Source organism: Rhizobium sp. WYCCWR10014 (assembly GCF_001657485.1).
Classification (GTDB): Bacteria; Pseudomonadota; Alphaproteobacteria; order Rhizobiales; family Rhizobiaceae; genus Rhizobium.
Map to the genome: position 1 here is coordinate 56,295 of NZ_LXFU01000041.1, position 111,292 is coordinate 167,586.

Below are 111,292 nucleotides of genomic sequence, written 5' to 3' on the forward strand. Positions count from 1 at the left end.
ATAGTTATTGACGCCGGGGGGGCGGCGACGTAACTGGGTGCGACGGTTCCCTGAAGATGACTCCAAGGGGATTAATAGGGAACACGGTGAGGACGACCCAGTAGGGACCGAGACCGTGGCTGCCCCCGCAACTGTAAGCGGATTGTCGATCATCTCAGGAGTGGCCAGCGACCGGCCATCTCTGAAGGGCTCATGGCCCTGCCACTGCGAGGTATCGCGGGAAGGAGGATGAAACGACGGATATCCGCAAGCCAGGAGACCTGCCGTCAATCACGATCCAATCAACCGGGCGGGGATGCCCGGACAAGGAACAGATATGATTGACCTGCTGAACCTTCGCCGAATTCCGGCATGCATCCGTCTCGATTGGGCCTCCTGCGGCTAGTGCACGCCTAAGCGTGCTCTCGGTCCGCGCATATGCGCGGAACGGCCGTGATTTTTTCCTTCATCGAGGTTTTCCATGCGCCAGATTCTCGCCACCATGACATTCGCCTTCGGGCTCGCCGGCCTTGCAGCACCAAGCCTTGCCGCGACCCGATATCCCCTGACCATCACCAATTGCGGCCAACAGGTGACCTTCGAAAAGGCGCCATCCAAAGTTGTTTCGATCGGTCAGGGCATGACCGAAGTGCTCTTCTCGCTCGGCCTTGCCGACAAGATCGCCGGAACGGCCGTCTGGGTCGGTCCCGTCCTGCCGCAATATGCCGAGGCCAACAGCAAGATCAAACGTCTCGCCGACAATGATCCGAGCTTCGAATCCGTCGTCGGGCAGGAGCCCGACCTGGTGACGGCCGAGTTCGAATGGCATGTCGGCGCACAGGGCTCGGTCGGCAAGCGGGAGCAGTTCAAGGATCTCGGGATCAATACCTATCTGGCGCCGGCCGATTGCGTCGCCAAGGTCAATACCGACGGCGGCGACGGCGTGCGTGGGGAATTGTTCACGATGGAGCTGATCTACAGAGAAATCGCCGAGCTCTCGGAGATTTTCGACGTGAAAGAGCGCGGCGATGCGCTGATTTCGGAGCTGAAGAAGCGCGAGGCGGATGCCGTTGCTTCGATATCGGGCGCCTCGGGCAAGAACCTGCCCGTCGTCTTCTGGTTCTCCAGCAAGGAGGTCAATGGCGACGCCTTCATCGCCGGTAAAAACAGCGCGCCCGCCTATATTCTGAAGACGATCGGCGCGAAGAACGTCGTCACGACGGAAGAGGAATGGCCGCTGGTCGGTTGGGAAACCATCGCCCAGGCGAACCCGGCCGTGATCGTGCTCGCAACCATGGACCGCCGCCGTTACGCCGCTGACGATCCCAAGGTCAAGGTCGATTTCCTCGAGAACGATCCTGTGACCAAGGAGCTGGACGCGGTCAAAAACAAGCACTTCGTGATGATGGACGCGCAGTCGATGAACCCGACGATCCGCACGATCGACGGCATCGAGACATTGGCGAACGGCATCAAGTCCTTCGGGCTGGCGCAGTGAAGGCAATGTCGGTCAGGCAACAGGGATGGTGGGCGCTTGCCGCGCTCACCATTGCGGCACTTCTCCTGCTCGGGCTGATGATCAGCCTTGCCGTTTCGATCGGCGAGATCGCCATCCCGCTTGCGACGACAGCGGAGGCGGTTTCGAACCGCCTGTTCGGAACGGATTTCGAGCTCAGCCGCATCCACCAGGGCATCGTCTGGGATTATCGTCTGAGCCGCGCGCTCGTCGCTGCCAGCGTCGGCGCGTCGCTCTCGCTCACAGGCGCGATCCTGCAGGCGCTGCTGCGCAATCCGCTGGCCGAACCCTACGTGCTCGGCATCTCCGCCGGCGCCTCGACGGGGGCCGTCTGCGTGATGATCCTCGGTTTCGGCTACGGTGTTCTGGGCTTGTCGAGCGGCGCCTTCATCGGTGCGGTCATTGCCTTTCTGCTGGTCGGCATTCTGGCGACGGGTACGGGGGGAACCGGCGAGCGCATCATCCTGTGCGGCGTCGCCGGTTCGCAGCTCTTCAATGCGCTTACCTCCTACATCGTGACCACATCGGCCAATGCCGAGCAGGCGCGCGGCATCCTGTTCTGGCTGCTGGGTTCGCTCAGCGGCGTGCGCTGGCCCGATGTCTATCTGTCGGTGCCGATCGCGCTTACGGGTTTCGTCATCTGTATGGCCCATGTGCGGGCGCTCGACGCCTTCGCCTTCGGCACGGATGCCGCCGCCTCGCTCGGCATCGCCGTACGCCGCGTCCAGATCGTGCTGTTCGCCATGACGGCGGCGATGACGGCAAGCGTCGTCAGCATGGTAGGTTCGATCGGCTTCGTCGGCCTCGTCATCCCCCATGCCGCCCGCTTCCTCGTCGGGCCGGCGCATAGGCGGCTGCTGCCGGCAACGGCGCTTGGCGGCGCGATCTACATGGTCGGAGCCGACATCATTTCGCGCATCATCATCCCGCAGCAGATCCTGCCGATCGGAGTCGTCACCGCGCTCTTCGGCGCACCGGCCTTCGCCGTCATCCTCTATCGTGTGCGGGGGAAGGCATGAGCATCAGCATCGACGAGGTGAGCTTTGCCGCCGGTAATATCGTCATCGTCAACGGCGTCAGCCTGACGGTGGAAAAGGGCAAGGTGCTCGGCCTGCTTGGACCGAACGGTTCCGGCAAATCCAGCCTTCTCAGATTGATCTGCCGGCTGCGCAGGGTTCGCAGCGGCATCATCCGGCTGGGTGACGACGACATTTCCTCGCTGCCGCGCGCGGCCCTTGCGCGTCGCGTCGCCTTTGTGGAGCAGCAGTCGACGACCGATACGCAATTGACCGTGCGCGACGTGGTGCGGCTCGGCCGCACGCCGCATCATGGGCTGTTGTCGTCCTGGGGCGCGGGAGACGACGCCGCCGTCGACGAGGCCCTGTCGCGGGTGGGCATGCAAGAGAGGGCGGGCCAGCTCTGGCAGACGCTGTCGGGCGGCGAGCGCCAGCGCGTCCATATTGCCAGATCGCTGGCGCAGGCGCCGAGCGAACTGCTGCTCGACGAGCCGACCAACCATCTCGATATCCAGCATCAGCTCGACATTCTCTCGCTGATCTCGAAGCTCGGCATCACCTGCATCGTCGCGCTGCACGATCTCAACCTGGCGGCAATGTTCTGCGACAGGTTGGCGGTGCTTCAGAAAGGCGAAGTCGTCGCCTCCGGCACGCCGGAGGAGGTGCTGACGGAGGATATGATCGGCCGGGTCTTCGGCGTTCGCGCCCATGTCCAGAAATCGGCCGTGCACGGCCGGCATCATATCCAGTACGTCATGGATTGACGGGTGGCCGGGAATTCCGATCTCAAGGACGAGATCCTACTGGTCGAGACGGTCGGAGACCTTCAACCTCGCTTTTGGCCGTAGGATCGCCAGGGGTCACGAAGCCGGCGCTATCTTGGGCCCGTTTCTTCAAGCATGCCGTCTTGCCAAAACCATTGGGCATTTTCGGGCGACATGAATGAGTACACAGATCTACAGCGGCGGAAACCGCATTGCCTCCCGCAGCAACTTAATAGCCTCTGAGACCGAAGGCCCTCTGATCGGCGGCGGCTCTGCGCGTTCACAGAACTCTCGCCAGACAAACAGTGTCAGTTCTGCGCCATCCGTTGCGGTTTCCCCCGGTCCCTCTGCGAAATTCTCGAGCAGGCGATATCGAGCGTCCTTCCAGAACAATTCCTCCACCCAGTCATATATCGGGATCACATGAAAATGGATCGGATAACCGGGCGTGTGCCCATATCGGCCGATATAGACGCGCTGAGCATTCAACTCCTGTTTCAGGGCACTCTGCGCCTTTGCGAGCAACGGGCCGAATTCAGCCAAAGCATCTTCGGACAAATCCGATAGATCGTTGGTGTCGGTCTTGGAACTGATTATGAGGTAACCGGGAAGGGCAGAATTGATACGGTGGTTCACAAGCCATCCTGCCGTCTCGGCAACATGAAAGTGCTGGGGAATCTCCACGGAGTTACTCCTGATGTACCCTTGAGGGGCTTCGATGAAACCCGCTAGAGGCCGGTATCTCGGTGACATGAGAAAAGGCGCTATAACACATTGGATTGCTGCGTCATTTTATTCTTAAATCGACTCCGATTTAAGGTATGGGTTGAGATAGCAGCCGGCAACGGTTATTTGGTGCCGACCTGCAAGCGGACTCTCCGCGAACGACAAGGCGCATAGCTCCTATGATCCCCGATTTCCTCGTCACCCATTCCGGTGGCTTTCATGCCGACGAATTGCTGTCGAGCGTCATCCTGACCCGGCTTTTCCCGCAGGCGCGTATCGTTCGCAGTCGGGCGCCGGAGTGGATCACGCCGGGCGAAGACCGGATCATCTACGATGTCGGTGGAGCCTATGACCCTGCAGCCGGGATATTCGATCACCACCAGCGCGGCGCGCCGCTGCGCGACGACGGCCAGCCCTACAGCTCGTTCGGCCTGATCTGGAAGCATTACGGCCGCGATTATCTCACGGCCTTCGGCCTTCCCGAAGCTCATGTTGAAGCGATGCATGGCTCTTTCGACGCCAGCTTCGTGCTGCCGGTCGATCTGACCGATAATGGCGCGCTCAGCCCCTCGGGGCCGTTGGCCGGGTTGATGCTGCCAGCGCTGCTGGAGACCCTGAAACCGGTTTTCGACGAAGCAGACCCTGAGGCCGATAACCGCGCCTTCCACGCGGCCCTTGCCATTGCCCGCAGTTTCGTCGAGGCCAGGATCGCCCAGAGTGCCGCGAAATTGCGCGCCGAGGCGATCGTGCATCGGGCAATCGAGGCTGCGGGGCAGGGGCGTGTTCTGGAATTGCCGAGGGGCATGCCCTTCCGTCCCGCCATCGTCAAGGCCGGCGCCGATCACCTGCTGTTCGTCGTTCACCCGCGCGAAAAGGATTGGTGCGTGACCGGCATCCGCCGCGCCGAGGACGGGTTCGAGCTCAGGGCCGACCTGCCGGCGGCTTGGGCCGGGCTCACCAATGGCGCACTGGAGGCGGTTTGCGGCATTGAGGGCGCAAGCTTCTGCCACAACGGCCGCTTCATCGCCGCCGCCAAGACTCGCGAGGCCACTCTCGCCATGGCCGAGTTGGCGGTAAAAGAGGCGCTTTCAATCGGGGCGTAGTTAAATGGCGGCAGCTGAGGTGGCGCGAGGCCAGCATCATATGCGGTCCTGGCGGCAGGTCGCTGATCCTGTTGCCGCCCTGCGGACGTTCGGCCTGCCTTTCCGTGATGAAGGCGGTTTGCCGGTCCTCGCTATCCGGCCTGCAATGTTGCCATCTTGGCGCCGAAGCCGATGAAGACTACGCCTGTCGCGGCTTTCAGCCAGCGCTGGAAGCGCTGGTTGCGCGCAGCTCTGGCGAGCCTGGCAAAGATCATGACCATCGAACCGAACCAGATGACGTTGAGGCTGGCATGGACGGTGACCAGAAGGAAAGCCTCGCCGATCGCGGCCCGGCCATTGGCGTCGTGGTGGATGAACTGCGGGAAGACCGCGAGGTAGAACATCGACACCTTCGGATTCAGGGCGTTGGTGAGGAAACCCTCGATGAAGGCACGGGGGAGGTGTCTTACCTTACGGGAAGGGGTCACTGACGTTACGACGGCATAACCGCGCCAGGCGCCGACCAGCGCCTTGATACCGATCCAGCAGAGATAGGCGGCGCCAATCATCTTGACGACGAGGAAGGCCTGCGCCGACTGCGCCAGCAGCAGGGAGATGCCGCAGATCGACAGGGTGCCGTGCACATAGAAGGCGGCGACGAAGCCGGCAATATTGGCGAAACCGGCGCCACGCCCCGAGGTAGGCACCGTCTTGGCGATGAGGACGCCGTTGGGGCCAGGGGAAATGATGAGCAACGCGGTGACGAAAGCAAAAGACAGAATTTCAGCAATCGACATTGCGCGCCTTTCCTGGGCCTGGTTTCGACTGTGGGGGCTTCGAGCAATTATGGCGTCGCCGATACCGGCGTCAATATCCAATCTCCGAGGGTGACGGACCCTCCTGGGAGGACCGGAACAGGCCCGGCCCCCGTCCAAATTGATGAACCGATTGACTTGCACCCGCGAAGGACTAAGCTTTGTGCCATAGCAACCACCACTCACACGCGAGAGATTGCGGAGGGTGCAAGTGGCTGGCGACCTTTAGGAGGATGAGGTTTGCCGTGGATTACCGTGTTGTTCTGCTGATCGCCACATCCGTCATTGCTCTTTGTCCTGGTAAAGCCGGGGCGCAGGAGGGCGATGCGACGGCGGGTGCTGCCGTTTTTAAGAAATGCGCGACCTGTCATGTCGCCGATTCCGATACGAACAAGGTCGGCCCGTCGTTGAACGGGCTGTTCGGCCGGAAGGCCGGAACGCATCCCGATTACGCCTATTCGGCCGGGATGAAGGCGGCCGGCGAGGGCGGTCTCGTCTGGGACGAGACGGTGCTGCGCGACTATCTGCACAATCCGAAGGGGAAGGTGAAGGGTACGAAGATGGCCTTCGTCGGGGTGAAGGACGACCAGGAAATCACCAATCTCATCGCCTATCTCAAGCAATATTCCAAGTGATGGGCAATATTCCCAGCGACGGGCAATACTCCATATGGCGGCTCGCGGCCGGGGCGCATGCCTAAATCGCCGTAATTGCCGATATTTTCTATCTGTGCGATAATAAACACGGACTTTTTGCGGAATGCGGTTTCACGGGTCGACCTGCTCGAGGAGGAGCGGACATGGCTGTCGTGCTGATCCTCGTCCTGATTGTCGTCGGCTCCGTGCTGTTCCATGTGCTGAGCCCGTGGTGGTGGACGCCGATCGCGTCCAACTGGACCTATATCGACACCACTCTCGTCATCACCTTCTGGATCACCGGCATCGTCTTCGTGGCGGTGGTTTCTTTCATGGCCTATTGCGTCTTCCGCTTCCGGCACAAGCCGGGTAACCGGGCACATTACGAGCCCGAGAACCGCAGGCTGGAATTGCTGCTGGGAGGCGGGACGGCGGTCGGCGTTGCGGCGATGCTGGCGCCCGGCCTCATCGTGTGGAACCAGTTCATCACGGTGCCTGCCGATGCAGCATCGGTCGAGGTCGTCAGCCAGCAATGGCTGTGGAGTTTCCGGCTGCCCGGAGCCGACGGAAAGCTCGGCCGCGCCGAGACCGGCGACGTCACCCCCGAAAACCCGCTCGGCCTTGATAAAAACGACGCAAGCGGCCTTGACGACGTCATCATCGAGGGCGGCGAGCTACATCTGCCGATCGGCAAGCCGGTGCACATATTACTGCGCTCCGTCGATGTTCTCCATGATTTCTACGTGCCGGAATTCCGCGCCAAGATGGACATGATACCCGGCATGATCACCTATTTCTGGTTCACGCCGACGCGGACAGGGACCTTCGACATCCTCTGCGCCGAACTCTGTGGCGTCGGCCATGGGCAAATGCGTGGCACCGTCGTCGTCGACGAGGATGCGGATTACCAGACCTGGCTCGGACAGCAGCAGACATTCACCCAGCTTACGGCGTCATCGGGAGAGATGCCGCCGGCAAACTGAACTCCGCAGCGGTCGCAGACCGCTGGGAGACGAAGGGGAGAGAGATCATGGTTGAGATTCCATCCGACAGCGCAGGCGCCATCCCCTCTGCCGAAGTCGAGGATGTCGAGCTCTATCATCCGAAAAGCTGGTGGACAAAATATGTGTTCAGCCAGGATGCCAAGATCATCGCCGTGCAATATTCGCTGACGGCGATCGCAATCGGCCTGGTGGCGCTGGTGCTCTCCTGGCTGATGCGGATTCAGCTCGCCTTTCCCGGCTATTTCGCCTTCATCGATGCCGATCATTATTATCAGTTCATCACCATGCACGGCATGATCATGGTGATCTATCTGCTGACCGCACTGTTCCTCGGCGGCTTCGGCAACTACCTCATTCCGCTGATGGTCGGCGCGCGCGATATGGTGTTTCCATACGCCAACATGCTGAGCTATTGGATTTACCTGCTCGCAGTGCTGATCCTCGCCGCGGGCTTCTTCGCCCCAGGAGGCCCGACGGGGGCCGGTTGGACGCTCTATCCGCCACAGGCCGTTCTCTCCGGCACGCCTGGCGGCAAGGACTGGGGTATCCTGCTGATGCTCTCCTCGCTGATCGTCTTCATCATCGGCTTCACCATGGGTGGGCTGAACTATGTGGTGACCGTGTTGCAGGGGCGGGCGCGCGGCATGACACTGATGCGCATGCCGCTCACGGTCTGGGGCATCTTCACCGCGACCGTGATGGCGCTGCTCGCCTTTCCCGCGCTCTTCGTCGCCTGCGTCATGATGATGTTCGATCGCCTGCTCGGCACCAGCTTCTTCATGCCTGCCATCGTCGAAATGGGCACGCAGCTCCAGCATGGCGGCGGCAGCCCGATCCTGTTCCAGCACCTCTTCTGGTTCTTCGGGCATCCGGAGGTCTATATCGTAGCGCTTCCCGCCTTCGGCATCGTTTCGGACCTGATCAGCACGCATGCGCGCAAGAACATCTTCGGCTACCGCATGATGGTCTGGGCGATCGTCATCATCGCCGCGCTCAGCTTCGTCGTCTGGGCGCACCACATGTATGTGAGCGGCATGAACCCGGCCTTCGGCTTTTTCTTCGCCACCACGACGCTGATCATCGCTGTGCCCACGGCGATCAAGGTCTATAACTGGGTGCTGACGCTGTGGCGCGGCGACATTCACCTGACGCTGCCCATGCTCTTTGCGCTTGCCTTCATCGTCACCTTCGTCAATGGCGGCCTGACGGGCCTCTTCCTCGGCAATGTCGTCGTCGACGTGCCGCTGTCGGATACGATGTTCGTCGTTGCGCATTTCCACATGGTCATGGGGGTCGCACCGATCCTCGTCATCTTCGGGGCGATCTATCACTGGTATCCGAAGGTGACGGGACGCATGCTGGACGAGGTGCTCGGCCAGATCCACTTCTGGATCACCTTCCTCGGCACCTATGCGATCTTCTTTCCGATGCATTATCTCGGCCTGCTCGGCATGCCGCGCCGCTACTTCGAGATGGGAGAGACGGCCTTCGTTCCGCCTTCTGCGCATACGCTGAATATCTTCATCACAGTCATGGCGCTCGTCGTAGGCGCCGGGCAGATGGTCTTCCTGTTCAACCTGGTCTGGAGCCTTTTCCGGGGCAGGGAGGCAGGCGGCAATCCCTGGCGGGCAACGACACTCGAATGGCAGACGCCGCAGACGCCGCCCGCGCATGGCAACTGGGGCAAGGACCTGCCTATCGTCTACCGCTGGGCCTATGACTACAGCGTGCCGGGGGCGGCCGAGGATTTCATCCCGCAGAATGTACCGTCAAGCGACGGCGTCACCCGGGAGGTGCACGCATGAACGTCATCCTGGTCTTCCTTGCTGCGATCGGCGCCATCATCATCTGGTGGCTTTCCGGGCAGCGGCTGACCTCGAAGCCCTGGCTGGAAACCGGATCGGTGCAGCTGCCTGATAATCACGGCACTGAGCGGCCGCCGGTGCCGGCAGTGAAGATCGGCCTCTTCGTGTTTCTCGGCGTCGTCGGCGCGCTCTTCAGCCTTGCCGTCAGCGCCTATTTCATGCGTGCGGCGTCCGCCGACTGGTGGGCGATGCCGGTTCCGCGCCTCCTCTGGGTGAACACCGCGGCACTGGCCTTGAGCAGTGCGGCGCTGCAATGGGCAAAACGAGAAGCGGGGCAGGGCCGCATGGAAAACCTGCGGCCGGCGCTTGCCGCCGCGTTTGTCCTTGCCGTCTCTTTTCTCGTCGGGCAGGTCCAGGCATGGCGGGAGCTGGTGGCGGCCGGCTACGTGCTTGTCGACAATCCCGCCAACAGCTTCTTCTACATGCTGACCGGCCTGCACGGGCTGCATATCCTCGGCGGGCTTGCCGTGCTCGCGCACACGACGGTCAGGGCATTTTCAACCGACGTTGCGCCGGAGCGGCTGCGCCTCAGCGTCGATCTTTCCGCCATTTATTCACATTTCATGCTCGCCGTCTGGCTGTTGCTCTTCGCGCTCTTTGCCGGCTGGGCGAATGATTTCGTCGATCTCTGCCGCACACTACTGAACTAAGGGGTTTGCAGATGGCACAGACTATCGAGACACACGGCGGGGCAGACCTCAGACCGGCAGGCCTGCGCGGTGTCGCGTCCGATTTCAGCTCGGATCAGCGCGCCTTCAAGACCGCCTCCTGGGGCAAGGCGATGATGTGGATCTTTCTACTCAGCGACACCTTCGTCTTCGGCTGTTTCCTGATCGCCTATATGACCGCCCGCATGTCGACGCCCGTTCCATGGCCCAATCCGAGCGAGGTCTTCGCGCTCCATATCGGCGGCCAGGACGTGCCGCTGATCCTGATTGCGATCATGACCTTCGTGCTGATCTCGAGCAGCGGCACGATGGCGATGGCGGTCAATTTCGGCTATCGCCGAGACCGCCGCATGACTGCCATGCTGATGCTGCTCACGGCCGTTCTCGGCGCAGGCTTCGTCGGCATGCAGGCCTTCGAATGGACGAAGCTGATCACCGAAGGCGTGCGCCCCTGGGAGAACCCGTGGGGGGCGGCACAGTTCGGATCGACCTTCTTCATGATAACAGGTTTTCACGGAACCCACGTCACGATCGGCGTCATCTTCCTCATCATCGTCGCCCGCAAGGTCTGGCGTGGCGATTTCGACGTGGAACGGCGTGGCTTCTTCACCAGCCGGAAAGGCCGCTACGAGGCCGTCGAGATCATGGGCCTCTATTGGCACTTCGTCGACCTGGTCTGGGTCTTCATCTTCGCGTTTTTTTATCTGTGGTAGGGCTCTATCTGTGGTGAGGTCGTCATGAACGAGACAACGGCGCATGCGCAAAGCCAAACCGTGCATGCACAAACACACACCGGACAGCAGCACCCGATCCGGCTCTATCTCTTCGTCTGGGGCCTGCTCTTCGTGCTCAGCGCCTTTTCCTACATGGTCGATTATCTCGGAATCCAGGGTTATCTGAGATGGACGCTGATCCTCGTGTTCATGATGCTGAAGGCCGGGCTGATCGTCGCCGTCTTCATGCACATGGCCTGGGAACGGCTGGCGCTCGTCTACGCCATCCTGCTGCCGCCGCTGTTGGTGCTGGTTTTCGTGGCGCTGATGGTATCGGAAGCAGACTATACGATCCTCACCCGGCTCGCCTTCTTTGGTGCTGCCCCGTAGAGCAACAATCGGGCGATCTCCGTTGCCGTGCATCCTCGATCAGCGTCTCGAAGATGGGTAGTTCCCCTTCTTTTCCCAGGATCGCAGCGCACGCCATAGCACGGTGTTGTCTGCATAACCCAGCACACGCGCAATCTCGGACATCGGTGCGACTTGTTGGTCGCCGAGATAATGGGCGGCGAGTGTCTGGCGGTGCTGGCGAAGGAGATCGCGAAGCGACACGCCTTCCTCCGACAGCCGGCGCTGCAGGCTTCGCGGCGACATCTTCAGTTCGGCGGCAAGCGTTGCGACCGTGACCGGTTTGCGGCCGAGATAGATGCCGATCAGGGCCTGGACCTTTTCCTTGAGGATATCGCCGGCCGCCGGCTCGTTGACGAGATCGCCGATATGCCGCTCCAGGATTTCGATCAGGCTTTTGTCTTCCGCACGGTGCACACGGTCAGCCTCCGCCTTGTTCATGACGATCCGGTTGCCGGATTGGCCGAACAGGATGGGTGCGCCACAGATGCGTTCCAGCACACTGGCGTCGCGCGGGGCGTGATGCTCGAGCTGTATTTCGATCGGCCGCCAGCCACGGCGGAAGCACGAACGGACGAGCTGACAGGAGGCGGCGATCGTGAATTCGCTGTCCTGCCGGCGCGGCCACATGCTGGGATCGACGATCCGGTAGCTCCAGACAAAATCGCCATTTTCCTCGAACACGCCGGAACTGGTCGCGCCTTGTACTGCGTTGACATATTTCGACAGCCGCTCGAAAGCGCTGCGAATGGTCGGCGAGAGCGCAAAGAGCATGCCGATGGGACCGATGTCGGCGGGCTTGAAGCCGGTGCCCATGCGAGCTCCCAGTGCCGGTTCGTCGGTTATCGTCGCGGCGTCCTCGAACAGTGCGACATAACGCGCCATAGGCAAGACAGCGTAAGGATCTTCCAATTGCGAGCGCAAAATGCCGTGCGAAGCCAGAAGAAGGTCGGTTTTCCCGGATCTTTTATCGATTTGTTGCACCAGCGGGATCAAGACGGAGGCTCGAATTGAAGCAACTGCGGGCATGCGGCTGATCAAATGCGATGCAACTGCCATTTTCAGCGTCTCCGGTGACCTTCGTGGCGCGAATTATCGATTCATTGGCATAAACTGCAATTTCGGGGCCAGATCGCCGCGCTTACCTTCTTGGCAACAAACAAGCAAAGAGGGGTTCTCCATGACACTGGAAGCAAGCATGCCCGCACCATCATCGCCGGAGCGTCGTCTGGCCAAGGACTCGGTGGGCCTCGCCCATATCGTGTTCTTCGTCGTTGCTGCGGCCGCGCCGCTTACGGCTGTCGTCGGCGCTTCGCCGGCCGCCTTTGCCTTTGGCAATGGTTCAGGCGTCCCCGGCGCTTTCGTGCTTGCCGGCCTGCTCTACCTTCTCTTCTCGGTCGGCTTCACCGCCATGAGCCGGCATGTCGGCGGGGCAGGAGCCTTCTACACCTATATCACCCACGGCATCGGCAAGCCGGCCGGTGTGGGTGGTGCCTTCATGGCGCTGGTCACCTATAGCGCGGTTCAGATCGCCATCTATGGCCTGTTCGGTTTCTTCATGGCCAATGCCATAGCGCCGCTCGGGCTGGTCCTGCCCTGGTGGGCCTTCGCCTTCGCAGCACTCGTCGTCGTGCTGGTCTGCGGTCAGCGCAACATCGCCTTCTCGGGCGCGATCCTCGGCGTCTGCATGATTGCCGAAATCGCCATATTGCTGGTTCTGGATCTTGCTATCGTCTTTTCAGGCGGCGGACCTGAGGGCATCAGCTTCTCTTCCTTTGCGCCATCGTCGGTCTTTGCGCCCGGTCTCGGCGTGGCGCTGGTCTTCGTCATCGGTTCCTTCATCGGCTTCGAAGCGACGGCCATTTTCGGCGAGGAAGCCGAAGATCCGGAAAAGAGCATTCCCCGCGCCACCTATGTTGCCGTGCTGCTCATCACCCTCTTCTATGCCTTCTCCACCTGGGCAATCGTGCAATTCTACGGTCCGGGCAAGGTGCAGGCTGCTGCGGCTGCCAGTCTCGACAGCTTCTATTTCACTGCCGCCAATTCCGTGCTTGGCCCATGGTCGAGCCAGGTGATGAACGTGCTGCTTATCACCAGCCTGTTTGCCTGCATCCTGTCCTTCCACAATACCCTCAACCGCTATTTCTTCGCCCTTGGTCGTGAAGGTCTGGCCGCCAGGGCGCTTGGCAAGGTTCACGCCAGGCATGGCTCACCCTATGCTGCAGGTCTGCTGCAAAGCCTGATCGCTGCCGTCGTCCTTGGCCTGTTCGTGATCTTCGGCGCCGATCCCTACACCGTCGTGTTCTCATGGATGGCAGCGCTTGCGGGTATCGGTATCCTGCTGGTGCAGGTGCTTGTCTCCGTCGCGATCATCATGTTCTTCCGCAAGACGCCGAACAGCTACAGCGCCTGGACCACGATTATCGCTCCGACGCTGGCGCTCCTCGGCCTCATTGGTTCGCTGGTGCTGGTCAGCTCCAATCTTTCACTCCTTTCCGGCAGCGAAAGCCCGATCGTCAAGGCTTTCCCCTATGCCATGGTGCTGGTGGGCATTCTTGGCGCGCTGTTTGCGATCCGGGTCAAGAGATCCAAGCCCGCTCTCTACGCCTCCCTGGGAAAGGTCTTCGAATGAGTTCCGTTGCTGAATTTGCACCCGTCGATCGCCTTCTGGTTCTCGCGGTCGCGGTCCTTGCGGGCGCAACAGTGCTGGTTGCCGTCGAGGCACATGCCTTTTGCTCTCTGTTCTGCATTCATGCAGACCAGATGATGATTGAGACGCAGATCTGCTCCGGTCGATCCTGATCACCGCAGCTTGCGACGCGCCATAGTGCGTCGTCTCTCCCGAAACAAAGAGGTATTTCAATGGACGCCGTTGTCGCAGTCACCCATCCGCTCGATCCCCTGAGCCTCGCCGAGATCGCTTCTGCCGTTGCCCTACTCAAGGATAGGCAGACACTCGCACCCACCTTCCGCTTTCCGATCACCCGGCTGGAGGAGCCGACCAAGGCGGATCTTGCCGCCCATCGCCTGGGCGACAGGCTGCCGCGGCTCGCCTTCATCCTGGCAATCGACATCAGCAATGGCGAAACCTTCGAGGGCATCGTCGACCTGACTGCCGGCACGGTGTGCTCCTATATCCGGCTGCCTCTCGATGAACTGCCCTATGGTCAGCCGCCGATCATGCTGTGCGAATTCGAAACCGTCGAAGGCACCGTCAAATCCGATCCGCGCTGGATTGCTGCCGTCAAGAAGCGCGGCATTGCCGACGAGGATATTCCGCTTATCCAGATCGATCCTTTTTCCTCCGGCTATTTTGGCCGCGAATTCGAGAAGGGAAAGCGCATCGTCCGCGCCGTGTCCTACTGGCGCGAGGATATCCGTGACAACGGTTACGCACATCCGATCGAGGGCGTGGTGGCGGTGGTCGATCTGATCACCAACCGAGTGGTCGATCTCGTCGACGATGAAAAGATCATTCCGGTCCCGAGGAAGAAGCGCAATTATGGCCGCGAAACCTTCCCGGAACCGCGGCCCGATCTCACGCCGCTGCATATCGTTCAGCCGCAAGGGCCGAGCTTTACGGTCGACGGCTGGAAAATCGAATGGCAGAACTGGAGTTTCCGTGTCGGTTTCACCCCGCGCGAAGGCCTCGTTCTGCATGAACTCGGCATCAAGGATCAGGGTAGGCTGCGGCCCGTCGTCTTTCGCGCCAGTGTCACCGAAATGGTCGTGCCCTATGCCGATCCGACCGCGAACCACTATTGGAAGAGCGCCTTCGATGCCGGCGAATATGGCCTCGGACGCCTGGCCAATTGCCTCGAACTCGGCTGCGACTGCCTCGGTCATATTCACTATTTCGACGTGCCGGCAGCGGATGATCTCGGCCAGCCCTTCATCATGAAGAACGCCATCTGCATGCATGAGGAGGATTACGGGATCCTCTGGAAGCATTACGAATTCCGCAACGGTATTTTTGAAGTGCGCCGTTCGCGCCGCCTCGTCATCTCCTTCTTCGCAACCGTCGGCAACTATGATTACGGCTTCTACTGGTATCTCTACCAGGACGGCACGATCCAGCTGGAAGCCAAGCTCACCGGCATCATCCAGACGGCGGCGGTCGCGACCGGCGAAACCTATCCATGGGGCGGCATGGTCGATGACAATCTCGGCGGTCCGACCCACCAGCATTTCTTCAATGCGCGCCTGCACATGGATGTCGATGGCGGCGACAATACCGTGACCGAACATGAGTTCGTGCCGCGTCCGTGGGGTGAAGACAATCCCTATGGCAATGTCTTCGATACCAGGACCCGTGTGCTGAAGCGCGAACTCGACTCCCCGGCACTCGCCAATGGCGAGACCGGCCGTTACTGGAAAGTCTCCAACCCCAACATCCAGAACAGTGTCGGCAAGGCGCCGGGCTACAAGATTGTCGTCATGCCGTCGCCTGTCATGCTTGCCCAGCCGGATTCGACCGTTGCCCAGCGCGGCGGCTTCGCCAAGAAACACATCTGGGTCACGGCCTTCGATGCCAGGGAAAAATATGCGAGCGGCGATTATCCGAACGTGCATGCTGGCGGTGACGGCCTGCCGGGTTATGTCAAGCAGAACCGCGAAATCGAGAATGCCGATGTCGTGCTCTGGCATTCCTTCGGCCATACCCATGTCTGCAAGCCCGAGGATTTTCCGATCATGCCGGTGGAATATGCCGGCTTCACGCTGAAACCGAACGGCTTCTTCGCATCCAACATCGCCATGGACCTGCCGCCGGAAGGAAACAGCCAGAGCGTCGACAATCGCCTGCAGCCTTCGCCTGATAACACCGGAAACGGTTCCTGCTGCCACGTGTAGAGCTTGGCTTCCGTGGCATGTCCGCAGTCTTCCTGATGCGACGATGGCGCTGTAGAGTGGCCGAATGTGCACCCGGCCGCCCCACCCGGAGGATCCGTATGGCTGCGGTCTTGTTGTTCCGCCACGCACAGGGGCCGACGCGTGATGCGCGAGCGTTTGCGGCGTTCTTTGGGGCGGGGCCTCAGGGTCTGGCGGTTGTCCACACGCGGCACGCCTCGGGTGGACCGTTTGATGGAGATCAAGCAATGGAAAGTTTATGGCTATCTCGCGCAATACGTCTCCAAGCGATCGCTTCAACCGGGCTCTACTTTTGCAAGGACGAATTCGATCGTGAACGATACCAAGAGGTAGCGGACATCGCACACGCGATGCTAGCCGATCTTGCCAATGTGCCGATCACGCGCATCTCTGGTCTCGTATCTGATTTTGCTAGAGGCTATGCCACGCCGAAGGTCGACGTTCGCGGGGCGTTGATCGAAGGAGGTAAAGTCCTTCTGGTGCGGGAAAAGAGCGACGGCCGATGGACTTTGCCCGGTGGGTTTGCGGATATTGGACGATCAGCGTCGGAAAATGTCGTCAACGAAATACATGAAGAAGCGGGCCTTCAGGTTTCGGCCACCCACTTGTACAGCGTGCGACATAAGGCGAAGGCCGCATATGACCCGGATGCAAGAGATTTCTATAAACTGTTCTTCCTGTGCGAGCGGTCGGGAGAGATGACGATGAAGGCGGGCATCGAAACATCGGAAGTCGGTTTCTTCGCACCTGCCGATCTCCCCGATCTGTCGCGAGGGCGCGTTCTGGAAAGCGATATTCGTTCCGCTTTTGCATTCCAAAATGGTGCCCAACGGTTTGCCACGTTCGATTAGCCGCGTCACCTCGGGGACATCTCATGCAGACGGCAAGCCTGAAGCTGCGGCCATTGACTTTTCGGTGCGCGACAACCTCGAAATCGTGTTCGATACCTTCGAACAGCCGCGCAAGGTCGAAAACCTGTCAGATAGAGGCAGCGTCGCACTTGTCGTCGTTTAGAGCTCCGCTTTTAGGTGTCACGCGGGCGTGCACTGACGCTCTATCTGCGGAAGAAATCTTGTAACGTCGTCAGGCATGGCATAAGCGGCTTTACGCCGCTCGGAAGGGGTTTCCCCGTCTGATCAGACCTTCGGAAGAGAATATCTTCTGTTGCCGATCGATCGCCCGGCGGCTATGTTGCCGATGTCGGAAAAGGCATGACTTGGTGTGGTTGGCCCAAGTCCTTTCGGAAACGAAAGCTCTGTTCCTTGCCTCGTGCATGAGTTCTCCACGACGAGCAACGGACGCTGTTCAAGCGTCCCATTGTTCGTCCGTGTGGTTCTCAAAACGACGAACTGCTCCGGTCGAACGACCATAAAGGAGTAGCTCATGCCCGAATTTCTCATGATTCATGACGTTGTGATTTCAGGTGCAGGCCCGGTCGGTCTGTTTCTGGCCTGCGAGCTGCGGCTGGCCGGCCTCTCGGTGTTGGTGCTGGAGCAGGCCGAAGACCCGCATTCGCCGTTGAAGCGGCTGCCGTTCGGCATGCGCGGCCTTTCCGCACCGACCATCGAAGCCTTCGACCGTCGCGGGCTGCTGGATGACATCATGGCGCCGCAGCGCGAAAAAGATCAATCGACTTCAGCGCATTGGATGCAGCAGCCGCGTCGCCCGGGTGGCCATTTCGCCGGCATTCAGTTCTTTCACGACACCATCGACACCTCGACGTGGCCCTATCGCCTGCCAGGTCCGGCCGATACCAGCGTGGCGGTAGAGATGGAGCACCTCGAATTCGTCCTGGCCGCTCGCGCAAGCGCGATGGGTGTCGAGGTCAGGCGCGGGCTCGGTGTCGATGGCTTCGACCAGTCGGACGGAGGCGTGACCGTGCGCGCGGGTGGCGAGATCTTTCGGGGACGATGGCTCATCGGTTGTGACGGCGGGCGCAGCACCGTGCGCAGGGCAGGCGGCTTTGAATTCGTTGGCACCGATCCCGAGTTCACCGGCTATTCCGTTCAAGTCGAGATGGCCGATGCGGAGAAGCTCGCTCCGGGCCGCCATTACACGCCGACAGGCATGTATACCTACCAAAAGCCCGGCACCATCGCGATGGTCGATTTCGATGGGGGCGCGTTTCACCGTACGCAGCCGATTACACCGGAGCATGTGCAATCGGTGTTGCGGCAAATTTCCGGCGCCGATGTCACGGTGACGGGCCTTGAGCTTGCCACCACCTGGACGGATCGCGCCTATCAGGCGGCGGCTTACCGCAAGGGCAGGGTGCTGCTTGCGGGTGACGCTGCGCACATCCATTCCCCCTTGGGCGGCCAGGGCCTGAACCTCGGGCTCGGCGACGCGATGAATCTTGGATGGAAGCTTGCAGCGACGATTCGTGGCGATGCGCCGGAGGACCTGCTCGACAGCTATTTCTGCGAACGGCATCCGGTTGGAGTGAAGATTCTCGACTGGTCGCGCGCCCAGGTCGCACTGATGCGGCCGAGCCGGAGTTCGCGCGCGCTCGAAGCCATCATCCGCGATCTGATCGACACGCGTGACGGCGCGACATACTTTGCCGAGCGCGTCTGGGGTGTTTCTCTCCGCTACGATCTTGGCGGCAGTCACCCGCTAGTCAGCCGCAGCGCTCCCGATTTCGAGCTGGCCGACGGGACGAGGCTCGGCGATCACCTCAGGCAGGGCAAAGGCCTGCTTTTGGACTTTGACGCCTGTGCACCGCTGCAAGCGCTGGCAAGCCGCTGGAATGGGATCACCTATGTCGCCAGTGACGCCAGGGATCGGCTGGGGCTGAGCGCGCTGCTCGTGCGCCCCGACGGCTTCGTGGCCTGGGCTGGTGAGGCTATGCCTGACAATGAGGGAGCCGCGCAGGCCGCGTCGCGGTGGTTCGGCAAAGCCTGAAACTATGAATGGTGCAATCGATGTACGGATCTCCGTAAGGTTCTTCAGTCTTATCAGTCCGGTAGAGGATCACGGAGGTTTCCCGCCTATCGGTTTTCGGCGGGTTTGCAGACGTTGCTTCGGCAAGGTGTCCGCACCCTTCCCGGCAAGGCGAGAGCGCGGTAGGGTGGCCGAGTGTGTCCGACCATCCCACCCCGGAGGCTCCATATGGCTGAGGTCTTGTTGTTTCATCACGCACAGGGGCTGACGCCTGGTGTGCGTGCGTTTGCCGACGACATCAGGGCAGCCGGTCATATCGTGCACACGCCCGATCTGTTTGACGGGCGCACATTCCCAAGCATCGAAGCGGGGATCGCCTATATCGGCGAGATCGGATTCGACGCAATGCGGGAGCGCGGCGTCCGCGTAGCCGACCAACTGCCTGCCGAGCTCATCTATGCCGGGTTCTCGTTCGGGGTGCTGCCAGCGCAGAAGCTGGCGCAGACACGGCCCGGCGCCCGCGGGGCTCTGCTCTTCTATTCCTGCCTGCCTATCAGCGGCGAGTGGGCCTTCGGACCCTGGCCGGACGGCGTCGCGGTGCAGATCCACGGCATGGACAACGATCCGATTTTCGTCGGCGAGGGTGACATCGACGCGGCTCGCGAGATCGTCGCGAAGGTCGAGGACGCGGAGCTTTTCCTGTACCCAGGCGATCAGCACTACTTCGCCGACAGCTCGCTGCCGGCCTATGATGCGGATGCGGCCGCGGTGCTCACCCTCCGCGTGATCGACTTCCTGAATCGCGTCTGATCCAGACATTCCGCGGGAGATCCGGTTCGGCGCTGGTATGGCCGTCCGGAGATGGGTGCCGTTCATCCCGCAGCGCGGCTTTCGGCCCGGAGCGGACTATTCGGACGCCACGCAGAAATTGTTGCCTTCGGGATCGTTCAAGACCGTATAGCCATCCGCTTCCCGGACGAAGCTCGCTCCGAGGGATAGAAGCCGTTCTACCTCCTTGGCCCGATCGGGGGTGGAAATATCGAGATGAAGTCGGTTGCGGGCTGGGCGTTCCCCTTGGCGAAGGTGGAAGCAAAGGCGGGTTCCAGGACCTTCGACCATCACGGTCGGGTCAGTCTCGGTTGTCAGTCCGAGAGCGGCAAGACGGGCCAGTTCTTCGTCGTCATATGGCATCACCTCGTAGCCATCGAGCGCCTCCGCCCAGAACCGGGCGACACGCGAGGGAATGTCGCAATCAATGACGATTTCTTTCAGCCTTGCCATGGAGCCCTTCAAGACTTGTTGGGCCGGCGATGGCAAACGCGTTCGACAAGCGCGCCGCCGACTGCCGGCAGCAATGCGAAGAGCATGAGCTGCGGTGTCTCCGTCAGCGCCAACAGGCCAGATATAAAGAAGGCCACCAGCAAACCTGCCAGCGCCCCGGCTGCATAGGGCAGATAATCCTTCAAGAGAACCTCCTTGTGCTGATCTCAAACAGAAGGGGCATCATTGGCTTGAGATAGAGATCTCTGCGGTATCGGCAATGGCTGGTTGCGGCCGAACCTCACGTCGTCCGATCGGGTTATGCGGAATGCCACCACGTTGGGTTGCGGGACAGGTCGACCCAAACGACGTGAGCCGGTGCAGGTGTTTTGCAGGAGACGACCGATTTCTTTCGCGCTATGAAGACTGACCGCATATCCCGCCACATCGACACCGAGGTCCTTCCCATGGCTTTGAAAATCCTTTTCGTTGGCGGTACCGGCCAGATTTCATATCCGTGCGTCGCGCGCGCCGTTGCTCAGGGCCACCATGTCAGCGTCTATAACCGCAGTTTGAGAGGCGACCCATTGCCTGCGGGGGTTACCGCGATCGTCGGCGATCTCGCGGCACCCGCCTATGCGGACTTGGCCAAGGCCAATTATGACGTCGTGTGCCAGTTCATTGCCTTTACGCCCGATCAAGTCGCGCGTGACATCGATGTGTTTGCCGGGCACTGCGGCCAGTACATCTTCATCTCTTCGGCTTCGGTCTATGAAAAGCCGCCGCGCCACTATGTGATTACCGAGCAGACACCGGCGATCAACCCCTACTGGCGCTATAGCCAGGACAAGATTGCCTGTGAGACGCTGCTCAGGAATTCCCAGAATCTCGCCTGGACCATCGTCCGTCCCAGTCACACTGTTCGCACCGGCCTTCCCATCATGATGGGTGACAGCGATGTCATGGCAAGACGCATGCTGGATGGCGAGCCCACCATCGTGGCGGGCGATGGCCACACGCCCTGGACACTGACCCGCTCGGTTGATTTCGCGGTGCCCTTTGTCGGGCTTTTCGGCAAGCCGGCGGCGTTGAACGAGATCTTCCACATCACCTCCGACCGCGCTCATATCTGGGACGATATTCAAAAGACGATTGCCAGATTGTTGGGCGTCGAGGCCAGGATCGTACACGTGCCGACGGACACCCTGGTCCGGTACAATCCGGAGTGGGTTGGGCCCCTCCGGGGCGACAAGGCATGGTCGGCGATCTTTGACAATTCAAAGGTCAAAAGCGTGGCGGGCGACTTTACCTGCGCCGAGAGCCTTGAGGAAATTCTGGCGGAACCGATCATGCATCTCAAGCAGCGCCTGGCCAAGAACCGTCCGCCAAAGGGTGATCTTGATGCTTTGGTCGATCGGATCTGCACAGCACAAAGCGCTCTCGGCTAGGCAGGCCCTCGTAGAACAACTTTCCGAAAGAGACGACGCAGAAGGTCGTGCCTGCGCTGATCACCGGACTTGCGATGTCGCTGATTTCGACTGCCTGTCGGGTTGGCTGGAAAACAACCATACCGACCTCAACGACGGATTGAGCCGGCGACCGAAGGGTCGGACGAGGGTATCACGGCATGCCGTTCACAAAAAAATCCCAGCCTAAAACGCGTCCTAAAACATGATGGAGGTCGCGCCGGGTGAGGATCTCGGCAATGATGGTCATCCACTCGCCACTCCGATCCTATCAGGTCATGCTGTTCATTCCGCTTCCCTTCGTCGTTGCCCTTCTGCTGCTCGTCCTCTTCGTCGCCGTCCTCAGGCGCGACGAGGAGGCGCAGCCCAACCGGCCGTTTCTGGCACTGATCCTGCTCGCCGTGCTGCAATCCGTCCTCTCTGGGCTGCGCTGGGGCTACGGGGTGCAGGCTGTGGGCGTGATCGCGCCCGTCACAGCGGCGATGGTGCCGCCGCTTGCCTATGCCGGGGTTTCCAGGCTGGTGAGGACGAGCCGGCGGCCGCTGGCGGCGCGGATTGCGCTGCATGCCGTGCCCGCTGCCGTCATCCTCTTGTTGATGGTGGTCTGGCGGAGTGCGATCGATATCGCGCTGGTGCTTGTTTTCGTCGGTTATGCCCTGGCGATCCTGTTTCTGATGCGGCCGGGCGCGGATGCGCTTCGGCTTGCGCCCTTCGAGGGAGCGGTGCCGGCCTATCGGGCAATAATCTTCGCGGCGGTGGCGCTATGCCTTTCGGCCTCAGTCGATATCTTCGTCTTTTTCGATTTCACATGGGCGCATGGCGAGCATGCGCTGACGCTGATCAGCGTCAGCAATCTCGCGGTTCTCGTCATCCTCGGCATTGCGGCGGCCGCCGCCAGCCGAAGCCGGGCGCCGGCCGAGACGATGGAGGCGGCGCTGAAGCCCGAAACGACCGAGGACAAGGAGACGATCGCCACGGTGGATGCGCTGATGGAAGCAAGGAAGCTCTATCGCGACGCCAATCTCAATCTCGACCGGCTGGCCCGCAAGGCCGGCATTCCCGCCCGCCAGATCTCGTCGGCGATCAACCGGGCGATGGACAAGAACGTCTCGCAATATGTCAATGACTACAGGATCGGCGAAGCCTGCCGGCTGCTTGCCGGCAGCGAGAAATCGGTGACCGAGGTGATGTTCGAGGTCGGCTTCCAGACGAAGTCCAATTTCAACCGCGAATTCCGCCGCGTCACGGATATGACGCCGATCGCCTGGCGGCAGAAGAAGGGCGGAGCGGGGGGCTATCCGGCCTCCTCCTGAGGTGCGTCCTCTCAGCTCCCACGTCCGCAATCACCCGCCCTCGTGGTTCGAGACGGCCCCTTGGGTCTCCTCACCATGAGGGCTAATCGCAAGTGTCTTGCCGCGCTGAGTGATGGGTGTATCTCAGATCGTGGGAGGAAGCCTCCCACCGCATTCCAAGCTGCTACCTTTCTCCAGCCCCATCCTGAGGTGCCCCGTAGGGGTCTCGAAGGGCGAGGTTGGCCAACCGCGTCGCCCCAACAATGCGGATGTTGCGGTTGGTGCAGATCACCCCGCCCTCGTGGTTTGAGTCGGCTTTTCGGGCGCGCTCACCATGAGGGCTGACCCGGATGCCCCGCGCGTGCCACGTACACAATCGCGATCGAGGACTGCGAGAAACGTGTTCGAGGTCGCGATTTCAGCCGGACCGGCGATGCTTGCGGCATGAACACGACATCAGAACATGACCGAGACCTTGCCGCCAAGCTGAGATCGCTTTCGATCGAGCCCGCGGCCTTCAAGACAGAACTGCCGGAGCCCCATATCCGGCGGCACGTGATCCCTGGAGCAATGCTGGCCCTTGTGGCGACCGTATCGCTGGCGGTGTTTCTTTTCTATCGGCCCGAGGCGCTTGAGCGCATCGAGACCATGCTTGCAGGCTTCGCGAGCAGCGACCCTGCGATATACATTCGGGGAGCGGAGGCGCCGGCCGAGGACGGCGCTGCTGTCGAGCGCGGGCGGGCGTTGCCTGCCGATGAAGCAGCGAGCCCGGCCTTGCCAACCCGGGAAGTCACCGGTTCCGGCTATGTCGTGGCACCCGATATCGCCACCGTCTTTTCCAAATATGAGGGCCGGATCGTCGCCGTCGAGGTTGAGGCGGGCGACAGGGTCGTAACAGGCCAGGTGCTGGTGCGGCTCGATGATGCCGGCGCCCGCTTTGCGCTTCAGGGGGCCGAGATCGCCCGGCAATCGGCGGAGCTGGCGCTGACGGCGAAGACGATTGAATTGGCGCAGGCGCGGTCTTCCCTCACGCGCACCGAGCGGCTTGCCGGGCGCGATGCGATGTCGGCGCAGACACTGGAGGAGGCGAAGACGGCGTTCGACACTGCCGAAAATGCCGCCCTGCAGGCACGGCAGGACGTGGCCAAGGCGGGTCTCGATATCGACAGGGCGCGGGAGCAGGTGGAAGCGCTGACGGTCCGGGCGCCGATATCAGGCACCGTCACGCGGCTCGACGCGCATGTCGGCGACACCGTGCTGTCGCGCGAAGACAGCGTGCGGGAGAATGAAAGCCTGCTTGCGATTGCCGACATGGCAACCATGGTCATCGATGCCGATGTGGCCGAGGCGAATATCGCACTGATGCTGCCGGGCTTGCGTGGCGAGGCGGTGCTCGACGGCTTTCCCGATCGGCCTTTTGCGGTCGAAGTATCGAAGATCGCGCCGATGATTTCGCGGGAGAAGGGGACGGTGACGCTTCGCCTCTCACTTTCCTCACCGCCGTCAGACATGCGCCCCGCCATGGCCGCGCGCATCCGCCTTCTGGTGGGTGAGGCCGGGGATAGCACAGACCATCAGCAAGGAGCAGAGCAATGACCGACACTCAAGAACCCTATATCGCACTTCGCGGCGTCAGGAAGGCATTCAGGATCGGCGCGGAGACGATCCCGATCTTTTCAGGGCTCGACCTTTCCATAGCACGCGGCGATTTCGTCGCCGTCATGGGCCCATCGGGCTCGGGGAAATCGACGCTGCTCAACATGCTCGGCGGCATTGACAGCCCCGACGGAGGGGAGATCAGGATCGGCCGCAGCCATCTCGAGCAGATGGGCGAAGGCGCCAGGGCCGCCTGGAGGGCACACAGCATGGGCATCGTCTTCCAGTTCTACAACCTGCTGCCGATGCTGAATGCGGGCGAGAATATCGAGCTGCCGCTGCTGTTGAAGCCGCTCAAGCGGAAGGAGCGGCGGGCGCGCGTCGAGGCCGTGATGGGTCTGGTCGGGCTCTCCGGGCGGCAGCGGCAGTTTCCATCCAGCATGTCCGGCGGGCAGCAGCAGCGCGTCGGCATCGCCCGCGCCATCGTCACCGATCCCGACCTGCTGCTCTGTGACGAGCCGACCGGCGATCTCGACCGGAAATCGGCCAACGATATCCTCGAGATGCTGGGCTTTCTCAATCGCGAGCTTCAGAAGACCATCATCATGGTCACGCATGATCCCGAAGCCGCCTCCTTTGCCCGGCGCACGCTGCATCTCAACAAGGGCGAATTCGCCGAGGGGTCAGGCCGATGACCTTCTTCGAACTCATGCGGCGCAATGCCTGGCGCAAACGGTTGAGGACAACACTCTTGATGTTCTCGGTCGGCGTCGCCTTCCTGATCTACGCCCTGACGGCGAGTTTTCTCGGTGGCTCGCAAGGGGCGGAGGGCGCAAGCGATACGCTGCTCGGGGTCTTCAACAAAGCGGGCCGCGCCCAGCCGCTGCCGCTTGCCTATCTCAACAGGATCGCTGGGGATAGCGACGTCGCGGCCGTCGCTTACATGACGCGCATGCGGGGCTTCGTCGATGTCGAGACGAACGTGGTGATGACGAGCGCGGTCGATCCACAGGCGATTGCCGCGGCCAATGGCGATGAGCTCGGGCTGACGCCGCAGCTGATATCGGCACTGGAAGAGGGGCGCGACCGGGTGCTGGTCGGGCGGGCATTGGCGGAGGCGCAGGGCTGGTCGGTCGGCCAGCGCATCGGCGTCACCAGCCAGTTGACCAGGGAAGACGGCAGCCGCGACTGGAGATTCGAGATCGCGGGCATCTTCGAGGGTGCCGACGCCAGCACCGACACCTATTTCATGCTGGCCCGCTACGACGCGATCAACGCGGTGCGTGCGCGGGGCAAGGACACCGTCGATGGCTTCGTGGTGCGGCCGCGACCGGGCGTTTCATCCAGTGTGCTGACCACACGGATCGACGCGCTGTTTGCGAATTCGGCCGCACCGACAAGGACGCAATCGGAAAAGCAGTTCCTCGAGGCTTTCCTCCGGCAATTCGCTGATGTCGGCCTGATCGTCAGCCTCGTCGTCGGCGCGGCCTTCGTGACGATCCTGATGATCGTGGTCAACACCATGCTCTTTGCCGTGAGGGAGCGCAGCTTCGAAATCGGCGTCATGAAGGTGCTCGGTTTTTCCAGCGGGCGGATCATGGCGCTGATCCTCGGTGAGACGCTGTTCGTCTTCGCCGCCGGCGGCGCGGGTGGGCTTGCGCTTGCCAAGCTCGCGACGCTGTTTGCCGGGCCGGAATTCGGCCTCGCCTTCACCTCGTCGGTGCTGCTGAAATCCGTCGCCATCATCGCCGCCCTCGGACTTGCGACGGGGCTGCTGCCCGCCGCCAATGCCATGCGCCTGCCCATCGTCAACGCCTTCAGATCGAGATAATCCAATGTCATCAGCGCTTAAGCAGATCTTTCTCATGATCAGAGTCAATCTCGGCAGCCTGCCGCGGCGGCTATGGATCTCGCTGTCGATGGTGCTGTCGGTGGCGCTCGTGGTGGCGGTTCTTGCGGGTTTTCTCGCCATGGCGCGCGGCTTCGAGAGGGCGCTTGCCGACGCCGGCTCGCCGGAGATCGCGGTCGTCCTTGGCGGCGGCACCAACCAGGAGACCGGCTCGGACGTGCCGGCCGAGGCGATCCACAGCCTAAGTGCCATGACCGGCGATATCGGTGTGGCGCGCGACGCGGTGGGTGGATTGGCGCTGTCGCGCGAGGTCGTCGTTCCCGTTGATGTCATCAGGGCAAGCGACGGCGCCGAGCAGACACTGTCGTTGCGCGGCATGGATCCGGCGGGGCCCGGCCTGCGCGACCGCGCGTCGCTCTCCCAAGGGCGGCTGTTTTCGCAGGGCGCGCGCGAAATCGTCGTCGGCGCCCGCATCGCCCAGGAGTTCTCCGGATTCGCCATCGGCGACAGGGTGCGGCTTGGCGCTGTCGAGTGGAAGGTCGTCGGGCATTTCACGTCAGGCGGCAGCGCTTTCGAATCCGAGATCTGGGCGGATCTGGAGGCGGTGCAATCGGCTTTCGACCGGCAGGGTCAGGTGCAGAGCCTGCGTATGCACCTTGATGGGCCGGGTGGTCTGGGCGCGCTGAGACAGCATCTTTCGGCAATTCCCGGCGCTCCGCTCACTGCGGTCTCCGAGGCCGAACTCTATGCCGCGCAATCCGAGCGCACCAGCCGCCTCATTCGCCTGTTCGGCTGGCCCCTCGCGCTGCTGATGGCGGTGGGCGCAACGGCCGGCGCGCTGAACACGATGATGAGCTCGGTTTCCGACCGCACCGTCGAGATCGCCACGCTGCGCCTGCTCGGCTTCGGCCGCTTGCCGGCCTTCACTGCCACCTGGGTCGAGGCCGTGCTGCTGTCTGTCGCTGGGTCGGCGCTCGGCATCCTCGCCTCGTGGCTCGCCTTTAACGACTGGCAGGCAAGCACGATGGGCGCCAACAACACGAAGATGGCCTTCCAGCTCGACGTCACCGCCGACGTGGCACTCACCGCCGGGCTGCTGGGCCTTGCCATCGGCATCATCGGCGGGGCGTTGCCGGCGCTGGCCGCCACAAGGCTGCCGTTGACTTCGGCTTTGAGGGCGAGGGGGTAGAGGCTGGCTGCCCAAACCTTCCGGTGGGTCACATCATCACGGCGACCCGTCCTGATCGGACCGAAGGAGACATCCACAACAGGCGGAGCGCCACGGCCTCATCTGTGCACCCCACGGAAACTGTGGCATAACTGAGCCATGGCAATGAATGTCTTGGCGGTCCATCGCGACACGGTCGGGACGGAACAGGCGGCAGGCAATTCGCTTGCCGCCGCCTATTCCGTGGGCGTTCTCTGCTGGCTGCTGTCGGCCGGCGTCTATATCGCAGCGAAATGGGTTTCTACCGAGATGCCGCCCTGGGCGCTCTGCTTCTGGCGCGTGCTGATCGCCTTCGCGATCCTGATGCCGATCGTGCGCCGGCATTTCGGTGACATGGTCGCGCTGGTGCGGGCTCGCGCCCTCGAACTGCTTGTGATTGGCGGCATGGGACTCGCGATCTGCCAGGGCATGATTTTTGTCGGCCTCGAACATGCCGATGCCACCACTGCCGGCATCATCATCGCCCTGATCCCGATCATCACCATGATCCTTGCCCGCTTGATGCTGGCCGAGCCGATGGGACGCTGGCAGGTGATCGGATCGATCCTGGCCTTTCTCGGGATCGTGGTCATCATCATCAAGGGCAGTCCGGCCGCGCTGATGCGGCTCGATTTCAACCCGGGTGAACTGTGGATCGTCGCCGGCGCGTTCTGTTTCAGTCTCTATACCGTCCTGCTCCGCCGCGCGAAATTTGACATGAATCGCCTTGCGCTCCTGGTGCTGCTGCTCGGTGCGGCGGTGCTGACGGCGCTGCCCTTCTACTTGTTCGAGCTATTCTCAGACGAACGCTCGACGCTCAACGGCAGCGGGCTTATCGCGCTCGCCTATGTCGCGATCCCTGGCGGGGCGGTCATGTACTACCTCTTCAATCGCAGCATCGAGGCACTTGGGGCGGCTCGGGCCGGCGTCCTCCTCTACATTCAGACCATCTTCATAGCCGTGCTCGCCTATCTGATCCTCGGCGAGCAGTTGCAACGCTATCACCTCGAAGGCGCGGCACTCATCATCGCCGGCTTGCTTCTCATCATCCTGCTGAAGCCGAAGATCAAGGCCGAAGCGGCTACTGCATAATTCCTTAAATCAGGATCGATTAAAGGATAAAATTATGCAGCAATTCAAAGTGCTACAGCGTCCTTTGCGCGTCTGAAAAGACGCGCGGCGCTGTAGGGCCTGAGGTCTCCCCATCGCTGCGATATGGTTGCCGCTGACCTCGGCTTTGAGGGCGAGGGGGTAGGGTTTCACCTTGGAGTGCGCCTTGCTTACGCTCAAGGCGTTCGTCGCTGGCGCTCCTCCCTCCTGAGCGCAAGCGAAGGCAGGAATCACATGGAGCACAGACCGAAGGCGACCTGCGCCTCGCGCAAAAACGCCGCGATTTATTCACCTCGAAGTCGCCGATTTCTCGGCCCAAGTTGTAACTTTGGTCACGCCAGACAATAGCCTGTGGAATAAGGCGCGCGAACCCGCCCGCTGCCCCATTGACGACATCTTATCGCCTTCTTGCCGTGGCCGGTTGCCCCCCGCCGCATCCGATCGGCCGATCCCGGCGGCGACATAGCGATCCGACGAACAGGGCAACATGGCGATATGACAGTCTACTATGTGAACTCAGAAACTGGCTCCAACCGCAACAGTGGAACGGACCAGAAATCGGCTTTTGCGACTTTGTCCAAAGTGGAATCCTTGAAGCTGAAACCCGGCGACAGCGTGCTTCTTGCCAAGGGGAGCGTGTTCAACGAGCAGTTCGATATAAAATATTCCGGCACCGAGAGTGCGCCGATCAAGATCGGCAGTTACGGGACGGGTGCTGCACCCGTCATCCACAGCAGCGGCGACGGCATCCACAGTCTCTATGCCTCGAACATCGTCATCGAGAACCTGAAGATATCGAACACCGGAGGTGCGGGCATTTATGGCGGCAGTGTCACGAACTGGACGGTCCGCGACGTCGAGATCGCCAAGACGGGATTGTCGGAAAACGCAGGCGCCGTCACCTTCCGGAGCAGCAAGAACGTAACGGTCGAAGACAGCAAGATATCAGGCGTCAAGGGCGACGGCTTCTGGATCGAGAAGGTCGCCGGCATCAAGCTTCTCAACAATACCGTCACCAGCGCGAGCGGCTCGACGGCCGATGCCGTGCAAATGAACGACAGCAGCAACATTCTGATGAAGGGCAATCATCTCGACCAGACGCATGCCAGCAGCCCCAAGGGCGTCATCGCGCTCGTCAGGCCCACCAATGCGGTTGTCGAGGACAATGTGCTCACCGGCGGCGGCTTCGGCATCAGCGCGCAGGCGGGCAAGAACGTCGCCATCCGCGACAACGACATATCCGGATATCACGGTTACAGCTGGTCCTTCGCCGTCGGTCTCGGCGACCAGGGCAATGCGCGGGACTATGATATTTCAGGCAACCATATTCATGACGGCGCGTGGGGCGTTGCCGTCAGCGGCCCCAGCGGCGCCAGCTATACCCGCACGAATATCAAGGTCCACGACAATGTCTTCGACGACCTCTCGCAGGCGGCGCTGAAGGTCGATAGGCCCGCCTCCGGCTCCTTCACCAACAATACGATCGAGACCGGCACCAAGGCTACCGCCATATCGCCTTCCATCGTCGACGCGCATACCTTTACCGTCAGCGGCAACAAGACGGTCGCTAATGTCGAGACGACGCTTGCCGCCGCCGATACCAAGGTTGCCGCAGCGACGGAGGTGTCCGCGGATTCGGCGGTTGTCGCCGTCCATGACAATTTGAAGATCTTCACCGATACGGGCGACGCCCATCGCGGCAATCTCCTCGAAAACGACAGCTCGGACAATGACACCCTGGTGCTGCGCCGCTTCGGGGATGAAACCGTCGGCAAGCACGGCCTGACGCTGACTGGGGAATACGGTGAGATCCACGTGGACAGGGAAGGCAACTATGCCTACACGCTCGATGAAACGAAGCTTCCTGACCATAGCGGACATGTGAGCGAGTCGTTCAGCTACGGGATCAACGACGGAAGCTCGCATCACAGCGACGGGGATACGCTGACCGTTTTCATCCATCTGGATGGCTTGCTGAGCTGAGGTGAGTGTGCCTCGGCACTACGCGGGGAGGCGTTCCTCCCCGGGGAGGCGTGGACTCCCCCCGGGGAAGAGTTGCTCTCGCCACCAAATGGCTCCGCAGCGCCCCTCATCCGGCTCCTCCGGGTGAGGGTAAGGGGCTGCAATACGGCCTCAACCTTTCCGGCTTGCGACTGACCCGAAACAGGACGGTACGATTATCGTTCATTCACCTTTCGGTCGTTTTTTAGTAGATTGTTTTCGTATAAGTTGTAATCTCCAGGATACCGCCACCGCCAGGCGTTTCTCGGGACGAAGGCAGGCCCACAGGGTCTGCCAACCGCCGTGAAGGCAATATCGAAGGGCCCTCTCGTGGCCTTTAGCCCCAACCACATCCGATCCACGCGCCGCAGCCGATGCAGACGGTTGCGCGGCAATTCGAGAACAAGGCGACATGGCAATCTATTATGTGAATCCTGCGATAGGCTCCAACGGCAACAATGGAACGAGCGAAGACACCCCGTTCGCATCCTTCTGGGCAGTGGAAAACTTGAAGCTGCAGCCGGGCGACAGCGTGCTGCTCGCCGCCGGAAGCGTGTTCAACGATCAGCTCGACTTGAAATATTCCGGCACAGTGAATGCCCCGATCACCATCGGCAGCTACGGGGTCGGCGATGCGCCGGTCATCCATAGCCCCAATGACGGCATCCACAGCCTCTATGCATCGAACATCGTCATCGAGAACATCAAGATCTCCGACACCGGCGGCGCGGCCATCTATGGCGGCAGTGTTTCGAACTGGACGGTCCGCAACGTCGAGGTGGATCACACCGGACTGGCGGGCAAGTCAGGTTCCATCACCTTCAGGACCGGCTCGAACATCACCATCGAAAACAGCACGATCAACGACGTGAACGGCGACGGCGTCTGGATCGAAAAAGTCAACGGCGTCAATTTTCTCAACAACACCGTCACCAACGCCCACGGCACCGCGGCAGATGCCGTGCAGATGAACGACAGCAGCAATATCGTGATCAGCGGCAATTACCTCGACCAGACGGGCGCCGCTACGCCGAAGGGCGTCATCGCGCTCGTTCGGTCCGTAAATGCCTTGGTCGAGGACAACGCGATTATCGGTGGTGGCTTCGGGATCGGCGCACAAGCCGGCACCAACGTCACGATCCACGACAACGATATTTCAGGCTATGGCGGTTACAGCTGGTCTTATGCCATCGGTCTCGGCGACCAAGGCAACACGAGGGACTACGACATTTCAGGCAACTACATCCACGATGGTGTGTGGGGCGTGGTGGTCAGTGCCGCCGGCACGACCAGTTACGTTCGCGAGGGTATCGAGATCCACAACAACGTCTTCGACGACCTGTCGCAGGCAGCGCTGAAAGTCGACAGGCCGGCATCCGGTTCCTTCCACGACAATGTCATCGCCAGCGATGTCACGCCCTACAGCATATCTCCTGCCATCATCGCCTCTAACACCTTTCCTGTCAGCAACAACACGACGCTCGACGAGGCCCAGGCGACGATGCTTGCGAGCAGCGATAGTCTCGCGGTCGGCGATGTGACGGACACGGCGCCTGCGCTTGTCGCAACCCATGACAGCCTGAAAATCTCGTCCGATCTGGACGCCGCCCATTACGGCAATCTCCTCGAAAACGACAGCTCGGCCAACGGAACCCTGCTGCTTCGCCGTTTCGAGGGCGCATTCGTCGACAAGGACGGCGTGACGCTGACCGGCCAATACGGCACCATCCATGTCGACAGTGACGGCGATTACACCTATACGGCCGATGCGGCGAAGCTCGCCGGACTCAGCGGAGACGTGAGCGACACCTTCCACTACAAGATCTCCGATGGGACTTCGCTGCATTTCGACACGGATACGTTGAGCGTCTCCATCCATGTGGATGACCTGCTGAGCTGATAGGGATGCCGGCAGCAAATGGCGTTGCATCCGGCGGCAGTCCGCCCAGCCCTCGCGAAGTCTCATTGGTCGCCGAGCAGGATCCTGATGACGTCGACTTCGATTTCCGCGCAGATGATTTCATATTCGGTGATGATTGCGGGATCGGCCGATCTATCCCGGCGCATGCGATCGAGGACGGCGCAGGCTTCGCCGTAGGCGCCGCATAATTCATATAGATGGGGCTGGCTCGCCGCAACTGCTCTGATCGTTGCTCGCGTCGCAGGCAGCCTCATCATCAGCCTCGCCAGCCCCTGTTCCGCGGCTTGCCGGGTGAGGTGGGCTACGCCTTCTTTCCTGACCATGCCGTCATTCCTCGCTGCCTGTGTCCCGATCCAAGGGGGCACGCAATACTGATCCCCTGACTAGTACGCATGAATGCTGCATCTGGTTTCATGCCGGGGGAAGGATTAGAGCCTTTCCGGGTTAGATTGAAGCATTCTGCCGGAGCAGGTTTTCGTCAGGGCAAAGGCGATTGGCGAAGGGCATACCCCTTGGTACGTCCGAGCCGATCGCCTTTGATCCTGGTGGAAAGATGCCCGGCCCACCGGCCGCACCGCTTCGCCAAGGCGAAGCGATAAGTGCGTCCGGCGATTCTAAGGCTTGCAGATTTGCCAGGCAAATCTGCGGGAAGGTTGGCTGAAACGGGTCGGCTGATCGACCGGCCGGCTTGGCCGTAGAGCCGGGCTACGACACGCGCCGGCCGGTCGACCATCCGACTCCGTTTGAGCCAACAGAATGCTTCAATCTAACCCGGAAAGGCTCTTGGCGCAGTGCCGCAAACAGCCGGTGCTACCAGCGCAGCAGGCGGGGGCTGAGCAGCGCGCCGATTGCGCCGGTCAGCAGGATGCCGAGCGAATACCAGAGGGTGACGAAGGGCAGGCCGTTTTCCGTGCAGAACCAGGAATAGACCCAGGCGCCGGATGCACCGGCGGCAATGCCGGCGATGAAGCCTGTGATGCCGAGGTTGCTCGGGGCGCCGCCACGGAGAACCCAGGTATTTGCGATCAGGATCGGCATGGCAAAGGCAAAGATCAGCAGCGGGCAATGCAGAGCGGAGGAGCCGAGCACCAGCACGGGATAGCTTGCGGCCGGCGACAAAGCGAGCTGGATGACCGCCATGACGGCGAGGGCGAGTATGATGGCCGCGGCAATCCCGAAAAAGCGGTCCTCCGAGCCATCCGGGCGGGACAGGCGGTAAACGGCTGCGAAGGCGGCGATTGCAAGCAAGGCATTGTAGGCGGACTTGATCCAGAAGACCGGCAGCATCAGCGCCTGCGCCATATCGATGCGAAGGCCGAGGACGATAAGCATCAGCAGCAGCGAGACTGCCAGAGCTGGCAGGATGGCGAGCGCGAAGCGGCGCTCGAGCGCATGTCTCGACACCGGCTTCAGATCCCGGACAAGGCTGTCGATCACGTCCTCAGTCTCTCTCACATCCCACCTCGCAATCTTGCCGCCAGCGCCTTGATGCCCCTGTGGACGCCGACCTTGACCGCCGATTCCGACTGTCCGGTACGGCTTGCCGTGTCGGCCACCGACTGCCCCTCGAGCTTGACCTGACGGATAAGCTCCTGCTGGTGCTGCGGCAGGCCGTTCAACAGCCGTTCGACATCCATGCGCGCTGCAATCGCATCCTCCCTGAAGTCGTCTTCGATCTCCTCGTCCAGTTCCATTTCCGCCTTGTACCGGCTGCCATGCTTTCGGTGATGGTCGATCAGCTTGTAGCGGGCAATCGAGAAGAACCACGCGGTGAACGGCCGCTCCCTGTCATAGGTCGCCCGGCGCGAATGCAGCGCCAGCAACGTCTCCTGCACGAGATCTTCCGTGTCGGATTTCGCGGTAGTGCCGATCCGCCCGCCATAATAACCGACGAGCAGGGTTCGCAACGTCACGAGTAAACGCCGGTAGGCTGCCTCGTCCCCGTCGAGGGAAAGAAGCATCAGCATTTTCAGTGCTTGTTCCGAATGGGCGCTCGTCATGTCGTCTGCAATATCATTCGGGTGGATGACGCTTTGGTTACAGGCGGGTTCAAAAAACTTCCGGCGGCGGTGTACAGCGTCCTTAACGCGTCCTCAAAAGACGCGCGGCGCTGTAGCGCTATCACATAAGCGTGAGGCTGTAACCGCCTTCGCAAGGGGATCGAATTCAGGACTGTGAGCCGTCGGCGAGTGCTGGCGGACATGTCAATCGATCCGAGGAGACCCTCATGACCAAGATCCTTTCCAGCCTTGCCGCCTGCACCTTCGTTATCGGCCTGTCGCTTGCCGGCGCCGTCAGCGCCCAAAGCAGCGATGCCATGAAGAAAGACAGCATGAAGACCGACACGATGTCGAAGGACGCGATGTCCAAGGATGCGATGTCGAAGGACGCAATGGCGACCGGCAGCACCAAGGCCGACTGCATGCACAATGCCGGCATGGAGAGGGACACGATGAAGAAGGACACGATGATGAAGGCCTGCGACGCGATGAAGTAAGCTTTAACCGCGGCTGCTGAAACTATTTGGCCGGCGGCCGCGTCCTTTCTCGCGAAGACCTTTCATGTCGATCCGGAGGAACTACAATGGCCACGACCGATGCCGGCATGGCGAGCGGACGCACGCTCTTCTACCGCCATGGCCTGCTGGTGCGACTGTCGCACTGGGTAAACGTGCTGTGCATGACGGTGCTGCTGTATAGCGGCCTGCAGATATTCAATGCTCACCCGGCGCTCTATTGGGGCCAGTACGGCGCCGACAACGATCCGTCCTTCATTTCCATAGAGGCGGAGCAGGAAGGCGATGCGTTGAAGGGTGTCACGCGCCTGGGCGGATTGAGCTTCGATACGACGGGTATTCTCGGGGTTTCGAATGTCGACGGCGAGGCTGCGGTGCGCGGTTTTCCGAACTGGCTGACCTTGCCGAGCTACCAGGATCTGGCATCGGGCCGACGCTGGCACTTCTTCTTTGCCTGGCTGTTCGTCATCAACGGCTTCATCTATCTCGCCTATGGTTTTGTCAGCCGGCATTTCCGCCGCGATCTGCTGCCGGCGGCCGAAGAGCTGAAGCCTTCGCATCTCGGTCGCGAGATCGTCAATCACGCCAGGCTGCGCTTTCCCAGGGGGGCCGAGGCCCGCCACTATAATACGCTGCAGAAACTCGCCTATGTCGCTGTGATCTTCGTGCTGCTGCCGTTGATGGTTGGAACCGGGCTTACCATGTCGCCGGGCTTCAATGCGGTTGCGCCCTGGCTGCTCGATCTGTTCGGCGGTCGGCAATCGGCCCGCACGCTGCATTTCCTGACCGCCTTCTCGCTCGTCGCCTTCGTCGCCGTCCATGTGGCGATGGTGCTGGTCTCGGGCGTGTTCAACAATCTGCGTTCGATGGTCACCGGTTATTACGACATCGGGAAGGGAGGAAAGTCATGAGCCGCATCATCACCAGACGTCGCTTTCTGATCGGCGCGACCATGACGGCATCGGCGCTGGGGCTCGCCGGCTGCGATGCCCTCGTCGAAAACGAACGGACGAAATCGGTGCTGAAGATCGCTGAAGGCCTCAGCATGAAGACGCAGCGCTTGCTGCTCGGCGACGACGCACTCGCCCGCGAGTTCACCGAAGCCGATATCTCGCCGACCTTCCGCGCCAACGGCACGAGCATGCCTGATAATGCCCGCTATATCGACTGGATGAACCAGCGGTTTTCGGGCTGGAAGCTCGAGGTCGGCGGGCTGGTCGACAAGCCGATGCAATTGTCGCTGGCGGAACTGAAAGCCCTGCCGGCCCGCACGCAGATCACAAGGCATGACTGCGTCGAGGGCTGGAGTGCGATCGGCAAATGGACCGGCGTGCCGCTCGGTGCGCTGCTTCAGACGGCGGGCCTGAAACCCGAAGCCCGCTACATCGTCTTTCACTGCGCCGACGAATACGAAAAGACGCTCGACGGCAGCGGCTGGTATTATGAAAGCATCGATCTCGTCGATGCGTTCCACCCCCAGACGATCCTTGCCCACAGCATGAACGGTCGCGATCTCGAAGTCGCCCATGGCGCGCCGCTCCGGCTCCGGGTCGAGCGCCAGCTCGGCTATAAGCAGGCAAAATACCTGACCGGCATCGAAGCCGTCGCCGATCTCGGCCAGCTCTACGGCGGCAATGGCGGCTTTTGGGAGGATCGCGGTTATGAATGGTATGCGGGCATATAGTCCCCGACCGACATGCCGACCTTGACGCTTTCCTCGTGTCGGGTTCCACGGCCGGAGAGGTCGTCGTGATCGAGGGTGCGTAACCCCGCCGCTGCCGCGCTCAGGCAGAGAGGCCGATGGTGATGGTGGCGGACAGCACGCCGCTATCGAGCTTTTCGAAATCGAACATGTGGACGGCCGCATCCTCCGGGATGAGGCCGTCCTCGTCGTTGCGCGTATCGCGGGCAGGGCGCCCGAGATAGTCGGGATGCTCACCATAGATGATATCGCTCAGCACATCGTCGAAATAGATCTGGCTGACGAGAAGCTCCTTGCCCTCGACGAGGATACGGCAGTGAACATGCGGCGTGCGGCCCTTGTACCATCCGGGATAGGCCGTCAAAAAGCTTGCCTGCCCCTTGGCATCCGTCAGCTGACGGCCGCGGAAGGCAAGACCGCTGATCGCCTCGGCATCGCCGAAGGTGCACATCTCCGCAGCCTCGCGGCCGGAATAGATGCCGCGGTGATCGGTATGCCAGATTTCGATATCGGCATTTTCGACCGGCCGGCAATCTGTCGCCTGGACGATCCGAACGGCCAGCCGCAAAGGCAGCCCGGCCTTTCCTTCCGAAACGTCCTGACGGGCCGGGACATTGTTGACGTGGCAGGGGCCAAGGGTCTGGGCGACGGTCACAACGCAATTCGGACTGGTACGGAAGAGCGGCTCAGGCAGATTTTCCATGGCAACCGACTTTGTGCCGCCGCTTACGAAATCCGTTCCCTTCCAGTCGAATGTCCTGGCGGCAACAACGACATGCCGCCGCGGCCAGACCGCCACCGCAGCCACCGATGATGCGACAATGGCCGCACCTCCAAGCACAAGGGTCCGCCTCTTCATCTGTCTTCCTTTACCTCAAGACGCAGGATTTAAGGTGGATGCGCAGGAAACTCCAATTAAATCTGAGCAGAAAGCTTTATGCCTGTCAGCTCACCGAGCTTGTCCATGAGCTGGAAAGCCGGATCCAGAGCGTCGGCGGCTGGCCTGTGCCGTTCGCGGTGATACCAGTAGCCCACCGCTGGTTCTGGCGGCGGTATCGTCGCTGACCGCGAGCTATGGGATCTTCCTTTCCTGCGACCCTTGCTCCGGAGATCGAAGCCGGGAGCGTCGGTGAAGCAGGCATTTTCCCAGCGCGTCAACGATCAGTCTGACATAGACAGCCAGTCGGTGTATCGCAGCGAACCCGCCCGTGCCTCCTTTCGCGGCAGCAATGTGTCGTCGTTCAGTTCGACGCCGTAGTAGCGCGCGCTGTCGTCGGTCGTGCCCTCGCGCATGTCTTCGTTTGCTGTGAGATGCATACGGGCAATTTCGTCGAGGCCGAACTGGTCGGGGCCGCAGATCTCTATCGTGTCATTCCCTGCCGCTCCCATCGCCAGTTCGGCCAGGATTTCGGCAACGTTATCGGCAGCGATGGGCTGTATGTAAGCCGAGGGAAGCCGGAAGCCGTCTCCCTCTGCCGCCATGTCGATCACGCCGCCGATGAACTCGAAGAATTGCGTGGAATGGAGGATGGTATAGGGCCGCCGCGCTGCCCGGATGAGATTTTCCTGCACCATCTTGGCGTGGAAATAATCGCTTTCGACAAGGCGAGGCGTTCCCACCACGGAAAGGGCGATATAGTGGCCGACGCCGGCATCGGCAGACGCCGCCAGCAGATTGCGGGTGGAAGCCTTGAAAAACCCCAGCGCGGAGCTGTCGCCGAATGACGCGGCGTTGGTGACGTCGATGACGACGTCGGCTCCTGCTGTGACTGATCTCAGGCCTTCTCCCGTCACGCTGTCGACTCCTGTGAGAGACGGGGATGCGCTGACCACTTCGATACCTGCCTGCTGGAGATCCTCGACGAGCCGCGTGCCGATGCGCCCGCTCGCTCCCATGACCGTGATTTTCATCTGCTTGTTTCCTCTGTTGTGCTCGCTTTTTACTCGACGTCATCCTCGGCCTTGTGCCTGACATTTGCTGCACCCGCTCCAGATGCTCGGGACAAGCCCGAGCATGACGAAAGAGGAGTTGGCGGCGTCAACGACGCACCGCCTCGCCGCCACCCGCTGAATGTCATTCCACCGGCATAACAACCGGAGCGTCCTTGTTCTTCAGCAGCACGACGATGAACTTGGCCGGTTCTGATGTGCTTGCATTGCGGCTGACGAGATGAATGTCGGAAGGACCTTCGTAAAACGTTTCTCCCGGCTTCAAGGTAACTTCCTTTTCACCCTTGACCTGCATCACGATCGAGCCCTCCAGGACATAGACGAAGGCATTCGCCTCATGTTTGTGAATTGGCGAGGAACCTCCCGGCCCATACTCGACCGATATCATCAGCCCCTCCTTGCCGGGATAATTTGGAAGGTCTTTTTTCATGAGCGGCGTGACGGCTGCGCCGTCTTCGGCGGCAACCGCCAAAGTGCCGAGCAGGCAAACCGCGGCGGACACACATAGCGATAACAAAGCTGATTTCATTGTGGTCATCCCTCTGTTTGTTGAATGCGGATCTGGGTCTGGTGCCTGGATTTACGTCGGCCGTTGGGACTGGCGAAACCAATCCGCAAAGCCGATCTTGCCGAGCCTTGCGCCCTCGTCGGGGACGAGCGAGTGATCGTCCAGTTCAGACCCGAAGTAGCGCGCATGAACGTCCGGCTTGACCGTTCTGGGATCGTTGATCGCCTTCAGATACCGGGCAACGATCTCGTTCATCGGCCCGCGCTCAGGCCCGGCAATCTCGATCGTGCCGTTGATCGGTCTTGCAAGTGCTGCATCCGCCATCGCATCGGCAACGTCATCAGATGCGATCGGCTGGAAGGCCGCAGGAGAAAGACGCGCGACGGTGCCGGTGGTGGCTTCGTCGGCGATGCCCTTCAGGAATTCCAGGAACTGGGTGGAATGGACGATCGTGTAGGGGATGGGCGATGCCTTGATGAGCCTCTCCTGGGCGAGCTTGGCCCTGAAGTAGCCATTCTCCGGCAGCCGTTCCGTTCCGACGATCGAAAGCGCGATATGATGCTTCACGCGCGCCTTGGCTTCGGCGGCGAGCAGATTGCGGCTCGAGGTTTCGAAGAATTCGAGCACCGCCTTGTCTTCCCAAGACGGCGAGTTTGCCAGGTCGATGACGACGCCAGCGCCGGCGAGCGCATCCGCCAGGCCTTCCCCGGTGATGGTGTTGACGCCGGTGCTTGGCGAGACGGCCAGCACCTCGTGACCTTTAGCGCGCAGACGCGCCGCGGTCTTGGACCCGATGAGCCCGGTGCCGCCGATAAGAACGATTTTCATGACGAACCTCCCTGTTGACGCCCTTTCGGGCCAGATGTCTCAGATCTAGATCACGCAAATCGGAATGAGCCGCGAAAGACGTTTGAGGCTGGACAAGTCGAAGTCGCCTTAGATCGTCGCCATGGCTGAGGTCAGCCGAGACCGAACCTGGCATCGCGGTGCCGGGCAGAATCCTCCTTAATGCGATCAGGCGCAACTCAAATGGCGAGAGGCGTCGAGATTCAGCATCGCCACGTGAGATGCGCCGGGCGGCGGGTCATTGAGGCATGATTGAGGTGAGGGCGGTTCCAACCAAGATCAATAGGGCTAGCCCTCAAGGAAATCGCTAAGTGTAGACCGCGCGTTGATAGCACAAAGCGAAAATTGTCTCCGGCTGCCTTTGGAGCAGCCGTTGCCAGGCCGGCGGCGTTTGCAGCGCCACGCGTCTGTTCAGATGTGCAAGAACGCTGTAACACTTTGAATTGCTGCATTCTTCCCTAGATCGATTTCGATTTAAGGAAGAATGCCGTAGGCATCCAAGATTAGTTTGCGAGCCGGGGCAGAGGCATATGGAACCAACCCACTTGTTCGAGCTCGTCATCGCGATGTTTCTTGCGATTATCGCGCTGCACTATGCGGCCCACAGGCTCGGATTGCCGCCGTCCGTCGCGTTGCTGACGGGTGGTGCTTCGCTGGCTTTTGTGCCGGGGCTGCCGGCGATATCAATTGATCCCGGGCTGGTGCTGGTCATCTTCCTGCCGCCGCTGTTGATGGACGGCGCCTGGTCCATTGCCGCCGGGCGGTTGCGGCGGCATGTGATCGGCATCGCCTCGCTTGCCGTCGGCGCGGTGTTCTTCACCTGCGCGGTCGTCGCCGTTGTGGCCCACCTCATCTTTCCGTCGCTTCCCTGGGCGGCGTGCGCTGCCCTTGGCGCGATCGTTGCGCCGCCTGATGCGGTTGCCGCGCGCGCTGTGCTGCAGCGGGTCAGGCTGCCGCGGCGGCTTCAGATTCTGCTGGAAGGCGAGAGCTTGCTCAACGATGCGAGCGGCTTGGTTCTCTTCCGCTTTGCCGTTGCCGCTGCCGCAACGGGCGCTTTCAGCGCGGGGGAGGCGGCCGGCAGCTTCCTCGTGCTGGCTCTCGGCGGCGCCGTCGTCGGCATCGTTGTGGGAACGGCATGGTACAAACTCGTCCGGCGTCTCGGCGACGAATATCTCATCATCGCGGCCTCGGTGCTGCTCGGCTGGATTGCCTATCTGCTCGGCGAGCAGCTGCATGTTTCCGGCGTCATCGCCACGGTTACCGCCGGCCTGATCATGAGCTGGCACCAGCACACCGTGCTTTCAGCCGCAATGCGCATGCGCGGCATCTCGTTCTGGACGGTGATGATCTTCCTGATGGAAGCGGCGGTGTTCATCCTGATCGGGCTGTCGCTCCGGGATGTCGTCGAACGCGGCGGCGGCTTTGCCACCGTGATCGCGACCATGGGATTGCCGATGCTGGCGATCCTTGTGGCGCTCGTGCTCGCGCGTTTTGCCTGGGTCTTCGCCGCCGATTTCGTCATCAGGTTATGCACTGCCCTGAGGTTCACACGCGCCGCGCCGCTCGGCGTCGGCGGCGCCACCGTTCTCAGCTGGGCGGGCGTGCGCGGCGTGGTGACGCTTGCTTTGGCGCTGAGCTTGCCGGAAGGATTTCCCGGCCGCGACTTCATCCTCGTGACGGCCTTTGCCGTCATTCTCGGAACCGTGCTCATACAGGGCACGACATTGGGGCGGGTGATTGCCTGGGCGCGGCTGGTGGAGCCGGAGTCGGAAAGAGCGCGCCTGACGATGAGCCAGGCCGAAGCCGCCATGGCGCAGGCGCAGTTCGGGATCGTCCAGAGCCTGGCCTATGACGCGGAGGGGAAACTCATCCATCCGCAATTGCTGGAGCGCTACCAGCGCCGGGCTACGTCGATCGTCGACTATGCCGAGAGAACCGAGCACTACGTACCGATGCTGCATGCGCACTTCGACGTCGTTCTCGAAGCAGTTGCCACGGGACGTCGGGAACTCATCCGCCTCCACCGCGCCGGCGAGATCGATGATGAGACGTTGCGCGAGCTGGAACGGGATCTCGATCTCGAGGAATTGAGCGCGATCTCGGCCAAAGCCTGATGTTCAGCGCCTCGCGCTTTCGCCATCATCGTCAACGCATTGCGATACCGGGGCTGATACCGGCGCGATCCTGATGTCGCCGAGCGGCGTCCTGACCTAAATGGCAATCTGCTCGCCGAGTTCGACGACACGGTTGGACGGCAGGTTGAAATAGTCGGAGGGATCGATCGCCAAGCCCTCCAGCGCCATGAATATGCGCTCCTGCCAGGCGGGCAACCCGGTGTTCGGCGTCCTGACGAGGTTCCGGCGGCCGAGATAGAAGGAGGTCCTCATGATCTCGAACTTGAATCCGCCCTCCCGGCAGAGAGCTAATGCCCTTGTGACATCGGGGTCGTCCATGAAGCCAAAGGTGATGTCGAGGCGCACGAAACGCGGCGAGAGCTGGCTGATCTTGATACGGCGGCTGTCGGGGACATAAGGTTCGTCCTCGGTCCAGACGGTCAGGATGACGTTCTGTTCGTGGAGCACGTGGTTGTGCTTGAGATTGTGGAGCAGGACATTCGGCGTGCGATCCGGGACGCTGGTCAGGAAGACTGCCGTTCCCGGAACAGTGACCGGCGAATGGTCCGACTTTCGCTCGATCGACCTGATGAATGAATCGAGCGGGATTTCGTTGTTGGCGCGCAGTCTCTTCAGATAGGCTTGGCCTCGGGTCCACGTCCACATCAGGATCATGATCGCCAGCGCAAGGGCGACCGGAACCCAGCCGCCATCGTGGATTTTCAAGAGGTTGGCCGCCAGGAACAGGACTTCGATGATGAAGAGCGGTAGCAGCAGGACGGCGGCGAGCACGAGGGAGTAGCCCCAGACGGCTCGGAGAAACTGGAAGACCAGCATGGTCGAGATGACCATGGTTCCAGTCACCGAGATGCCATAGGCCGTCGCCAGAGACTCGGAGTCGCCAAAGGAAAAGATTAGCATCAAGACGCCGACCAGCAGGAGAAGATTGACGCTCGGCACGTAGATCTGGCCGGTGTTGGTTTCCGACGTGAACTTGATCCGCAGTCTTGGCAGGAAGCCGAGGTGAACCGCCGAGCGGGCCAGCGAAAATGCACCTGTTATCACCGCCTGGCTGGCGATGATCGTTGCCATCGTCGCCAGAATAACCACCGGCAGCAAAGCCCAGTCGGGATACATCAGAAAGAACGGATTGGTAGCCGTTTCGGGATGGCTAAGAACCAGCGCGCCTTGGCCGAGATAATTCAAGAGCAATGCCGGAAAGACGAGCACGAACCATGCTATCTGGATCGGCCGGCGCCCAAAATGCCCGAGATCGGCATAGAGCGCTTCGGCGCCCGTGACCGTCAGAAAGACGGCGCCGAGCACGATGAGGCCGACGCTGCCGGCATGGGTGAGGAACAGGAATGCATTGATCGGATTGAGCGCTTCCAGAATCCTCCAGTCGTCGCCGATATGGATCAGCCCGCCCGCCGCCATGGCCAGAAACCACAACACCGTGATCGGCCCGAAAAAGATCGAGACGGCGGCGGTTCCCTTCGACTGGACTGCAAAGAGAACGATCATAATCGCAGCTGAGGCAAGCGGGACGTATTCGGCAAAGGCCGGCGTGACCAGTTTCAGGCCTTCCAGCGCCGACATGACCGACAAAGCAGGCGTGATCATCGCATCGCCGATGAAGAGGGCGGCGCCGATCAGGCCGGCGAAGAAGAGCACCGGCACGTTTCGCCCCATCTTCTTCATAAGGAGGGCGAGAAGCGAAAGCGTGCCGCCTTCGCCGTCATTGTCCGCCCTGAGAAGGAAGAGCACATATTTGAAGGTCACGATGATCGTCAGCGTCCAGACCATCAGCGAAATGAGACCGATGACCTCGGCTTCATGTACGCCATCGGCGGCAAAGGGCCTCAGCGCCTCGCGAAGGGCATAGAGCGGGCTGGTGCCGATATCGCCATAGACGACGCCGACCGCGCCGATGACCAATCCGACAAAGCCCTTTCGGCCGGCGCCATCCTCCGTCTTATCCATATGCGTCGACGTCATGGTTCCCCGCTCATGCCATTTGCCTATGAGCACAAACATATGCCGCATTGCGGAAGGGCAAGCAAATTGATGCGGGTGCTAATTTTTTGTGAGGGGTGGAGGCGGCGGTGTGCGGGTGAACGGTGGCAGTGTGAGCGACGAGGCGATGCGGCTTGGCGACTCGACGTTCAGGACGGGGTGATCCGGCTGTCGGTCGGCAAGAAGCGACACGTCCTGCTTCAGCCGGTTTAGCGTTGTGTATTCAATTCGGGGAGCGGGGCAAACTCCAAACACCTTGTCGCGCTCCCCGCGATGCTCCAGAACAGGATGATTTTAGGCCTGTTCGGCCTAAAATCTGAATCCTGTTCTAAGTTAAATAGTGAGAGCATGATGTCGTCCGAAAACCGCTCACACTTTTCGGCATCATGCTCGAGGTCAATCAGCGAACAGGCGTGCAGCTCCCAACATCATTAGGCTTGACGCGGCCAGATTGAAGATCGCTCCATTGCAGTATCGACGGATCAGGGCCGCCGATCGTTGCCTCGAACGTGGCACGGTCCACCTTGATGAGCCGTCCTGACGACGTGATGCCCACCATCTCCTTTTTGCCGACATAAGCCAGGCTGGCATTCAGCCGGCAGAAGAACCGCTTATTGTTGTTCGAGACGACCCAGCCGTAGCCGCCGGCCTTGCCCTTGGTGAGTTTGGCGACGGCATAACCCTGCTTTTCAAGCTTCGAAAAAGATTCCGCCTGCGCAATGCCCGGCATAAACGCAAAACCGATCACCGCGCCGACGACCAGTCCGACAAAGCGCTTCCAGCCGGCGCGTGCACCCGTATTGTTTATATGCGTCGACGCCATAGTTCCCCTCGTGCCACTTGCCTATGGCACAAACATGCCGATCGCAGAATGGCAAGTAAATTGAGGCGAGTGCGAATTTTTGCGAGGAAGGGAAGGTGGATGTGGACGGAGCAACTGCCCGTCACAGAAATACCAGCGGCCGCCAACCATGCGTGAAATCAGCGGCGGCTGCATGATGCTGACAGGGGCTGTCAGCAAGGGTGGTTGATGGTCCTGAAAGCGCGGCTTTTTGAGCCCGCGCCATTTCGTCGGAAAGTCCGGCTATCCGCGGGATCGCTCTGCTACGATCCCGCCCCAATCGGAGCAGAGTGTCGAGATGAAGCCGCACCACCGCATTTTTTTCATTCAGTTTGCCGTGGCGCTTTCCTTAGGCGCGTTTGTTTCGCGCCTGCCTGACCTTCAGCTCAAGTTTAGCCTGACGGAAGGCGAGCTTGGCCTTCTACTCGCCGTCCTGTCCTCCGGGGTTCTCTGCGGGTTGACGTTCTCGGTGAGGTTCATCGAGAGGCTCGGTGCGCGCACCACCGCCTTCGTCACCGTCTTCGGTGCGTCGCTGTTTTTCGCGTTGATCCCCTGGATGCCCTCAGCTCTCTTGGCGGTGCCGTTGTTCTTCATTGCCGGCGTTTTCACCGGAGCATTCGAGATCAACGCCAATATCGAAACCGATCGCCATGAGGCGCTGCTTGGGTACCGCATCATGAGCCGGGCTCACGGCATGTGGAGCCTCGGCTTCTGCATCACCGCCCTTGTTGCCGCCGGCATGCGGCAGGCTGCCGTCTCCATCGAACTGCATAGCTTCATCGTCCTGGTGACGGTCTTGATTGCCGGGTCGATCGTTTTCTCCGGGATCGAGAATGCGCCCCGGCGGCAGGACGCTCACCCCGGAGATACGCCGATCATCGCTTTTCCGACGATCGGACTGCTCCCCCTTTGCCTTGTCGCCGCAGCTCCGCTGCTTGCCGAAGGCGCAAGCGTCGATTGGTCGGCGATCTATATGCGCGACGTATTCGCGGTCGAACCCTTTGTCGGCGGGCTCAGCGTGACCATTTTCTCCTCGTTCATCGCCATGGGGCGGCTCGGCATGGACCCTGTCATCGACCGCTTCAATCCGCGCCCGGTTGCAATCACTCTCCTTGGGATCGCGGCCACCGGTGTTGTCATGGTTGCGACGGCGACACACCCTGCTATTGCGCTCGCAGGCTTTGGCCTGACAGGTATCGGCTGCTCTTCAGTCTATCCGCTTGCCATATCGGCTGCGGCCCGACGCACGGATCGACCCGCACCCGTCAACGTTGCAGCGCTTGGGCAGACGACGTTCCTTGTGTTTTTCGCGGGGCCGCCACTGCTCGGTTTCGCTGCCGAACACTTCGGCATCCGCTTTTCGTACTGGGCGGTCGTCCCTGTTCTCGCCGCAGCGCTGCTGGTCACCAGGGCACTTGCCGCTGTTCCTTCCCCGGGCGCAGGCCAACCCGAACCGGCGCAACCACACGGTTGAGACGCCACGCCGGCCTCCGCTGTCGTAAGCTCGTTCACGTCCGCAACCGGAGGGTCAACCTCCGGCTTTCGCTGATGAATCGGGCGATCGCAATGTATTTCCTATTGCGTCGAAGTATTATGAGCGGCCATGGGAAATATAGCTCGTATAGGTGAGGAGCTAATTCCGCATGGTTTTGCTGCTCAAGCATTGCGGACACAGTCCATCTCGTTTGAGCGGACTTGGTTGGGATGGCGAAACGCCAGCCTTTCAGCCTAACAAAACATAGGTTTTACGGGGTTTGCGATGATCGTGTCCGGCCGCAAGGGAGGCTCGCTTACGGAGTTTCGCGCCTCGCTTCGGACAAATTTCCGCCGCCAAAATGCCAGTATTAGTTGTTTCTAAATCACGCCATAATTCGCATCTACGTTGCCGCGCCTGTTTTATTCTTCGCCACATTTCGGAATTTCAACATTATACAAGCAATGGTGGGTAACTATGAAGGTTATTCTCGTCATCGTCCTCACGGCGCTTGCCGTGCCCTGTGAGGCGGACATGCTCGGCACGGCGTCCAAATACAAGAGCATGCACGAACGCTCCATCTCCTTCCTCAGCATCAATCCGCGCAGGGTATCGTGGTGCGGGGCGTTTCTGGCCTTTGTCGCCAAGCGATCTTCGCGGCAACCGCCGCCCAACCCCAACATGGCGGCGTCTTGGAGGAAGTTCGGCAAGCCGGTCGGTGTCCGCTCCGCCAGGCGAGGGGATGTCGTGGTGATCCGCACCGGCCGGCGCTTTCATGTGAGCCTGTTCGATCACATCGACCAGCGCCGGCAATACGTCTACCTGTTCGGCGGCAACCAATCCAACCGGGTCCAGCTGTCGCGCTATCGCGCCAGCTCGGTAGTCGCCGTGCGACGATGATGTTGGGTAAGAACCCGGGTGAGAACTCACCCTCCTCCAAACCTCGGTGGCAGCGGGAAAACAGGCCTTACGTCTTGCGCGCCCTGATGTGGAGGAAGATCGGCGCGATGCGGGTGTCGGCGACCATTGGCTCGGCGAGCGCCACCTCGACTGACGCCATGGGCTCGCCGAAAGCTTCGATCGTCAGCCCCGCTTCGACGATCATCGACACCCAGGTCGACAGCGTCCGGTGAAAACGCGGAATGGCGAACGGCGTCAGCGTCGCCCGTTCTTCCTTGGGGATGGAGGAAAAGATCCAGCGCTCGACCCGGCCGTCGCTCTCGTCGAAATAATCGGCGATCTCAACGGCGACCGGCTCGCCGGCCTCATTGCGGATATTGCGGCGCGTCGGCGGCACAAAACAGGGGTGCAGGATCGAAAACTGCAGGAAGCCGCCCGGCTTCAGGACCCGGTGGATGCCCTTCAGCACCTCACGCTGGTCGGCCATGTCCATCATCGACATGAAGGCGGTGCTGAAATCGAAACTCGCTTCGGGGAAATCGATGCCCTGACCGTCGCCGAGCACGTAGTCGATGCCGAGCGGCGCTTGCGCCTCGGTCTCGCGGGCATAGCGAATAAAGGTCGGGGCGATGTCGAGGCCGATCATGCGGGCGCCGAGGCGGGCGACGGCGCGGGTGTTGGAACCTTCGCCGCAGCCGAGATCGAGCCCGGCAAGGCCCGCCACCGCAGGCAACATCTTCAGAAAGGCCGGCGTGTTCAGCGCGTCGCGATATTTGTCGTAACCGGCGCGACTATAGATCGTCCAGGTCTCGGCATTGCTCTCCCAATGGGCGGCGACATCATTGGCGTTCATGGCTTTCCTCCTTGCTCGATCAGGATGGGCGGGGAGCTATAGGCGGTGCGGGTGACAATGGGAAGACGGGCGGTCCACTGTAAGCGGTTCACGCCTATGGATCATGCCCAGGTTTGCATGCACTATCATGCGATCGAGAGGATAGGGGGCTGCTGTGTCCGACGAAGTGATCATCCGCGAGCTGGTCGGTCCCGATCAGACGATGACAATTTTCCCGTTGTACAGCCAGGTTAGTCGCCTGAGTGAGGCCGTGGTTTGCCAACGACTTTCAGCCATGTTTGCACAGAGCAATTATCGCTGCATAGCAGCATATATCGATGAACGGATGGTGGGTGCGTCGGGTTTCTGGACCGGCGCTCAGTTATGGTGCGGCAAGTATGTCGAGGCGGACAACGTGGTGGTAGACAGCGCCCTGCGCAGTCAGGGCATCGGCGGCAAGATGATGGCGTGGATCGAGGCGGAGGCGGAGCGGATTGAATGCGCAGCGATCCGCACCGCCATGGTGCTGGGCAGGGAGCGTACGCACCAGTTCTACGCGAGAAACGGCTACTTCGACGACGGCCTGTTGATGGTGAAAGCCCTAAGTCGCGGTGCGGCCGAGTTTCCGGAATATGTCTCTCAACAAGTTTGACCGGTCCCGCAGCCTGGCCGCAAGTGCCACCACTGGCGCAAAGCGGGACGGACGGAAGAATTGCCCGGCTTGTACGGGCGGCGATTTTTCGGTCGCATGACCAGGCTTAGAGATGCCCGGGCACCTTTGCCTTCAGCAGCTGCACGAGCGCGGGGTCCATGAAATCGTAGTCATCAGGAATATCAAGGCAGATCAGCCGCTTGCCTTTGAGAGCTGACCGGTATTTGCCCTGAAGTTTCGCACGGTGAGCCTTCTCCATGACGAAGACGATATCGGCCCATTCGATCAGCTCGTTCGATAGTGGGTTTTCGGCATCGTTGTTCGTGCCGGCCGAGGAGACCTCGATCTCCGGCCAGTTTGCAAAGACCTGTTCGGCCGTCGGGCTCCGAAGCTTGTTCTGACTACAGACGAACAAGACGTTTTTCACGTTTCGATCTCTCTTCAAGTGAACAGAGCCGGCGATAGCACAATTCCGTGCCCGGGCGAACCAAGGGAGTAGTTGCGTCAGCCGCCGCTCACACTCTTGAACGCGGCGATGATGCTTTGGGCGGCGAGTTTGGCCTCATCTGACGTCGTCTGGAAGTTGGTGACGGAGAGGCGCAGGACGTCGCGGCCGCGCCATTTGGCGCCACCGGCGAAGATCATGCCCTCCGCCTGGATCTTTTCGATCGTCTTACGCGTCAGCGCGTCGCCTTCTTCGGAGGGCAGGTCGGCTCCGAAGCGGATGATGAGCTGGTTCAGCGTCACCTCGTTCAGAATGGCGATGCGAGGCTCGCGTGCGAGCAGGTCGGCGATCAGCCGCGCTGAGGCGCAGCACTGGTCGATCAAGGCGGCGATGCCGTCGCGGCCGAGATGTTTCAGCATCGCCCAAGTGGCAAAGCCGCGCGCCCTTCTCGAAAGCTCGGGCACGTAATGGGAGGGATCGCGTTCGCCTTCGCCGGCGAGCGGCAGGTAGCTCGCCGCGATCGTCATGGCGCGGCGATGGGCGAGTTCGTCGCGGACGATGGCATAGCCGCAATCATAGGGCGTCTGCAGCCATTTGTGGCCGTCGGTCGCCCAGCTGTCGGCCGCTTCGATGCCTCGGCTGAGGTGGCTGGTCTTCACTGATGCCTGCGCCCAGAGGCCAAAGGCGCCGTCGACATGCACCCAGGCGCCTTTCGCCTTCAACAGCGGGATGATGACGGCGAAATCGTCGAAGGCGCCGGTATTGATCTGCCCCGCCTGGAGAATGGCGATGACGGGACCGGAGACGGTATCGAGCGTGTCAGCCAACGCGACCGGGTCTATCCGGCCCACGGCGTCGGTGCGCACGCGCAGCACGCGATCGTGGCCGAGACCTAGGAATTGCAGCGCGGAGAATACCGTCGTGTGGGCATCGTCGCCGATCAGCACGGTAATCTCAGGCGCCCCGAACAGGCCGTTGGCATCGGCATCCCAGCCCACCTGGCGCAGCACCTCGCCGCGGGCGGCGGCAAGGCAGGTAAAGTTCGCCACCGTCGCGCCGGTGACGAAGCCGACCGAGCTTTCGGCCGGCAGCTGCAGGAGATCGAGGAGCCATCTCGCCGCGACGGTCTCGACGGCGGACGCGGCCGGGGCAACGGCATGGTTTCCGGCATTCTGGCCCCAGGCGCTGGTGAGGAAATCGGCCGCGACGCCGACCGGATGGGAGCCGCCGATGACCCAGCCGAAGAAGCGCGGCCCAGTGGTTGCATGCAGCCCGGGTTCGGCGCCGTCCGATAGACGCCTGATGACATCAAGCATATCGGAACCGGCCGCCGGCAGCGGCTCTTCGAAACAGGCAAGCGAGGCCGCGTAGTCGTGGGTGGGCATATGGCGGGCGGGCGCTGCCTGCCGGAATCTTGCCGCAAGGCGGGCGGCTTCCTGAAACAAAGATGCAATCGCCGTCATGCGGATCCCCCTGCCGCCACCGATCCTGGAGGGGCGCACCCTCGAAAGCAGGCTGCGGGCACACGCAATCTAGCCCATATCGCCGAGGCTGTCTTCGCCTGGCAGATCTCGGATCTGGGTTCCGGGGCCTTCCTTGGGCTTGCCGAGACCTCAAGACAAATTGAGCATCGGGGAGGAGCTTCCTAAATATCTACAATAACTACCTTATCCCGTTCTGTGCATTTTTGAAATTTCGCGGCTCTTGTTGAAAATGATTGCCTTCGCTTCAAGTATCGTTCAATGATGCGGAAATATCATTTGCACCATTGTCAAGTTGGTGCTGCCAATCAGCGAGGGATATGCACTGAAATATTTCCTTCTCTACGCGCTAACGTGCACGTTGGTCGGGATAGTTCTTCTCTTCATTATCCGTGAAGTTGTACCATTCACGATCGACAAGCCAACCGATCAATCGGTGGCCGACTCAACTGATGAGCCAGTTGCCGGGCCAACCGAGCAATCAGCGGCCCGACCAACCGGTGAGCCGTTGAACGCGGCAACCGGCAAGCCGGTACCGGGGGCAACCGGCAAGCCGGTGCCCGGGCCAACAACCGATCAATCCGCCGTCCAGCCTGCCGATCCCTTGGTCGTCCGATCCACCGGCCAGCCGGTCGATGGGCCAGCCCGTGAACCGGGGGTCGGGCAAACCGGCGAACCGGCTGCGAGGCCTGCCGATCAATCGGTGGTCGGTCCAACCGGCGAACCGGTCGTGCGGAAGGGCGGCCGGCTGGGGAGCCCAGCGCAGTGATCGGCGTCTGAGGTGACGGATTTCCGTTCGATTTCGTAACTTCGTGCATATGCTGAACTACGAAGCTTCCTGACACCGGTTGCATCGGCTGGGGCCATCTGTATTGACAGTACCTCTCATCTCGCAGGAGGTTCCGATGGATGGACGTGGCACGACGATCAGGCATGTCAGGGCAGACGAAGTGGAGGCTTTCCGGCGCATCCGTCTGGAGGCGCTTCGCACCGAACCGTCCCTCTTTGCAAGCCGCTACGAAGACTGGGAGGGTCTTTCTCTCGAGGAGTGGCGCAATCGTCTGAACGAGCCGGTTTTCATCGCCTTTCAGGATGGCGAACCCGTTGGCATAACCGGCCTAGTTCGGCAGCGGTCGAGCAAGATGGCCCATCGCGCGACGATCATCATGGTTTACGTCAGAAGGAGCCTGCGGGGAACGGGCCTTGCCGGCAAGCTGCTCGGCGCGGCGGCCGATCACGCGCGCGATATCGGCATCCTGCAACTGGAACTCTTCGTCAGCGCGGAGAACCCGGCGGCAATACGATTCTATCAGCGGGAAGGCTTCTCCGAGATCGGCAGGATTCCCGGCGGGGTTCTGGAGGAGGGCAGGGAGATCGACGACGTCATGATGGCTCGCCGTCTGGTCGGTTAGGTCTCACGCGGATGTTTCAGCGCATGTCGACTTGCCTGATCTATTGACCTCAAGTGGGGTTGGGGTTGCAGGATGCCGGCATGGGCTGGAGGTTTGGCCGTGACGAAAATTCTGAAAGACGAGGATCTTGTCGGCAGCGCGTTGATGGCGGTCGCGATCGATGCGCTCGAGAGCGCTTTTCTCGCTAGGGCCGGCAATCGACTGATCTCTCCGCCCCGGCATCATGTCTCGTTTCCCGATCGGGGCGATCTCGTCTTCACCGTCGGTGGCATCCTTGGCGAGAAACCGCTCGCGGGCTTTCGGGTCTATGAAACATTCGACGGGGTGGAGCATTCGCAGATCGTCGCTGTGTGGTCGGCCGACGACGCCAGGCTCAAAGGCATCGTTGTTGGAGAGCGCCTCGGTAACCTTAGAACCGGTGCGATCGGAGGTCTCGCCATCCGCCACCTCAGCGCGCCGGATGCCAGGACCGTCGGGATCCTCGGTAGCGGCGCCCAAGCGCGAACCCAGCTTGCCGCGGCCGCCGCCGTTCGAAAGCTGGACCGCGCTCGTGTCTATAGCCGCGACGCGAAAAATCGCGCCGCCTTTGCAGTTGAGATGCAGCACGCCTTGGATATTGAGGTGGAGCCTGCCGGCAGCGCCTCTGAAGCCGTCGATGGTGTCGACATCGTCATCTGCGCGACGACGAGCCGAACGCCCGTCATTCATGCCAGGGATTTGAAACCCGGCGTGCACCTCAACACCGTCGGCCCGAAAACACAGGAGGGATACGAACTCGGCCTGGATATCGCCGATGCCGCAGCCGTGATCGCGACGGACTCTCCCGAACAGACGCGCGCCTATGCTTCGCCCTTTTTCCTCGCCGGCTCCGGCAATGAGCATCGCATGGCCGACCTTGCCGATATCATTGCCGGGAAAGCGGCCGGTCGGGGATCGCCGGAGGATACGACGCTGTTTTGCTCCGTCGGGCTGGCCGGAACCGAAGTCGTCGTCGCCTCGGCAATCCTTGATAGCTTATAAGCCCGTTTTTCTCAGGCCATCCCGAGAACATCTCCCATTGTGTATTCGCCGGGTGCGCGCCCTGGGACCCAGCGGGCGGCGGCAAGTGCGCCGCGGGCGAACATGCCACGATCGAGAGCCGAATGCGAGAGCGTCACAACTTCCTCGGCGGCGGCAAACAGGACGCTGTGTTCTCCAACGATCCCGCCGGCGCGCAACACGGCAAAGCCGATTTCGCCGGGCGGCCGCTCACCAGTGATGCCGTCACGCCCGCGCCGCTCGACGGATGCGAGTGAAACCCCGCGGCCCTCGGCGGCGGCTTCGCCGAGCATCAGTGCCGTACCGGACGGCGCGTCGATCTTCCTGTTGTGATGGGCTTCGAGGATCTCGATATCCCAGCCATGCGCGGGAAGGGCGCGGGCCGCCTGGGCGACGAGGCTGACCAGCATGTTGACGCCGATGGAGAAATTGCCGGAGCGCAGAATCGGAATCGCGCGGGCGGCCTTTGCGATCCGTTCGAGCTCATCCGGCTCGAAACCCGTCGCGCCGATGACCAGGGCCGGTCCGCCGGCTGACGCGCACAAACCGGCAAGTTCGGCGGCCGCACGTCCCGTCGTGAAATCCAGGATCACGTCGGCCGCTCCGATCGCGGTCGACCGGTCGATCAGTCCGGCGCCGATGGCGCCCTCACGGCCGATGCCGCCGACGAACGCAAAATCCGGATCGGCCGCCAGCAGCGGCAGGATGGTGCGCCCCATGTGGCCATTCGCGCCGGCGACGGCTATTTTGATTGGTGAGGTCACGGACTTTCCTTGGCTCGCGATATTTCCGACGGACGGCTGTTTGCATCGGCATTAGGCCGGCGAACGGGATCTGCAACTACCGCACTTGCGCTTCCGGCGCAAAGCAGGGACCTCCTCTGCTCGTCTGGCGCTTACCAGTTGCCGGGGTCGGCGGTGTGGTCGATACTGGCGAATTCGTCGGCCTTTTGCCGGTCCAGCTTCACCTCCGTGGCAGCCTTCGTTTCGTCGACGACCGAGTAGTGGTCGGGGATCGGTCCCCTTGATAGTTCCTGATACAGGAGCAAGGCGGCCTCCTCGGCGGTGTCGGCCTCGATCTCCCGACTGATTGATACGGTGAACTTGTGCATGGCTTCGGCCCTCTCGATCGGTGCGGCGGCGCGCGCAGTTTGCACAGTCTGACACGAGTTTTGTGTCGATGACACTAAAACTGCTCGCTTAGAATTTGATTCATGCGATGGCTTCAGGTCTTTGTTTTTATGAATGTCATGGTGCCAAGCCGCCGGACAATTTTGGGCGAACTGAGAGGATAGATCATGCGCCTGAACCAGGTAACCTTTACGATGCCTGACCTTGATGCGGGCTGGAACTTCTACTGCACCCTCGGTCTCAAGCCCGTCGTCGACGCCCGTCCCCGGTATGCGCGCTTTGTCTGCCCGAACGGAGACAGCACCTTCTCCTTGCATCAGGGCGAAAGTGGGGGTGGCGGAACGACGGTGTATTTCGAGTGCGAGAAGCTGGACGAGACGGTCGGCAGTCTCAGCGAGGCCGGTCTTCGTTTCGTCACCGGACCGGAGGACAAGAGTTGGCTCTGGCGCGAAGCCGAGCTGTTCGACCCCGGCGGCAATCGCATCATCCTTTATTTCGCCGGATCGAACCGCACTGATCCGCCGTGGCGAGTGGATAAGGTGGCCTCCCCGAAGTAGGCCGCCTCGGCGCCTGCCGATTCCGGCCATTCCCCGAATTGACGAATCGCGGTCGCCTCGGCATCTTTGCTTCGGCGTGGCCTACCGCCGAACCTCTCCAGACCTTCCCCAGCAGGGTCTTCTACCGGAGGCAAAGGGACTTTCGTCTCGGGTCGTGATCCTTGGTCCTGATGTTTCGGGCCTGTTGCTGGGGAACGATGTCCGGAACGTGAGAGGCCCTGATATGACTGAGAATGGAAATTTCAAACGGCGGGTGCGTGCGCGCGCCGCCAAGACGGGTGAATCCTACACCGCCGCCCGCATGCATGTTCTTCCCAGGTCGGCGAACGATGCACTGCCTGAGGCAAGACGCTTGCGTCTCGCCGTGGCCCAGACCACTCATGCAGACGATCCCCGCGATACCGACAAACTTCGCCAGAGCGGACAGGAGATGCGGCTGCTGATGCGGCAGGCGCGAGAGGCGGGCGCGCGGCTCATCCACTTTCCCGAGGGGACGACATCATCGCCGAATAAACGCATCATGTCGGAAATCGGGCCGAGAGAGATCGGGCCGTCCGATTGGCGGCGGTTCGAATGGGCCGTGTTGCGTGAGGAGCTGGATACAACGCGCAGGCTGGCGCGCGAACTCGGGCTCTGGACGGTCATCGGCTCGGTGCATCCGCTGACGCCGCCGCACCGGCCGCACAACAGCCTTTATGTCGTCTCCGATCGCGGCGAACTGGTGACGCGCTACGACGAGCGGCTGCTGTCCAACACCAAGATCTCCTTCATGTACACGCCGGGTTCGATCCCCATGACCTTCGAGGTCGACGGCATCCGTTTCGGCTGTGCGCTCGGCATGGAGTGCAACTTTCCTCAAATTTTCACCGAATACGAGCGGCTCGATGTCCACTGCGTGCTGTTTTCGTCCACTGGGGGGACGTCGGCCAATGATACCTCCTTCGCCGCCGAGGTGCAGGGGTATGCGGCGAGCAACAGGTACTGGGTGAGTTTCTCCATACTCGCACATCCCGGTTTAGCCGATCCGGTGTCTTCCGGGATCGTCGCTCCCGGTGGCCGGTGGGCGGTGCAATGCCCCGCGGATGGAACGGCGGCGATATCGCTCGCCGAGATCGACGACAATCCCGGCGATATTGCCCGGCGGTGGCGACGCAAAGCGGGGAGCGGCCTCTACGAGCCGCACCGCGTGGCGGGCGATCCGCGCAGCGACGCGCGGAATAGGTTTTAGAGTCGTATCGAACCTCCTTCATGCGACGCGCTTGCCCAATGATTTTCCTGTGGCTCAGGCGCGTTAAATTCTATCACCGGTGGCTCGACTCCACCGGTGCTGCAGCACCAAAAGAGCCTCATTCTGAGGGGCCCGAAAGTCGATGGCCGCAGGTCGCAAGTCGAGGCGTCAACCTCTGGCATTGAGCCGCGTTATAATCAGCAATGACGTTCGGCGGCTGGGGGCCGTCACTCAGGGAGGAACCCTGCGACAACGTCGGATATTGTTTCACCCGAACCGCTTACCAGGCTGAACTCACCGCCGCAAAGACGATAGAACCCGTCTTGGGGAACGGGCAATTCCAGCATTTCCTGCTTCGAAAGGCCAGCATATACACCACGAACCAATCTGCCAAATAGCCCGTGAGAAATCGCAACTGTCGGCCCATGTATGCCTGCGATCCAGTCCTTTGCTCGCGCACAGGCAGCATCGAAGCTCTCCCCGTCTGGAGATTTGAAATACCAATCAAAAGTGTCGGACCCGTCGAGTATTCCTGGAAACTCGTTGTCGATCTCGAATTTGGTCATGCCGTCCCAAGAGCCAACGGTCACCTCCATTAGCCGCGATTCCGGACGAGCCGTCAGCGGCAATACACGTTCGATGCGAGCTGCAGTCTCCTGCGTTCTGCCGAGAGGGCTGACGTGAAGTTGGAACGATCGCTCGCTGTCTGTAATTTCCTTCTTCAGAAGCTTCGCCATTTGTTCGGCCTGTACGATGCCGCGCTCTGTCAGCGGTGAATCTTTTTGGCCCTGGAACCGACCTAAGGTGTTCCAAATGGTCTCGCCGTGGCGAAGCAGGTAAATCACCGGTGCTGTCCTAGATGAATGCAAGAATTCGATGAACTACGAGCCGAAGCGGTGCTTGTAGCAGCTAAGTGATGCGACAGATCAATGATGACCGCAACTGATGCGATTCAGATGAGCCTGGTCTTCTGCTGTCGGTCGAAGCGGGCACTTCGACCACTTAGCAGCGTTCGGCGGTTGCCGGCGTGAAATCGCTCGTACTGGGCTGGAGAAAGACGGTTTGCCTCTTATTTCAGTGGGCAATGCGAAACGAAGAACGAAAGGACCGCGCAATGGCAAAGAACACGATCTGCGTATGGTACGACAAAGACGCTGAGGCGGCTGCCCGCTTCTATGCCGCGACTTTTCCCGACAGCGCCGTGGGTGCCGTCATTCGGGCACCGGGAGATTATCCTGACGGCAAGCAGGGAGATGTCCTGGTCGTGGAATTCACCGTTGCGGGTATTCCTTGCATCGGCCTGAACGGCGGTCCTGTGTTCAAACACAACGAAGCCTTCTCATTTCAGATCGCAACCGACGATCAGGAAGAAACCGATCGCTATTGGAACGCCATCGTCGGCAATGGCGGCCAGGAAAGCGAGTGCGGCTGGTGCAAGGACAAATGGGGTGTGTCCTGGCAGATTACGCCGCGCGTCCTCTCCGAAGCGCTCTCGGCAGGCGGTGGCCAGGCAAAGCGTGCTTTTGACGCGATGATGACCATGAGGAAGATCGACGTGGCTGCGATCGAGGCCGCCCGGCGCGGCTGAGGCAGCTTCGAGCAGAACGATCTTTTACCAGGGCTCGCATCTGGTGCGACCCGGTCTTCGCCGTCGGCTCAGAACCAGAGATCGCGCACGCAGCGCCCCTTGGATGGAAGGTCTTCAAATGTGTCCAGGCCGTCGAAATGATCGATAGGCAGATGCTGAACGAGATCCGGCGGAGCAAGCCGCATGTTGACGGCCATGCGCCTGCGGCCATCCTTTGGAAGCCGCAGGCCGCGCCAACTCAAGACACAGGCGCAGGATGGGCAGAACAAGATTTCGAGAGACGGCTCGTCCCTGTCTGCGCGGGTGTAAGAGGCGATCTCCCCGGTGAGAGCGATGCGCTCTCCTTCGTAGTCATAGGCCCACAGCGTGCCGTAGCGTCGGCAAAGCGTGCAGTTGCAGGCGGTGATCGAGCCCGGATCACCTTCGAGTGTCCAGCTTGCCTTGCCGCAATGACATGAGCCCGTCAGCATGAGCGTCGGTTCGATCCTGCTTGCTATCAAGGACGGCATCCTGCCTCAATCGCACGATGACCGCAATTGGCCGATCCAGGCGCCGGGACTTACGCTATAGGCGGCTCAAGCGCCCACCTTTAGCGGGCCGACGTCCGCTGCGAGCGATGCCTGTAGGAGCCTTACGAGCCAGGCCACGCCTTCGTCACGCATTGCCGCCTTCGGCAAAGTCGCGTTTATGGCGAAGCGTCCGAGTGGCAGGGGAGGATTGACGCTGGCGACGCCGAACCGCGCGGCATGCATTTCGACGAAACGACGTGGCAAGGCCGAGATAAAGTCGGTTTCCGCAAGCACGGCGAGCGCGAACATGAAGTTCGGGACCGTCAGCGCCACCCGCCTGGAGCATCCATGGCTGGCCAACACATTGTCGACAAAGCCATGGGTATCGCCCAGATGCGAGACCACCAGGTGCTGCATCGCGCAATAGGTGGCCAGCGTCTGATCTATCAAAAAAGGGTGACCCTGACGCGCTGCGATGACGAAATCCTCTTCGTAGAGCAGCACGCTCGCAAAGCGGACTGGAAACTCGGCCTGAGGAATGATGGCTATGTCCATGTCACGGGCTTCCACTGCGGCCAGCGCATCGCGCCAGGCCAGATCAGGCGATGGCTCGCCCTGTCTCGGCAGCAATTGCCGGATGCTGATTGCGATGCCGGGAGCGGACTTGGCCAGCAGCTCGAGCAATGGCGGTAAAAATACAGACGAAACGCCATCGGGCGCGCCGATCGTAAATCGTCGCTGAGAGTGGGCCGGATCGAATGGCTCCGCTGTCGCCACCACGCTGCGAACGCGCGCCAATATGTCGGCGATGGGCGCTGCAAGTTCCTCGGCCCGGTCTGTGGGAACGACGCCCTTCGGTGTTTTGAGAAATAGCGGGTCACCCAGCAACATGCGCAGTCGGCCAAGGCCGTGACTGATGGCCGAAGGCGAGAGGTTCAACCGCTGCCCCGAACGGCCGACATGGCGCTCCTCCATGACAGTCTCGAACAACACGAGCAGGTTGAGGTCGATTCTGGAAAGATCAATTTGGTTCAGCATATTACTGAAATCATATCATTGGATTCATTATCCTGAAAGTGGGAGATAACAACCATTCCGGTACGGCCGGTCACCAATAGGAAGATCCGATGTCCCTTTTCAAAAGCAAAACAGCGCGCGGCGACAAGTCCGTGCAAGAGGCCGCAACCCTTTCCCGGCGAGCTGCCCTGGCAATGGCGGTCGCAGCAACAGGGCGCGCCGTGCATGCCGCTCCGGCATCCGATGCCGCATTGCTTGGCATCATCCGTCGCACAGAACAACAGGCGGCGGCTTTCATGGCCGGCGACATGACACGGTGGGCGAGCCTCATCCGGCTCGACGACGATTTCACCCTGATGCAGCCTTTCGGTGGTTCCGCCAGCCATGGCTTCGACGACAGTCCCGAGCGTCTGGCCGAGCTCGCCCGCTTCTTCCGTAACGGCGGTGGAACCCTGGAGGTGGAAAAGTCCTATGTCAGCGGCGACCTGATCGTCCTGGTGATGATCGAGCGCCAGCATGGTGAGGTTGGCGGCCTGCCGGACCAGAACTGGTCGCTGCGCGTCACTCAGGTCTATCGCCGGCATGGATCAGATTGGCGGCTCGCCCACCGTCATGCCGACCCCCTGGTTGCGAAGATCTCGCTGGAACAGGCCGCAGCCTTGGCACGAGGCGAATGATGTCCGTCCGGATTGAAAACGATCTCCTTGCTGCGGACCCCGGCTCCCGCGGTAGCGCCTCATCATAGTTTTTCTGAAATTTCTAATTGAGATTGCAGCTGTAAGGTGATTTTCTGCGACCCAGCGTAGCTGAGTCCACGCCTCCTCCCGATTTTAATCCGAGTGGCCTATGTCGATTTCAGATGCGATCTATCGTCCTTTCGAAAGCCTGATCCGGCCGCTCGATATCCCCTACCGGCCACTGCCGTCGAAGGGGCCGGTGGCGGTACTCCTGCATTTCATCTCGATGTTTCGCGGCGTGCTGATTGTGGTGACGCTTTGCACCATGGCTAACGAGGCCATGAATCTAAGCATTGTCTGGGGGCTGTCGGTCATCGTCGACGGTGTTACGCAACAGGGTGCATCCGCTTTCCTGGCGAGTGAATGGCCGCTGCTGACCTTCCTCGGCCTGCTGCTCTTTCCGGCCATGCCGATCGCCTCGTTCCTCGTCAACACGCTGACTTCGCATACGCTCGGCATCGGCATGCCGGCCGCCATCCAGTGGCAGGGCCACAAGGCGGTGGAGCGGCAGGATCTCGGCTTCTTCCATGATCTCTACGCCGGCCAGGTCGCCTCGCGCCTGCAGCAGGTGGCCTCTGCTGTCCAGCAGCAGCTCATTTCCGCCTTCCAGTCCATTCCACGCTTCCTGATGCAGATGGTGGGCTCCGTGATCCTACTCAGCGCCTTGTCCTGGCAACTCGCCGTGCCGACCGTCATCTGGATCACGCTCAACGTCCTGCTCGCCGTCAGGCTGGCACCGATCTTTACCGAGCGCGCTCGCCGCTCCGCCAAGCGGCGCAGCCTGATCGCCGGCGCCATCACCGATCTCTACACCAACATGCAGATGGTCAAGCAGTTCGCCGCCGAAGACAGCGAGGCGGGCACCATCCGCGGTATTATCGGCAAGTCGATCGAGACGCAGCAAAGCGAACAACGCATTTATCGCACAGCGGAGCTGACGGTCGTCGTCCTCAACGTGCTGCACTGGCTGTCCATTCTGTCGATCGGCTTTACCGGCCTCGTCGAGGGGTTCGTGACGATCGGCGAATTTACCGGCGCCGTCTATGTCCTCCAACGGCTGTCCGGCCACACCTTCACCTTCCTGCAAATGGGCCAACAGATCTTCCAGGCGATCGGCACGATCAAGGATGCCATGCCTGTTATGACGACACCGCCCACCATCACCGACCGGCCGGATGCGGCCGAGCTGGCGGTCAGCCGTGGGGAGATCCGTTTCGAGAGCGTCCGCTTCGCCTACAAGTCCGGCAAGCCTGTCATCGATGACCTGTCGCTGATAATTCGGCCCGGCGAAAAGGTAGGGTTCGTCGGCCTCTCAGGTGCCGGCAAGACGACGCTGGTGAGCCTGCTGCTGCGTTTTTACGACATAGGGGACGGCGCGATTCTGATCGACGGGCAGGACATCCGCACGGTCACGCAGGCAAGCCTTCGCCGCGCCATCGGCGTCATCGCGCAGGACGTCGCGCTGCTGCACCGTTCGGTCGGCGACAATATCCGCTACGGCCGGCCGGAGGCGACGACGGACGAGATCGAAGCGGTGGCGAAGATGGCCAGCGCCGATGTCTTCATCGCCGATCTTTTCGACGGCGAAGGCCGCAGCGGCTATGAGGCCTTCGTCGGCGACCGCGGCATCAAACTGTCAGGCGGCCAGCGCCAGCGCATAGCCATCGCCCGTGTTCTCTTGAAGGACGCGCCGATCCTGGTGCTCGATGAGGCGACCTCCGCCCTCGACAGCGAATCCGAAGCCGCCATCCAGGAAAGGCTCAACCTCGTCATGGAGGGAAAGACGGTGATCGCCATTGCCCACCGCCTGTCGACTATCGCCAGGATGGACCGGATCGTCGTGCTCGATCACGGGCGCATCGTGGAGGAGGGCAGCCCGGACGAACTGGTCGAACAAGACGGCTTGTTCGCGCGCCTATGGAAACGCCAGACCGGTGGTTTCATTCCTGAAGATATCGATGAGCCCTTGCCGGCCTCGCCTGCGACCTGACCGAGTGGCTGGCCCTCCCGTAAGCTGGGATGGCATCAACGGACACGAGCAGGCGACCGCGATGAGGATTAGGGCGGCGCCCCGGGTCTTGCAGTGATCGGAGGACGGCTGGCTCACATGAACTAGGAGCTTATCTTCAAGTTCGAGAAATAGGCTTGCGTTCCGATGTCGACGAACAGGCCGATGCGGCCGGCCGAAGGCGGAGACTTGGCCTTCGTTATCTCCAGAACCGTCTCGCCGTTTACGGACGCGGCGACGTGACCATCCTGAATTCGAAGAGTCAACTCTATCCATTCACCGGGTCTGATATCGGCTCCGGCCTCATAGCGTCCGTCTGGATATTCCTCGCGCAGACGCTCGAACCGCCAATCAGGATAGGAGAAATACTGGACGGCCCGACGCGAGCGCGGAGGATCAGGCTCAAGCCGGAGACCATTCAGAGGCCTTAGGTAAACGGCTTCGAATCCGGTTTCGGTTATGCGATAGGCGATCCCTGCGAATGCTCTTGCGTAGTCGGGTGCATCTGCTCGGAGCTCGCCCAGGATGTCGACCGAAATCTCGCCGTTCTCAAACTCGATCGGCAGTTCGAGAAACGTCGGCATGTCGATGTAGTCGATATTCGGGGTGCCTCGGGCCGTGCGCTCATCGAACGTCACGCTCAGAGCCGTTCGTCCGACCATGTCTGCCGTCGCGACCTCGACTGATCTTGCTTTGGATCCCTGCGGCACCGTCGCGAGATCAAGGAACATCGAAGCTGGATCACTCACACTCATCTCCTCCTTAGGACTTCCAATCGATCAGCCGATCGACGTTAGAATCGCCGCGCAAAGAAAGACATAGGATCGTAGCGATTGCCGCAATTGATTTTCAAAGCGCCTCTTCCAGATTTTGTTTGCATATCGGGCGGAACAGCGGCCGCTCCGCGTCCGGCCAGATCCAAAGGCCCGCTGACGGGATCGCGGGCTTTGATGAAGACGACTCCTTCACGCGCTATTGGATAAATCCGAAGATAGGGCCGTAGCCGCCGTGCCAGGACCAGTCGTTGCGGCCCATTGCCGGATTGTAAAGTCCGACGCCTCGTCCGCCATCGAGAAACAACGCGTCTGCGCATTTCAGATGATCGCGGAAGAGGCGTGCGAAATCGTGGAAATTCACCCCGTCTTCACTGATCGCGAAACGAACCGCGCCACCCTCGCAGACGCCGACACCGCTACGGCGGGTTCGGTCTGTCGAGCCGACGATGAAGATCGGGTTCAGCTTGTTGGCAATGACAAGCATCGGGCCGGATTGTGTGGCGAACCGCACCTTGGGCCGACGCTTCAGAAATTCATCGGTCGGGAATATGCCGGCGCTTGCTTCACCCAGAAAGAATACGCCGTTCGGCTTCTTATAGAAATTCGGCACCTGACCGGTGGAGCTTTCGGCCTTTGTCGTATTGGCGGGCTGCAATTCCCTGTTGTTCTCGACGTAAAGTCCCATCGGTGAAAAATCAGCCCGATACATCCCGGCGTTGACGGCGAAAGTGAGCGTTCGCCCCTCAGCGCGAACGGCTTCGGCAAGGCTTGAAAAAGCGCGGTATGGCGCGCCATCGACGTTCTTCCAGAACAATCGCAGGTCGGCCTTGCCCGGTTCCAGTGTGCAAATGACGTATTTCGCCTCTTCGAAGCTTTCCTGCTCGCATGGTTGCGCATGCGCCTGATGCAGGGATGTCATCGTTGCTGCCAGCATGATGGCCGCGGCGAACACGCCATGTTTGAGACAGGTCATTGGTGCTACGTCCTCGAGCTGCTCACCATGTGCCTGACAAAGCCGTGCAGGCGAGCAATACCCCGGTCAAGATATTCGCCAGGAACAGGCGATAATTCACCTCCGGACGAGCAAGGTTGATCCGCTGGGTCTGCCAGGCAAGATGGACGGCGATCACCAGCATTCCGATCGCGTAAGGCGGCGACATTTCCAACAGCCAACCCCCGAACGACCACGCGCCGAGCGCCAGAGCATAGAACAGGCCGATCAAGGTCTTGCCGCGCCGGCCGAACAGGATTGCCGTCGATTTCAGGCCAAGAAGGGTGTCATCCTTCAGATCGACATAGGCATAGATCGTATCATAGCCGATCTGCCAGGCGATGGCCCCGGCCCACATCAACACGGCGCCGACCGGGATATGTCCGGCAGCCTCGGCCCATGCCATCAACATCCCCCAATTGAACGCCGCGCTCAGGACGGCCTGCGGCCAGTGGGTGAAGCGCTTGCAGAGCGGGTAGACAAAGACGAGCGGCAGCACACAGATCGCGATGAGGCGGGTGTAAGGCGTCAGGAAAAACAGAAGCGAAGCCGCAATCGCAAGCTGAACGGCCAGGAAGACAAAGGCCCGCAGCGTGGCGATCTCTCCGCTGGCCAAAGGCCGAAAGCGGGTCCGCTCGACATGGCCGTCAAACTTTCGATCGGCGATGTCGTTGACCGTGGAACCGGCGCTTCGCATCAGAAGAGCGCCGAGAGAGAAGATCGTCAATTGCCTGAGGTCCGGGAGACCGTGGGATGCCTGGATAAGGGCGGCCCAGCACGGGAAGAGCGTCAACCATATTCCGACCGGGCGATCCAGCCGCGCCAAGCGCGTATATGGCCGCCATGCGGCCGGCAGCCGGCGATCCACCCAGTCGCCACGGTGGATATCGCTGAGATCGGGGCGGCTCAGAGTCGTCATGATGTAATCCAAATTTCCTGTCGCAAATAGCCGGGAAGCCTCAGTTCTTTGTCGCCATCGGCGTTGCCCAGAATAGGAGTTTTTGCAGACACGGCAATAACCGTCCGTTTACGATTGGTCGCTGACCTTCTGCGGAAAATGCAGCTGGATGTTCTTGTTGTGTTCACATGCTTGCGATATGAATTCTCCCGATCTTGGAGCAGCGAAAGGGAAGATCATGAGTGTCTACGCGACCGTCGGCGCAATCGATTCCGTCAAATCGAATGGCTTCTATGATGCGAGCTTGGCAACGATCGGATGGAGCAAACATCGAGAGTTTCCCGGATGGAGCGCCTATTCCGAAGGCGGGAAAGGTGAAGGTTTCGTTCTATGGGTTTGCAAGCCATTCGACGGCGAACCGGCGAGCGCCGGAAATGGCTCGATGGTTGGCTTCATGGCCAAGTCCCGCGTCGAGGTGGACGCTTTTTACGACGCTGCCATGACCAACGGCGGAACGGACGAGGGCGCGCCTGGTCTACGTCCGCACTACGGACCGAACTGGTACTCCGCTTACGTGCGTGACCCCGCCGGAAACAAAATTGCTGTCGTCTACGACGGCTGAGGCCAGTTCGATTGCCGTAACTCGACGTCTCGGGACTACCAAGCGGTGCGGGCGGTGCCGAGCGCGGTCGTATGAGAGGATGAGACCTGGGCGACGTGCGTCTTGAGCGACACGACGCAGTTTCCCGGAAAGCTGAGATTGTGCGACGTCAAGTGTTTCAGCAATGTCTCGGCGTCGCGCTTTTCGGTTAGCGGAAATGTCACAGTCATGCGAGTTCTCCAACGAATAAACTGAGCATCCGCAAAAATTAATGCCTAAATTCTTGTGCGCCGCAACAAGAAAATTTTAACGATAAAATTAAAATCGATTAGCTTGCCGACCTGCTTTTTTAAAATCGTTTGAAATTGGATTCGCGCTTCTCCGTGGATGCCTTGACTGCCCCGGTCAGCCACGAAGGAAGGTGCCGTCAATGTGGGCATTAGTCGTGAGCGTTGAGTGCGCTGGCTGACGTAAGATCGAGCGGTCATCTGCCGTTGCGGGCGGCCCATCTCCTGAGCCGCAAGCCGTTGAGCCTGATGAAGCCTTCGGCATCATGATGATCGTAGGCGATGGCGCTTTCCTCGAAGGTGACGAGGTCGGCGGAGTAGAGTGAGCAGGGGGAGGTGCGGGAGATGACCGAGGCGCTTCCTTTGTAGAGCCTTATCGCCACTTCGCCGCTGACGAAGGTCTGGCTGTGGTCGATCAGGGCTTGCAGCATTTCGCGCTCAGGCGCGAACCAGAAGCCGTTGTAGATCAGCTCGGCGTAGCGGGGCATGATTTCGTCCTTCAAATGGGCGGCGGCGCGGTCCAGCGTGATCGATTCAATGCCGCGATGGGCCGCGAGCAGGATCGTGCCTCCCGGCGTTTCGTATATTCCCCTCGACTTCATGCCGATGAAGCGGTTTTCGACGAGATCGAGCCGCCCGACGCCGTGCCGGCCGCCCAATCCATTGAGTCCGGTCAGCAATGCGGCCGGCGTCATGGCCTTGCCGTTCACCGAAACCGGATCGCCCCTCTCGAAACCGATGGTGATGATCTCCGGCGTGTCGGGAGCGTCGACGGGATCGACCGTGCGCTGATAGACATGATCGGGCGCGACTTCAGCCGGGTTTTCGAGAATCTTGCCTTCGGTCGAGGTGTGCAGCAGGTTGGCGTCGATCGAGAACGGCGCCTCGCCGCGCTTGTCGCTCGGCACCAGGATATGATGTTGCTCGGCATATTCCAGAAGCTGCATGCGGGAGCGTATGTTCCATTGGCGCCAGGGAGCAATGATCTTAATCGACGGGTCTAGCGCATTGACGGCCAGCTCGAACCGGACCTGATCATTGCCCTTGCCTGTCGCGCCGTGGGCAACTGCATGCGCGCCAACCTCCCGGGCTATGCCGACCAGATGCTTGGCAATCAGCGGCCGTGCGATGGAACTGCCCAGCAGATACTGTCCCTCATAGAGCGCGTTCGCCCGCAACATCGGAAAGACGAAATCGCTGACGAACTCCTCACGCAGATCAACGATGCGGATGTCCTTGACCCCTGACATCTCCGCTTTGGCGCGTGCCGGCCCGAGCTCCTCGCCCTGGCCGAGATCGGCGGTGAAAGTCACCACCTCGCATCCGTAGGTTTCCTGCAACCATTTGAGGATGATCGAGGTATCCAGCCCGCCCGAATAAGAAAGCACAATTTTCTCTATCTTCGTCATCAGCCCATCTCCATCATGATGCTGAAACGATAGGCCAAGTTCTGCGCAATGAGCTTGCGAAACATCCGCAAAATTGTGAAAGTTTGGCATATCGTGCCATTATGCTGTGAATTGGAGCTATCAAATGCCAGTCATCCTGGACCTGATCGACCGTCATATCCTGCGCGTGCTTCAGCGTGACGGGCGTATTTCGAACGTCGATCTGGCGAAGGAGGTAGGCCTATCGCCTTCGCCCTGCCTGCGTCGCGTCCGGCTGCTGGAAGAGGCCGGGATCATCGATCGCTACGTCGCCGTGCTGGACCCTGCAAAGGTCGGGGCGGGATTGACGGTTTTTGCCCGCGTCTGGTTCAAGACCCAGGACGCCGAGGTCACGCTCCGCTTCGCCGAAGCCGTCAGGCGGTTCCCCGAGGTGATGGAATGCTACCTGACGACAGGGGAATGCGATGCCGTGCTTCGGATCGTCACCGCCGATCTGCACAGCTACTGGCGTTTTCAGGCCGATCACCTGACGCGTATCCCGAGCGTCCTCAGCGTCAAGACCGACGTGCCGATGGAGACGCTGAAGCGAAGCTACGAACTGCCGTTGCGATAGGCGTCGTGGCTCGATCCTTACCCCGGGGCGTTCGGATTCCTTGCCAGCCAGATGAGGCCTATGACCAAAAGCAGGATCATCACGGCATGGGTGATGTAATCGAGCCTGGTTTGCGGGCCGACGCGGACGGCGATGGTGAAGGCGCCAACAAGGGTGCCGAGGAGGGCAAAAGACTGGGCCGAGATCGCAGCCATTCGGCTCCACGGTCGGTCAAGGCTGAGCGAGATCAGGCCGAGGAGAAGGATGGCTGATATCACCGCTTCGGCAATCATCGCCTGCCGGTGTTCGTGGCCTTCGAGGACGAGCCCGGCATGGGTGAGCGAGGCAGTGGCATAAAGACAGGTTTCGACCACGAAGAGGATCGCGATAGCTGGACGCATGGCATGGCTCCCTGGGGGATGTCGCCTGGGGCGGCTGCAGCGGCGATTGCCGACTTCCTTTTATCATTGCATGGAGGGCAGACGGCGGACACCGCCGCCTGCGACTTTGTTTGCAATTACGCCTTCAATGCCGCGGCATAATCTGCAGCGTAAGTCTTCAGCGAACGCGGCACCTTGCCCGTCAGCGTCTCGACATCGCCAGTCACGACGGCCGTCCAGCCTTGGCGAACCGGATAGAAGATCGAAGCGAGGAAGCTCGCATAGTCGGCCGGTACGCCGGCGCCGGTGAGAATGCCAATGAAGGCGTCGTCCGTGATGGCGTTGTAAGCGATCGGCTTGCCGATGACCGCGGAAAGGATGACGGCGGCTTCGGCGTAGGACAGGGCTTCCGGGCCGGTCAGATTGAACGCCTTGCCGTCGAAGGCCGTGGAGGTGAGGGCCGCCACGGCGCTTGCCGCGATGTCTCGGGCGTCGATGAAGCTCGACTTGCCCTCGGCGGCCGGAAGCGCGATCTGGCCATGGTCGATGCCGGCCTTCCAGAAGGTGTGAAAATTGTCGGCGAACCAGTTCGGGCGCAGGATGACGTAAGGTGTGCCTGATGTTTCCAGGGCGATCTCGACCTGGCGATAGGGAATGGAGTCGTCGGCGTCGACGCCGAAAACGCTCTGGAACACGACCTTTACCTTGCGGCTGGCGGCCGCTTCGATGATGGGCAGCAGCAGGCCCTTGGCATCGATATAACCGGAAGGCAGAAGCACATGGGCGCGGTCGACGCCCTCGAAGGCTGGGCCATGGGTTTCCGGCTTGCCATGGTCGAAGACGACGCCCTCGGCGCCCGCCACGGGCTTGCCCGTGCGGGACGCGGCCTTGACGGCCTCACCCTTGGCCAGAAGCCCATCCACGACATGCTTGCCGACGGTGCCCGTCGCGCCGAGAACGAGAATCTTGTTGCTCATGTCACTCTCCTTGGTATCTATTGGAAACTATCTTACTATTGGATAGATACAGGGAAATTCGGATTGGAAAAGAGAGCACTTTTTTGTCACCTGGTTTCCTCCGGGAAACCGCTTCGGGAAGGGAAAAGCAGATGACGGCGATGCAACAGGCCTACAACGTCTATGAGGACCGCTGCCCGACGCGGCTGGTGCTGGACCGGCTGGCGGACAAATGGGCGCTGCTCATTCTCGACCGGCTGGAAGGCGGGCCGGTGCGTTTCAATCACATCCGCCGCGATATCAAAGGCATATCGCAGAAGGTTCTGGCCCAGACGCTGCGGAAGCTGGAGCGCAACGGGCTGATTTCTCGCACGATCTTTCCGACCGTGCCGGTGACCGTCGAATATGCGCTGACGCCGCTGGGGCACACCCTGACGGATACCGTTTCCGCTCTTGCCCACTGGGCCGAGAAAAATATGGATGCTATTTTTGCGGCACAACGTGCCTATGACGAAACCCACCCCGTTTGATAGTTCGGGGAGGCCGCGACGGCGATCTATACTGTGCGCCGCTCCAGAGGATCTGGGCCGAAGGCGCCGTCGAGAGGATCACTCGACCTGGATATGAATATGGTCGTCGTGGCGGGCGGCGCGGCAGCCTTGAAAACGGACATGGCTGTCGGTAATGCCGAGTGCGTTCTTGAGATGCGGCTCGATGAAGATCTTCTGCAGGCCGAACTTCGCAACGCCTTCGCTCGTTAGCCAGCCGATCGCGGCCGATGTGCGCTGCTCCCCGATCCGATAGGCCGGAAACAGAGGCTGTAGCGCATCGAAGTTCCAGCGGGTGGTGAGCCAGTCGTTGCGCCCTTCGCATGGCAGTTCGTCTCCGGGGCGGGTTGCTCGAAGGCGAAATAGCCGATCGGGGAGCGGGTGCCGCCATTCAAGAAGGCGCCGTCCAGATCCTTGTAATAATAGGCGAAGTCGAGCTTTTTCCCGTCGGCATGCGACAGATGCGGCAGCAGCGGAAAGCCTCTCACGAAGGGGAAATTCGCATCCAGCGCGACCGTGACGGTTCCGGGGAATTCCCTGTCCATGTGGGCGGCAAGCGCCTTTGCCAGATCGCGTACCTCGGGTGTGACGTAGTTGCGGTTCAGCAGGCAATAGATCGGGGAGCGGACCACGAGCCGATCCGCGGCCTCGGCGACGCAGGAGAGGGGAACTCGCCCGAAGATTGGCGCAGCGAGGCTCGCGGCAAAGGTGGCGCCGGCATAGCAAAGCAGGAAGATCGCAAGCTTTGCCAGAAACCGCCGTAAGCCCGAGGCGCGTGAGGCGGCCAGCGCCGCGAGATAGGCGATGCCGCCGATCTGCGTCAGCAGCGTCAGGATGAGAACGATCAGGGCGTGGAAAGCAAAACGGAACACGGAAGGGGCCTTGGGAACGTTGCCATTCCCATAGGCGAGGGGATGGTAGCGCGCAAGGCGGATGGCGGGGGACCGCGCGGCTCATTTGCGTGTCCCTTGGAATGCTTTGAATTGACAGGATCAGTTATCTGACTAAAGTCAGATAAAATGACCTACGATCCTGTCTCTCGTGTCCGACGCTTCAACCGTGCCGTTACCTCCGAAGTCGGCGCTCTCGATACCTCCTTCCTCGGACGCGGCCGTCCGCTGGGTGCTGCCCGCGTCCTCAATTCGATCGGCCGGGGGCAATCGGATGTTGCGGTGATCCGCGATTATCTCGGTCTCGACTCCGGCTTGATGAGCCGCCTGCTGCGCAGTCTGGAGGAGGAGGGTCTCATCGAGACGGTGCTGAACCCTCAGGACGCGCGTCGCCGCGTTGCCAGGCTGACGGAAACCGGCCGTTCCGAGTTTCAGGCTTATGAAGCGCTTTCCAATGCGCAGGCGAAATCGTTTCTGGCGCGCCATCGCCGCCCGGACGAACTGCTGCGCGCCATGGATATCGTCGCTTCTTCGCTGAGGCGTGAGCAGATCGTGCTGGAGGAGAAAGACCCTCGGCACGAGGACGCCAGCTATTGTCTGAACGAATACTACGGCGAACTTGCGCGCCGCTTCGAGAAGGGTTTCGATGTATCGCTTTCTCGCGATCCCGACGCCAAGGATATGATCCGTCCGCACGGTGCGTTCCTGGTGGCCATGTCGGATGGCCTGCCGATCGGCTGTGTCGGGCTGAAGGGCAATGGCGGCGAGGTCGCGGAGATCAAAAGGCTCTGGGTCGCCCCATCCGCACGTGGCCTTGGGCTCGCAACGCGCCTTATGACGGCTTCCGAGAACATCGCCCGCGAGCTATCCATCAAGCTCCTGCGTCTGGATACGCATAGTGCTCTGCCTGAGGCAACGCTGCTTTACCGTGGAACCGGATGGAGTGAGATCGACCGTTTCAACGACGACCCATACCCGGACACGTTCTTTGAGAAACGCCTTTAAGCGAAGGTCGCTTTGTGTTGCCCGTGGTTTGGGCCTTCGGCAATTTGAAACGGAACGGCAGTCGAATTCGCAGCAGATGTTTACCCTTCCTCCTTCCTGTGGCGAGCATAGGAAGGAGGAAGGTGAGGCGCCGCCGTTGCCCGGCCCTTCGCATGGCTCAGGGCGTTCGGCCCTGCGATCGATTCACTGGATCGATCGCTCCTGCTTCGCAGGACCGGGCCTCACCCCCGAGGATCAGGCGGCGAAGCGCTCTGTTATCGGGCGGCGGCGCAGGTTCGGCTGTATCACCGCAGGCGGGTTATAGGCCGCCTCCAACGGGCCGGTGTCGGTGCCGGGCGGGACGATCGCGTCGATCCGGTCGAGGATTTCGTCCGTCAGGCTCACCCCGGCGCCGGCTAGCAGATCGTCGAAGTGCTCCATCGTGCGCGGACCGATGATTGCCGAGGTGACGGCGGGATGGGCGATAGCGAAGGCCATCGCCATGTGCGCCAGCGAAAGACCTGCCTGCTGCGCGAGCGGGATGAGCCGTTCGACCGCGTCCAGCCGGCGCTCGTCGTTCATCTGCCTGGGGAAGCGTTTGGCGCGGGCGCTGTCGGGTTGCGGCGCGCCCTTGCGGTATTTGCCGGTGAGCATGCCCATTGCCAGCGGGCTCCACACCATCGCGCCCATTCCGTAACGCTCGCAGGCGGGCAGAACTTCGCGTTCGATACTGCGATTGAGGATCGAATAGGGCGGCTGCTCGGCGCGGAAACGTGCCAGCCCGCGGCGCTCGGAAACCCATTGCGCCTCGACGATTTCCGAGACGGGGAAGGTCGACGATCCCACGGCGCGCACCTTGCCCCCCCGCATCAGGTCGGTGAGGGCCGACAGCGTCTCCTCGATATCGGTATCGGGTGCCGGCCGGTGGATCAGGTAGAGATCGATATGGTCGGTCTGCAGGCGGCGGAGCGAATCCTCGACCGCGCAGGTCAGCCAGCGGCGTGAATTGCCCTGCCGGTTCGGGTTGTCGCCCATCGGCAGATGTGCCTTGGTGGCGAGCACGATGTCGTCGCGCCGGCCCTTGAGCGCCTTGCCGACGATCTCCTCGGATTCGCCGCGGCTGTAGATATCGGCGGTGTCGATGAAGTTGATGCCGGCATCGAGAGCCTTGTGGATGATCCGGATCGAATCCTCGTGGTCGGGATTGCCGGCGGCGCCAAACATCATCGCGCCGAGGCAATAGGGGCTGACCTTGATGCCAGTTCTTCCAAGCGTGCGGTACTGCATGGTCTGTTCCTTTTATTGGGGAGGCGGACTTCACGCGCATCGATGTGGCCAACACCGTCGCGCCATGTTACATAAGCGGAACCGCATTCCGTTTATATACGGAACGGTGTTCCGTTTTGCAAGTGAGTGAATGATGAGCGACGAGAGAAAAGAGCAGGAGGACGGCCGGAGAGCTGGGGAAAGGGCGCATAGGCCCGTGCGCGCCGACGCCAAACGCAATCTCGACGGACTGCTTCAGGCGGCGATGGCGGTATTTGCGAGCTCTGGCGTCGACGCCCCAGTGCGCGAGATTGCAGAGAAGGCCGGCGTCGGCATCGGCACCGTCTATAGGCATTTTCCCGAGCGTTCCGATCTCATCGTTGCCGTCTTCCGCCGCGAAATCAATGCCTGCGCCGAAGCCGCGCCGATCCTTGCCGCCGAACATGCGCCGGGCGAGGCGCTGGCCAGATGGATGCAGCGGTTCGTGGATTTCATCGCGGCCAAGCGCGGGCTTGCGGCGGCCCTGCACTCCGGCAACCCGGCCTTCGATCCCTTGCCCGCCTACTTCCAGCAGCGACTGCATCCCGCCCTTCGCTCGCTTCTCGACGCCGCTGCTGCCGCCGGCGAGGTGCGCACCGATATCGCCGCCGAGGATCTTCTGAATGCGGCTGCGAGCCTCAGCATGCAGGCCTACGCCCAAGGACCCGAACATGCCCGGCGCATGGTTTCCCTGCTGGTCGACGGGCTGCGCTACGGCGCCGTACAGCGGTGAAGCCCCGACAATGAAACGGGCCATTGCCCGGCCGGCACGCGTGCTCGGCCGGGCAATGGCATGGCGTCAGGCCCGCATCGACAGCTCGATATCCTCTTCGAATGGGGTCGAGAGGTAGCCGGCTGCGGGCGAGCGTACGCGGGCGAGGTATTCCGGGCAGAGGTCGGCATTGTCGGCGACGATAAGGGCGCCCGGCCTCAGGCGGTCTTCCACCAGTTCCAGGATATCGCGATAGAGCGCCTTGGCGCCATCGAGGAAGAGCAGGTCGATCGTTTCCGGGAGATCCGTGCTCAGGGTCTCAAGGGCATCGCCTTCGCGGATCTCGACGAGGTCGATGAGGCCGCCGGCCGTCAGGTTGGCGCGGGCGCGGACCAGCTTCGACGGCTCGAACTCGCTGGTGATCAGCCGGCCGCCGCCATTGTCGCGGAGCGCGGCTGCGAGATGCAGGGTCGAGATGCCGAAGGATGTGCCGAATTCGACAATCGTACGTGCGCGGCTGCTTCGCGCCAGCATGTAGAGCAGTGCGCCGGCCTCCTTGGAGACTGGAAGCCAGAGATCCTTCAGGCGCCCGTAAAGGTCGAGATATTCGGTCTTGCTGCCAATCAGGCGCATTCGCTCATCACCTGACAGGGCCGACATTGCCGGGCTCGTCGCCGTGGCGGCCTCTTCGAACAGGCCATTGAGCAGGGGCGCCAGCGGGGCGGTGGTCAGTGTCGTCATGTCATATCTCCTTGGTGACAGCTTCTTGCGTGGAGCAAAAAATACGAGTAATTCGTCGCATCTGCTATTCGCATTGCGGAACGCTGTCATGACCGATCGTCCAAGGGCCCGGATTTCCTCGCGAAAACAGCCCAAGCAGGCCCGCTCAGCGGAGCTCGTGGCGGCGATCCTGGATGCGGCTGCTCAGGTTTTGGCGCGAGAAGGCGCCCAGCGTTTCACGACGGCGCGGGTGGCCGAAAGGGCGGGCGTCAGCATCGGATCGCTCTACCAGTATTTCCCCAACAAGGCGGCGATCCTCTTCCGGCTGCAGAGCGACGAATGGCGGCAGACGACGGACATGCTCGGCGGCATCCTCGCCGATGCGCAAAGGCCGCCGCTCGAAAGGCTCCGCCGCCTCGTCCATGCCTTCCTCCGCTCGGAGTGCGAGGAGGCGGCGATGCGCGTGGCGCTTCACGACGCAGCGCCTCTTTATCGCGATGCACCGGAGGCGCAGGCGGCGAGGGCATCGGGAGACCGCATCGTCGAACTATTCATGCAGGAAGTGCTGCCTTCTGCGCCGGAGGCGACACGGGTGCTGGCCGGCGAGCTGATCACCACGACGCTCGGCACAGTGGGCAAGCAGTTCTCGGAGGCTCCTCGGAGCCTTGCCGAGATCGACGCCTATGCTGACGCCATGGCTGATATGTTTTGCGCCTACCTCGAATTGCTTGGGGCTGGCCGGGGCGGGGCATGACGTTCCTGGCGACACATCCGCCTTGCCCTTTGAACCCCGTCAGGATGAGGCTCTCTTAGGCGCTGATGCTCCTCGGCGGTGACGCAACGGGGACGGCAAGGGAAAGCGCGGCATCCTCAACATCGGTCATTGGAGGACGCCTCGGCTTCGATGGATGGATGTCGGATTAGCGGTCGTCCAACTGCTTCGACAGCTCGGAAAACAGTCTGTCACGGCCGGTGCTCATCTGAACGAGATCGACGGCGACGGTAATGGCGCGGTGTCCTTCGATGCTGTCGATGTCGAGCTTCTTCTCGCAACACCACTGCCGAACGGCATCAGTGACGATGGTTATATCGTCGTCGTCGAGTGAAATGAGCGACAGGAGCATCTTCGTACACTCCAAGAAGCGTCAAGAACACGCATGGTCTCAAACGGTTTCGCCGCTGATCTAATCGTAGGCAATGCTAACTTACGCCCATTTCGCGACAACACCAGTGCTATTTTGACACACTTCTGTGACGGCCCGGTGCCGGCGATCCGGGCCTGCCGGTCGGGCATGGAGCCAACACAATCTCACGGCGCTCGGGCATCTGAGGAGCAGCAGATGAGCGACGATGTCAGCGGAAATGGGGGGCTGCAGGTCAAGACCCATGGTATCATACTGAACAAAACGCTTCGAGGAATGCGTTCGCTTCTACGGCGACGTTTTGGAACTGCCCGGCGGGGACTCGTTTATTTCGCCAGCACGATATGCGTGGCGTGTTCGGTTGCGACATGCTCGGCGACGCGGAAGCCGAGGGCGGGGAGGTCGATGCCTGCAAACATCGCCTCGCCCTTGCCGAGCACGACCGGGGAAATGGCGAAATGCAGTTCGTCGATCAGGCCGGCTTGCAGATACTGACGGACGGTGCTGACGCCGCCGCCGATTTTCACATCCTTGCCGCCGGCCGCAGCCTTCGCCTTGTCAAGCGCGTCCTCGATGCCACCGGTGACGAAGTGAAACGTCGTGCCACCCTCCATGACGATCGATTCGCGGGGATAGTGCGTCAGGATATAGGTCGGCGCGTGATAGGGCGGGTTCGGCCCCCACCAGCCCTTCCAGGCATCATCCGGCCAATCGCCGCGGATAGGACCGAACATGTTGCGTCCGAGAATGAAAGCTCCGAAATTGGCCATGCCGCGGGCCGCATAACCCTCGTCGACGCCTTCAGAACCGCCGTCCTTTCCGATCATCGCGCGGAAGGTGCGGGTACGGAAAAACCATTCGAACATCTCCGTTCCCCGCTTGCCCAGCGGATCGCTCATGCTTTGCTCCGGCCCGGCGCCGAAACCATCCACGGAAAGGGAAAATGCTGCGACACGCACCTTGGACATGCTGCTCTCCTCCACCTGATTGCATATCGAAACTAGTTGCGTTGTCGCATAAGTGATCCTATATTGCAACCAGTTTTAAGGAGAGAATTCGTGGATATTGAACTGCGGTCGGGCTGCCCAATCAACCTGACGATGGAAGTGCTGGGCGATCGGTGGAGCCTCATCATCATCAGGGACATCATGTTCGGCAATCGCCGCCATTTCCGCGATCTTCTGACTCATTCGGAGGAGGGAATTGCCTCCAACATTCTGGCCGCCAGGCTGAAGCGTCTGCTCTCGCTCGGATTCATCAGCAAGCGGGACGACCCGAGCCACAGCCAGAAAGCGATCTACAGCCTTATGGAGCCGGCGATCCAGCTCGTGCCCGTCTTTGCCATGATCGGCGCCTGGGGACGACGGCATCTGCCTGTGAGCGAAGAACTGAGCATTCGCGCGCAGCTTCTCGAAGAAGGCGGGCCGCCGCTCTGGGACGAGTTCATGGAGGATCTCCGGCAGATCCACATCGCCGATCCGATCGGCGGCGCCAACGGTACATCCACCTCGCCCGTACTGGCGAAGCTGACGGCGGCATTCCTCGAGGTCCGAGCGAGATCGTTATCGCAGGCATCCTGATATCCAGGGAGGTCGGTCCGCTCGACCAGCCGCCAGCGCCCTGGTATTTGCTGGTGGCGTAGCGCCAGTTCCCACCACAGCTGGCTGCGTTGGCCGAAGACGACGCCGATCTCGCACGCATTGTCCATCCGCTTCAGATGCGGCGTTCGGCCGAGCACCGAGAGGGTGCCGGCGCTCGGCACCAGGATGCCGGTCATCATCTTGATCATCGTCGATTTGCCGGCGCCATTGGGGCCGAGATAACCCACGGCTTCGCCCGCCGCGATGTCGAAGCCGATGTCGGAAACGGCCAGAACTTCCGTATATTCGTTGGTCACCAACGTCTTCAGCGCGCCCAGCAGACCCGGAAATCTCTTGTGCTGCCGGAAGCGTTTGCTGACGCTCCGCGCCTCGATCAAAGCCGTCATATGTATTTCCTCGAGGGCAATTCCAGCCGATTCGGCAGCAGTACCTAGGCTAACGCGAGGCTCGGCCAGTTCAAGCAAAAGTCGCTTTTTGGACGCTACTCAATCGAGCCTAGCCTTTTGCGTTGACAGCCATGATCATTCATTTCCTGTTGGGGTCATGAAGATTCTCGCAATATCCGGCAGCGCCCGGCGCGATTCCACCAACACGGCCATGCTGCGGGCGATCCGTGCCATAGCGCCCAGCGATATCGAGGTTTCGATCTTCGACGGCGTGGGGCGGTTGCCGGTATTCTCGCCTGATCTCGAGGGGAAGAATGTCCCGGAGGCGGTGCGGGATTTCATCGATATGATCGCTCAGAGCGACGGGGTGATCATTGCCAGCCCGGAATATGTGCGATCCATTCCCGGCGGCCTCAAGAATGCGATCGACTGGCTCGTATCGGGAGATGAGATCGTCCATAAACCGATTGCCCTGCTGCATGCATCGCATCGGGGCGACGACATGCTGGCCGGTCTTCGCACCGTTCTCGCGACCATCACCGACCGGTTCGCGGGCGATATCTTCCTTCGACTCCCTCTGATGAAACTGGATCCAGCCGAGGTGGTTCGGAGATTCGAGATGGCAGATAACCGTTCGAAGGTGCAGGCCTATCTTCAGGCCTTTTCGGCCTATTGCATGGCAGACAGTAAGACCGCCTGAAGCTCGTCCGCTTCATCATCGCACATCCATCAGCAGGCCGCTCTCGAATGTCGTTTTTTCGTGAAGCGTGTGCAGAATGACGAGCGGGGCTGCGAGTAGCGCGGCGAGGATGAAGGCGGAGAGGAAGTGTCTCGTCAGGAGACGGAGGATAGGTCGGATCATCTTGATCTCCAGCTGCCGCGAATATTCTTTGTGCTGGACCTCAACAATTGCAGCAGCATGACCGGCTGCCTTGCAAGCTCCGCAATGCTGCCGCAACCCTTGTGGCAGACAGAGGGGGAGAGCGAGACAATGGACGGGCGATGCGGATACTGCTGATAGAAGATGAGAGGGAGCTGGCCGAGGCGCTGTCGGCCGCACTCGGCAAACATGGGATCGTCACTGACCACACGATGCATCTGGCAGACGCCGTCGAGCTCACGCGGCAGAATGGCTACGATGCGATCCTGCTCGACCGGCGCCTGCCCGACGGGGAGGGGCTGAGCTTCATTCCGGAGCTCAGGCGGACGGGCAAGGATACGCCGATCATCGTGCTGACGGCGCTGAACGAGCCGAGGCAGCGGGTGGAAGGGCTCGATCTCGGCGCCGACGACTATCTTGGCAAGCCGTTCCTGGTGGAGGAGCTGATGGCGCGGCTCAGGGCTGTGCTGCGGCGATCGCCTGAACTGGCCGAACTCAAGATCACGGCCGGACGGATGGTGATCGACCCGCTGCATCTGAGTGTCACCGTCGATGCCGTGCCGCTGGACCTGCCGCGACGCGAACTTCTGGTGCTGGCGGCACTCGCAAGGCGCAAAGAGAAGACCGTGCTGCGCTCGACACTGGAGGCGGCGGTTTATAACTACGAAGAGGAAATCCAGTCGAATGCGCTCGACGCGCATATTTCTCGGCTGCGCAAGCGGCTGATCGATGCCGGCGCCGGCGTCGCGATCCATAATATCCGCGGCGTCGGTTATCTCATGAAGGAAGAATGATGGCCAAGGCGCAATACGCCAATCCGTCGCTTTGGTGGCGGCTCAGCTGGCAGCTCAGCATTGTCTTCGTCGCAGTGGTGGCGGCGGTGATCTTCGGCCTCTGCGTTTATGGCGCCACGATCCTCTCCCCCAATGTCGCACTGGAGGATCATATCACCGCGGTTCTGGCCCGGTCCGTCACGCTCGATGCGCAGGGCCAGCTTGAAATACGCGATACGCCAGAGCTGGCGTCGCTCAAGGAGCAGTATGACGGGCTTTGGTATGTCGCCGCCACGACGAACGGTTCTTCGGTATCCTATGGCGCCATTCCTGCAGCCTATAGTGAACTTGCGCATCTCACCCATTTGTTCCAGGGCGCAGACATCAGGGGATCGGTCGGCACCAACGAGATCGCGTCCGTTGAAAACGTGGAGACTGCCATAGGCGAGCTCCGAGTTCTGTTTGGCGGCGTCGCTGACAAGGGTTGGCCCGTTCTTGTCCTTATGGGCGCCGTCTATCCGATCTATGTCTCGCTGCTCACCGTCGCCTTGCCGGCGGTTTTTCTTGCCGTTCCGCGAATTGTCAGGCGTGCCCTGGCCAGTGTCAGCGAGGTTGCCCGCAAGGCATCGGAGATTGAACCTCGCCGCTACGATGCACGCCTGCCTCTGGACGGCATCCCCAAGGAGGTGGCCCCGCTGGTGATTGCCTTCAACGAGGCGCTTGACCGGCTGGAAAATGAATTCCGCAAACGGCAACACTTCCTGATCGATGCCGCGCATGAACTCAGGACGCCGATCGCGATCATGCAGACGCGGATCGACGGAACACCCGAGGGCCAGGACCGCAGGCGATTGCTCGATGACGTCGCGCGCCTCGCCGAGACTGCCGAACAACTGCTCGATTTCGAGCGTAACAATCAGGCGATCGATCTGCACGAAACGATCGATCTCGTCGAAGTCGCCCGAACGGTCGTTGCCGATCTCGCACCGCTGGCGATTGCCGACGGCTATCAAATCTCGTTCCTGAGCGAGGCGGAGAGCCTTGAGCGCCGGGGCAGCCCTTCCGCGCTGCCACGGGCTATGAGCAACCTCGTGCGCAACGCCATCGACCACGGTGGCAACAGGGGGATGATCACGGTTTCGGTATCGCGCTCGCCTCCCGGCGGCGGCCGGATCAGTGTTGCCGACGAAGGGCCGGGTATTCCGGCCGAACATCGGGAGCTGGTGTTCGAGCCTTTCTATCGCGTCACCCCGAAAAGCAGGGGCGCCGGTCTCGGCCTCAGCCTGGTCAAGCAGGTCGCCGCAAATCATGGCGGCGAGGTCAGCATCGAGAGCAGTGCTGTCGGGACGCGGGTGACGATCGAACTCGCATAAGATCGGGACTGCTGAGCAGCATCCACCTGGGTCTGACCAGGATGGGCTCTGGGAAGAAAACGGTAATGTTGCGGCAATTCTCGACCGTCACTTTCCGCCCGACACTAGAGCGCCGCGCGTCCGAGAAGACGCGCCAAGGACGCTCTAGCGCTTTAAACCTGCGCATAATCCTTTTCCGAGAATCGATTTCGATTTTCGGGGTTATGCGCTATCGGCGACGGAGGCCAGACAGCGTGCGCAGCAATCCATTCCCATTTTCCTTCCCCGTGGCGTCGAGAGGCTTGTCCTTCGCTCTGCCGCTGGCGCTCGCCATGGCCGCGGCCGGGTGCAGCTCGGTGCCACTGAAGGAGGCCGGCACGCTTTCTTCCTACGGCAATCTCGGCGCGCCGAAGGGCAAGCTGTCGAAATCGCGCGTCTATGTCGATGGGACGCGCCTTAGCCCGGCAAAGACGGTGAGCATCGTGCCGACAACCTTCGCCTTCAGCGCTGCGACCCGCGTCAGATCGGACGCCGACCGCGTGATGGTGGCGAACGCGCTGGACCGGGCGCTCTGCATTTCGCTCAGCGACAAATATCAGCTGGTCTTTGCCGGCCAGCCGGCGGATTTGACGATCCGCTCCGTCGTCACCGACATCGTGCCGACCAACAAGGCGATGGCGGGTGTTTCGACCGTCGTGACCGTCGGCACCGGTTTCGTGCTGCCGGTGGGCGTGCCCCGCTTGCCGGCCGGCCTCGGCGGACTGGCGGTCGAGGCGGAAGCCGTCGACAGCGGTGGTGTCCAGCGGGCGGCGATCGTCTGGTCGCGCGGAGCAAACTCGCTGCAGAACAACCCCCGCGTTTCCGAAGTCGGCGACGCCTATAGCCTGGCTTCGAAATTCAGCAGCGAGTTTTCCCGCATGCTGATCAAAGGCAAGGAGGCGAAGGGATTGGATATCTCGCTGCCCTCAGGGCAGCGGATGAAATCCTGGCTCGGCGGAAAACCGAAATACGCCGCCTGCGACGCCTTCGGCCGGCCGCCCGGACTGATGGGGGCCGTGGCCGCTAAATACGGCGCGCCGCCGCAATGGACCGAGAAGAAGCCGAAACCGGCCGCGACCTATTGAGAGACGATGCACGGCGGCACCGACTGCCGCCGCGACCAGCACTCAGCCCGCCCCAGGCTGACGGGACGGACGGAGCAAAGGCGGGCAAGGCCTGTGCTCCGTCCGTCTGGAATTCCGTCGCGCTTCACGTCAGCAGGCGGTTCCGGCCCTCTGCCAGAAATACAGTTTGATCTGATCGGGCCTGTCGGAGGGATGTGGGCCGCGCATGAACAATTCGCCGCCATTGCGCTCGATCACGCGCCGCGAGGCGTCATTGTCCTCGTTGCAGAGGATGACGAGTCGGTCGAGGCCTTCCTTCGCCGCGACTGCCAGCAGAAGAGTCAGGGCGGCCGTCGCGTGGCCATTGCGCTGTTTCCACGGCACGACGGAATATCCGACATGACCCGATACGTCGGGCGGCAGCTCCTCGCTGCACGCTTGAAAGCGCAGGCTGATGCTGCCGCAGAATTCGCCGTCCCAGATCCAGAACCGGCGGGTGGTGAGAGGCGGCGATCGGGATCCGATGCATCGCCTGCCATCAGCAATGAGATCGCCGAGGAACTTCGCCCGGTCCTGGCGCAGCCGCTGAAGTTCACCGCGAACATAAGCTTGGTCGCCCGTTCGGCGCGGAGACCAGCCGGCGGCGAGCGCCGCTTCGAAGCCCGACAGGTTTTCCAGTTCCGGCGGCAGCAGGACGACAGGCCCGGCGGGCCTTGCTGTATCTCCAGATGTCATTTCGCACCCAGGTCGGTGTCGCCTAGCCAATCAATCTTGGTCGCGCAGGCAAGCATGACCGGCCGGCGATTGAAGCTGTGCAAGGGGCTTCCGGGTATCAAAAAAAGCCCCGCATCGTCATGCGAGGCTTGCTCCGATGGATGGGCCGGATTACCGGCACTGGCGGCGCGGGCCGTAGTTCGGCTGGTAGGTATTGTCATAGGCGCGGTATGACCGGTAGCGGCTATAGCAATACTCCGCATGCGAACCAGAACTATAGGTGCGCGCGCGCGGCTGCGAAGCGATGATGCCGCCGATGAGGGCGCCGGCTGCCAGGCCGCCGATGATGGCGCCGTTGTTGTCATGTCGGCGATACCGGCGATCGTAGCGGCGATCCGAGCCATAGCGGTCGTCGCGGTCATAGCGGCGGTCGCGGTAGCTGCGGCGGTCGCGGTCGCGATCGTTGTCACGGTCGCGATTGCGGTAGGATCTGCGGTTTTCGCCGTCGCGCGAGCAGACGATGGAGTATGGATTGCAGGCGACGGTCATGATTTTGGCATCGCTATTTTGAGCCGCCGGTTGGGCCGATAGCATCGGGCTCGGCACGAAGATCGGGGCCGCCGAGGCCGGCATTCCCGAGAAGGCCGTCGCTATCGACAGGGCAATGATGCCGAATTTGTTCATTTCACTCACCTTTGGATGTATCGGGGGATAACGCGGGGGAAGGGAATAGGTTTCATTTTGGATGGGGAGGGGTTATGTATGTGCGTATCTGCTAACCTACCGTGCTTTCATACATATAGAGCTGGTCGATAGGGGGCAAGGCGATTTGCTCTACGGCGTGACAGTCTACGGTGTCCCTAGGAAAGCCGCGTAACGGGCTTTCGGCTATCAGAGCAAGCCCCGCATCTTCGTGCGAGGCTTGCTCTGATGGATGGGTCGGATTACCGGCACTGGCGCCGCGGGCCGTAGTTCGGCTGGTAGGTATTGTCATAGGCGCGGTATGACCGATAACGGCTATAGCAATACTCCGCATGCGAACCAGAACTATAGGCACGTGCGCGCGGCTGCGAAGCGATGATGCCGCCGATGATGGCGCCGGCTGCCAGGCCGCCGATGATGGCGCCGCTGTTGTCGTGGCGGCGATATCGGCGATCATAGCGACGACCATATCGGTCGTCTCGGTAGTAGCGGCGGTCGCGGTCGTATCCGCGGTCGCGATAGTTGTGGCGGTCACGGGAGTATCTGCGGTTATCGCCATAGCCAGAGCAGACAATGGAATAGGGGTTGCAGCCGACAGTCATGATCCGGGCATCGCTATTGCCCGGCACCGGCTGAGCTAATTGCACCGAACTCGGCACGAAGACCGGACCTGCCGAGGCCGGCATTCCGGAGAAGGCCGTCGCGATCGACAGGGCAATGATGGCGAATCTGTTCATTTCACTCACCTTGGGTCAACGGATCTATCGACGGGGTAACGCAGGGGAACGGGATTGGTTTCATTTTGGGATCGAATGAGGCGGCGTATGTGCGTTTGTGCTAACATGATAGGCCTGTGCATCACTACCGGACGGCACGAACCGACCGGTCCTAAAACGCTGGACAGCTTTGCCACGGCCAATGGGCGGGAATGTCTGAGAAGATCGCACCGACGACACGGCGCAGACGAACTTTACTCTTATCGGAGCTCAATGAGGACGGCTCGTTCGGGGAGCGGCATGTGCGTCGAAAGCGCGACATTGATGGCACCAGCGTGCGACACCATCCGTCGGGCATACGCCTGGCCCTTCGGCTATCCGATCATGCGGCAGCCAGCCGGCTCGTCAGCCTTTTTCGACCAAGCCATCACTGGGCGCTCCACCATGATCCACGATACCAAAGCGGTGAGTACGGATAACGATCCAGGGACGAGCATCGTAAGCGGGCCGCGCGAGAAGAAGTCACCGACGCCCAAACGGGCGCTCAATGCAAAGAACCGCCCAGACCGGAAGATGGAAGAGATAGGCGCCGTAGCTGATCCGGCCCAAGCCGCTGAGAGATCTTTCGCAAGGATTTTGAGAAACTGCCGTTTTGAAGCCACTGCCACGATTGCGGCCAGCGGCAAGACGAGGGCGGCCTCGAGGACGACCCATTGAACGAGGTTTCCTAAGTCAAAAGCGATTTGCATGATAGATCCAGCCAAACCATCGCGGAGCGCTCCCAGGGATATGACATCGAAAGACGTTGACGCAATAGCAATCTCTCTTGAAATCATAGGGCGCTTTCCCGTGTTCAATATTAAAACGGCGGTCAACCTCTGTGTAACTAAGTATTAACTTCGTTTGGTAACCAGATATTAAGACTTTCATTGAGCCATGTTGCTATTTATGTTTTACTGCGCCGGAAAATACTCTGAATAAGGGGCTTCCACATGGCGAAACCGACGCAATACATCATCATGGAGCCGCTGGGTGGTATGACCGATCTCGACTCCATACGCATGAGGCTTGCCGAGGTCGGGCTGGCCCGCGAGGCATTCTCCCTGGATTCGGATGCAGGCCGGCTCAGGCTGACCTTCTGGGAGCCGGATCGAATTGAGGCATTGCGCATATTGGCGCGGCTGGATCATTGCAATCCATGATGGTCGGGCACCCTCCGGGAAGAGAGAAACGTGACGTGCGCGATCGGCAGAGAATAATTTTGAAGGGGAGCAAAGACAAAATGACTACGATCAGTTTCCGACGTCCCAAGCCGTCGGTGTGGAGCCGTGTGGTCGAGGCGCTTCGTGCGCTGTTTTTCGCTGGCGTATCCGGAGAATGGCATTGGCACGGCGATGTCATGCGTCGCCGGCTTTCCGACGGCGCGATTGTGACCAGAGAGCCGACTCCGGGGGAGATTTACAACAGGGACAGAGGTCTGGCTTCGTAGGGCCTTCCCCGCGGCGCGCTTTTCACCCTGCCACCATCTCCCGCTACCATCGCCCTCTCTTCGAGGGCACGATCACCAATGGCAGAACTGACGCCGAGGCAGCGCCTGTTTGTGGCGGAATATCTGAAGGATTTGAATGCGAAGCACGCGGCGGTGCGGACGGGGTATAGCGGAAAGTCGCGTGCCAATGGCAACCGCTTGATGGTGAATGAGGCTGTGCGGGCGGAGATTGAGAGAGCCTTAGCGCCACGTCTTGCCGAGATGGAGACTTCCGCCGAGTGGGTGCTTGTCGCCATTGCCGACATCGCGTTTGGTGATGTCCGTGACGTGTTCGATGACGAGGGGCCGCTGAAAACGTCTCGCGCTATCAGCCTCACCTTCCGCCGGCCAGCAACCGAAGCTGGCTTTCGTCGTGCACACCCTGACGGTAAAGCTCGATGATGAGGGCGCCTAGGCGATCGGCCTCTTTGCCTGATCGATCGATCTTTAGCCCGCTACAGAGAGCTTCATGGACACGCCTGCACACATCGAGGTCCTCGGAGGCGAGCGGTTCGTCACGCGTGCTGAACAGCTTGTCTGACATCGCAATCTGCCCTTTTTGGATGCCGTGAATCGCTTTGGTGAAAAAAAGATAATTTCACGATCTTTGCTCTGCAAGATGGGCGAAGGTCCGACATTCAAAAACAATTCGGGGCCTCGCGCGGGAAGACGCGCGAGGGCTTCAGGGCATGGATATGAGACCGCTCGGCCTGTCGGCCTGGTCGACAGCGTGCGCGTGCTACTTGATTGCGGGGTCCTTGGCGCCTTGCTGCTGCGACAGGCGCAGCTCTTTCAACCGCTTGGTTTTTTCGAGGCGGGCCCGCTGCTCAGCCTCGATGGTTTCCTTGGCGGCGCGCTCGGTGTTTTCGAAACGATCCTGCCGGTAAGCCTTTGATGAGGGTTCACGTTCTCTTTTCATGGCCGCTAAACGCAAATCGGCGAAAACGGTTTCATGGGAAAATGAGTCTCTGGCTGTCAATCGATCGACATGGCCAGAACGCCGGCCTGTAGGATGGCAAGCCATCGTGACAACCGGGCGCCTGATCGGCGCCCGGCAACATCACGGATTAGCCTTTGATGAAGGCGAGGATGTCGGGGTTGATGATGTCGGCATGGGTGGTGCACATGCCATGCGGGAATTTCTCGTAGACCTTCAGCGTGGCGTTCTGCAGCAGCTTGGCCGAGAGCAGGGCGGAGTCGGCGATCGGCACGATCTGGTCGTCGTCGCCGTGCATGACGAAAGTCGGCACGGTGATGATCTTCAGGTCTTCGGTGAAGTCTGTTTCCGAAAAGGCCTTGATGCCGTCGTAATGTGCTTTGGCGCCGCCGATCATGCCCTGGCGCCACCAATTGTTGATGACCGGCTCCGATACTTTCGCGCCCGGCCGGTTAAAGCTGTAGAACGGACCTGCAGGCAGGTCACGGTAGAATTGCGAGCGGTTGGCGGCGAGCTGCTTGCGCAGGTCGTCGAAGACCTCGATCGGCAGGCCGCCGGGATTGGCATCCGACTTCACCATGATGGGCGGCACGGCGCCGATGATCACGAGCTTGGCGACGCGGCCCTGCGGCTGGCCGTGGCGGGCGACATAATGGGTCGCTTCGCCGCCGCCGGTGGAATGGCCGACATGGACGGTGTTCCTGAGATCGAGATGCTCGACGACGGCTGCGGCATCGGCGGCGTAGTGATCCATATCGTGACCCTCGCCCACCTGGGTGGAGCGGCCGTGGCCGCGCCGGTCGTGAGCAACGACCCGGTAGCCCTTCTCAAGGAAGAACAGCATCTGGGTATCCCAGTCGTCGGAGCATAGCGGCCAGCCGTGATGGAACATGATCGGCTGGGCGCTCTTCGGCCCCCAATCCTTGTAGAAGATCTCGATGCCGTCCTTGGTTGTGACTGTGCTCATCTCTTGGCTCCGTTGTTTGGGTTGGATTGGATTCATGCGGTCAGAAGTTTGCGCCGTTGCCGGCAGAATTGGCAAGGCCACGAGCGCGGTTGCACCGGAGGCTGGGGCAAGAAGGTCGCGCCTGAGGGGATCAACCGGCTCTGAGTATGCTGATGTGCTTATTGAAAGGCTCTTTCTATTCTATTGATATGACAGAAGTTTGTACGTCTCCGCGAATTGGACGCGCAGCGCCCGTCCATCTGGCCTGACGGGACGGGGATTTGGCGATCAGCGCCTGGCTGTTTCGTGCTGCGAACATTCCTTGATCCCCGGTATGTCGGCCTGTTGGACACCTCAGGCAGGTTCGTCATGGCGTAGCGAAGGCAGCTGATTTGACGGGCGAATGTCTGCAATGAGCCAATTTTTTGCCGTTCGTTCAAGATATCTGTCCGGGTAGTTCAATATATATGTCCGGCTAGGTGTGTTGGCATTCTCTGCGTTGCACGCATTACAGACCGCCGCTGGCGCTCACTTGAACGCGGGTCTACGCCCAACCATCTAATCCTCACACAACAGCACAATGGCGAACCGTCGCAATCGCGACCGCTTCGCCGGCGGCGGGACGGCCGTTATTGCCGCCTGAGGATCAAATAATGGGTTACATGGATAAGGACATAGCGCCTCAGAATGATGGGGCGCTGATCGATGCCTATTCGCAATCGATCGCAGCAGCAGTCGATATCGTCGGGCCGGCAGTCAGCCGGATCGAGAGGGTGGGAGGCCGCCAGGGGCACGGTTCTGGCTTCGCCGTCTCGCCTGATGGGCTGATCATCACAAACAACCATGTCGTCGACGACGCCAAGGTCGTTCGCATCACCACGCCTGACGGCTTCGTTACCGAGGGCCGCGTGCTCGGCCGCGACGTGGATACCGATATCGCCCTCATTCGCGCCAATACAAGCACTGGCGCCTGGGCGAAGCTTGGAGACTCCCAGCGCCTGCGCAGGGGGCATATCGCGATCGCGATCGGAAACCCGCTCGGCTTCGAATGGACTGTTACCGCCGGTATCGTCTCGGCTCTCGGCCGGTCGATGCGGGCGGCAAGCGGCCGGCCGATGGAGGATGTCATCCAGACCGATGCGGCGCTCAATCCCGGCAACTCGGGCGGGCCGCTGGTGTCGTCAGGCGGAGAGGTGATCGGCGTCAACACCGCCGTCATCCAGGGCGCGCAGAGCATCGCCTTTGCCGTGGCGTCGAATACGGCCAATTTCGTGGTTTCGGAGATTCTGCGCTATGGTCAGGTGAGACGCGCCTTCATCGGTATAGCCGGCGATACGATCGTGCTGCCGCGCCGGGTGGCGCTTGCGGCAGGCACGACACAGACGACCTCGGTTCGCATCCGGCGCGTCGAAGCCGACGGGCCGGCGGCAAAGGGAGGGTTGCAGGAGGGCGATTATATTCTCGCCATCGATGGCAGCCCGGTCGGCGGCGTCGACGATATCGTCCGATTGATGGATGGCAGCAGGATCGGCAGGGATACGGAGATTTTGGTGTTCTCGGTGGCGGGTCGGATCGAGAAGAAGATCTTGCTGCCGATGGCGCGCTGACGACGCGCTTCGGCGCCATGACAAGACATCACCTAACGTCAGGCGCTGACGGCTTCCTGCTCCGTCTCTGAAAAATCCACCGCCGCAAAGGCTGCTGCCAGCACCTCCGGCCCGGCGCCGGTTTTTGCCGCATCGGTCGACAGGATCTGACGGTAGCGCCTTGCGCCGGGCAGGCCGGTGAAGAGGCCGACCATATGGCGCGCCACGTGCTGCAGCCGGCCGCCGCTGGCGATGTGGCGTTCGGCATAGGCCATCATTCTGTCACGCAGGGCCTCCCAGTCCGGTTCGGCCGCAGGCGCACCAAAGAAGCGCTGGTCGATATCGGCAAGGATCGCGGCATTCTGATAGGCGGCGCGGCCAAGCATGACGCCGTCGACATGTTCGAGGTGGGCTGCGGCCTCGTCGAGCGTGCGGATGCCGCCATTGATGCCGATGAAGACGTCGGGCCAGCGCTGCTTCATCCGATAGACAATCTCGTAGTCGAGCGGCGGGATTTCGCGGTTTTCCTTGGGGCTCAGGCCCTTCAACCAGGCCTTGCGCGCATGGATCCAGATCGCGTCGGCGCCGGCATCGAGAACGCGGGTGATCAGCTCGGGCAGCGCCTGTTCCGGTTCCTGCTCGTCGACGCCGATCCGGCATTTCACCGTCACCGGCACGGTCGCAACCCTCTTCATCGCTGCAATGCATTCGGCCACCGTTTCCGGCGTCAGCATCAGGCAGGCGCCGAAGGTGCCGGACTGCACACGGTCGGAGGGGCAGCCGACATTGAGGTTGATCTCGTCATAACCGTAGGGTTCGGCGATCTTCACCGCCTCGGCAAGTTTTGCCGGGTCCGATCCGCCGAGCTGCAGCGCTAGCGGATGCTCGGCGGCGTCATGGCCGAGCAGCCGGTCGCGTGGGCCGTGGATGATCGCATCGGCCACCACCATCTCGGTATAGAGCAGCGCCTCGCGGCTGATCTGCCGGTGGAAATAACGGCAATGCCGATCCGTCCAGTCGATCATCGGGGCGACCGCAAAAATTGGCCTCTTCTGCGTCATCGACGTTCCATTGTTCGTTGTTCCCGAGCGCTGCAGCGCGGCGCCCCACCGCCGCAGGGGCGGGCATCCATAAAGGGCGCATATAACACTTGCCAATGCGATCGACAAATGACCGCCGATCACCACAAACAGAAACGGCGCCCCTTGCGGAGCGCCGTTCATGCCGCCGAAGCGATGTCTAACTTACGAAGCCGAGATATTGACAGCCTTCGGGCCCTTGCCCATGCGGTCCGGCTCGGTGTCGAAGGTAACCTGCTGGCCTTCGCGCAGCGACTGGATGCCAGAAGCCTGCAGCGCAGAGATATGGACGAAAACGTCCTTTGCGCCGCCGTCCGGCGTGATGAAACCAAAACCCTTGTCCTGGTTGAAGAATTTTACGGTGCCCTTGGTGGCCATTGGGATCGTCCTTTTCCCTTAGTCTGTGTAGTATCCGCGCCCCCGAGAGGAAGCGGACGGCTTTAGCTTTCGCCCCGATCGATGGGACGAAGGGTCAGTCGGAGAAGTCACGTACGGGGAAAGAACGTCTACGTAGGCGGGTAGTCCCGCGCCGCCTTCCAAACGGAAGGGATTACCACATCAGTCCAGTCACCGGCATGCAAATGCCCGAGTAAGTCAATTCGTGCCAGCATTTCGGGCAAAAAGCAAGCGGGATTCTTTTGGCATACCTGCATCGATGTCGGGAAATGCCGAAGATTCAGATACTTGACGGTGGGTTAACGGATTCTTGCAGGGCTGTGCCATATCGGGATTCCGTGCCGAAACGGGATGACCGGCGGATTCGATAGCCGGCATGGATTTGTTCGTGGGGCGGTCGGGGCGACACGCCTCGAAGCACATGGGCGGGTGACTGGGTCGCGCCTACTGCGCGTCACCCAGCAACGCGCTCAGGCTCCATGGATTATCACCCTTCTGGTTGGCGATGTCGTCGACCTTCCAGCCGCCGTCTTCGCGCACCAGGGAATAGAAGAGCGTCACCTCCTCGCCGTTTTCGAACTGCACTTCCACCTCGGCCTTGTCATCCAGCAGGATCGGTTGGCCGATCCTGACGTCGCTCGCCACGCCGTCCTGGCCAGCGATGACGGGATCGAAGTCGATCGCGCCGACATCGCCCTCCGGCGTGTTGTCGAGATCGGCCTGGAGGAGTTCGTTCAAGTGGTCTGAGAAGAAGATCGAATAGGGCGAGGGCGCCTCGGCGTCGCTGTTGTCGGTGTCGTAGCTGTAGAGCGCCGTGAGCAGTGCCTTCGGCGTCTTGTAGGTTTGCGCCAATGCGGGAAAGGCTGCGACCGCCGACACGGCGAGGGCGAGGATGAATGTTGGCAGACGCATGCGGGCTCTCCTCGGATGAGCGGTGAATCATAGCGGAATCGGGCACTGAGGTGGAGCGGCATTTTTGGGAGGGGCTTGGCCCGAACTCCCTCTTCTCCCCAACGGGGAGAAGATGTCCGAAGGACAGGTGAGGGGCCCGCACGGCACACCCTCATTGTTGATCTATTGCTCTTCGCGTATGCTGAGCGTATTCGCGGCTTTGCCGCTCACCCCCTCAACCGCCTGCACCTTCTCCCCGCTGGGGAGAAGAGATTCGTGGTGGCGCCTTGTTCCGACGCATCTCTGCGTCGCAGGCAATCCAGTCGCGGCCTAGATCAATGCCTCATGTGACAGCGCAAACGACGGCTCGAAGACGTCCTTCACGGCGAGCGTGAAATCGTGGCTGGTGACGTTTCCAGCCGCGTCGTAGGCTTCTGCAGTGAAGGTCAGGCTGTGGGTGCTTTCGTAGTCGATTGCGGCCTTTGTCTGGATCTTGTTGCCGACGAGTTTGAAGATGCCGTCGGCATCGTCCGTCAGCCGCCATTTTACCGTGCCGCCTTCCGGATCGCGCGCCGAGAGAAGGCCGACCGAGGTGCCGATCGCGATATTCTCGGAGACCGAGCTGCGCGAGAAGGCGAGATTGGTCGGCGCCTTGTTGACTGGGGCTTCGTTGACGTCGAGGACATTGATCGTGATGTCCTTTTCGACCGTGACCGTGCCATCGGAGACAGCCACCTTGATTGTGTGCGACTTGTCCGTCTCGTAGTCCAGCGCCTTCGAGGTGACAATGCGGTCGCCCTTTATCCGGAAGTGATCGTTCGCCCCGTCGATCAGCGTATAGGTGAGCGCGTCGCCATCGGCGTCCTTGGCGCTGAGCAGGCCGACCGTGGTCCAGATCGGCGTGTCCTCGGAGAGGGCGGTTTTCGAGAGCTGGATGTTGGTCGGCGCGTTATTGGTGCTCGTGAAGGTTCCCGTGGCAAATTCATAGACGCCGTCGGCAAAACGGGCGAATTCGACGTCGGTCAGGATATCCTCACCGTCCTGCCCGCTCAGGCTGCTCACGATGTGGGATTCGATGTCGTAGCGGTAGCCGAGCATATAGTCGGCGAACTTAGCGGAGAAGACCGCGGTGTCGGTGCCGGCGCCGCCGTCAATGATGTCGTACCCGCCGCCGCCCTCGAGAATGTCGTTGCCGTCGGTGCCCGTAAACTCGTCGTCGCCACTGCCGGCCTTGACGTCAATGCTTGAGCCATAGCCGGTGATAAAAGCTCCGTGGTCTCCCAACTCATCGGAAAGATCGAGGTGGGCGCTGTCCGTTATTGCCAGTGAGGGGCGAGAAACAACGTCGAACGGATTGATCGACCCGACAATGCTATCAAAGCTTTCGAACTGCGCGCTCGAACCGGCAACCTGAAATCTTGCAGTGTCAAGGACTTCGAAGTTCTCGATCGTCAGGCCTCTCAGATCGGGGGCTTGCAACGTATCAAATCCGTCACCGCCATTGATTGTTCCGGAAATCAACGGAGCGAATGGCTGCACGATGACGACATCGCTGCCGTCGCCGGCGTCGATGTTCAAGACTTCCGGGACGAGCCCGAGATCCGGAGAGAAGTTGCCAACATCACCGTCGGTGATCGTATCGTTGCCGGCGCCGCCTTTAATGACATCATTCCCGCCGTCGCCGAAGATCTGGTCATTGCCGGCGCTGCCATGCAGCGTGTCATTGCCAGATCCTCCATGGAGATGATCGTTTCCGGCGCCGCCGTTCAGCGTGTCCGCGCCGTCACCGCCGGAGATCGTGTCGTTGCCTGCGCCCGTCGTGAGCGTATCGTCGCCGCTGGAGCCCGTCACATTTGCGGAGCCCGAGCCCAGTTCGTCGGAAAGGTCTACCGTTCCGGAATCCGAGATGACCAGGGTGGCCGCGACGAGGGGATTGAGCTCGGAGTGGCGAATGACGTCGTAAGCTTCGAACTCCGCGCCGGTCTTGGTGATCGTGGCGCCGTTCGTCTCCAAGATATTCAAAGGGTTACCTGGATCGGTACTGTCGCCGGTGAAAGTTCCGGTGGCGAAATCGTAAACACCATCGGCAAAGCGCGCGAATTCGACGCCCGTCAGCGTATCCGTACCTTCTAGCGCGCTCGTGACGACATCCCTGCCATTTTCCAATGCAAGGGAATAGTCGGAAAAATTACCGGCGAAAACAGCCGTGTCGGTGCCGTCGCCACCATCGAGCTCGTCGTCGCCATCGCCGCCGGTCAATTTGTCATTGCCGCCGCTGCCGTCGAAAATGTCGTTGCCGCCGCTGCCGTCGAAAATGTCGTTGACGTCGCTGCCCGCAAATACGTCGTCGCCGTCGCCGGTCTTGACGTCAACGCCGGAGGGATTGTTCCAGCCCGAGACATGAGCTCGGCGGTCCGCCAGCTCGTCGGAAAGGTCGAGGTGGGCGCTGTCCGTCACCTCCAAAGAGGCGAAGGAATTGAGGATCGGATCTGTCGACCCGAGGATCTTATCAAAGCTTTCGAACTGCGCGCTCGAACCCTTAACCGTGTATGGCCAGGTTTGAAGGACCTCGATGTTCTTGATCGTTAGACCGTCGAGCGAATAGGCCTGCAGCGAATCGATCCCGGCGCCGCCATCGATTGTTCCTGATTTCTGTAGTCCGAAATTCTCCAAAACTATGGAGTCGTCACCGTTGCCGGCGTCAATGTCCAAAAAGTCCGGCTGCGAGCCGCTGTCAGGTATTGGCCAAGCACTGTTACTATCGTATATGTAATCGTCGCCGTCACCGCCGATCAACTTATCATTGCTGCCACTGCCGAAAATTGAATCGTTGCCGGCGCCGCCACTCAACGTGTCTATGCCGTGGTTATCCGAGATGGTGTCGTTGCCCGCGCCCGCCGTGATCGTGTTGTCGTAGTAAGAGCCAAACACGTTCGCTGAGGCGGAGCCCAGTTCATCGGCCAGATCCGCCACGCCGGCATCGGAAACAACAAGAGTGACCGGTGCGGAAGGGTTGGCGGCGGAGTCGCGGATAACATCGTATGCTTCGAACTCAGCGCCGGTCTTGGTAACTGTGGCGCCGTTCGTGTCCAGAATATTCAAGGCCATATATTTCTTTTCCCCAAAAGATGCTTTGTACTCGGCAATATGAGACATCCGCGAAAGAACTGTTTTATTGCTCGGCGGACGACAACCCCTCGGGGATCTATGCCAATCCCCGATTAAGTTTTCAATGCAAAATTGTGTCTTTTCATTGCTTTTTTAATGAAAAACTAAGGATGAAATACTGGGAAAACGAATTTTAATTTCAGAACTCAAAGTCATGCTTTGGTTTCATAAATAGTGTTATCTTTCAATGTCGGGCGAGATTCTCTCGCGAAAATTGTGTTTTCAGCGGTTCATCGGTAGTGCTGCGCCGCGCGACCATTCGCGTCACTATCGCCGGTTGCTGTTGGCTTCGACTTGTTCAGACTTCCCGCGCGGGAGAACTACACGAGCTTGATGAGTCCTGCCTTCGTCGGCCTGAATCCACAGGCGCGGTAGAAGCGGGTCAGGTGCGGTTCGAAATCGACATGCAGCCACTCGGCGCCCCGCTCCCGCGCAACCCGCGTCGCTTCCCTGATCAGCCGCGTCGCGATCCCCTGCCGCCGCATGTCAGGATGAACCGAGGTATCGAGGATGAAGGCATGGATGCCGCCATCCCAGGCGACGTTGACGAAGCCGATGAGCTGGTTGTCGTGGTAGGCGCCGACATGGGTGAGGCTGCGGGAGAGGATTGAGGTGAAATCGCGCGGGGCAGGGGTGCCCCAGGCGGCGGACCAGAGGGTGTCGAGTTCGGCGGCGGAGGGGAAAGGATCGATGCGAATTTCTGGCATTGGGAATTCCGTTCTGTGGACACGCAGCAAGCCAGAGAGGCTGATCCATAAAATCGCCCATGGTGTCTCCAAAGCGATTCCCTAGACACGCACCCATGGTGTTGGCATCCGAGATTCCTCAACCGCACTGATTGCGAAGGCGCGGCTGACCCAGCGATACACAAACTATCTTAAACCAGGCCGCCTGGTTGGCCGGTTTGTCGTTATCGCCCCGGCCGCCCAGTCTTCCCCTTCGTCCGCCCCTTGCGCTTCTGCTCGCCCGGATCCTCATAGCTCCCCACGCCCGTCTTCCCGCGCACGACCGGCCGCAGGTCGCCGCGCTCCGGCTGCCCTTCGAGCAGCGGTGAAAATCGCTTCGTGCTCTTGGCGGCATCCGGCTTTTTCGGCAGCGCTCCGGTGACCGGCTTTTCTGTTCGGCCGACGGTCATTTCGTCGAGGTCGTTTTTGCGGAAAAGGGTCTTCTTTGTGGGCTCGGCGATGTCGCGGCCCATTTCATCGAGGGCGGGTTTGCGGAAGAGCGGGGTGGTGGTGTCGGTGCCTGGGCCCATGTCGTCGATGGAGGGTTTGGCGAAGTAGGAGGGGGTCGAGTTTGTGGCGTTCCCCTCCCCAACCCTCCCCACAAGGGGGAGGGAGTTCGTTGAGTTTGCCGCACCCGTCTTCTTTTTTCCGCTGCCTTCCATCGCTCTGGCTTCTTCTCTCGCCATCGGGTCGTCCATGGCGGCGAGTTCCACGGCTTTGAGGCGTTTGATTTCGTCGCGGAGGCGGGCGGCTTTTTCGAAGTCGAGGTCGGCGGCGGCATCGCGCATGCTCTTTTCGAGCGCGTTGAGATGGGTCTGCAGGTTGTTGCCGACGAGGTTGCCGCCATCGGCGAAGCCTTTGCCCGAGACGCCCGAGATATCGGCGCGGACGTGGTCGCGTTCGTAGACGGAGTCGAGGATGTCGGAGATCCTGGCCTTGACCGATTCAGGGGTGATGCCGTGTTCGGCGTTGTAGGCCATCTGCTTTTCGCGGCGGCGGCCGGTTTCCTCCATCGCCCGCTTCATCGAGCCGGTGACCTGGTCGGCATAGAGGATGACCTTGCCGTCGACGTTACGCGCGGCGCGGCCGATCGTCTGGATCAGCGATGTTTCCGAGCGCAGGAAGCCTTCCTTGTCGGCGTCGAGGATGGCGACGAAGCCGCATTCGGGAATGTCCAAGCCTTCGCGCAGAAGGTTGATGCCGACGAGCACGTCGAAGGCGCCGAGGCGGAGATCGCGGAGGATCTCGATACGCTCCAGCGTGTCGATGTCGGAGTGCATGTAGCGCACGCGCACGCCCTGCTCATGCAGATATTCGGTCAGGTCCTCGGCCATGCGCTTGGTCAGCACGGTGCAGAGGGTGCGGTAGCCCTTGGCTGCGGTCTCGCGGATTTCGCCGAGCACGTCGTCGACCTGGGTGCGGGCCGACCGGACCTCGACCGGCGGGTCGATCAGGCCGGTCGGGCGGATCACCTGTTCGGCGAAGACGCCGCCCGATTGTTCCATCTCCCAGCCGCCGGGCGTGGCCGAAACGGCGATGGTGTCGGGGCGCATGGCGTCCCATTCCTCGAAGCGTAGCGGCCGGTTGTCCATGCAGGAGGGCAGGCGGAAGCCGTATTCGGCCAGCGTCGCCTTGCGGCGGAAGTCGCCCCGGTACATGCCGCCGATCTGCGGCACGGTGACATGGCTTTCGTCGATGAAGACGAGGGCATTGTCGGGGATATATTCGAACAGCGTCGGCGGCGGATCGCCGGGGTCGCGGCCGGTGAGGTAACGTGAATAGTTCTCGATGCCCTGGCAGGAGCCGGTGGCTTCGAGCATTTCGATATCGTAGCGGGTGCGCTGCTCCAGGCGCTGGGCCTCCAGCAGGCGGCCGGCCTTTTCCAGCTCGGCGAGGCGAAGCCTGAGTTCCTCCTTGATCGACTTGATGGCGCCGTTCAGCGTCGGGCGCGGGGTGACATAGTGCGAATTGGCGTAGATCTTCACCGATTTCAGGTCGCCGACCTTCTGGCCGGTCAGCGGATCGAACTCGGTGATGGCGTCGATCTCATCGCCGAACATCGAGATTCGCCAGGCGGCATCCTCCAAGTGGGCGGGGAAAAGTTCGATCGTGTCGCCGCGCACCCGGAAGGAACCACGGGTGAAATCCATGTCGCGGCGCTTGTATTGCTGGGCGACGAGGTCGGCCAGCAGCTGGCGCTGGTCCAGCCGGTCGCCGACAGACATCTGGAAAGTCATCGCCGTATAGGTCTCGACCGAGCCGATACCATAGATGCAGGAGACCGAAGCGACGATGATGCAGTCGTCGCGTTCGAGCAGCGAGCGCGTCGCCGAGTGACGCATGCGGTCGATCTGCTCGTTGATCGAGGATTCCTTCTCGATATAGGTGTCGGAGCGCGGCACATAGGCTTCCGGCTGGTAATAATCGTAGTAGGAAACGAAATATTCCACCGCATTGTCGGGGAAGAAATTCTTGAATTCGGAATAGAGCTGGGCGGCCAGCGTCTTGTTCGGCGCCAGGATGACGGCGGGGCGCTGCGTCGCCTCGATCACCTTGGCCATGGTGAAGGTCTTGCCGGAGCCGGTGACGCCGAGCAGCACCTGGCTGCGGTCGCCATTCTCCAGCCCTTCGACGAGGTCACGGATGGCGGTCGGCTGGTCGCCGGCCGGCTCGTAATCCGACTGCATGCGGATGGCGATGCCGCCTTCGGATTTGTCCGGCCGGGCAGGGCGGTGCGGCGTCCAGATCTTGCCGTTCTTGTGCAGTGGATTGCCGCTCTCGATCAGCGCCGACAGCGCCTCGACCGTGGCAGTGACGGCGGTGCCGGCCTGCAGCGACGAGGCCTCTTCCAGCGTCGTATCCATGCCGGAGACGGGGTTGAGGCCGGCGGCCGCGCGCGTCTTCGGATCGGTCGAGCCGCCCATGGAGGTGCCGCGCGCCGATTTCGAGGCGCTGACGCCGCCGTCGCTGGTTTTCGTCCTGGCGGCGATTTCCACCTTCTTGCGATGTTTACCGGCCTTGGAGGCGATCTGGCGCTGGGTCTCGACGCCCGAGGTTTCGGCATCGGCCTCCAGCTGCTTCACCCAATCGGCAACCGAGCCGGAGAGGGGGGCTCCCTCAAAAGACGATTGAGGGGCTTCCTCGAAACCGTCAGGGGCGGGGGATTTCTTCGGAGATTTGGCCATGGCGCGAATATGGAGAGAGTCAGCGCGAAAGTGAAGAGGGAAAGAGTACAAAAGGGAAACGAATGAATCGTTCGGATTTTTGAATAGTCTCCCGGTCGCGTGATACTAAAAGACGCCGCCCCACGATACCAAAAGACCCCGCCCCAACCCCTCCCCACAAGGGGGAGGGGCTTAACTTGCGGCACCCGCTTTTCCAAACTTTAACGTTTCGGAAGAAGCGAGGGCGGTGCCGCCGGTTAGTCCCTCCCCCTTGTGGGGAGGGGTTGGGGAGGGGTCTTTTTCGACGGTACAAGCCGGGCTGATCCCCCGTCAAGCCGAACGCTGGTCCGCCGGCCCCTCCAGGCGCGCGAGGTTCAACGCGCTGTTGATCAACCCGACATGGCTGAAGGCCTGCGGGAAGTTGCCGAGCATGCGGCGGGCGGCGGGATCATATTCTTCCGCCAGAAGCCCGACATCGTTGCAGATAGAAAGCAGCCGCTCGAACAGGCGCAGCGCATCGTCGCGGCGGCCGATCATGCCGAGGGCGTCGACGAGCCAGAAGCTGCAGGCGAGGAACGCGCCTTCGCCTGGCGGCAGGCCGTCGTCCACCTCCTGCGTCTCGTAGCGCAGCAGCAGGCCATCGCGCAGCAGCTTGCGCTCGATCGCCTCGACTGTCGCGACATAGCGCGGATCATCAGGCGGGATGAAGCCGACCATGCCGAGATGCAGCAGGCTGGCATCAAGCGCCTTGGAGCCGTAGGCCTGCACGAAACAGCCGAGTTCGGGATCGAAAGCCTTCTCGCAAACCTCGGCATGGATGTGATCTGCGAGCGTGCGCCAACGTGCGGCGGCCTCGGGCTCGCCGTCCGCCTCGGCAATCTGGACGGCGCGGTCGAAGGCCACCCAGGCCATGACCTTCGAATAGGTGAAATGCTGGCGCTGGCCGCGCACCTCCCAGATGCCCTCATCGGGCTCCACCCAGATTTTTTCGAGAAAGGGCAGAATGGCCGCCGCCAGTTCGCGTTCGCGGTGATGCGGCGGAAGCCCGCCCTTGCGGGCCTGCAGTATGGCGTCGGCCACCTCGCCATAGACGTCGAGCTGCACCTGTTCGGCAGCGGCATTGCCGATGCGCACGGGTGTCGAGCCCTCGTAGCCACTCAGCCAGGGAACCTGCCATTCCAGCAGATTGCGCTCGCCGGCGACGCCATACATGATCTGCATCTGCGCCGGGGCGCCGGCGACCGCCCGCAGCAGCCACTTGCGCCAGGCGCTGGCTTCCTCGTAATAGCCGAGTTTCATCAGGGCGAGCAGGGTCAGCGTCGCGTCGCGCAGCCAGCAATAGCGGTAGTCCCAGTTGCGCGGCCCGCCGATCTTTTCCGGCAGGGAGCTTGTCGCCGCGGCGACGATGCCGCCCGTCGGCATGTAGGTCAGTGCCTTGAGCGTGATGAGCGAGCGTTTGACCTGTTCTGTCCACCGGCCCACTTTCGGGCATTTCGCGGCAAATGATTGCCAGAATTCCTCCGTGTCCGGCAGCGCATATTCCACCTGCCGCTGAGCCGGCTGCGGCATATGCGAGGGGGACCAGGTCAGGGTGAAGATCTGGCTCTCGCCAGCGGCAACCTGGAAGGAGCCGACCGTGCTCAGGCCGCGGCCTTCGAGCGGGACGGCGCAATTCAGGGTTAGCCTGTCCGGGCCGGCAATGGCGGTGATGCCGCCATCCTCGCCATGCGTGACCCAGGGGACGGTTCGGCCGTAATCGAAGCGAAGGTTGAGCTCCATATCGAAGGCGACAGTGCCGCTCTTGCCCTCGACGATGCGCATCAGATCGCTCGTGCCATCGCGAAGCGGCATGAAGTCGATGAGAACGGCGGTGCCGGTCTCGGTCTGAAACTCGGTTTCGAGAATGAGCGTGTCGTTGCGGTAGCGGCGCGTGACGCGGACATTGTCACCTGACGGTGACAGCGACCAGAAGCCGCTATCCTCGGTGCCGAGCAGGGCGGCAAAACAGGCGGGGGAATCAAAGCGCGGAAAACAGAGCCAGTCGATCGAGCCGTTCTTCGAGACGAGTGCGGCGGTTTCGCAATCGCCGATGAGCGCGTAGTCCTCAATGGGTACCGACACCGGAGCCTCCTTTGCATAGCAGTCGGGCTTTTAGGTAGAGGCCGTGCGCGGAGGTCAAGCGCGGAAACTAACGGGGCGGTGGGCGTTGCCGGGGGAGACAAGGAAGGGGAAATTGCCGCGTCCAAAGGCAAGGTTTCGGCTATGCAGTCCGCTGGAATGAGCAAGGGCTGCAAGCTGCCCGGCTGACAGCCAAGGCCGCAACCATCAAGATCGGCCCGGCCAAAGGTGAGGCATTGGCCGGCGATCCCGATTCCAATTTCCATTCGCCGCGTTTCTTCGCCGAAAGGTCCACGGCATTCGTGAAATGCCGCGCGGCGATCGTCCGCACCTCATATCGGAACCGAAATCGGCCTTCCGCAGTTAGTTTCCTGTGACTTTAGCTTCAGGTGCAACTGCCATTAGCGACCATTCTGCCTTCTGGGAAACCCCCATCTCGATCGACCTTGATACCGGCGAACGGCTGGTTCTGCGCTCACCGCAGGATGCGCTTTATGCACTCGTCTCGGACTGGCCGGTCAATGGGGGCGTCCATCAGCAGAGGGCGATCGATTTCTGCCGCGCCTGGCTTGCCGGGCGGATGCCGGCCGAGACGGTGCGGCAGGCCTTCATCCTTGCCGCGTTGGAAGCCGGCGTAACGATCAATGATGATGAAGACGGTGCAGAAGCCTCCGCTTTGAACCCTGCGGTATAGCTGGAGCGACGCGGTTATATCCACGCGTCACGCGGCCGGCATCCGCAGCGTCAACAATGTTCCTTTCATGTATTGCAAATATTATTCCCGCTGTGTTTGTAGGAAATACGCAGCGTTACCGCGCTCCGATTCTTTGGAGATTCAACTGAATGAGAATAAAGGCCCTTGTTTGCGCTGCCCTGCTGATGCTGGCCGGCTGCAACGCCCCTGTGTCGCAATCCGTTGCGGATTCACAGCGTCCTCCCTCGAATGACGTCCGGCAGACCTTCATCAATATCGTGTTCAAGAGAAGTTATCGGCACGAAGCAGGAGAAGTCGTATGGGCCCGCATTTCCAGCGTGGTGGTGCTTGAACCTGAGAAAAAGATCTATGCTTACTGCGTGCGTTTGGTGGCCAAGCGCGGCTGGGGAGACTGGGCCTATCTCGGCGTCTCCTTCACAGATGGCAAAATACTAGGCGCGACGGTGAATGACGATCGCTGCCGCGACAAGCGGCTGCGCTACTACCCGTTTCCTGAACTGACCGGCATGAAGACCTGACGCAGGGGCGAGGGGCTCCGGCCGTGTCGCCGTTCAAGGCTCTGTTGAGCGGCGCGCGACAGGCATTTAGTGTCGTAAAGGTGCGGCACCCTCCAACCTTCCTCATGCTGAGGTGGGCAACCCGCAGGGTGGGGCTCAGGCACAGGATGCGGCGTTGCTGCTTGCAGCCAACGCCTTCGGGAAACCCGGTCCATCAACTTTATTAGAGGGAGATCCGACTGAATGAAAATCAAATTCCTTGCTTGCGCTGTCCTGCTGGCACTGGCTGGCTGCCAGACTCCGGCGTCGCAGTCCGTTGTCGATTCCCAGCAGCCGCCTTCCAGCGCAGTTCGACGCGAGTACGTCGAAGCTCTGCGGGGAACCATTAAGGCGGGGAACTTCGTGAAGGCCGAGATTTCCAGCGTGGTTCTGCTTAATCCGAAAAAGCAGATATATGCTTATTGCACGCGCACGACGGAACGTGCCTACCCAAACTGGTCCTATATCGGCCTGGGCCTGCAGCACAACATGATACTGTATCTGAAAAAGAATGACTATCGCTGCCACGACGAACGGCTGCGTTACTATGATTTTCCCGAATTGCGTAAGATGAAATACTGAGAGAGAGGCGAGGCGCTTGGCAGCCTCGCATCACCTTGCGGCCGACGCCCTGCTCAAACCGTGAGAACCATTCCCACGCTCGGTGGCGCACCATCCTCAGAAAACGGACGCCCTGGAGTCATCCATGGACGGCGCTCTGCAATACCACACGATGACGGCAATCGTTCCAATGGGAGCGAGCAACCCAAGGAGCTGGTGCCATCCGCTTCGGTTGATGTCGTGAAAACGTCGGGCGGCCATGGCGATTGAGGGAAGAAGCGTCGCCAGCGACCAGATCCCGTTCAATGTTGCGGTCCGATCAACAAGATACAAAACGATGCTGACGAGAACGACGAAGAGAGCCGAAAACCAGAATTCCGATCGGCTCGCTCTGCCGCTGAAATCAACATATTTCTTGAAATAACTGCTGATCGCCTGGCCGAAACCCATTGGCTGCGGCGTGCCGCCGAACCGGTTCGGCCCGGCGGGCGGTTTTCTGAGGATGAAGATCAACGCCACCGGGAGCAACACGATCAACCAGTGAAAGAGAGAAAAACTGCCCATGAGATACCCCAACGATTCGAACGACTTGAAGGTTAAATGATGTTCGTTTCCGGATGATTAACTTGCTTGCAATCAAGTACGCTCGGCAATCATTGCGTGAGAGGGGCACATGTCATATCGTGGGCAATATGGACGTTTGGAAGAGGTGGGCAGCGCGGCCGCAGTTACTCAGCGCTTGGCCAGCACTCGTGCCTGCACCGGCTGCTCGATGCCCTTGAGCACAAGCATGCGCGTTTCGGCGCTTGCGGCGAGATCGGCAGCCTTTGCCGCCGTTTCGGAGGAGATCAGGATCTCGCCGGCGGCGGCCTGGGATTCGAGCCTTGCGGCCTGGTTGACGACGCCGCCGATCGCGGTGAAATCGCTACGGAAGCTTGAGAATTCGCCGATCTGGACCTCGCCGGAATGGATGCCGACGCCGACGCCGAGGGTGCGGCCGGGCAATGCCTGGAGCGCCAGATCGTTCAGCGCGGAGGCGCAGTTTCGCTGGATGTCCTGCGCGGCCGAGATGGCGGCGCCGGCGTGATCCTTTCTGACGATCGGAAAATTGAAGATCGCCATCAGGCCGTCGCCCATCTGCTTGTTGACGATGCCGTCATGCGCCCAGATCGCCTGGGCGCAGCGATCCTGGAATAGGCTGACGATCTTGCTCAGTTGCACCGCTTCGATGCGCTCCGAAAGATCCGTGAAGCCCCTGATATCGGCAAACAGGATGGTGGCGTCGATGGTGATCTGGCGCTGCTTCTTGACATATTGGAAGGAGCGCTCGCAGATCGTGCAGATATCGGGGTTCATCTTGCTGCGGGTGATGCCGAGGGCACGGAAGGGCAAGGCAAGCGGACCGCCGATCGGGATCGGCACATGCATCTGGTCCCAGCAGCCGCGGCAGATCCTGGCGCTGCCGTGCTTGGCCGGCTCCGTGAAAGAGGCTGTCGTCATATCTCGCAATCCATCGCCTGATAGCTGAAAACAAGCTTCCGACACTCGCTTGCTTTTGGCAACTCTGCTGATGTCTGGGGTGACGATGGATTGAAGTATTTCGTCCCGCCCCATCCTTTATCGGACACGTCGCCATTAAGTTGAATATCGCCCCGCCCGACGATAGCATCGCGGTAGGACATACTGTAGAATATTTTTAGTAATACCTTCGCTCTCCAGGAAAGACCGGGGATGGAGCGCCGTCTTGCAGCAATCCTGATCGCTGATGTCGTCGGTTACAGTCGATTGAGCCAGATCGACGAAGAGGGCACCCGCGCGCGTTTTCAGGCAGATCAGAACGATGTCTTCGAGCCGGCGATCGAGCGTCACCATGGCCGGCTGGTCAAAACCATGGGCGATGGTCTGCTGGTCGAATTTCAGAGTGTCGTCGATGCCTTGCGCTGCGCGGTGGAGGTTCAGCAACTGAAAGCCACGCAGAGTGCTGCGGCGCTGCCGGAGCATCGGCTCGAGTTCCGGATCGGCATCAATCTCGGCGATATCATCGTCGAGGGCGAAGACATCCAGGGCGACGGTGTCAATATCGCCGATCGAATTCAGGCGCAGGCGGAACCGGGCGGTATCGCCATATCGGGCACGACATACGACCAGGTGAAATCGAAAATCCCGGTCGGTTTCGCTTCGCTCGGCGAACAGCGGTTGAAGAGCATCACCGAACCGATCCGGGTCTATCGCATCCTGCTTGACCCCACTGCCGCCGGCAAGACTGTCAAGACCCGCAGGCGCCTGCCGATACGCCGCCTCGTTGCCGGCATCGCGGCGGCCGTCGTCCTCGCGCTTGTGGGCGCAGCACTCTGGTGGCAGCCATGGATGCCGGCAAAACCGCCGGGGCCTGGCGAACGTTTTGCCTATCCGTTGCCGGACAGGCCCTCAGTCGCGGTTCTGCCCTTCATCAATGTCAGCGGCGACACTGAGCACGACCATCTTGCAGCGGGGTTGACGGACGATCTGATCACCGAATTGTCCAAAGTATCAGGCCTCTTCGTCATCGCCCGCCACTCGATCTTCGCCATCCAGGGCTCCGTCGGCAAGATCCAGGACGTGGCCGCCGAACTCGGCGTGCAATATGTACTCGAAGGAACCTTACAACGGGCGGGGCCGCGGCTGCGGATCAATGTCAAGCTGATCGACGCGGTCAGCGGCTTGTCGCTCTGGGCCGAGCGCTACGATCGCCAATATGCCGACCTCTTTGCCGTTCAGGACGATGTGATCGGCAAGATCATTTCGGCCCTGTCGGTCAAGCTCAGCGCCCGCGAGCGCGACCAACTGGCTCGGATCCCGACCGAAAATCTCGAAGCCTACGATTTTTACATGCGGGCCGAGCAGGAAGGCTTCATCTTGAGGGATGTCGACACCTATCGTCGGACACTGTCCTTCTACCAGAAGGCGATCGATCTCGATCCGGGCTTTGCCAATGCCCATGCGGGAATCGCCCGAGTCGCCGTCGATGTCTGGCGCAACGACTATAATTACCTCTGGTCGGCCGCCGTCGCCCGCAAGATCGCCTATGACGCTGCCGGGCAGGCCCTCAAACTGGATCCCAACAATGCCAGGGCGCACACGGTGCTTGCCCTGCTGCAATGGGTGGATGGACGCGAGACGGAGGCCAAAAATTCCGCCAACATGGCGGTTGCGATGGAGCCGAACGATGCGGAGGCCGCCGCCAACCTCGCTCTCATCCTAGTCCATACCGGAAGCAGCGAGCAGGCGATCACGGAGATGGAAAAGGCTTTGCGGCTCGACCCTTCGCCGGCGTCGAGCTTTCAACTGCTGGCGGGGATCGTCTTTTATACCGCGGGCGATGATCAGCGCGCGATCTCACTGATAGAGCCGACGCTCGACAGCCTGCCGAAGGTCGAGCCGGCACGCGAATACCTGGCGGCGGCCTATGCCGACCAGGGCAATGAAACCAAGGCTGCAGCGGAGACGGCAAAGCTGCTGGAGCTCTTCCCCGAAAGCAATCTCACCTATTACGGCTATCTCTATGATTACTGGCGGGACGGCGATCTGCAGCGCCATCTGGCCGGATTGCGAAAGGCCGGCATTCCCCAATGGCCCTTCGGCTTTAAAGGCAGTCAAGCCGACAGGCTCGGCGAGGCAGACCTGCGCAATCTTGTCGACGGCAAGAGCTGGACCGGCAAGCACAAGAACGGCACGGATTTCACCCAATATTTCGACAAGGCTGGAAATACCGCCTATCGTAGCGCGAATACCAACATCACCGGTATCGTCGAGGTGCGAGGCGACAGTCTCTGCGAAAAATTCGACGGCTATTTCCTCGACCGGATGGTGTGCGGATATGTTTACCGCAACACGTCAGGTGAGCAGCGCGACAGGCCATACGTCCATGTCACGCCGCGCGCCTTGACGTTCTTTTCACCCACACCCTGAAGGGTCGGGCCTTGCGGCTTCATTTCGTATCCGGTTGCTGCCAGACGGTGTGCATCTTCTCCGAAATCAGCGTCTGCTGAACTTCGGACCAATGCTTCTTCGAGTCGGTCACCTTGGTGGGATTCTTCTCCATGCCTTCGGCTGCCCCGGGATCATAGCTCAGGTAGAGTTTGCCATCGATGATCCGCCAGGCTTTCGGATCGATATTGGTGGTCACCGTCCCGAAAGACACGCCGTCGGCGCAATAGCCGCCATATTGCGGCGCATATTTGGACGGATCGCCCTTGAAGAGGTCGCGATTTTTAGCGCTGGCGAAATACCAGGTCGCGCCAAGCCAGTGGTGGGAATATGTCTCGGATCCTTCGACGGCCTGGTTTTCAGTGAAATAGGCGACCGGGTCATAACCCTTGATCGCGATATCGCCGAAATAGCCGGTATTGACGAGATCTTCCGCCGCCATAACCTGAGTGAAAGGCGGCTGAAGGAAGGAAAGCAGCATGACCGCAGCGCCAAGTGCCACGCCCATTCGCTTTCCGGATTTTTGCACATTGCCGCGTTTTTGCATAAGATAAGACATAATAAGCTCCGTTCCCGGACGCGGTCTGTTACTCCGGCGAAATGCTATTGCCGCTTGGTGCATTCCTTGTAGAGCGGTTCGCCCACAAGCTCGGCTTTCTGGCAAACAGCACCGGCTTCCATGAGTAATTTGGCCGTATCCCAATGCGCCCGCCACCCGGCTTGAGTGAGAGGCGTGTACCCGTTTCTTTCCGTCGCTTCGACATCCGCGCTCTTCGTCAGCAGAAAAGCGACCACGTCGGTGCGGCCCTCTTCGGCGGCGCCGTGCAGCGGCGACATCTGATAGAAATTCTTCCCGTCGTTGACATCAGCTCCCTCAACGACAAGCCGTTTCACCACCTCCAGATTTCCTCCATAGGCTGCTGCGTGAAGCGCCGTCAGCCCACCCTTGTTGCGAATTTCGATGTCGGCGCCGCGATCCAGCAAAAGAACGACGACATCGGCATGGCCCGCCAATGACGCGATAATCAACGCCGGCTCGCCCGCCTCATCGAGCTCCGACAGATCGGAGCCCTGGTCCAGCAACTGTGTGACGCGGGCGACATCGCCGTCCTTAGCCGCCTGATGCAAAGGACCTGCCCATGCCGGCAGGACGCCAATGACAAGCGTAGCAACAGTCGCGATAAAAATATTCACGGGCACGATCTCGGTTTGATCAGGGTTCGTATGCGCCGTTTTGTCGCGTTTTAGCACGTGTGCAATTCGTAAACAAGATTGCGCTAATGGACGCGTGCTCCCGGTCAATCCCACTTGTGCGCTACGGCTGCGACCGGCGGTTTCATGGAATACGGTCACACTTGTTACTCCCCCTGTTCGATTTCCGATGCGAAACTATCTCAGACCAAAGCGCGATGAACCGGGCTTCCAAGCCCGGGAAATCGCCCCAATGAGGAGTTTGAAAGCCATGACTGCTTCAGCCGAGAATGGAAAAAGCGGACAAGCGATGCGCAAACCACCGGTCGTGTCACCGCAGGCCTGGGAGGCGGCCCGCGAGCAGTTGCTCGTCAAGGAAAAGGCTGAGACCCGCGCCCGCGACGCACTGGCCGCCGAGCGCCGGCGCATGCCGTGGATGGCTGTCGAGAAGGCCTATGCGTTCGAGGGTCCCCAGGGAAAAGTCAGCCTGCTCGACCTGTTCGAAGGTAGACACCAACTCGTCCTCTACCGCGCCTTCTACGAGCCCGGTGTGTTCGGCTGGCCCGAACATGCCTGCCGCGGCTGCTCGATGGTGGCCGATCAGGTCGCCCATGTCGCCCATCTCAACGCCCGCGACACGACGCTGGTCTTTGCCTCGCGTGCGCCGCAGGCCGACATTGCACGGCTGAAGGCCCGGATGGGCTGGACGATGCCGTGGGTGACGATCACCGACAGCTTCGACAAGGACTTCGGCGTCGACGAGTGGCACGGCACCAATGTGTTCTACCGCGACGGCGAGCGCATCTTCCGCACCTATTTCATCAACAACCGCGGCGACGAGCAGATGGGCGGCACCTGGAACTATCTCGACATCACGCCGCTCGGCCGCCAGGAAGTCTGGGAGGATTCGCCGAAGGGCTATCCCCAGACCCCGACCTACAAGTGGTGGAACTGGCACGACAGCTATATGCCGGACGCCGAGCCCGATAAGAAATGGGTCGAGGTGTCAGATGCAGGGGAGGCGGCGTTCAGGGCCGAGAGCGCAAACGAGAAACCGTAGGGTCGGTTCGGCCGTATCCTCCGTCCCGGCAGGAGGGTACGGCGGTCTGTCTGAAAGTCTGGCGAACCGCAAATCTCCATTCATGACGACGCATCAGCTGGGTAGGTCGTGGCGCCGCTGGCGCTTGCTCCGTACCGTCGCCTCCCTGCACCTTCTGCGCGCAATATTTCATTGACATATCTCCTTACTGTCACGGAACCATGCTAGATTTCGGGCGGTTTTAGGGGAGGCGGGCATGGATACGGATTTTCGTGTGACCGGTAGGAATGCCGCGTCACTCTTTGCGCTGACCATCCATCGTGGCGATGGCATGGTGCTGCTCGGTATGAACTGGAAGGACGGTCGGCCGCCGGTCGATTTCGTCGGCTTTGCCATCCAGTATCGGGAGCCGGGCACGGACTTCTTCAAGAACGTGCGCAATCGCATCGGCTTTCCCGGCCAGCCGGTTCCCGATGACGGCATCCGCACCACCGACGCGCCGATCCAGAAGTTCCGTTGGGTGCATTTTCCCTTCAATGCCGATCTGCCCGGCAAGTTCACCTACCGCGTCACGCCAAAGTTCATGGATGCCGCGGGCGCGCTGACCTCGGGCGAGGCGCAGGAGGCAGAGCTGGCGCTGATGCGCGAAACCATTCCCGGCAAGCTCAACGTCGCCTTCACCCGCGGCTTCGTCTCGTCGCAGGCCTTCGTGCGCAATTTTGCCGCCGACGCGCCGACGATCATCACGCTGGTGCCACCGAATGGCGACCAGGGGCTGGACTTCGTGCCGACCCATGCCGATGCCGAGCGGGCGCTCGCCTGGATGGGCTTCGAGGCGCGGGCCGAAACGCTCGATCTGCTCGACAGGGCGCGCGAGGCTGGCGCCGAGGTGCGTGCCATCGCCTATGACCTCAACCTGCCCGAGGTGGTCACCCGGCTGGAGGCACTGGGGCCGAAGCTCAAGATCATCATCGACGACAGCGACCGTACCAAGGGCCACGGCCGCCCGAATTCGCCGGAGACGCGGGCGGCGGAGCGGCTGATCGCCTCGGCGGGTGTTGCCAACGTCAAGCGCCAGCACATGGCCAACCTGCAGCATCAGAAGTCGATCGCGGTCAGCGGCGGCGGCTTTTCGACCGTGCTTTACGGCTCGACCAATCTCAGCTGGCGCGGGCTCTATGTACAGTCGAACAACAGCCTTGCCGTTCACAGCGAAAAGGCGATCGACGATTATTTCACCGCCTTCGAGAGTTATTTCACCGCCAAACGCGCCGAAGACTTCCGCGACTCGCCAAGTTCCGCCGGCTGGATCGATCTTGGCCTTGACGGCGTCGACGCCAAGGTCGCTTTCTCCCCACACAGCGATGCCAATGGCCGGCTCGACGAGATCGGCGCCGATATCGATACGGCAGAGTCCAGCGTCCTCTTTTCGCTCGCCTTCCTCGGCCAGATGACCAAGGGGGCGATCGGCCCGGCGCTCGGCCGCGCGCTCGAACGTCCCGCGGTGCATGTCATGGGCATTGCCGATGCCGAGGTGCGCGCCGGCAATCTCGGCCTCAACGTGCTGACGCCGGACAATCGCCGCAGGGTGGTGCGGGCCGCCGCCTTGACGGGCAATGTGCCGCCGCCCTTCCTGACGGAACCCTCGGGCCTTGCCGGCGTCGACGGCAACCAGCGCGGCACGCGCATGCACCATAAATTCGTCGTGCTCGATTTCGACAAGCCGACGGCGCGCGTCTATCTCGGCTCCTACAATTTCTCGAACCCTGCCGATGACGAGAACGGCGAGAACCTCGTCCTCGTGCGCGACCGGACAGTTGCGACCAGCTACATGATCGAGGCGCTCAGGATGTACGACCACTACATATTCCGCGTCGCCTCCGAAGCGAGCGACGGCCCGGCCCGTCCGCTGGAGCTCAAACGCCCGCCTCAGACCGGCGGCACGCCCTGGTTCGAACGCGACTGGACCGACCCCATCCGCGCCCGGGACCGGGAGTTGTTTGCCCGGGCGGAGTAATGTCGCTGGTCACGACGGCCCTTGAACCTCAACCATTCCACGCGGGTGATTTCGAAAGGCGCAACTGGCGTTCGACGTAGGGCTGAGGTGAGGCGGGCCTTGTCCATCGAAGACTATGCATAGTGATGTGCGGAGGGGGCGATGACCAGATTGTCTGAGGTTGTTCTGATGCTGCATCTCACGCCCGCCGCGGCGCAAGCCGAGCAGCGCTGCGGCTGGCTCGAACCCTGCGCCTGATACGGATGAAGAAGGGGCGATCACCCGGATGCATTCCGTGCGGCAATTGCCGCTTTCCCGATACCGGAGCGCCCGCGCCATTGGCTTGTTCCTCCACAAGGGACCAATAGCGGATCCGGTAACGCGGCGCTGCCCGCCGATCGCAACATATTCTTCTCAAGGTGGAAACATTCCGGCGACGGTTGCGTTGTGCCGCTACCGGCAGTGCGCCTGACATCCCGTCTATGAGGAGGCTTATTCATGAAGGTCATGATCGTCGAAGATGAGAATTTTATCGCTCTGGAACTCGAACGCATTGCCCAAGAGGCAGGACACCAGACTATCGGGCCGGTTTCGACGGTGGAGCAGGCTCTCGCCCACGCAAAAAGAAGCGATGTCGCGCTCGTCGATCTCAGTCTCTCCGATGGGCTGAGCGGCGCCCAGCTCGCGCGGCGGCTGATCGATCGCCATGGGGTTGACGTCATCTTCGTGACCGGCAGTCCCGAGAATGTCGGTCACGGTATCGAAGGTGCGCTCGATGTGATCTCCAAGCCCTTCACCGATGAGAGGATCGCCGGCGCGCTCTCGCGGGCAGCGGAGCGACGCAAAAACTTCGACAGCAGCAAGGCTGCGTTCTGAACAGCATCAAGGCGGCTGCGTGTTATAAGAAGGAAATCGACGTCGCTCAGGCCGCTGCGCCTGCCCGAGGAGAAGTCCGAATGAAATACGCGCTCCTTGGCGTTCTCTTCGCTCTTTCGGCCTGCGCCAGTGCCGGGGATCCGCAGCCTCTTCCCGGCAGCCTAACCTATGGAGGAAAGGTTCTCCGTTCGCCCTATCGTCCGGGAACGGTGGTCAAGAATACCTTTCTCGGCGATTTCGGTTACCGTGTGTTCGAGACCTATGTCGTCCAGCCGGACGGGACGCTGAAGCTTACCTCACAGAGCACGGGGCCGGACTTCCTCTGGCAGTGA

Annotated in this window: 114 protein-coding genes, 4 pseudogenes and 1 riboswitch; of the genes and pseudogenes, 64 read left to right on the forward strand and 54 right to left on the reverse strand. The window is 61.1% G+C overall.

Annotated elements, in window-relative coordinates; translation table 11 throughout:
• The first annotated feature begins 26 nt into the window (after positions 1-26).
• Positions 27-283: riboswitch (cobalamin riboswitch) on the forward strand.
• Between the two features lie 177 nt (positions 284-460).
• From A6U98_RS22125 to A6U98_RS22135, 3 genes are read left to right on the forward strand one after another with little or no spacing between them, the layout of a single operon-like run.
• Positions 461-1,477 carry an ABC transporter substrate-binding protein gene (locus A6U98_RS22125; RefSeq protein WP_064652763.1) on the forward strand — a complete coding sequence of 339 codons (1,017 nt, stop codon included), beginning with the start codon at positions 461-463 and terminating at the stop codon, positions 1,475-1,477.
• The gene (locus A6U98_RS22130) at positions 1,474-2,514 is read left to right on the forward strand and encodes an iron ABC transporter permease (RefSeq protein ID WP_064652765.1); all 1,041 of its coding nucleotides are present in this window, start codon (positions 1,474-1,476) and stop codon (positions 2,512-2,514) included. The genes A6U98_RS22125 and A6U98_RS22130 overlap by 4 nt, the downstream gene beginning before the upstream one ends.
• Entirely contained in the window at positions 2,511-3,275 is a 765-nt protein-coding gene (locus A6U98_RS22135) for an ABC transporter ATP-binding protein (protein WP_064652767.1), read from the forward strand. Before A6U98_RS22130 ends, A6U98_RS22135 begins: the two co-directional genes overlap by 4 nt.
• A gap of 192 nt (positions 3,276-3,467) precedes the next feature.
• Here the strand turns inward: A6U98_RS22135 and A6U98_RS22140 are convergent, their stop codons facing one another.
• Positions 3,468-3,959: an HIT family protein gene (locus tag A6U98_RS22140; protein WP_064652769.1), complete on the reverse strand. Its 492-nt coding sequence runs from the start codon at positions 3,957-3,959 to the stop codon at positions 3,468-3,470.
• A 221-nt stretch (positions 3,960-4,180) separates the two neighbouring features.
• Between A6U98_RS22140 and A6U98_RS22145 the strand changes: the two genes are divergently transcribed.
• Positions 4,181-5,104: an MYG1 family protein gene (locus A6U98_RS22145; RefSeq protein WP_064652770.1), complete on the forward strand. Its 924-nt coding sequence runs from the start codon at positions 4,181-4,183 to the stop codon at positions 5,102-5,104.
• Between the two features lie 131 nt (positions 5,105-5,235).
• Here the strand turns inward: A6U98_RS22145 and A6U98_RS22150 are convergent, their stop codons facing one another.
• A complete protein-coding gene (locus A6U98_RS22150; RefSeq protein WP_064652772.1) occupies positions 5,236-5,880 on the reverse strand; it encodes a LysE family translocator in 645 nt (214 codons plus the stop codon).
• Positions 5,881-6,143: 263 nt separating this feature from the next.
• Here A6U98_RS22150 and A6U98_RS22155 point away from each other — a divergent pair, with 263 nt between their 5' ends.
• The 6 genes from A6U98_RS22155 (at position 6,144) to A6U98_RS22180 (ending at position 11,173) form a co-directional block, all read left to right on the forward strand.
• The gene (locus tag A6U98_RS22155; protein WP_064653061.1) at positions 6,144-6,533 is read left to right on the forward strand and encodes a cytochrome c family protein; all 390 of its coding nucleotides are present in this window, start codon (positions 6,144-6,146) and stop codon (positions 6,531-6,533) included.
• 164 nt (positions 6,534-6,697) lie between these two features.
• The gene (locus A6U98_RS22160; protein WP_064652774.1) at positions 6,698-7,516 is read left to right on the forward strand and encodes a cytochrome c oxidase subunit II; all 819 of its coding nucleotides are present in this window, start codon (positions 6,698-6,700) and stop codon (positions 7,514-7,516) included.
• 47 nt (positions 7,517-7,563) lie between these two features.
• Positions 7,564-9,342: a cytochrome c oxidase subunit I gene (gene ctaD, locus A6U98_RS22165; protein ID WP_064652775.1), complete on the forward strand. Its 1,779-nt coding sequence runs from the start codon at positions 7,564-7,566 to the stop codon at positions 9,340-9,342.
• A complete protein-coding gene (locus A6U98_RS22170) occupies positions 9,339-10,052 on the forward strand; it encodes a cytochrome c oxidase subunit 3 (RefSeq protein WP_064652777.1) in 714 nt (237 codons plus the stop codon). Before ctaD ends, A6U98_RS22170 begins: the two co-directional genes overlap by 4 nt.
• Positions 10,053-10,063: 11 nt before the next feature.
• Positions 10,064-10,783, forward strand: coding sequence for a heme-copper oxidase subunit III family protein (locus A6U98_RS22175; protein ID WP_064652779.1), 720 nt, complete (start codon positions 10,064-10,066; stop codon positions 10,781-10,783).
• Between the two features lie 24 nt (positions 10,784-10,807).
• The gene (locus tag A6U98_RS22180; RefSeq protein ID WP_064652780.1) at positions 10,808-11,173 is read left to right on the forward strand and encodes a cytochrome C oxidase subunit IV family protein; all 366 of its coding nucleotides are present in this window, start codon (positions 10,808-10,810) and stop codon (positions 11,171-11,173) included.
• A gap of 39 nt (positions 11,174-11,212) precedes the next feature.
• Here the strand turns inward: A6U98_RS22180 and A6U98_RS22185 are convergent, their stop codons facing one another.
• On the reverse strand, positions 11,213-12,250 hold the full coding sequence (locus A6U98_RS22185; RefSeq protein ID WP_064652783.1) for an AraC family transcriptional regulator: 1,038 nt from the start codon (positions 12,248-12,250) through the stop codon (positions 11,213-11,215).
• A gap of 121 nt (positions 12,251-12,371) precedes the next feature.
• Between A6U98_RS22185 and A6U98_RS22190 the strand changes: the two genes are divergently transcribed.
• The 6 genes from A6U98_RS22190 (at position 12,372) to A6U98_RS22215 (ending at position 19,753) form a co-directional block, all read left to right on the forward strand.
• Positions 12,372-13,823 (forward strand): APC family permease, encoded by a 1,452-nt coding sequence (locus tag A6U98_RS22190; protein WP_064652784.1) that lies wholly within the window; start codon positions 12,372-12,374, stop codon positions 13,821-13,823.
• A gap of 230 nt (positions 13,824-14,053) precedes the next feature.
• A complete protein-coding gene (locus A6U98_RS22195; protein ID WP_064652786.1) occupies positions 14,054-16,042 on the forward strand; it encodes a primary-amine oxidase in 1,989 nt (662 codons plus the stop codon).
• A 98-nt stretch (positions 16,043-16,140) separates the two neighbouring features.
• Positions 16,141-16,911: an NUDIX hydrolase gene (locus A6U98_RS22200; RefSeq protein ID WP_245304552.1), complete on the forward strand. Its 771-nt coding sequence runs from the start codon at positions 16,141-16,143 to the stop codon at positions 16,909-16,911.
• Positions 16,895-17,074: a hypothetical protein gene (locus tag A6U98_RS22205; RefSeq protein WP_245304553.1), complete on the forward strand. Its 180-nt coding sequence runs from the start codon at positions 16,895-16,897 to the stop codon at positions 17,072-17,074. The genes A6U98_RS22200 and A6U98_RS22205 overlap by 17 nt, the downstream gene beginning before the upstream one ends.
• A gap of 369 nt (positions 17,075-17,443) precedes the next feature.
• Complete coding sequence (locus A6U98_RS22210; protein ID WP_064652789.1) at positions 17,444-18,964, forward strand: FAD-dependent monooxygenase; 1,521 nt, start codon at positions 17,444-17,446, stop codon at positions 18,962-18,964.
• A gap of 207 nt (positions 18,965-19,171) precedes the next feature.
• Entirely contained in the window at positions 19,172-19,753 is a 582-nt protein-coding gene (locus tag A6U98_RS22215; protein WP_064652791.1) for a dienelactone hydrolase family protein, read from the forward strand.
• A 96-nt stretch (positions 19,754-19,849) separates the two neighbouring features.
• Here A6U98_RS22215 and A6U98_RS22220 read toward each other — a convergent pair whose 3' ends face one another.
• Together A6U98_RS22220 and A6U98_RS37245 are read right to left on the reverse strand one after the other, a co-directional pair.
• A complete protein-coding gene (locus A6U98_RS22220; RefSeq protein ID WP_064652793.1) occupies positions 19,850-20,224 on the reverse strand; it encodes a VOC family protein in 375 nt (124 codons plus the stop codon).
• Positions 20,225-20,232: 8 nt separating this feature from the next.
• Positions 20,233-20,409 (reverse strand): hypothetical protein, encoded by a 177-nt coding sequence (locus tag A6U98_RS37245; protein WP_197496423.1) that lies wholly within the window; start codon positions 20,407-20,409, stop codon positions 20,233-20,235.
• 261 nt (positions 20,410-20,670) lie between these two features.
• On the opposite strand from A6U98_RS37245, the gene A6U98_RS22225 reads away from it, so the two are divergent.
• The 9 genes from A6U98_RS22225 (at position 20,671) to A6U98_RS22265 (ending at position 32,624) form a co-directional block, all read left to right on the forward strand.
• Positions 20,671-21,651, forward strand: a complete 981-nt coding sequence (locus A6U98_RS22225) for an SDR family oxidoreductase (RefSeq protein WP_064653065.1) — start codon at positions 20,671-20,673, stop codon at positions 21,649-21,651.
• Positions 21,652-21,908: 257 nt separating this feature from the next.
• Positions 21,909-22,982 (forward strand): AraC family transcriptional regulator, encoded by a 1,074-nt coding sequence (locus A6U98_RS22230; RefSeq protein WP_082933968.1) that lies wholly within the window; start codon positions 21,909-21,911, stop codon positions 22,980-22,982.
• A 354-nt stretch (positions 22,983-23,336) separates the two neighbouring features.
• Positions 23,337-24,557, forward strand: a complete 1,221-nt coding sequence (locus A6U98_RS22235; protein WP_064652794.1) for an efflux RND transporter periplasmic adaptor subunit — start codon at positions 23,337-23,339, stop codon at positions 24,555-24,557.
• Positions 24,554-25,252, forward strand: coding sequence for an ABC transporter ATP-binding protein (locus tag A6U98_RS22240; protein ID WP_064652796.1), 699 nt, complete (start codon positions 24,554-24,556; stop codon positions 25,250-25,252). The genes A6U98_RS22235 and A6U98_RS22240 overlap by 4 nt, the downstream gene beginning before the upstream one ends.
• The gene (locus A6U98_RS22245) at positions 25,249-26,388 is read left to right on the forward strand and encodes an ABC transporter permease (RefSeq protein ID WP_064652798.1); all 1,140 of its coding nucleotides are present in this window, start codon (positions 25,249-25,251) and stop codon (positions 26,386-26,388) included. Before A6U98_RS22240 ends, A6U98_RS22245 begins: the two co-directional genes overlap by 4 nt.
• Positions 26,389-26,392: 4 nt before the next feature.
• On the forward strand, positions 26,393-27,595 hold the full coding sequence (locus A6U98_RS22250; RefSeq protein WP_064652800.1) for an ABC transporter permease: 1,203 nt from the start codon (positions 26,393-26,395) through the stop codon (positions 27,593-27,595).
• A 138-nt stretch (positions 27,596-27,733) separates the two neighbouring features.
• Positions 27,734-28,705 (forward strand): DMT family transporter, encoded by a 972-nt coding sequence (locus A6U98_RS22255; protein ID WP_064652802.1) that lies wholly within the window; start codon positions 27,734-27,736, stop codon positions 28,703-28,705.
• Between the two features lie 513 nt (positions 28,706-29,218).
• On the forward strand, positions 29,219-30,706 hold the full coding sequence (locus tag A6U98_RS22260) for a right-handed parallel beta-helix repeat-containing protein (protein ID WP_064652804.1): 1,488 nt from the start codon (positions 29,219-29,221) through the stop codon (positions 30,704-30,706).
• A gap of 430 nt (positions 30,707-31,136) precedes the next feature.
• Positions 31,137-32,624 (forward strand): right-handed parallel beta-helix repeat-containing protein, encoded by a 1,488-nt coding sequence (locus A6U98_RS22265; protein WP_064652806.1) that lies wholly within the window; start codon positions 31,137-31,139, stop codon positions 32,622-32,624.
• Positions 32,625-32,686: 62 nt separating this feature from the next.
• Here A6U98_RS22265 and A6U98_RS22270 read toward each other — a convergent pair whose 3' ends face one another.
• From A6U98_RS22270 to A6U98_RS22280, 3 genes are all read right to left on the reverse strand, one after another.
• A complete protein-coding gene (locus tag A6U98_RS22270) occupies positions 32,687-32,968 on the reverse strand; it encodes a hypothetical protein (protein ID WP_064652807.1) in 282 nt (93 codons plus the stop codon).
• A 487-nt stretch (positions 32,969-33,455) separates the two neighbouring features.
• A complete protein-coding gene (locus tag A6U98_RS22275) occupies positions 33,456-34,100 on the reverse strand; it encodes an NrsF family protein (protein ID WP_064652809.1) in 645 nt (214 codons plus the stop codon).
• On the reverse strand, positions 34,097-34,645 hold the full coding sequence (locus tag A6U98_RS22280; protein WP_029870530.1) for a sigma-70 family RNA polymerase sigma factor: 549 nt from the start codon (positions 34,643-34,645) through the stop codon (positions 34,097-34,099). Before A6U98_RS22280 ends, A6U98_RS22275 begins: the two co-directional genes overlap by 4 nt.
• 227 nt (positions 34,646-34,872) lie before the next feature.
• Between A6U98_RS22280 and A6U98_RS22285 the strand changes: the two genes are divergently transcribed.
• From A6U98_RS22285 to A6U98_RS22295, 3 genes are all read left to right on the forward strand, one after another.
• A complete protein-coding gene (locus tag A6U98_RS22285) occupies positions 34,873-35,142 on the forward strand; it encodes a pentapeptide MXKDX repeat protein (RefSeq protein WP_064652810.1) in 270 nt (89 codons plus the stop codon).
• 86 nt (positions 35,143-35,228) lie between these two features.
• On the forward strand, positions 35,229-36,071 hold the full coding sequence (locus A6U98_RS22290) for a cytochrome b/b6 domain-containing protein (protein ID WP_064652811.1): 843 nt from the start codon (positions 35,229-35,231) through the stop codon (positions 36,069-36,071).
• Complete coding sequence (locus A6U98_RS22295; protein WP_064652812.1) at positions 36,068-36,844, forward strand: molybdopterin-binding protein; 777 nt, start codon at positions 36,068-36,070, stop codon at positions 36,842-36,844. The genes A6U98_RS22290 and A6U98_RS22295 overlap by 4 nt, the downstream gene beginning before the upstream one ends.
• 100 nt (positions 36,845-36,944) lie before the next feature.
• Here the strand turns inward: A6U98_RS22295 and A6U98_RS22300 are convergent, their stop codons facing one another.
• From A6U98_RS22300 to A6U98_RS22315, 4 genes are all read right to left on the reverse strand, one after another.
• On the reverse strand, positions 36,945-37,721 hold the full coding sequence (locus A6U98_RS22300; protein ID WP_064652813.1) for a protocatechuate 3,4-dioxygenase: 777 nt from the start codon (positions 37,719-37,721) through the stop codon (positions 36,945-36,947).
• A gap of 302 nt (positions 37,722-38,023) precedes the next feature.
• Positions 38,024-38,773: an SDR family oxidoreductase gene (locus tag A6U98_RS22305; RefSeq protein ID WP_064652814.1), complete on the reverse strand. Its 750-nt coding sequence runs from the start codon at positions 38,771-38,773 to the stop codon at positions 38,024-38,026.
• Positions 38,774-38,936: 163 nt separating this feature from the next.
• Positions 38,937-39,341 (reverse strand): cupin domain-containing protein, encoded by a 405-nt coding sequence (locus A6U98_RS22310; RefSeq protein ID WP_197496424.1) that lies wholly within the window; start codon positions 39,339-39,341, stop codon positions 38,937-38,939.
• Positions 39,342-39,392: 51 nt separating this feature from the next.
• Positions 39,393-40,148, reverse strand: a complete 756-nt coding sequence (locus A6U98_RS22315; protein ID WP_064652818.1) for an SDR family oxidoreductase — start codon at positions 40,146-40,148, stop codon at positions 39,393-39,395.
• A gap of 548 nt (positions 40,149-40,696) precedes the next feature.
• Between A6U98_RS22315 and A6U98_RS22320 the strand changes: the two genes are divergently transcribed.
• Positions 40,697-42,280: a Na+/H+ antiporter gene (locus A6U98_RS22320; RefSeq protein WP_064652819.1), complete on the forward strand. Its 1,584-nt coding sequence runs from the start codon at positions 40,697-40,699 to the stop codon at positions 42,278-42,280.
• A gap of 96 nt (positions 42,281-42,376) precedes the next feature.
• Here the strand turns inward: A6U98_RS22320 and A6U98_RS22325 are convergent, their stop codons facing one another.
• Positions 42,377-44,278 carry a potassium transporter Kup gene (locus tag A6U98_RS22325; RefSeq protein ID WP_064652820.1) on the reverse strand — a complete coding sequence of 634 codons (1,902 nt, stop codon included), beginning with the start codon at positions 44,276-44,278 and terminating at the stop codon, positions 42,377-42,379.
• Positions 44,279-44,378: 100 nt separating this feature from the next.
• On the opposite strand from A6U98_RS22325, the pseudogene A6U98_RS37750 reads away from it, so the two are divergent.
• Positions 44,379-44,509 (forward strand): annotated as a pseudogene (locus A6U98_RS37750) (tyrosine--tRNA ligase); the annotation flags it as partial.
• 187 nt (positions 44,510-44,696) lie between these two features.
• On the opposite strand, the gene A6U98_RS22330 reads toward A6U98_RS37750, so the two are convergent.
• Entirely contained in the window at positions 44,697-45,119 is a 423-nt protein-coding gene (locus A6U98_RS22330; RefSeq protein ID WP_082933969.1) for a hypothetical protein, read from the reverse strand.
• A 316-nt stretch (positions 45,120-45,435) separates the two neighbouring features.
• Here A6U98_RS22330 and A6U98_RS22335 point away from each other — a divergent pair, with 316 nt between their 5' ends.
• Complete coding sequence (locus A6U98_RS22335) at positions 45,436-46,611, forward strand: MFS transporter (protein ID WP_064653070.1); 1,176 nt, start codon at positions 45,436-45,438, stop codon at positions 46,609-46,611.
• 477 nt (positions 46,612-47,088) lie between these two features.
• A complete protein-coding gene (locus A6U98_RS22340; protein WP_012758016.1) occupies positions 47,089-47,511 on the forward strand; it encodes a TIGR02594 family protein in 423 nt (140 codons plus the stop codon).
• Between the two features lie 67 nt (positions 47,512-47,578).
• On the opposite strand, the gene A6U98_RS22345 is transcribed toward A6U98_RS22340, so the two are convergent.
• Positions 47,579-48,364 carry a class I SAM-dependent methyltransferase gene (locus A6U98_RS22345; RefSeq protein WP_064652822.1) on the reverse strand — a complete coding sequence of 262 codons (786 nt, stop codon included), beginning with the start codon at positions 48,362-48,364 and terminating at the stop codon, positions 47,579-47,581.
• A gap of 154 nt (positions 48,365-48,518) precedes the next feature.
• Here A6U98_RS22345 and A6U98_RS22350 point away from each other — a divergent pair, with 154 nt between their 5' ends.
• On the forward strand, positions 48,519-48,995 hold the full coding sequence (locus A6U98_RS22350) for a GNAT family N-acetyltransferase (protein WP_064652824.1): 477 nt from the start codon (positions 48,519-48,521) through the stop codon (positions 48,993-48,995).
• Positions 48,996-49,101: 106 nt separating this feature from the next.
• Here the strand turns inward: A6U98_RS22350 and A6U98_RS22355 are convergent, their stop codons facing one another.
• Positions 49,102-49,422 (reverse strand): low molecular weight protein tyrosine phosphatase family protein, encoded by a 321-nt coding sequence (locus tag A6U98_RS22355; protein ID WP_064652825.1) that lies wholly within the window; start codon positions 49,420-49,422, stop codon positions 49,102-49,104.
• 77 nt (positions 49,423-49,499) lie between these two features.
• The gene (locus tag A6U98_RS22360) at positions 49,500-50,903 is read right to left on the reverse strand and encodes an aspartate aminotransferase family protein (RefSeq protein ID WP_064652827.1); all 1,404 of its coding nucleotides are present in this window, start codon (positions 50,901-50,903) and stop codon (positions 49,500-49,502) included.
• A gap of 313 nt (positions 50,904-51,216) precedes the next feature.
• On the opposite strand from A6U98_RS22360, the gene A6U98_RS22365 reads away from it, so the two are divergent.
• From A6U98_RS22365 to A6U98_RS22375, 3 genes are all read left to right on the forward strand, one after another.
• Entirely contained in the window at positions 51,217-51,690 is a 474-nt protein-coding gene (locus A6U98_RS22365; RefSeq protein ID WP_064652829.1) for a hypothetical protein, read from the forward strand.
• Between the two features lie 136 nt (positions 51,691-51,826).
• On the forward strand, positions 51,827-52,333 hold the full coding sequence (locus A6U98_RS22370; RefSeq protein WP_064652831.1) for a GNAT family N-acetyltransferase: 507 nt from the start codon (positions 51,827-51,829) through the stop codon (positions 52,331-52,333).
• A gap of 99 nt (positions 52,334-52,432) precedes the next feature.
• Positions 52,433-53,353, forward strand: a complete 921-nt coding sequence (locus A6U98_RS22375; protein WP_064652834.1) for an ornithine cyclodeaminase family protein — start codon at positions 52,433-52,435, stop codon at positions 53,351-53,353.
• 11 nt (positions 53,354-53,364) lie between these two features.
• On the opposite strand, the gene dapB is transcribed toward A6U98_RS22375, so the two are convergent.
• Both dapB and A6U98_RS22385 read right to left on the reverse strand, forming a co-directional pair.
• Positions 53,365-54,135, reverse strand: coding sequence for a 4-hydroxy-tetrahydrodipicolinate reductase (gene dapB, locus A6U98_RS22380; RefSeq protein ID WP_064652836.1), 771 nt, complete (start codon positions 54,133-54,135; stop codon positions 53,365-53,367).
• Between the two features lie 131 nt (positions 54,136-54,266).
• Entirely contained in the window at positions 54,267-54,482 is a 216-nt protein-coding gene (locus tag A6U98_RS22385; RefSeq protein ID WP_064652838.1) for a hypothetical protein, read from the reverse strand.
• A gap of 186 nt (positions 54,483-54,668) precedes the next feature.
• Between A6U98_RS22385 and A6U98_RS22390 the strand changes: the two genes are divergently transcribed.
• Positions 54,669-55,058, forward strand: a complete 390-nt coding sequence (locus A6U98_RS22390; RefSeq protein WP_064652840.1) for a VOC family protein — start codon at positions 54,669-54,671, stop codon at positions 55,056-55,058.
• Between the two features lie 223 nt (positions 55,059-55,281).
• A complete protein-coding gene (locus tag A6U98_RS22395) occupies positions 55,282-56,286 on the forward strand; it encodes a carbon-nitrogen hydrolase family protein (RefSeq protein WP_064652842.1) in 1,005 nt (334 codons plus the stop codon).
• 227 nt (positions 56,287-56,513) lie between these two features.
• Here the strand turns inward: A6U98_RS22395 and A6U98_RS22400 are convergent, their stop codons facing one another.
• Positions 56,514-57,131, reverse strand: a complete 618-nt coding sequence (locus A6U98_RS22400; RefSeq protein ID WP_064652844.1) for a histidine phosphatase family protein — start codon at positions 57,129-57,131, stop codon at positions 56,514-56,516.
• A 269-nt stretch (positions 57,132-57,400) separates the two neighbouring features.
• Here A6U98_RS22400 and A6U98_RS22405 point away from each other — a divergent pair, with 269 nt between their 5' ends.
• On the forward strand, positions 57,401-57,874 hold the full coding sequence (locus A6U98_RS22405) for a VOC family protein (RefSeq protein WP_064653072.1): 474 nt from the start codon (positions 57,401-57,403) through the stop codon (positions 57,872-57,874).
• A gap of 68 nt (positions 57,875-57,942) precedes the next feature.
• On the opposite strand, the gene A6U98_RS22410 is transcribed toward A6U98_RS22405, so the two are convergent.
• Both A6U98_RS22410 and A6U98_RS22415 read right to left on the reverse strand, forming a co-directional pair.
• Positions 57,943-58,344, reverse strand: a complete 402-nt coding sequence (locus A6U98_RS22410) for a GFA family protein (protein WP_064653074.1) — start codon at positions 58,342-58,344, stop codon at positions 57,943-57,945.
• A gap of 105 nt (positions 58,345-58,449) precedes the next feature.
• The gene (locus A6U98_RS22415; protein WP_064652846.1) at positions 58,450-59,421 is read right to left on the reverse strand and encodes a LysR family transcriptional regulator; all 972 of its coding nucleotides are present in this window, start codon (positions 59,419-59,421) and stop codon (positions 58,450-58,452) included.
• 89 nt (positions 59,422-59,510) lie between these two features.
• Between A6U98_RS22415 and A6U98_RS22420 the strand changes: the two genes are divergently transcribed.
• Both A6U98_RS22420 and A6U98_RS22425 read left to right on the forward strand, forming a co-directional pair.
• Positions 59,511-60,077, forward strand: coding sequence for a nuclear transport factor 2 family protein (locus A6U98_RS22420; RefSeq protein WP_064652848.1), 567 nt, complete (start codon positions 59,511-59,513; stop codon positions 60,075-60,077).
• 169 nt (positions 60,078-60,246) lie between these two features.
• Positions 60,247-62,127 (forward strand): ABC transporter ATP-binding protein, encoded by a 1,881-nt coding sequence (locus A6U98_RS22425; RefSeq protein ID WP_064652850.1) that lies wholly within the window; start codon positions 60,247-60,249, stop codon positions 62,125-62,127.
• 122 nt (positions 62,128-62,249) lie between these two features.
• Here the strand turns inward: A6U98_RS22425 and A6U98_RS22430 are convergent, their stop codons facing one another.
• The 3 genes from A6U98_RS22430 to ubiA form a co-directional block, all read right to left on the reverse strand.
• Positions 62,250-62,876, reverse strand: coding sequence for a family 16 glycoside hydrolase (locus tag A6U98_RS22430; protein WP_064652852.1), 627 nt, complete (start codon positions 62,874-62,876; stop codon positions 62,250-62,252).
• Between the two features lie 241 nt (positions 62,877-63,117).
• Positions 63,118-63,894 (reverse strand): phosphodiester glycosidase family protein, encoded by a 777-nt coding sequence (locus tag A6U98_RS22435; RefSeq protein ID WP_064652854.1) that lies wholly within the window; start codon positions 63,892-63,894, stop codon positions 63,118-63,120.
• A 22-nt stretch (positions 63,895-63,916) separates the two neighbouring features.
• Positions 63,917-64,831, reverse strand: a complete 915-nt coding sequence (ubiA, locus tag A6U98_RS22440) for a 4-hydroxybenzoate octaprenyltransferase (RefSeq protein WP_064653076.1) — start codon at positions 64,829-64,831, stop codon at positions 63,917-63,919.
• A 217-nt stretch (positions 64,832-65,048) separates the two neighbouring features.
• On the opposite strand from ubiA, the gene A6U98_RS22445 reads away from it, so the two are divergent.
• Complete coding sequence (locus A6U98_RS22445) at positions 65,049-65,432, forward strand: VOC family protein (protein ID WP_064652856.1); 384 nt, start codon at positions 65,049-65,051, stop codon at positions 65,430-65,432.
• A 35-nt stretch (positions 65,433-65,467) separates the two neighbouring features.
• On the opposite strand, the gene A6U98_RS37250 is transcribed toward A6U98_RS22445, so the two are convergent.
• Positions 65,468-65,641: a hypothetical protein gene (locus A6U98_RS37250; protein WP_197496425.1), complete on the reverse strand. Its 174-nt coding sequence runs from the start codon at positions 65,639-65,641 to the stop codon at positions 65,468-65,470.
• Positions 65,642-65,895: 254 nt separating this feature from the next.
• Positions 65,896-67,107 carry an argininosuccinate synthase gene (locus tag A6U98_RS22450; RefSeq protein WP_064652858.1) on the reverse strand — a complete coding sequence of 404 codons (1,212 nt, stop codon included), beginning with the start codon at positions 67,105-67,107 and terminating at the stop codon, positions 65,896-65,898.
• Between the two features lie 124 nt (positions 67,108-67,231).
• On the opposite strand from A6U98_RS22450, the gene A6U98_RS22455 reads away from it, so the two are divergent.
• Positions 67,232-67,699, forward strand: a complete 468-nt coding sequence (locus A6U98_RS22455; protein WP_064652860.1) for an Lrp/AsnC family transcriptional regulator — start codon at positions 67,232-67,234, stop codon at positions 67,697-67,699.
• A gap of 17 nt (positions 67,700-67,716) precedes the next feature.
• Here A6U98_RS22455 and A6U98_RS22460 read toward each other — a convergent pair whose 3' ends face one another.
• Together A6U98_RS22460 and A6U98_RS22465 are read right to left on the reverse strand one after the other, a co-directional pair.
• The gene (locus tag A6U98_RS22460) at positions 67,717-68,079 is read right to left on the reverse strand and encodes a hypothetical protein (RefSeq protein WP_064652862.1); all 363 of its coding nucleotides are present in this window, start codon (positions 68,077-68,079) and stop codon (positions 67,717-67,719) included.
• A gap of 116 nt (positions 68,080-68,195) precedes the next feature.
• Positions 68,196-69,035: an SDR family oxidoreductase gene (locus A6U98_RS22465; RefSeq protein WP_064652864.1), complete on the reverse strand. Its 840-nt coding sequence runs from the start codon at positions 69,033-69,035 to the stop codon at positions 68,196-68,198.
• A gap of 131 nt (positions 69,036-69,166) precedes the next feature.
• On the opposite strand from A6U98_RS22465, the gene A6U98_RS22470 reads away from it, so the two are divergent.
• Positions 69,167-69,544, forward strand: a complete 378-nt coding sequence (locus tag A6U98_RS22470) for a helix-turn-helix domain-containing protein (RefSeq protein WP_184500063.1) — start codon at positions 69,167-69,169, stop codon at positions 69,542-69,544.
• A gap of 78 nt (positions 69,545-69,622) precedes the next feature.
• Here the strand turns inward: A6U98_RS22470 and A6U98_RS22475 are convergent.
• Positions 69,623-70,519, reverse strand: a pseudogene (locus A6U98_RS22475) (hypothetical protein).
• A gap of 62 nt (positions 70,520-70,581) precedes the next feature.
• Here A6U98_RS22475 and A6U98_RS22480 point away from each other — a divergent pair.
• Positions 70,582-71,457, forward strand: coding sequence for a helix-turn-helix domain-containing GNAT family N-acetyltransferase (locus tag A6U98_RS22480; RefSeq protein ID WP_064652866.1), 876 nt, complete (start codon positions 70,582-70,584; stop codon positions 71,455-71,457).
• Positions 71,458-71,691: 234 nt separating this feature from the next.
• Here the strand turns inward: A6U98_RS22480 and A6U98_RS22485 are convergent, their stop codons facing one another.
• A complete protein-coding gene (locus A6U98_RS22485; RefSeq protein ID WP_064652868.1) occupies positions 71,692-72,723 on the reverse strand; it encodes an aldo/keto reductase in 1,032 nt (343 codons plus the stop codon).
• 130 nt (positions 72,724-72,853) lie between these two features.
• Here A6U98_RS22485 and A6U98_RS22490 point away from each other — a divergent pair, with 130 nt between their 5' ends.
• Positions 72,854-73,474, forward strand: coding sequence for a TetR/AcrR family transcriptional regulator (locus A6U98_RS22490; RefSeq protein WP_064652869.1), 621 nt, complete (start codon positions 72,854-72,856; stop codon positions 73,472-73,474).
• Positions 73,475-73,540: 66 nt separating this feature from the next.
• Here the strand turns inward: A6U98_RS22490 and A6U98_RS22495 are convergent, their stop codons facing one another.
• Complete coding sequence (locus A6U98_RS22495) at positions 73,541-74,194, reverse strand: class I SAM-dependent methyltransferase (RefSeq protein WP_064652871.1); 654 nt, start codon at positions 74,192-74,194, stop codon at positions 73,541-73,543.
• 88 nt (positions 74,195-74,282) lie between these two features.
• On the opposite strand from A6U98_RS22495, the gene A6U98_RS22500 reads away from it, so the two are divergent.
• The gene (locus tag A6U98_RS22500; RefSeq protein WP_064652873.1) at positions 74,283-74,927 is read left to right on the forward strand and encodes a TetR family transcriptional regulator; all 645 of its coding nucleotides are present in this window, start codon (positions 74,283-74,285) and stop codon (positions 74,925-74,927) included.
• 166 nt (positions 74,928-75,093) lie between these two features.
• Here A6U98_RS22500 and A6U98_RS22505 read toward each other — a convergent pair whose 3' ends face one another.
• A complete protein-coding gene (locus A6U98_RS22505; RefSeq protein ID WP_064652875.1) occupies positions 75,094-75,297 on the reverse strand; it encodes a hypothetical protein in 204 nt (67 codons plus the stop codon).
• 344 nt (positions 75,298-75,641) lie between these two features.
• Positions 75,642-76,283 carry a dihydrofolate reductase family protein gene (locus tag A6U98_RS22510; protein WP_064652877.1) on the reverse strand — a complete coding sequence of 214 codons (642 nt, stop codon included), beginning with the start codon at positions 76,281-76,283 and terminating at the stop codon, positions 75,642-75,644.
• A 90-nt stretch (positions 76,284-76,373) separates the two neighbouring features.
• On the opposite strand from A6U98_RS22510, the gene A6U98_RS38140 reads away from it, so the two are divergent.
• Positions 76,374-76,895, forward strand: a complete 522-nt coding sequence (locus A6U98_RS38140; protein WP_064652878.1) for a helix-turn-helix domain-containing protein — start codon at positions 76,374-76,376, stop codon at positions 76,893-76,895.
• Positions 76,896-76,927: 32 nt separating this feature from the next.
• Here A6U98_RS38140 and A6U98_RS38145 read toward each other — a convergent pair.
• Positions 76,928-77,302: pseudogene (locus A6U98_RS38145) on the reverse strand (ATP-binding cassette domain-containing protein); the annotation flags it as partial.
• Positions 77,303-77,459: 157 nt separating this feature from the next.
• Between A6U98_RS38145 and A6U98_RS22525 the strand changes: the two are divergent.
• Positions 77,460-78,002 carry an NADPH-dependent FMN reductase gene (locus A6U98_RS22525; protein WP_064652882.1) on the forward strand — a complete coding sequence of 181 codons (543 nt, stop codon included), beginning with the start codon at positions 77,460-77,462 and terminating at the stop codon, positions 78,000-78,002.
• 15 nt (positions 78,003-78,017) lie between these two features.
• Here the strand turns inward: A6U98_RS22525 and A6U98_RS37255 are convergent, their stop codons facing one another.
• A complete protein-coding gene (locus tag A6U98_RS37255; RefSeq protein WP_197496426.1) occupies positions 78,018-78,164 on the reverse strand; it encodes a hypothetical protein in 147 nt (48 codons plus the stop codon).
• Between the two features lie 140 nt (positions 78,165-78,304).
• Between A6U98_RS37255 and A6U98_RS22530 the strand changes: the two genes are divergently transcribed.
• The 3 genes from A6U98_RS22530 to A6U98_RS22540 all read left to right on the forward strand — a co-directional run bounded on the left by A6U98_RS22530 (position 78,305) and on the right by A6U98_RS22540 (position 81,431).
• Positions 78,305-78,976 (forward strand): response regulator transcription factor, encoded by a 672-nt coding sequence (locus A6U98_RS22530; protein ID WP_064652883.1) that lies wholly within the window; start codon positions 78,305-78,307, stop codon positions 78,974-78,976.
• The gene (locus A6U98_RS22535) at positions 78,976-80,328 is read left to right on the forward strand and encodes a HAMP domain-containing sensor histidine kinase (RefSeq protein WP_064652885.1); all 1,353 of its coding nucleotides are present in this window, start codon (positions 78,976-78,978) and stop codon (positions 80,326-80,328) included. Before A6U98_RS22530 ends, A6U98_RS22535 begins: the two co-directional genes overlap by 1 nt.
• A 203-nt stretch (positions 80,329-80,531) precedes the next feature.
• Entirely contained in the window at positions 80,532-81,431 is a 900-nt protein-coding gene (locus tag A6U98_RS22540) for a DUF3313 domain-containing protein (protein ID WP_064652886.1), read from the forward strand.
• 129 nt (positions 81,432-81,560) lie between these two features.
• Here A6U98_RS22540 and A6U98_RS22545 read toward each other — a convergent pair whose 3' ends face one another.
• From A6U98_RS22545 to A6U98_RS22560, 4 genes are all read right to left on the reverse strand, one after another.
• Positions 81,561-82,145, reverse strand: coding sequence for a GNAT family N-acetyltransferase (locus A6U98_RS22545; protein ID WP_064652888.1), 585 nt, complete (start codon positions 82,143-82,145; stop codon positions 81,561-81,563).
• A gap of 150 nt (positions 82,146-82,295) precedes the next feature.
• Positions 82,296-82,808: a BA14K family protein gene (locus tag A6U98_RS22550; protein WP_064652891.1), complete on the reverse strand. Its 513-nt coding sequence runs from the start codon at positions 82,806-82,808 to the stop codon at positions 82,296-82,298.
• A 260-nt stretch (positions 82,809-83,068) separates the two neighbouring features.
• Positions 83,069-83,563, reverse strand: a complete 495-nt coding sequence (locus A6U98_RS22555; RefSeq protein ID WP_064652893.1) for a BA14K family protein — start codon at positions 83,561-83,563, stop codon at positions 83,069-83,071.
• Between the two features lie 353 nt (positions 83,564-83,916).
• Positions 83,917-84,378 carry a hypothetical protein gene (locus tag A6U98_RS22560; protein ID WP_245304557.1) on the reverse strand — a complete coding sequence of 154 codons (462 nt, stop codon included), beginning with the start codon at positions 84,376-84,378 and terminating at the stop codon, positions 83,917-83,919.
• A gap of 156 nt (positions 84,379-84,534) precedes the next feature.
• On the opposite strand from A6U98_RS22560, the gene A6U98_RS22565 reads away from it, so the two are divergent.
• Together A6U98_RS22565 and A6U98_RS22575 are read left to right on the forward strand one after the other, a co-directional pair.
• The gene (locus tag A6U98_RS22565; protein WP_064652896.1) at positions 84,535-84,744 is read left to right on the forward strand and encodes a hypothetical protein; all 210 of its coding nucleotides are present in this window, start codon (positions 84,535-84,537) and stop codon (positions 84,742-84,744) included.
• Between the two features lie 365 nt (positions 84,745-85,109).
• Entirely contained in the window at positions 85,110-85,472 is a 363-nt protein-coding gene (locus A6U98_RS22575) for a terminase small subunit (RefSeq protein WP_064652899.1), read from the forward strand.
• Here A6U98_RS22575 and A6U98_RS37755 read toward each other — a convergent pair.
• The 3 genes from A6U98_RS37755 to A6U98_RS22585 all read right to left on the reverse strand — a co-directional run bounded on the left by A6U98_RS37755 (position 85,405) and on the right by A6U98_RS22585 (position 86,974).
• A complete protein-coding gene (locus A6U98_RS37755; RefSeq protein ID WP_026158730.1) occupies positions 85,405-85,614 on the reverse strand; it encodes a hypothetical protein in 210 nt (69 codons plus the stop codon). The genes A6U98_RS22575 and A6U98_RS37755 overlap by 68 nt on opposite strands.
• Positions 85,615-85,809: 195 nt before the next feature.
• Positions 85,810-86,094 carry a hypothetical protein gene (locus A6U98_RS22580; protein WP_064652901.1) on the reverse strand — a complete coding sequence of 95 codons (285 nt, stop codon included), beginning with the start codon at positions 86,092-86,094 and terminating at the stop codon, positions 85,810-85,812.
• Positions 86,095-86,137: 43 nt separating this feature from the next.
• Positions 86,138-86,974, reverse strand: coding sequence for an alpha/beta hydrolase (locus tag A6U98_RS22585; protein WP_064652903.1), 837 nt, complete (start codon positions 86,972-86,974; stop codon positions 86,138-86,140).
• Positions 86,975-87,606: 632 nt separating this feature from the next.
• Here A6U98_RS22585 and A6U98_RS22590 point away from each other — a divergent pair.
• Positions 87,607-88,560, forward strand: coding sequence for a trypsin-like peptidase domain-containing protein (locus tag A6U98_RS22590; RefSeq protein ID WP_064652905.1), 954 nt, complete (start codon positions 87,607-87,609; stop codon positions 88,558-88,560).
• Positions 88,561-88,598: 38 nt separating this feature from the next.
• Here the strand turns inward: A6U98_RS22590 and dusA are convergent, their stop codons facing one another.
• The 7 genes from dusA to A6U98_RS22625 all read right to left on the reverse strand — a co-directional run bounded on the left by dusA (position 88,599) and on the right by A6U98_RS22625 (position 100,083).
• Entirely contained in the window at positions 88,599-89,600 is a 1,002-nt protein-coding gene (gene dusA / locus A6U98_RS22595) for a tRNA dihydrouridine(20/20a) synthase DusA (RefSeq protein ID WP_064652907.1), read from the reverse strand.
• 183 nt (positions 89,601-89,783) lie between these two features.
• Complete coding sequence (locus A6U98_RS22600) at positions 89,784-89,996, reverse strand: cold-shock protein (protein ID WP_003540801.1); 213 nt, start codon at positions 89,994-89,996, stop codon at positions 89,784-89,786.
• A gap of 462 nt (positions 89,997-90,458) precedes the next feature.
• Complete coding sequence (locus A6U98_RS22605; RefSeq protein ID WP_064652909.1) at positions 90,459-90,926, reverse strand: DUF3828 domain-containing protein; 468 nt, start codon at positions 90,924-90,926, stop codon at positions 90,459-90,461.
• 309 nt (positions 90,927-91,235) lie between these two features.
• Complete coding sequence (locus A6U98_RS22610; protein ID WP_064652911.1) at positions 91,236-94,013, reverse strand: metal-binding protein; 2,778 nt, start codon at positions 94,011-94,013, stop codon at positions 91,236-91,238.
• Between the two features lie 380 nt (positions 94,014-94,393).
• Positions 94,394-94,780, reverse strand: a complete 387-nt coding sequence (locus A6U98_RS22615; protein WP_064652913.1) for a GNAT family N-acetyltransferase — start codon at positions 94,778-94,780, stop codon at positions 94,394-94,396.
• A gap of 203 nt (positions 94,781-94,983) precedes the next feature.
• Positions 94,984-97,983, reverse strand: coding sequence for an excinuclease ABC subunit UvrB (gene uvrB, locus A6U98_RS22620; protein ID WP_064652915.1), 3,000 nt, complete (start codon positions 97,981-97,983; stop codon positions 94,984-94,986).
• 309 nt (positions 97,984-98,292) lie between these two features.
• Positions 98,293-100,083 carry a glycoside hydrolase family 15 protein gene (locus A6U98_RS22625; protein ID WP_064652917.1) on the reverse strand — a complete coding sequence of 597 codons (1,791 nt, stop codon included), beginning with the start codon at positions 100,081-100,083 and terminating at the stop codon, positions 98,293-98,295.
• A gap of 370 nt (positions 100,084-100,453) precedes the next feature.
• On the opposite strand from A6U98_RS22625, the gene A6U98_RS22630 reads away from it, so the two are divergent.
• From A6U98_RS22630 to A6U98_RS37260, 3 genes are all read left to right on the forward strand, one after another.
• Positions 100,454-100,774, forward strand: a complete 321-nt coding sequence (locus tag A6U98_RS22630) for a DUF982 domain-containing protein (protein ID WP_197496427.1) — start codon at positions 100,454-100,456, stop codon at positions 100,772-100,774.
• A gap of 149 nt (positions 100,775-100,923) precedes the next feature.
• Positions 100,924-101,313 (forward strand): hypothetical protein, encoded by a 390-nt coding sequence (locus tag A6U98_RS22635; protein ID WP_064652919.1) that lies wholly within the window; start codon positions 100,924-100,926, stop codon positions 101,311-101,313.
• A 222-nt stretch (positions 101,314-101,535) separates the two neighbouring features.
• Positions 101,536-101,913, forward strand: a complete 378-nt coding sequence (locus tag A6U98_RS37260) for a hypothetical protein (RefSeq protein ID WP_064652921.1) — start codon at positions 101,536-101,538, stop codon at positions 101,911-101,913.
• A gap of 96 nt (positions 101,914-102,009) precedes the next feature.
• Here A6U98_RS37260 and A6U98_RS22645 read toward each other — a convergent pair whose 3' ends face one another.
• Positions 102,010-102,456 (reverse strand): DUF805 domain-containing protein, encoded by a 447-nt coding sequence (locus tag A6U98_RS22645; RefSeq protein WP_064653082.1) that lies wholly within the window; start codon positions 102,454-102,456, stop codon positions 102,010-102,012.
• A 168-nt stretch (positions 102,457-102,624) separates the two neighbouring features.
• Positions 102,625-103,392, reverse strand: coding sequence for an adenylate/guanylate cyclase domain-containing protein (locus A6U98_RS22650; RefSeq protein ID WP_064652922.1), 768 nt, complete (start codon positions 103,390-103,392; stop codon positions 102,625-102,627).
• Positions 103,393-103,623: 231 nt separating this feature from the next.
• Between A6U98_RS22650 and A6U98_RS22655 the strand changes: the two genes are divergently transcribed.
• A complete protein-coding gene (locus tag A6U98_RS22655; protein ID WP_064652923.1) occupies positions 103,624-105,840 on the forward strand; it encodes an adenylate/guanylate cyclase domain-containing protein in 2,217 nt (738 codons plus the stop codon).
• 19 nt (positions 105,841-105,859) lie between these two features.
• On the opposite strand, the gene A6U98_RS22660 is transcribed toward A6U98_RS22655, so the two are convergent.
• Together A6U98_RS22660 and A6U98_RS22665 are read right to left on the reverse strand one after the other, a co-directional pair.
• Positions 105,860-106,366, reverse strand: a complete 507-nt coding sequence (locus A6U98_RS22660; protein WP_064652924.1) for a YHS domain-containing (seleno)protein — start codon at positions 106,364-106,366, stop codon at positions 105,860-105,862.
• Between the two features lie 95 nt (positions 106,367-106,461).
• The gene (locus A6U98_RS22665) at positions 106,462-107,109 is read right to left on the reverse strand and encodes an ankyrin repeat domain-containing protein (protein ID WP_082933970.1); all 648 of its coding nucleotides are present in this window, start codon (positions 107,107-107,109) and stop codon (positions 106,462-106,464) included.
• A 211-nt stretch (positions 107,110-107,320) separates the two neighbouring features.
• Between A6U98_RS22665 and A6U98_RS22670 the strand changes: the two genes are divergently transcribed.
• The 5 genes and pseudogenes from A6U98_RS22670 to A6U98_RS22685 all read left to right on the forward strand — a co-directional run bounded on the left by A6U98_RS22670 (position 107,321) and on the right by A6U98_RS22685 (position 111,292).
• Positions 107,321-108,109 carry a DUF899 domain-containing protein gene (locus A6U98_RS22670; protein ID WP_064652926.1) on the forward strand — a complete coding sequence of 263 codons (789 nt, stop codon included), beginning with the start codon at positions 107,321-107,323 and terminating at the stop codon, positions 108,107-108,109.
• 235 nt (positions 108,110-108,344) lie between these two features.
• Complete coding sequence (locus A6U98_RS22675; protein ID WP_064652928.1) at positions 108,345-110,105, forward strand: phospholipase D-like domain-containing protein; 1,761 nt, start codon at positions 108,345-108,347, stop codon at positions 110,103-110,105.
• Between the two features lie 141 nt (positions 110,106-110,246).
• Positions 110,247-110,442: pseudogene (locus A6U98_RS36880) on the forward strand (DUF4087 domain-containing protein); the annotation flags it as partial.
• A 140-nt stretch (positions 110,443-110,582) separates the two neighbouring features.
• Positions 110,583-110,960 carry a response regulator gene (locus A6U98_RS22680; protein WP_064652930.1) on the forward strand — a complete coding sequence of 126 codons (378 nt, stop codon included), beginning with the start codon at positions 110,583-110,585 and terminating at the stop codon, positions 110,958-110,960.
• An 80-nt stretch (positions 110,961-111,040) separates the two neighbouring features.
• Complete coding sequence (locus A6U98_RS22685) at positions 111,041-111,292, forward strand: hypothetical protein (protein WP_064652932.1); 252 nt, start codon at positions 111,041-111,043, stop codon at positions 111,290-111,292.

Bases quoted from the DNA above. Each gene is read 5' to 3' on its own strand.
- A6U98_RS22125 (WP_064652763.1), top strand. From the start codon at position 461: ATGCGCCAGATTCTCGCCACCATGACATTCGCCTTCGGGCTCGCCGGC.
- A6U98_RS22135 (WP_064652767.1), top strand. From the start codon at position 2,511: ATGAGCATCAGCATCGACGAGGTGAGCTTTGCCGCCGGTAATATCGTC.
- A6U98_RS22145 (WP_064652770.1), top strand. From the start codon at position 4,181: ATGATCCCCGATTTCCTCGTCACCCATTCCGGTGGCTTTCATGCCGAC.
- A6U98_RS22150 (WP_064652772.1), bottom strand. From the start codon at position 5,880: ATGTCGATTGCTGAAATTCTGTCTTTTGCTTTCGTCACCGCGTTGCTC.
- A6U98_RS22160 (WP_064652774.1), top strand. From the start codon at position 6,698: ATGGCTGTCGTGCTGATCCTCGTCCTGATTGTCGTCGGCTCCGTGCTG.
- ctaD (WP_064652775.1), top strand. From the start codon at position 7,564: ATGGTTGAGATTCCATCCGACAGCGCAGGCGCCATCCCCTCTGCCGAA.
- A6U98_RS22170 (WP_064652777.1), top strand. From the start codon at position 9,339: ATGAACGTCATCCTGGTCTTCCTTGCTGCGATCGGCGCCATCATCATC.
- A6U98_RS22175 (WP_064652779.1), top strand. From the start codon at position 10,064: ATGGCACAGACTATCGAGACACACGGCGGGGCAGACCTCAGACCGGCA.
- A6U98_RS22180 (WP_064652780.1), top strand. From the start codon at position 10,808: ATGAACGAGACAACGGCGCATGCGCAAAGCCAAACCGTGCATGCACAA.
- A6U98_RS22185 (WP_064652783.1), bottom strand. From the start codon at position 12,250: ATGGCAGTTGCATCGCATTTGATCAGCCGCATGCCCGCAGTTGCTTCA.
- A6U98_RS22190 (WP_064652784.1), top strand. From the start codon at position 12,372: ATGACACTGGAAGCAAGCATGCCCGCACCATCATCGCCGGAGCGTCGT.
- A6U98_RS22195 (WP_064652786.1), top strand. From the start codon at position 14,054: ATGGACGCCGTTGTCGCAGTCACCCATCCGCTCGATCCCCTGAGCCTC.
- A6U98_RS22200 (WP_245304552.1), top strand. From the start codon at position 16,141: ATGGCTGCGGTCTTGTTGTTCCGCCACGCACAGGGGCCGACGCGTGAT.
- A6U98_RS22210 (WP_064652789.1), top strand. From the start codon at position 17,444: ATGCCCGAATTTCTCATGATTCATGACGTTGTGATTTCAGGTGCAGGC.
- A6U98_RS22215 (WP_064652791.1), top strand. From the start codon at position 19,172: ATGGCTGAGGTCTTGTTGTTTCATCACGCACAGGGGCTGACGCCTGGT.
- A6U98_RS22220 (WP_064652793.1), bottom strand. From the start codon at position 20,224: ATGGCAAGGCTGAAAGAAATCGTCATTGATTGCGACATTCCCTCGCGT.
- A6U98_RS22225 (WP_064653065.1), top strand. From the start codon at position 20,671: ATGGCTTTGAAAATCCTTTTCGTTGGCGGTACCGGCCAGATTTCATAT.
- A6U98_RS22230 (WP_082933968.1), top strand. From the start codon at position 21,909: ATGATGGTCATCCACTCGCCACTCCGATCCTATCAGGTCATGCTGTTC.
- A6U98_RS22240 (WP_064652796.1), top strand. From the start codon at position 24,554: ATGACCGACACTCAAGAACCCTATATCGCACTTCGCGGCGTCAGGAAG.
- A6U98_RS22245 (WP_064652798.1), top strand. From the start codon at position 25,249: ATGACCTTCTTCGAACTCATGCGGCGCAATGCCTGGCGCAAACGGTTG.
- A6U98_RS22250 (WP_064652800.1), top strand. From the start codon at position 26,393: ATGTCATCAGCGCTTAAGCAGATCTTTCTCATGATCAGAGTCAATCTC.
- A6U98_RS22255 (WP_064652802.1), top strand. From the start codon at position 27,734: ATGGCAATGAATGTCTTGGCGGTCCATCGCGACACGGTCGGGACGGAA.
- A6U98_RS22260 (WP_064652804.1), top strand. From the start codon at position 29,219: ATGACAGTCTACTATGTGAACTCAGAAACTGGCTCCAACCGCAACAGT.
- A6U98_RS22265 (WP_064652806.1), top strand. From the start codon at position 31,137: ATGGCAATCTATTATGTGAATCCTGCGATAGGCTCCAACGGCAACAAT.
- A6U98_RS22270 (WP_064652807.1), bottom strand. From the start codon at position 32,968: ATGGTCAGGAAAGAAGGCGTAGCCCACCTCACCCGGCAAGCCGCGGAA.
- A6U98_RS22280 (WP_029870530.1), bottom strand. From the start codon at position 34,645: ATGACGAGCGCCCATTCGGAACAAGCACTGAAAATGCTGATGCTTCTT.
- A6U98_RS22285 (WP_064652810.1), top strand. From the start codon at position 34,873: ATGACCAAGATCCTTTCCAGCCTTGCCGCCTGCACCTTCGTTATCGGC.
- A6U98_RS22290 (WP_064652811.1), top strand. From the start codon at position 35,229: ATGGCCACGACCGATGCCGGCATGGCGAGCGGACGCACGCTCTTCTAC.
- A6U98_RS22295 (WP_064652812.1), top strand. From the start codon at position 36,068: ATGAGCCGCATCATCACCAGACGTCGCTTTCTGATCGGCGCGACCATG.
- A6U98_RS22300 (WP_064652813.1), bottom strand. From the start codon at position 37,721: ATGAAGAGGCGGACCCTTGTGCTTGGAGGTGCGGCCATTGTCGCATCA.
- A6U98_RS22305 (WP_064652814.1), bottom strand. From the start codon at position 38,773: ATGAAAATCACGGTCATGGGAGCGAGCGGGCGCATCGGCACGCGGCTC.
- A6U98_RS22310 (WP_197496424.1), bottom strand. From the start codon at position 39,341: ATGAAATCAGCTTTGTTATCGCTATGTGTGTCCGCCGCGGTTTGCCTG.
- A6U98_RS22315 (WP_064652818.1), bottom strand. From the start codon at position 40,148: ATGAAAATCGTTCTTATCGGCGGCACCGGGCTCATCGGGTCCAAGACC.
- A6U98_RS22320 (WP_064652819.1), top strand. From the start codon at position 40,697: ATGGAACCAACCCACTTGTTCGAGCTCGTCATCGCGATGTTTCTTGCG.
- A6U98_RS22325 (WP_064652820.1), bottom strand. From the start codon at position 44,278: ATGACGTCGACGCATATGGATAAGACGGAGGATGGCGCCGGCCGAAAG.
- A6U98_RS22330 (WP_082933969.1), bottom strand. From the start codon at position 45,119: ATGGCGTCGACGCATATAAACAATACGGGTGCACGCGCCGGCTGGAAG.
- A6U98_RS22335 (WP_064653070.1), top strand. From the start codon at position 45,436: ATGAAGCCGCACCACCGCATTTTTTTCATTCAGTTTGCCGTGGCGCTT.
- A6U98_RS22340 (WP_012758016.1), top strand. From the start codon at position 47,089: ATGAAGGTTATTCTCGTCATCGTCCTCACGGCGCTTGCCGTGCCCTGT.
- A6U98_RS22345 (WP_064652822.1), bottom strand. From the start codon at position 48,364: ATGAACGCCAATGATGTCGCCGCCCATTGGGAGAGCAATGCCGAGACC.
- A6U98_RS22360 (WP_064652827.1), bottom strand. From the start codon at position 50,903: ATGACGGCGATTGCATCTTTGTTTCAGGAAGCCGCCCGCCTTGCGGCA.
- A6U98_RS22370 (WP_064652831.1), top strand. From the start codon at position 51,827: ATGGATGGACGTGGCACGACGATCAGGCATGTCAGGGCAGACGAAGTG.
- A6U98_RS22385 (WP_064652838.1), bottom strand. From the start codon at position 54,482: ATGCACAAGTTCACCGTATCAATCAGTCGGGAGATCGAGGCCGACACC.
- A6U98_RS22390 (WP_064652840.1), top strand. From the start codon at position 54,669: ATGCGCCTGAACCAGGTAACCTTTACGATGCCTGACCTTGATGCGGGC.
- A6U98_RS22395 (WP_064652842.1), top strand. From the start codon at position 55,282: ATGACTGAGAATGGAAATTTCAAACGGCGGGTGCGTGCGCGCGCCGCC.
- A6U98_RS22405 (WP_064653072.1), top strand. From the start codon at position 57,401: ATGGCAAAGAACACGATCTGCGTATGGTACGACAAAGACGCTGAGGCG.
- A6U98_RS22410 (WP_064653074.1), bottom strand. From the start codon at position 58,344: ATGCTGACGGGCTCATGTCATTGCGGCAAGGCAAGCTGGACACTCGAA.
- A6U98_RS22415 (WP_064652846.1), bottom strand. From the start codon at position 59,421: ATGCTGAACCAAATTGATCTTTCCAGAATCGACCTCAACCTGCTCGTG.
- A6U98_RS22420 (WP_064652848.1), top strand. From the start codon at position 59,511: ATGTCCCTTTTCAAAAGCAAAACAGCGCGCGGCGACAAGTCCGTGCAA.
- A6U98_RS22425 (WP_064652850.1), top strand. From the start codon at position 60,247: ATGTCGATTTCAGATGCGATCTATCGTCCTTTCGAAAGCCTGATCCGG.
- A6U98_RS22430 (WP_064652852.1), bottom strand. From the start codon at position 62,876: ATGTTCCTTGATCTCGCGACGGTGCCGCAGGGATCCAAAGCAAGATCA.
- A6U98_RS22435 (WP_064652854.1), bottom strand. From the start codon at position 63,894: ATGACCTGTCTCAAACATGGCGTGTTCGCCGCGGCCATCATGCTGGCA.
- ubiA (WP_064653076.1), bottom strand. From the start codon at position 64,831: ATGACGACTCTGAGCCGCCCCGATCTCAGCGATATCCACCGTGGCGAC.
- A6U98_RS22445 (WP_064652856.1), top strand. From the start codon at position 65,049: ATGAGTGTCTACGCGACCGTCGGCGCAATCGATTCCGTCAAATCGAAT.
- A6U98_RS37250 (WP_197496425.1), bottom strand. From the start codon at position 65,641: ATGACTGTGACATTTCCGCTAACCGAAAAGCGCGACGCCGAGACATTG.
- A6U98_RS22450 (WP_064652858.1), bottom strand. From the start codon at position 67,107: ATGACGAAGATAGAGAAAATTGTGCTTTCTTATTCGGGCGGGCTGGAT.
- A6U98_RS22455 (WP_064652860.1), top strand. From the start codon at position 67,232: ATGCCAGTCATCCTGGACCTGATCGACCGTCATATCCTGCGCGTGCTT.
- A6U98_RS22460 (WP_064652862.1), bottom strand. From the start codon at position 68,079: ATGCGTCCAGCTATCGCGATCCTCTTCGTGGTCGAAACCTGTCTTTAT.
- A6U98_RS22465 (WP_064652864.1), bottom strand. From the start codon at position 69,035: ATGAGCAACAAGATTCTCGTTCTCGGCGCGACGGGCACCGTCGGCAAG.
- A6U98_RS22470 (WP_184500063.1), top strand. From the start codon at position 69,167: ATGACGGCGATGCAACAGGCCTACAACGTCTATGAGGACCGCTGCCCG.
- A6U98_RS22480 (WP_064652866.1), top strand. From the start codon at position 70,582: ATGACCTACGATCCTGTCTCTCGTGTCCGACGCTTCAACCGTGCCGTT.
- A6U98_RS22485 (WP_064652868.1), bottom strand. From the start codon at position 72,723: ATGCAGTACCGCACGCTTGGAAGAACTGGCATCAAGGTCAGCCCCTAT.
- A6U98_RS22490 (WP_064652869.1), top strand. From the start codon at position 72,854: ATGATGAGCGACGAGAGAAAAGAGCAGGAGGACGGCCGGAGAGCTGGG.
- A6U98_RS22495 (WP_064652871.1), bottom strand. From the start codon at position 74,194: ATGACGACACTGACCACCGCCCCGCTGGCGCCCCTGCTCAATGGCCTG.
- A6U98_RS22500 (WP_064652873.1), top strand. From the start codon at position 74,283: ATGACCGATCGTCCAAGGGCCCGGATTTCCTCGCGAAAACAGCCCAAG.
- A6U98_RS22505 (WP_064652875.1), bottom strand. From the start codon at position 75,297: ATGCTCCTGTCGCTCATTTCACTCGACGACGACGATATAACCATCGTC.
- A6U98_RS22510 (WP_064652877.1), bottom strand. From the start codon at position 76,283: ATGTCCAAGGTGCGTGTCGCAGCATTTTCCCTTTCCGTGGATGGTTTC.
- A6U98_RS22525 (WP_064652882.1), top strand. From the start codon at position 77,460: ATGAAGATTCTCGCAATATCCGGCAGCGCCCGGCGCGATTCCACCAAC.
- A6U98_RS37255 (WP_197496426.1), bottom strand. From the start codon at position 78,164: ATGATCCGACCTATCCTCCGTCTCCTGACGAGACACTTCCTCTCCGCC.
- A6U98_RS22530 (WP_064652883.1), top strand. From the start codon at position 78,305: ATGCGGATACTGCTGATAGAAGATGAGAGGGAGCTGGCCGAGGCGCTG.
- A6U98_RS22535 (WP_064652885.1), top strand. From the start codon at position 78,976: ATGGCCAAGGCGCAATACGCCAATCCGTCGCTTTGGTGGCGGCTCAGC.
- A6U98_RS22540 (WP_064652886.1), top strand. From the start codon at position 80,532: ATGCGCTATCGGCGACGGAGGCCAGACAGCGTGCGCAGCAATCCATTC.
- A6U98_RS22545 (WP_064652888.1), bottom strand. From the start codon at position 82,145: ATGACATCTGGAGATACAGCAAGGCCCGCCGGGCCTGTCGTCCTGCTG.
- A6U98_RS22550 (WP_064652891.1), bottom strand. From the start codon at position 82,808: ATGAACAAATTCGGCATCATTGCCCTGTCGATAGCGACGGCCTTCTCG.
- A6U98_RS22555 (WP_064652893.1), bottom strand. From the start codon at position 83,563: ATGAACAGATTCGCCATCATTGCCCTGTCGATCGCGACGGCCTTCTCC.
- A6U98_RS22560 (WP_245304557.1), bottom strand. From the start codon at position 84,378: ATGATTTCAAGAGAGATTGCTATTGCGTCAACGTCTTTCGATGTCATA.
- A6U98_RS22565 (WP_064652896.1), top strand. From the start codon at position 84,535: ATGGCGAAACCGACGCAATACATCATCATGGAGCCGCTGGGTGGTATG.
- A6U98_RS22575 (WP_064652899.1), top strand. From the start codon at position 85,110: ATGGCAGAACTGACGCCGAGGCAGCGCCTGTTTGTGGCGGAATATCTG.
- A6U98_RS37755 (WP_026158730.1), bottom strand. From the start codon at position 85,614: ATGTCAGACAAGCTGTTCAGCACGCGTGACGAACCGCTCGCCTCCGAG.
- A6U98_RS22580 (WP_064652901.1), bottom strand. From the start codon at position 86,094: ATGGCTTGCCATCCTACAGGCCGGCGTTCTGGCCATGTCGATCGATTG.
- A6U98_RS22585 (WP_064652903.1), bottom strand. From the start codon at position 86,974: ATGAGCACAGTCACAACCAAGGACGGCATCGAGATCTTCTACAAGGAT.
- A6U98_RS22590 (WP_064652905.1), top strand. From the start codon at position 87,607: ATGGGTTACATGGATAAGGACATAGCGCCTCAGAATGATGGGGCGCTG.
- dusA (WP_064652907.1), bottom strand. From the start codon at position 89,600: ATGACGCAGAAGAGGCCAATTTTTGCGGTCGCCCCGATGATCGACTGG.
- A6U98_RS22600 (WP_003540801.1), bottom strand. From the start codon at position 89,996: ATGGCCACCAAGGGCACCGTAAAATTCTTCAACCAGGACAAGGGTTTT.
- A6U98_RS22605 (WP_064652909.1), bottom strand. From the start codon at position 90,926: ATGCGTCTGCCAACATTCATCCTCGCCCTCGCCGTGTCGGCGGTCGCA.
- A6U98_RS22610 (WP_064652911.1), bottom strand. From the start codon at position 94,013: ATGGCCTTGAATATTCTGGACACGAACGGCGCCACAGTTACCAAGACC.
- A6U98_RS22615 (WP_064652913.1), bottom strand. From the start codon at position 94,780: ATGCCAGAAATTCGCATCGATCCTTTCCCCTCCGCCGCCGAACTCGAC.
- uvrB (WP_064652915.1), bottom strand. From the start codon at position 97,983: ATGGCCAAATCTCCGAAGAAATCCCCCGCCCCTGACGGTTTCGAGGAA.
- A6U98_RS22635 (WP_064652919.1), top strand. From the start codon at position 100,924: ATGAGAATAAAGGCCCTTGTTTGCGCTGCCCTGCTGATGCTGGCCGGC.
- A6U98_RS37260 (WP_064652921.1), top strand. From the start codon at position 101,536: ATGAAAATCAAATTCCTTGCTTGCGCTGTCCTGCTGGCACTGGCTGGC.
- A6U98_RS22645 (WP_064653082.1), bottom strand. From the start codon at position 102,456: ATGGGCAGTTTTTCTCTCTTTCACTGGTTGATCGTGTTGCTCCCGGTG.
- A6U98_RS22650 (WP_064652922.1), bottom strand. From the start codon at position 103,392: ATGACGACAGCCTCTTTCACGGAGCCGGCCAAGCACGGCAGCGCCAGG.
- A6U98_RS22655 (WP_064652923.1), top strand. From the start codon at position 103,624: ATGGAGCGCCGTCTTGCAGCAATCCTGATCGCTGATGTCGTCGGTTAC.
- A6U98_RS22660 (WP_064652924.1), bottom strand. From the start codon at position 106,366: ATGGGCGTGGCACTTGGCGCTGCGGTCATGCTGCTTTCCTTCCTTCAG.
- A6U98_RS22670 (WP_064652926.1), top strand. From the start codon at position 107,321: ATGACTGCTTCAGCCGAGAATGGAAAAAGCGGACAAGCGATGCGCAAA.
- A6U98_RS22675 (WP_064652928.1), top strand. From the start codon at position 108,345: ATGGATACGGATTTTCGTGTGACCGGTAGGAATGCCGCGTCACTCTTT.
- A6U98_RS22680 (WP_064652930.1), top strand. From the start codon at position 110,583: ATGAAGGTCATGATCGTCGAAGATGAGAATTTTATCGCTCTGGAACTC.
- A6U98_RS22685 (WP_064652932.1), top strand. From the start codon at position 111,041: ATGAAATACGCGCTCCTTGGCGTTCTCTTCGCTCTTTCGGCCTGCGCC.